129 protein-coding genes are annotated in these 106,725 nt (G+C 38.7%); 25 read left to right on the top strand and 104 right to left on the bottom strand.

What is annotated here, in order from left to right:
• Positions 1-122: 122 nt before the first annotated feature.
• Together ACFQ19_RS11910 and ACFQ19_RS11905 are read right to left on the bottom strand one after the other, a co-directional pair.
• On the bottom strand, positions 123-1,289 hold the full coding sequence (locus tag ACFQ19_RS11910; protein WP_379592324.1) for a BglG family transcription antiterminator: 1,167 nt from the start codon (positions 1,287-1,289) through the stop codon (positions 123-125).
• Between the two features lie 228 nt (positions 1,290-1,517).
• Positions 1,518-2,318, bottom strand: coding sequence for a Cof-type HAD-IIB family hydrolase (locus tag ACFQ19_RS11905; protein WP_379592322.1), 801 nt, complete (start codon positions 2,316-2,318; stop codon positions 1,518-1,520).
• Between the two features lie 259 nt (positions 2,319-2,577).
• Between ACFQ19_RS11905 and ACFQ19_RS11900 the strand changes: the two genes are divergently transcribed.
• Positions 2,578-4,299 carry a pyruvate oxidase gene (locus tag ACFQ19_RS11900; RefSeq protein ID WP_379592320.1) on the top strand — a complete coding sequence of 574 codons (1,722 nt, stop codon included), beginning with the start codon at positions 2,578-2,580 and terminating at the stop codon, positions 4,297-4,299.
• A gap of 82 nt (positions 4,300-4,381) precedes the next feature.
• On the opposite strand, the gene ACFQ19_RS11895 is transcribed toward ACFQ19_RS11900, so the two are convergent.
• On the bottom strand, positions 4,382-5,341 hold the full coding sequence (locus ACFQ19_RS11895; protein ID WP_379592318.1) for a LacI family DNA-binding transcriptional regulator: 960 nt from the start codon (positions 5,339-5,341) through the stop codon (positions 4,382-4,384).
• A 121-nt stretch (positions 5,342-5,462) separates the two neighbouring features.
• Here ACFQ19_RS11895 and ACFQ19_RS11890 point away from each other — a divergent pair, with 121 nt between their 5' ends.
• The 6 genes from ACFQ19_RS11890 to ACFQ19_RS11865 are packed head-to-tail and all read left to right on the top strand — an operon-like array spanning position 5,463 to position 11,515.
• Positions 5,463-6,461 (top strand): TRAP transporter substrate-binding protein, encoded by a 999-nt coding sequence (locus ACFQ19_RS11890; protein WP_379592316.1) that lies wholly within the window; start codon positions 5,463-5,465, stop codon positions 6,459-6,461.
• Positions 6,454-6,945, top strand: coding sequence for a TRAP transporter small permease (locus tag ACFQ19_RS11885; protein ID WP_379592314.1), 492 nt, complete (start codon positions 6,454-6,456; stop codon positions 6,943-6,945). Before ACFQ19_RS11890 ends, ACFQ19_RS11885 begins: the two co-directional genes overlap by 8 nt.
• The gene (locus tag ACFQ19_RS11880; protein WP_379592312.1) at positions 6,942-8,237 is read left to right on the top strand and encodes a TRAP transporter large permease; all 1,296 of its coding nucleotides are present in this window, start codon (positions 6,942-6,944) and stop codon (positions 8,235-8,237) included. The genes ACFQ19_RS11885 and ACFQ19_RS11880 overlap by 4 nt, the downstream gene beginning before the upstream one ends.
• A 16-nt stretch (positions 8,238-8,253) precedes the next feature.
• Positions 8,254-9,663 (top strand): glucuronate isomerase, encoded by a 1,410-nt coding sequence (uxaC, locus tag ACFQ19_RS11875; protein WP_379592310.1) that lies wholly within the window; start codon positions 8,254-8,256, stop codon positions 9,661-9,663.
• Complete coding sequence (locus ACFQ19_RS11870) at positions 9,663-10,691, top strand: mannonate dehydratase (RefSeq protein ID WP_379592308.1); 1,029 nt, start codon at positions 9,663-9,665, stop codon at positions 10,689-10,691. Before uxaC ends, ACFQ19_RS11870 begins: the two co-directional genes overlap by 1 nt.
• 2 nt (positions 10,692-10,693) lie before the next feature.
• Positions 10,694-11,515 (top strand): SDR family oxidoreductase, encoded by an 822-nt coding sequence (locus tag ACFQ19_RS11865; protein WP_379592306.1) that lies wholly within the window; start codon positions 10,694-10,696, stop codon positions 11,513-11,515.
• A 124-nt stretch (positions 11,516-11,639) separates the two neighbouring features.
• On the opposite strand, the gene ACFQ19_RS11860 is transcribed toward ACFQ19_RS11865, so the two are convergent.
• The 4 genes from ACFQ19_RS11860 to ACFQ19_RS11845 form a co-directional block, all read right to left on the bottom strand.
• Positions 11,640-13,739, bottom strand: coding sequence for a glycoside hydrolase family 31 protein (locus ACFQ19_RS11860; protein WP_379592304.1), 2,100 nt, complete (start codon positions 13,737-13,739; stop codon positions 11,640-11,642).
• Positions 13,740-14,470: 731 nt separating this feature from the next.
• Positions 14,471-15,391 (bottom strand): HPr(Ser) kinase/phosphatase, encoded by a 921-nt coding sequence (hprK, locus tag ACFQ19_RS11855; protein ID WP_379592302.1) that lies wholly within the window; start codon positions 15,389-15,391, stop codon positions 14,471-14,473.
• Positions 15,392-15,534: 143 nt separating this feature from the next.
• The gene (locus ACFQ19_RS11850; RefSeq protein ID WP_379592300.1) at positions 15,535-16,755 is read right to left on the bottom strand and encodes a hemolysin family protein; all 1,221 of its coding nucleotides are present in this window, start codon (positions 16,753-16,755) and stop codon (positions 15,535-15,537) included.
• 114 nt (positions 16,756-16,869) lie between these two features.
• Positions 16,870-18,039: a TraB/GumN family protein gene (locus tag ACFQ19_RS11845; RefSeq protein ID WP_379592298.1), complete on the bottom strand. Its 1,170-nt coding sequence runs from the start codon at positions 18,037-18,039 to the stop codon at positions 16,870-16,872.
• Between the two features lie 164 nt (positions 18,040-18,203).
• On the opposite strand from ACFQ19_RS11845, the gene ACFQ19_RS11840 reads away from it, so the two are divergent.
• On the top strand, positions 18,204-18,758 hold the full coding sequence (locus tag ACFQ19_RS11840) for a GNAT family N-acetyltransferase (protein WP_379592296.1): 555 nt from the start codon (positions 18,204-18,206) through the stop codon (positions 18,756-18,758).
• Positions 18,759-18,768: 10 nt separating this feature from the next.
• On the opposite strand, the gene ACFQ19_RS11835 is transcribed toward ACFQ19_RS11840, so the two are convergent.
• Positions 18,769-19,089: a DUF3889 domain-containing protein gene (locus tag ACFQ19_RS11835; protein WP_379592294.1), complete on the bottom strand. Its 321-nt coding sequence runs from the start codon at positions 19,087-19,089 to the stop codon at positions 18,769-18,771.
• Between the two features lie 136 nt (positions 19,090-19,225).
• A complete protein-coding gene (locus ACFQ19_RS11830) occupies positions 19,226-20,941 on the bottom strand; it encodes an ABC transporter ATP-binding protein (protein WP_379592293.1) in 1,716 nt (571 codons plus the stop codon).
• Between the two features lie 167 nt (positions 20,942-21,108).
• Here ACFQ19_RS11830 and ACFQ19_RS11825 point away from each other — a divergent pair, with 167 nt between their 5' ends.
• The gene (locus ACFQ19_RS11825; protein WP_379592292.1) at positions 21,109-21,480 is read left to right on the top strand and encodes a DoxX family protein; all 372 of its coding nucleotides are present in this window, start codon (positions 21,109-21,111) and stop codon (positions 21,478-21,480) included.
• A 260-nt stretch (positions 21,481-21,740) separates the two neighbouring features.
• Here ACFQ19_RS11825 and ACFQ19_RS11820 read toward each other — a convergent pair whose 3' ends face one another.
• The 3 genes from ACFQ19_RS11820 to ACFQ19_RS11810 form a co-directional block, all read right to left on the bottom strand.
• A complete protein-coding gene (locus tag ACFQ19_RS11820) occupies positions 21,741-22,961 on the bottom strand; it encodes a S1C family serine protease (protein WP_379592291.1) in 1,221 nt (406 codons plus the stop codon).
• Between the two features lie 399 nt (positions 22,962-23,360).
• The gene (locus tag ACFQ19_RS11815; RefSeq protein ID WP_379592290.1) at positions 23,361-24,164 is read right to left on the bottom strand and encodes an MBL fold metallo-hydrolase; all 804 of its coding nucleotides are present in this window, start codon (positions 24,162-24,164) and stop codon (positions 23,361-23,363) included.
• 418 nt (positions 24,165-24,582) lie between these two features.
• Positions 24,583-24,792 carry a hypothetical protein gene (locus ACFQ19_RS11810; RefSeq protein WP_379592289.1) on the bottom strand — a complete coding sequence of 70 codons (210 nt, stop codon included), beginning with the start codon at positions 24,790-24,792 and terminating at the stop codon, positions 24,583-24,585.
• 115 nt (positions 24,793-24,907) lie between these two features.
• Here ACFQ19_RS11810 and ACFQ19_RS11805 point away from each other — a divergent pair, with 115 nt between their 5' ends.
• From ACFQ19_RS11805 to ACFQ19_RS11790, 4 genes are all read left to right on the top strand, one after another.
• Entirely contained in the window at positions 24,908-25,309 is a 402-nt protein-coding gene (locus tag ACFQ19_RS11805; protein ID WP_379592288.1) for a hypothetical protein, read from the top strand.
• Between the two features lie 127 nt (positions 25,310-25,436).
• Positions 25,437-25,928: a hypothetical protein gene (locus ACFQ19_RS11800; protein WP_379592287.1), complete on the top strand. Its 492-nt coding sequence runs from the start codon at positions 25,437-25,439 to the stop codon at positions 25,926-25,928.
• A gap of 12 nt (positions 25,929-25,940) precedes the next feature.
• Positions 25,941-26,633: a hypothetical protein gene (locus ACFQ19_RS11795; protein ID WP_379592286.1), complete on the top strand. Its 693-nt coding sequence runs from the start codon at positions 25,941-25,943 to the stop codon at positions 26,631-26,633.
• Between the two features lie 18 nt (positions 26,634-26,651).
• Positions 26,652-26,816, top strand: a complete 165-nt coding sequence (locus ACFQ19_RS11790) for a defense against restriction DarA-related protein (RefSeq protein ID WP_379592285.1) — start codon at positions 26,652-26,654, stop codon at positions 26,814-26,816.
• 174 nt (positions 26,817-26,990) lie between these two features.
• Here ACFQ19_RS11790 and ACFQ19_RS11785 read toward each other — a convergent pair whose 3' ends face one another.
• The 4 genes from ACFQ19_RS11785 to ACFQ19_RS11770 form a co-directional block, all read right to left on the bottom strand.
• Positions 26,991-28,094 carry an N-acetylmuramoyl-L-alanine amidase gene (locus ACFQ19_RS11785; protein ID WP_379592284.1) on the bottom strand — a complete coding sequence of 368 codons (1,104 nt, stop codon included), beginning with the start codon at positions 28,092-28,094 and terminating at the stop codon, positions 26,991-26,993.
• A gap of 42 nt (positions 28,095-28,136) precedes the next feature.
• Positions 28,137-28,406 (bottom strand): phage holin, encoded by a 270-nt coding sequence (locus ACFQ19_RS11780; protein ID WP_379592283.1) that lies wholly within the window; start codon positions 28,404-28,406, stop codon positions 28,137-28,139.
• A 4-nt stretch (positions 28,407-28,410) separates the two neighbouring features.
• A complete protein-coding gene (locus tag ACFQ19_RS11775; RefSeq protein WP_379592282.1) occupies positions 28,411-28,704 on the bottom strand; it encodes a hemolysin XhlA family protein in 294 nt (97 codons plus the stop codon).
• Between the two features lie 148 nt (positions 28,705-28,852).
• Positions 28,853-29,173, bottom strand: a complete 321-nt coding sequence (locus tag ACFQ19_RS11770) for a hypothetical protein (protein WP_379592281.1) — start codon at positions 29,171-29,173, stop codon at positions 28,853-28,855.
• Between the two features lie 142 nt (positions 29,174-29,315).
• Between ACFQ19_RS11770 and ACFQ19_RS11765 the strand changes: the two genes are divergently transcribed.
• A complete protein-coding gene (locus ACFQ19_RS11765) occupies positions 29,316-29,525 on the top strand; it encodes a hypothetical protein (RefSeq protein WP_379592280.1) in 210 nt (69 codons plus the stop codon).
• On the opposite strand, the gene ACFQ19_RS11760 is transcribed toward ACFQ19_RS11765, so the two are convergent.
• From ACFQ19_RS11760 to ACFQ19_RS11475, 58 genes are all read right to left on the bottom strand, one after another.
• Complete coding sequence (locus ACFQ19_RS11760) at positions 29,515-29,691, bottom strand: hypothetical protein (protein ID WP_379592279.1); 177 nt, start codon at positions 29,689-29,691, stop codon at positions 29,515-29,517. The genes ACFQ19_RS11765 and ACFQ19_RS11760 overlap by 11 nt on opposite strands.
• A 1-nt stretch (position 29,692) precedes the next feature.
• Positions 29,693-29,908, bottom strand: a complete 216-nt coding sequence (locus ACFQ19_RS11755) for a hypothetical protein (protein ID WP_379592278.1) — start codon at positions 29,906-29,908, stop codon at positions 29,693-29,695.
• Positions 29,889-32,027 (bottom strand): phage tail protein, encoded by a 2,139-nt coding sequence (locus tag ACFQ19_RS11750; protein ID WP_379592277.1) that lies wholly within the window; start codon positions 32,025-32,027, stop codon positions 29,889-29,891. The genes ACFQ19_RS11755 and ACFQ19_RS11750 overlap by 20 nt, the downstream gene beginning before the upstream one ends.
• 79 nt (positions 32,028-32,106) lie before the next feature.
• Positions 32,107-32,886 (bottom strand): hypothetical protein, encoded by a 780-nt coding sequence (locus tag ACFQ19_RS11745; RefSeq protein ID WP_379592276.1) that lies wholly within the window; start codon positions 32,884-32,886, stop codon positions 32,107-32,109.
• A gap of 78 nt (positions 32,887-32,964) precedes the next feature.
• Positions 32,965-35,064, bottom strand: a complete 2,100-nt coding sequence (locus ACFQ19_RS11740; RefSeq protein WP_379592275.1) for a polysaccharide deacetylase family protein — start codon at positions 35,062-35,064, stop codon at positions 32,965-32,967.
• 11 nt (positions 35,065-35,075) lie between these two features.
• Positions 35,076-35,945 carry a phage tail domain-containing protein gene (locus ACFQ19_RS11735; RefSeq protein ID WP_379592274.1) on the bottom strand — a complete coding sequence of 290 codons (870 nt, stop codon included), beginning with the start codon at positions 35,943-35,945 and terminating at the stop codon, positions 35,076-35,078.
• Positions 35,942-37,939: a hypothetical protein gene (locus ACFQ19_RS11730; protein ID WP_379592273.1), complete on the bottom strand. Its 1,998-nt coding sequence runs from the start codon at positions 37,937-37,939 to the stop codon at positions 35,942-35,944. Before ACFQ19_RS11730 ends, ACFQ19_RS11735 begins: the two co-directional genes overlap by 4 nt.
• A gap of 367 nt (positions 37,940-38,306) precedes the next feature.
• Entirely contained in the window at positions 38,307-41,384 is a 3,078-nt protein-coding gene (locus tag ACFQ19_RS11725; RefSeq protein ID WP_379592272.1) for a phage tail tape measure protein, read from the bottom strand.
• 19 nt (positions 41,385-41,403) lie between these two features.
• The gene (locus ACFQ19_RS11720) at positions 41,404-41,637 is read right to left on the bottom strand and encodes a hypothetical protein (protein ID WP_379592271.1); all 234 of its coding nucleotides are present in this window, start codon (positions 41,635-41,637) and stop codon (positions 41,404-41,406) included.
• A gap of 92 nt (positions 41,638-41,729) precedes the next feature.
• Positions 41,730-42,206, bottom strand: a complete 477-nt coding sequence (locus ACFQ19_RS11715; RefSeq protein ID WP_379592270.1) for a hypothetical protein — start codon at positions 42,204-42,206, stop codon at positions 41,730-41,732.
• 44 nt (positions 42,207-42,250) lie between these two features.
• Positions 42,251-42,649: a hypothetical protein gene (locus ACFQ19_RS11710; RefSeq protein WP_379592269.1), complete on the bottom strand. Its 399-nt coding sequence runs from the start codon at positions 42,647-42,649 to the stop codon at positions 42,251-42,253.
• 68 nt (positions 42,650-42,717) lie between these two features.
• Positions 42,718-43,311 (bottom strand): hypothetical protein, encoded by a 594-nt coding sequence (locus ACFQ19_RS11705; protein WP_379592268.1) that lies wholly within the window; start codon positions 43,309-43,311, stop codon positions 42,718-42,720.
• Complete coding sequence (locus ACFQ19_RS11700) at positions 43,312-43,728, bottom strand: hypothetical protein (RefSeq protein ID WP_379592267.1); 417 nt, start codon at positions 43,726-43,728, stop codon at positions 43,312-43,314. It abuts the gene before it with no gap.
• On the bottom strand, positions 43,729-44,211 hold the full coding sequence (locus ACFQ19_RS11695; RefSeq protein WP_379592266.1) for an HK97 gp10 family phage protein: 483 nt from the start codon (positions 44,209-44,211) through the stop codon (positions 43,729-43,731).
• Positions 44,204-44,545, bottom strand: coding sequence for a hypothetical protein (locus ACFQ19_RS11690; RefSeq protein WP_379592265.1), 342 nt, complete (start codon positions 44,543-44,545; stop codon positions 44,204-44,206). The genes ACFQ19_RS11695 and ACFQ19_RS11690 overlap by 8 nt, the downstream gene beginning before the upstream one ends.
• Positions 44,542-44,889, bottom strand: a complete 348-nt coding sequence (locus tag ACFQ19_RS11685; protein WP_379592264.1) for a hypothetical protein — start codon at positions 44,887-44,889, stop codon at positions 44,542-44,544. Before ACFQ19_RS11685 ends, ACFQ19_RS11690 begins: the two co-directional genes overlap by 4 nt.
• A gap of 4 nt (positions 44,890-44,893) precedes the next feature.
• Positions 44,894-45,082, bottom strand: coding sequence for a DUF7210 family protein (locus ACFQ19_RS11680; RefSeq protein WP_379592263.1), 189 nt, complete (start codon positions 45,080-45,082; stop codon positions 44,894-44,896).
• Between the two features lie 39 nt (positions 45,083-45,121).
• Positions 45,122-46,108 carry a major capsid protein gene (locus tag ACFQ19_RS11675; protein WP_379592262.1) on the bottom strand — a complete coding sequence of 329 codons (987 nt, stop codon included), beginning with the start codon at positions 46,106-46,108 and terminating at the stop codon, positions 45,122-45,124.
• Positions 46,109-46,130: 22 nt separating this feature from the next.
• The gene (locus tag ACFQ19_RS11670) at positions 46,131-46,520 is read right to left on the bottom strand and encodes a hypothetical protein (protein WP_379592261.1); all 390 of its coding nucleotides are present in this window, start codon (positions 46,518-46,520) and stop codon (positions 46,131-46,133) included.
• Positions 46,521-47,108, bottom strand: coding sequence for a phage scaffolding protein (locus ACFQ19_RS11665; protein ID WP_379592260.1), 588 nt, complete (start codon positions 47,106-47,108; stop codon positions 46,521-46,523). It abuts the gene before it with no gap.
• A 429-nt stretch (positions 47,109-47,537) separates the two neighbouring features.
• On the bottom strand, positions 47,538-47,753 hold the full coding sequence (locus ACFQ19_RS11660) for a hypothetical protein (protein WP_379592259.1): 216 nt from the start codon (positions 47,751-47,753) through the stop codon (positions 47,538-47,540).
• Between the two features lie 135 nt (positions 47,754-47,888).
• Positions 47,889-48,146, bottom strand: a complete 258-nt coding sequence (locus ACFQ19_RS11655; protein ID WP_379592258.1) for a hypothetical protein — start codon at positions 48,144-48,146, stop codon at positions 47,889-47,891.
• Complete coding sequence (locus tag ACFQ19_RS11650) at positions 48,147-48,395, bottom strand: hypothetical protein (protein WP_379592257.1); 249 nt, start codon at positions 48,393-48,395, stop codon at positions 48,147-48,149.
• Between the two features lie 82 nt (positions 48,396-48,477).
• Positions 48,478-49,209, bottom strand: a complete 732-nt coding sequence (locus tag ACFQ19_RS11645; RefSeq protein WP_379592256.1) for a phage minor capsid protein — start codon at positions 49,207-49,209, stop codon at positions 48,478-48,480.
• Positions 49,209-50,771, bottom strand: coding sequence for a hypothetical protein (locus ACFQ19_RS11640; RefSeq protein WP_379592255.1), 1,563 nt, complete (start codon positions 50,769-50,771; stop codon positions 49,209-49,211). Before ACFQ19_RS11640 ends, ACFQ19_RS11645 begins: the two co-directional genes overlap by 1 nt.
• 12 nt (positions 50,772-50,783) lie before the next feature.
• Complete coding sequence (locus tag ACFQ19_RS11635) at positions 50,784-52,058, bottom strand: PBSX family phage terminase large subunit (RefSeq protein ID WP_379592254.1); 1,275 nt, start codon at positions 52,056-52,058, stop codon at positions 50,784-50,786.
• On the bottom strand, positions 52,051-52,797 hold the full coding sequence (gene terS / locus ACFQ19_RS11630; RefSeq protein ID WP_379592330.1) for a phage terminase small subunit: 747 nt from the start codon (positions 52,795-52,797) through the stop codon (positions 52,051-52,053). Before terS ends, ACFQ19_RS11635 begins: the two co-directional genes overlap by 8 nt.
• Positions 52,798-53,023: 226 nt before the next feature.
• Complete coding sequence (locus ACFQ19_RS11625) at positions 53,024-53,473, bottom strand: hypothetical protein (protein ID WP_379592253.1); 450 nt, start codon at positions 53,471-53,473, stop codon at positions 53,024-53,026.
• Between the two features lie 195 nt (positions 53,474-53,668).
• Positions 53,669-54,160, bottom strand: coding sequence for a hypothetical protein (locus ACFQ19_RS11620; RefSeq protein WP_379592252.1), 492 nt, complete (start codon positions 54,158-54,160; stop codon positions 53,669-53,671).
• Positions 54,161-54,169: 9 nt separating this feature from the next.
• The gene (locus ACFQ19_RS11615) at positions 54,170-54,340 is read right to left on the bottom strand and encodes a DUF3954 domain-containing protein (RefSeq protein ID WP_379592251.1); all 171 of its coding nucleotides are present in this window, start codon (positions 54,338-54,340) and stop codon (positions 54,170-54,172) included.
• Between the two features lie 159 nt (positions 54,341-54,499).
• Positions 54,500-54,859, bottom strand: a complete 360-nt coding sequence (locus tag ACFQ19_RS11610) for a RusA family crossover junction endodeoxyribonuclease (protein ID WP_379592250.1) — start codon at positions 54,857-54,859, stop codon at positions 54,500-54,502.
• Positions 54,860-55,073: 214 nt separating this feature from the next.
• The gene (locus tag ACFQ19_RS11605; RefSeq protein ID WP_379592249.1) at positions 55,074-55,247 is read right to left on the bottom strand and encodes a hypothetical protein; all 174 of its coding nucleotides are present in this window, start codon (positions 55,245-55,247) and stop codon (positions 55,074-55,076) included.
• A gap of 10 nt (positions 55,248-55,257) precedes the next feature.
• Positions 55,258-55,614, bottom strand: a complete 357-nt coding sequence (locus ACFQ19_RS11600; RefSeq protein ID WP_379592248.1) for an HNH endonuclease — start codon at positions 55,612-55,614, stop codon at positions 55,258-55,260.
• A complete protein-coding gene (locus tag ACFQ19_RS11595; protein WP_379592247.1) occupies positions 55,611-55,919 on the bottom strand; it encodes a MazG-like family protein in 309 nt (102 codons plus the stop codon). The genes ACFQ19_RS11600 and ACFQ19_RS11595 overlap by 4 nt, the downstream gene beginning before the upstream one ends.
• Before the next feature lie 289 nt (positions 55,920-56,208).
• On the bottom strand, positions 56,209-56,529 hold the full coding sequence (locus ACFQ19_RS11590; protein WP_379592246.1) for a hypothetical protein: 321 nt from the start codon (positions 56,527-56,529) through the stop codon (positions 56,209-56,211).
• 1 nt (position 56,530) lies between these two features.
• Positions 56,531-56,833, bottom strand: a complete 303-nt coding sequence (locus ACFQ19_RS11585) for a hypothetical protein (protein WP_379592245.1) — start codon at positions 56,831-56,833, stop codon at positions 56,531-56,533.
• Between the two features lie 127 nt (positions 56,834-56,960).
• Positions 56,961-57,209: a hypothetical protein gene (locus ACFQ19_RS11580; protein ID WP_379592244.1), complete on the bottom strand. Its 249-nt coding sequence runs from the start codon at positions 57,207-57,209 to the stop codon at positions 56,961-56,963.
• Positions 57,209-57,574 carry a YopX family protein gene (locus tag ACFQ19_RS11575; RefSeq protein WP_379592328.1) on the bottom strand — a complete coding sequence of 122 codons (366 nt, stop codon included), beginning with the start codon at positions 57,572-57,574 and terminating at the stop codon, positions 57,209-57,211. The genes ACFQ19_RS11580 and ACFQ19_RS11575 overlap by 1 nt, the downstream gene beginning before the upstream one ends.
• A 58-nt stretch (positions 57,575-57,632) precedes the next feature.
• Complete coding sequence (locus ACFQ19_RS11570; RefSeq protein ID WP_379592243.1) at positions 57,633-57,905, bottom strand: hypothetical protein; 273 nt, start codon at positions 57,903-57,905, stop codon at positions 57,633-57,635.
• The gene (locus tag ACFQ19_RS11565) at positions 57,902-58,141 is read right to left on the bottom strand and encodes a hypothetical protein (RefSeq protein WP_379592242.1); all 240 of its coding nucleotides are present in this window, start codon (positions 58,139-58,141) and stop codon (positions 57,902-57,904) included. The genes ACFQ19_RS11570 and ACFQ19_RS11565 overlap by 4 nt, the downstream gene beginning before the upstream one ends.
• Before the next feature lie 113 nt (positions 58,142-58,254).
• The gene (locus ACFQ19_RS11560) at positions 58,255-58,509 is read right to left on the bottom strand and encodes a hypothetical protein (protein WP_379592241.1); all 255 of its coding nucleotides are present in this window, start codon (positions 58,507-58,509) and stop codon (positions 58,255-58,257) included.
• Complete coding sequence (locus tag ACFQ19_RS11555; RefSeq protein ID WP_379592240.1) at positions 58,509-58,721, bottom strand: hypothetical protein; 213 nt, start codon at positions 58,719-58,721, stop codon at positions 58,509-58,511. Before ACFQ19_RS11555 ends, ACFQ19_RS11560 begins: the two co-directional genes overlap by 1 nt.
• A complete protein-coding gene (dnaB, locus tag ACFQ19_RS11550; protein ID WP_379592239.1) occupies positions 58,714-60,003 on the bottom strand; it encodes a replicative DNA helicase in 1,290 nt (429 codons plus the stop codon). Before dnaB (ACFQ19_RS11550) ends, ACFQ19_RS11555 begins: the two co-directional genes overlap by 8 nt.
• Complete coding sequence (locus ACFQ19_RS11545; protein WP_379592238.1) at positions 60,000-60,323, bottom strand: replicative helicase loader/inhibitor; 324 nt, start codon at positions 60,321-60,323, stop codon at positions 60,000-60,002. The genes dnaB (ACFQ19_RS11550) and ACFQ19_RS11545 overlap by 4 nt, the downstream gene beginning before the upstream one ends.
• On the bottom strand, positions 60,316-61,164 hold the full coding sequence (locus ACFQ19_RS11540; protein WP_379592237.1) for a phage replisome organizer N-terminal domain-containing protein: 849 nt from the start codon (positions 61,162-61,164) through the stop codon (positions 60,316-60,318). Before ACFQ19_RS11540 ends, ACFQ19_RS11545 begins: the two co-directional genes overlap by 8 nt.
• Before the next feature lie 17 nt (positions 61,165-61,181).
• Positions 61,182-61,745 (bottom strand): endonuclease domain-containing protein, encoded by a 564-nt coding sequence (locus tag ACFQ19_RS11535; protein ID WP_379592236.1) that lies wholly within the window; start codon positions 61,743-61,745, stop codon positions 61,182-61,184.
• A gap of 36 nt (positions 61,746-61,781) precedes the next feature.
• The gene (locus ACFQ19_RS11530; RefSeq protein WP_379592235.1) at positions 61,782-62,390 is read right to left on the bottom strand and encodes an NUMOD4 domain-containing protein; all 609 of its coding nucleotides are present in this window, start codon (positions 62,388-62,390) and stop codon (positions 61,782-61,784) included.
• A gap of 291 nt (positions 62,391-62,681) precedes the next feature.
• Positions 62,682-63,494 (bottom strand): PD-(D/E)XK nuclease-like domain-containing protein, encoded by an 813-nt coding sequence (locus ACFQ19_RS11525; RefSeq protein ID WP_379592234.1) that lies wholly within the window; start codon positions 63,492-63,494, stop codon positions 62,682-62,684.
• A complete protein-coding gene (locus ACFQ19_RS11520; RefSeq protein ID WP_379592233.1) occupies positions 63,454-64,386 on the bottom strand; it encodes a hypothetical protein in 933 nt (310 codons plus the stop codon). The genes ACFQ19_RS11525 and ACFQ19_RS11520 overlap by 41 nt, the downstream gene beginning before the upstream one ends.
• Positions 64,361-64,585 carry a hypothetical protein gene (locus ACFQ19_RS11515; RefSeq protein ID WP_379592232.1) on the bottom strand — a complete coding sequence of 75 codons (225 nt, stop codon included), beginning with the start codon at positions 64,583-64,585 and terminating at the stop codon, positions 64,361-64,363. The genes ACFQ19_RS11520 and ACFQ19_RS11515 overlap by 26 nt, the downstream gene beginning before the upstream one ends.
• Complete coding sequence (locus tag ACFQ19_RS11510) at positions 64,586-64,846, bottom strand: hypothetical protein (protein WP_379592231.1); 261 nt, start codon at positions 64,844-64,846, stop codon at positions 64,586-64,588.
• Positions 64,847-64,932: 86 nt separating this feature from the next.
• Entirely contained in the window at positions 64,933-65,151 is a 219-nt protein-coding gene (locus tag ACFQ19_RS11505) for a hypothetical protein (RefSeq protein WP_379592230.1), read from the bottom strand.
• Positions 65,152-65,250: 99 nt separating this feature from the next.
• Complete coding sequence (locus tag ACFQ19_RS11500; RefSeq protein WP_379592229.1) at positions 65,251-65,487, bottom strand: hypothetical protein; 237 nt, start codon at positions 65,485-65,487, stop codon at positions 65,251-65,253.
• Positions 65,488-65,580: 93 nt separating this feature from the next.
• Positions 65,581-65,820, bottom strand: a complete 240-nt coding sequence (locus tag ACFQ19_RS11495) for a hypothetical protein (RefSeq protein ID WP_379592228.1) — start codon at positions 65,818-65,820, stop codon at positions 65,581-65,583.
• An 81-nt stretch (positions 65,821-65,901) separates the two neighbouring features.
• Positions 65,902-66,195, bottom strand: a complete 294-nt coding sequence (locus tag ACFQ19_RS11490; RefSeq protein WP_379592227.1) for a helix-turn-helix domain-containing protein — start codon at positions 66,193-66,195, stop codon at positions 65,902-65,904.
• 137 nt (positions 66,196-66,332) lie between these two features.
• Positions 66,333-66,641 carry a hypothetical protein gene (locus ACFQ19_RS11485; RefSeq protein ID WP_379592226.1) on the bottom strand — a complete coding sequence of 103 codons (309 nt, stop codon included), beginning with the start codon at positions 66,639-66,641 and terminating at the stop codon, positions 66,333-66,335.
• Between the two features lie 13 nt (positions 66,642-66,654).
• On the bottom strand, positions 66,655-66,963 hold the full coding sequence (locus ACFQ19_RS11480; protein ID WP_379592225.1) for a hypothetical protein: 309 nt from the start codon (positions 66,961-66,963) through the stop codon (positions 66,655-66,657).
• Positions 66,963-67,760, bottom strand: a complete 798-nt coding sequence (locus tag ACFQ19_RS11475) for a phage antirepressor (RefSeq protein ID WP_379592224.1) — start codon at positions 67,758-67,760, stop codon at positions 66,963-66,965. The genes ACFQ19_RS11480 and ACFQ19_RS11475 overlap by 1 nt, the downstream gene beginning before the upstream one ends.
• Positions 67,761-67,840: 80 nt before the next feature.
• Between ACFQ19_RS11475 and ACFQ19_RS11470 the strand changes: the two genes are divergently transcribed.
• Entirely contained in the window at positions 67,841-68,071 is a 231-nt protein-coding gene (locus ACFQ19_RS11470) for a hypothetical protein (RefSeq protein ID WP_379592223.1), read from the top strand.
• 8 nt (positions 68,072-68,079) lie between these two features.
• Here the strand turns inward: ACFQ19_RS11470 and ACFQ19_RS11465 are convergent, their stop codons facing one another.
• The 3 genes from ACFQ19_RS11465 to ACFQ19_RS11455 are packed head-to-tail and all read right to left on the bottom strand — an operon-like array spanning position 68,080 to position 68,773.
• Positions 68,080-68,289, bottom strand: coding sequence for a hypothetical protein (locus ACFQ19_RS11465; protein ID WP_379592222.1), 210 nt, complete (start codon positions 68,287-68,289; stop codon positions 68,080-68,082).
• 11 nt (positions 68,290-68,300) lie between these two features.
• Complete coding sequence (locus ACFQ19_RS11460) at positions 68,301-68,525, bottom strand: hypothetical protein (protein WP_379592221.1); 225 nt, start codon at positions 68,523-68,525, stop codon at positions 68,301-68,303.
• Between the two features lie 23 nt (positions 68,526-68,548).
• Positions 68,549-68,773, bottom strand: coding sequence for a helix-turn-helix transcriptional regulator (locus ACFQ19_RS11455; protein WP_379592220.1), 225 nt, complete (start codon positions 68,771-68,773; stop codon positions 68,549-68,551).
• Positions 68,774-68,934: 161 nt separating this feature from the next.
• Here ACFQ19_RS11455 and ACFQ19_RS11450 point away from each other — a divergent pair, with 161 nt between their 5' ends.
• The 6 genes from ACFQ19_RS11450 to ACFQ19_RS11425 all read left to right on the top strand — a co-directional run bounded on the left by ACFQ19_RS11450 (position 68,935) and on the right by ACFQ19_RS11425 (position 72,338).
• The gene (locus ACFQ19_RS11450) at positions 68,935-69,288 is read left to right on the top strand and encodes a helix-turn-helix domain-containing protein (protein ID WP_379592219.1); all 354 of its coding nucleotides are present in this window, start codon (positions 68,935-68,937) and stop codon (positions 69,286-69,288) included.
• Between the two features lie 45 nt (positions 69,289-69,333).
• On the top strand, positions 69,334-70,134 hold the full coding sequence (locus ACFQ19_RS11445) for a membrane lipoprotein lipid attachment site-containing protein (protein WP_379592218.1): 801 nt from the start codon (positions 69,334-69,336) through the stop codon (positions 70,132-70,134).
• A gap of 101 nt (positions 70,135-70,235) precedes the next feature.
• Positions 70,236-70,679 (top strand): ImmA/IrrE family metallo-endopeptidase, encoded by a 444-nt coding sequence (locus ACFQ19_RS11440; RefSeq protein ID WP_379592217.1) that lies wholly within the window; start codon positions 70,236-70,238, stop codon positions 70,677-70,679.
• Positions 70,676-70,942, top strand: a complete 267-nt coding sequence (locus tag ACFQ19_RS11435) for a hypothetical protein (protein WP_379592216.1) — start codon at positions 70,676-70,678, stop codon at positions 70,940-70,942. Before ACFQ19_RS11440 ends, ACFQ19_RS11435 begins: the two co-directional genes overlap by 4 nt.
• Before the next feature lie 5 nt (positions 70,943-70,947).
• Complete coding sequence (locus ACFQ19_RS11430) at positions 70,948-71,109, top strand: hypothetical protein (protein ID WP_379592215.1); 162 nt, start codon at positions 70,948-70,950, stop codon at positions 71,107-71,109.
• Positions 71,110-71,111: 2 nt separating this feature from the next.
• Complete coding sequence (locus ACFQ19_RS11425; protein WP_379592214.1) at positions 71,112-72,338, top strand: tyrosine-type recombinase/integrase; 1,227 nt, start codon at positions 71,112-71,114, stop codon at positions 72,336-72,338.
• An 80-nt stretch (positions 72,339-72,418) separates the two neighbouring features.
• Here the strand turns inward: ACFQ19_RS11425 and ACFQ19_RS11420 are convergent, their stop codons facing one another.
• The 14 genes from ACFQ19_RS11420 to ACFQ19_RS11355 form a co-directional block, all read right to left on the bottom strand.
• On the bottom strand, positions 72,419-73,357 hold the full coding sequence (locus tag ACFQ19_RS11420; RefSeq protein WP_379592213.1) for a two-component system regulatory protein YycI: 939 nt from the start codon (positions 73,355-73,357) through the stop codon (positions 72,419-72,421).
• 2 nt (positions 73,358-73,359) lie between these two features.
• Positions 73,360-74,667 (bottom strand): YycH family regulatory protein, encoded by a 1,308-nt coding sequence (locus tag ACFQ19_RS11415; RefSeq protein ID WP_379592212.1) that lies wholly within the window; start codon positions 74,665-74,667, stop codon positions 73,360-73,362.
• The gene (walK, locus tag ACFQ19_RS11410; RefSeq protein ID WP_379592211.1) at positions 74,664-76,493 is read right to left on the bottom strand and encodes a cell wall metabolism sensor histidine kinase WalK; all 1,830 of its coding nucleotides are present in this window, start codon (positions 76,491-76,493) and stop codon (positions 74,664-74,666) included. Before walK ends, ACFQ19_RS11415 begins: the two co-directional genes overlap by 4 nt.
• A 6-nt stretch (positions 76,494-76,499) precedes the next feature.
• Positions 76,500-77,204, bottom strand: a complete 705-nt coding sequence (gene yycF / locus ACFQ19_RS11405) for a response regulator YycF (RefSeq protein WP_379592210.1) — start codon at positions 77,202-77,204, stop codon at positions 76,500-76,502.
• 613 nt (positions 77,205-77,817) lie between these two features.
• Positions 77,818-79,107 carry an adenylosuccinate synthase gene (locus ACFQ19_RS11400; RefSeq protein ID WP_379592209.1) on the bottom strand — a complete coding sequence of 430 codons (1,290 nt, stop codon included), beginning with the start codon at positions 79,105-79,107 and terminating at the stop codon, positions 77,818-77,820.
• 367 nt (positions 79,108-79,474) lie between these two features.
• Positions 79,475-80,419, bottom strand: coding sequence for a glycine betaine ABC transporter substrate-binding protein (locus ACFQ19_RS11395; protein WP_379592208.1), 945 nt, complete (start codon positions 80,417-80,419; stop codon positions 79,475-79,477).
• 71 nt (positions 80,420-80,490) lie between these two features.
• Complete coding sequence (locus ACFQ19_RS11390) at positions 80,491-81,339, bottom strand: ABC transporter permease (protein ID WP_379592207.1); 849 nt, start codon at positions 81,337-81,339, stop codon at positions 80,491-80,493.
• The gene (locus ACFQ19_RS11385; RefSeq protein ID WP_379592206.1) at positions 81,332-82,546 is read right to left on the bottom strand and encodes a quaternary amine ABC transporter ATP-binding protein; all 1,215 of its coding nucleotides are present in this window, start codon (positions 82,544-82,546) and stop codon (positions 81,332-81,334) included. Before ACFQ19_RS11385 ends, ACFQ19_RS11390 begins: the two co-directional genes overlap by 8 nt.
• A 368-nt stretch (positions 82,547-82,914) precedes the next feature.
• Positions 82,915-83,442: a DUF2812 domain-containing protein gene (locus ACFQ19_RS11380; RefSeq protein WP_379592205.1), complete on the bottom strand. Its 528-nt coding sequence runs from the start codon at positions 83,440-83,442 to the stop codon at positions 82,915-82,917.
• 273 nt (positions 83,443-83,715) lie between these two features.
• Positions 83,716-84,657 (bottom strand): ABC transporter ATP-binding protein, encoded by a 942-nt coding sequence (locus tag ACFQ19_RS11375; protein ID WP_379592204.1) that lies wholly within the window; start codon positions 84,655-84,657, stop codon positions 83,716-83,718.
• A gap of 1 nt (position 84,658) precedes the next feature.
• Positions 84,659-85,717: an ABC transporter ATP-binding protein gene (locus ACFQ19_RS11370; RefSeq protein ID WP_379592203.1), complete on the bottom strand. Its 1,059-nt coding sequence runs from the start codon at positions 85,715-85,717 to the stop codon at positions 84,659-84,661.
• Positions 85,718-85,734: 17 nt separating this feature from the next.
• Positions 85,735-86,754, bottom strand: coding sequence for an oligopeptide ABC transporter permease (opp3C, locus tag ACFQ19_RS11365; protein ID WP_379592202.1), 1,020 nt, complete (start codon positions 86,752-86,754; stop codon positions 85,735-85,737).
• Positions 86,754-87,683, bottom strand: a complete 930-nt coding sequence (gene opp3b / locus ACFQ19_RS11360) for an oligopeptide ABC transporter permease (protein ID WP_379592201.1) — start codon at positions 87,681-87,683, stop codon at positions 86,754-86,756. Before opp3b ends, opp3C begins: the two co-directional genes overlap by 1 nt.
• A gap of 130 nt (positions 87,684-87,813) precedes the next feature.
• A complete protein-coding gene (locus tag ACFQ19_RS11355; RefSeq protein WP_379592200.1) occupies positions 87,814-89,499 on the bottom strand; it encodes a peptide ABC transporter substrate-binding protein in 1,686 nt (561 codons plus the stop codon).
• A 444-nt stretch (positions 89,500-89,943) separates the two neighbouring features.
• Here ACFQ19_RS11355 and ACFQ19_RS11350 point away from each other — a divergent pair, with 444 nt between their 5' ends.
• Entirely contained in the window at positions 89,944-90,285 is a 342-nt protein-coding gene (locus tag ACFQ19_RS11350; RefSeq protein ID WP_379592199.1) for a DUF3899 domain-containing protein, read from the top strand.
• A gap of 736 nt (positions 90,286-91,021) precedes the next feature.
• On the opposite strand, the gene dnaB (ACFQ19_RS11345) is transcribed toward ACFQ19_RS11350, so the two are convergent.
• The 4 genes from dnaB (ACFQ19_RS11345) to ACFQ19_RS11330 form a co-directional block, all read right to left on the bottom strand.
• Positions 91,022-92,392 carry a replicative DNA helicase gene (gene dnaB / locus ACFQ19_RS11345; protein ID WP_379592198.1) on the bottom strand — a complete coding sequence of 457 codons (1,371 nt, stop codon included), beginning with the start codon at positions 92,390-92,392 and terminating at the stop codon, positions 91,022-91,024.
• A gap of 201 nt (positions 92,393-92,593) precedes the next feature.
• The gene (gene rplI, locus ACFQ19_RS11340; protein WP_379592197.1) at positions 92,594-93,040 is read right to left on the bottom strand and encodes a 50S ribosomal protein L9; all 447 of its coding nucleotides are present in this window, start codon (positions 93,038-93,040) and stop codon (positions 92,594-92,596) included.
• Entirely contained in the window at positions 93,037-95,022 is a 1,986-nt protein-coding gene (locus tag ACFQ19_RS11335) for a DHH family phosphoesterase (protein WP_379592196.1), read from the bottom strand. The genes rplI and ACFQ19_RS11335 overlap by 4 nt, the downstream gene beginning before the upstream one ends.
• A 130-nt stretch (positions 95,023-95,152) precedes the next feature.
• Positions 95,153-96,085, bottom strand: a complete 933-nt coding sequence (locus tag ACFQ19_RS11330; protein ID WP_379592195.1) for a YybS family protein — start codon at positions 96,083-96,085, stop codon at positions 95,153-95,155.
• Between the two features lie 530 nt (positions 96,086-96,615).
• On the opposite strand from ACFQ19_RS11330, the gene ACFQ19_RS11325 reads away from it, so the two are divergent.
• Positions 96,616-97,101, top strand: a complete 486-nt coding sequence (locus ACFQ19_RS11325) for a DUF1189 family protein (protein ID WP_379592194.1) — start codon at positions 96,616-96,618, stop codon at positions 97,099-97,101.
• 109 nt (positions 97,102-97,210) lie between these two features.
• Complete coding sequence (locus ACFQ19_RS11320) at positions 97,211-98,581, top strand: CitMHS family transporter (RefSeq protein WP_379592193.1); 1,371 nt, start codon at positions 97,211-97,213, stop codon at positions 98,579-98,581.
• A gap of 193 nt (positions 98,582-98,774) precedes the next feature.
• Here ACFQ19_RS11320 and ACFQ19_RS11315 read toward each other — a convergent pair whose 3' ends face one another.
• The 9 genes from ACFQ19_RS11315 to ACFQ19_RS11275 all read right to left on the bottom strand — a co-directional run bounded on the left by ACFQ19_RS11315 (position 98,775) and on the right by ACFQ19_RS11275 (position 105,757).
• Positions 98,775-99,125, bottom strand: coding sequence for a CPBP family glutamic-type intramembrane protease (locus ACFQ19_RS11315; RefSeq protein ID WP_379592326.1), 351 nt, complete (start codon positions 99,123-99,125; stop codon positions 98,775-98,777).
• Positions 99,126-99,558: 433 nt separating this feature from the next.
• Complete coding sequence (locus ACFQ19_RS11310; protein ID WP_379592192.1) at positions 99,559-99,864, bottom strand: DUF3784 domain-containing protein; 306 nt, start codon at positions 99,862-99,864, stop codon at positions 99,559-99,561.
• A gap of 236 nt (positions 99,865-100,100) precedes the next feature.
• On the bottom strand, positions 100,101-100,331 hold the full coding sequence (gene rpsR, locus ACFQ19_RS11305; RefSeq protein ID WP_379592191.1) for a 30S ribosomal protein S18: 231 nt from the start codon (positions 100,329-100,331) through the stop codon (positions 100,101-100,103).
• A gap of 45 nt (positions 100,332-100,376) precedes the next feature.
• Positions 100,377-100,880: a single-stranded DNA-binding protein gene (gene ssb, locus ACFQ19_RS11300; RefSeq protein WP_379592190.1), complete on the bottom strand. Its 504-nt coding sequence runs from the start codon at positions 100,878-100,880 to the stop codon at positions 100,377-100,379.
• A 15-nt stretch (positions 100,881-100,895) separates the two neighbouring features.
• Positions 100,896-101,183, bottom strand: a complete 288-nt coding sequence (gene rpsF, locus ACFQ19_RS11295; RefSeq protein WP_379592189.1) for a 30S ribosomal protein S6 — start codon at positions 101,181-101,183, stop codon at positions 100,896-100,898.
• 188 nt (positions 101,184-101,371) lie between these two features.
• Positions 101,372-102,472: a redox-regulated ATPase YchF gene (gene ychF, locus ACFQ19_RS11290; protein WP_379592188.1), complete on the bottom strand. Its 1,101-nt coding sequence runs from the start codon at positions 102,470-102,472 to the stop codon at positions 101,372-101,374.
• Positions 102,473-102,660: 188 nt separating this feature from the next.
• Entirely contained in the window at positions 102,661-102,855 is a 195-nt protein-coding gene (locus ACFQ19_RS11285; protein ID WP_379592187.1) for a DUF951 domain-containing protein, read from the bottom strand.
• A gap of 103 nt (positions 102,856-102,958) precedes the next feature.
• Positions 102,959-103,864, bottom strand: coding sequence for a mechanosensitive ion channel family protein (locus tag ACFQ19_RS11280; protein WP_379592186.1), 906 nt, complete (start codon positions 103,862-103,864; stop codon positions 102,959-102,961).
• An 870-nt stretch (positions 103,865-104,734) separates the two neighbouring features.
• Entirely contained in the window at positions 104,735-105,757 is a 1,023-nt protein-coding gene (locus tag ACFQ19_RS11275; protein ID WP_379592185.1) for a YkvI family membrane protein, read from the bottom strand.
• Between the two features lie 78 nt (positions 105,758-105,835).
• On the opposite strand from ACFQ19_RS11275, the gene yyaC reads away from it, so the two are divergent.
• Complete coding sequence (yyaC, locus tag ACFQ19_RS11270) at positions 105,836-106,435, top strand: spore protease YyaC (RefSeq protein WP_379592184.1); 600 nt, start codon at positions 105,836-105,838, stop codon at positions 106,433-106,435.
• The last annotated feature ends 290 nt before the right edge of the window (positions 106,436-106,725 follow it).

Here is a 106,725-nt window from a genome sequence, read left to right as displayed (position 1 = left end):
TCATATCTTGCTTTCCATTCTGTTCTTTTTTCTGCATTTGTCATCGCATAACCTCCGTATGATTTTCTATGGAGATTATCTCATGCGTGGTTTATAACTTGTAGGTGGGGATTATTTGACGCTTACAAGGTAATAAATAACCATTCCATTTCATTATTAAATGGAAGACCTTCTTTCATTCCGATATTTTTCATGACATTTTTTACAACGGTATAAATTTCTTCATGAACTGCTTTTATATCTTTAAAAGTTTCTTTTGTAATTAAACTAGTAATATCGTAATCATCTTTTGTCATGGTTGTTTGAAAATGCAAAGCAAGATGTTTAAATAGCTCTTTATCTAATGTAAGATTGATTTGAAGAAGTTTACTTATTTCTTTTATACACGTATTTACGATAATATCTAGGTCGACTTGATAACCTTGATAAACCACTTCATTTTTTATTAAGTTACTACGGTAAATTTGCTTCGAAAGAAACACTACCTCTGAAGGCGGAATTAATATATTAAAATACTTTTCTAAAATCACACAGTTGTTATCAATAATTTCCACTTCATAGTTATGTTTAGAGTTTAAATCCTTAGCATTTATCATCACTTTTTTTCCTTGCTGTATCCTTTTGGTAATTGTTTTCACAATTGGTATCAGTCTTTGAAAACTACTATAGGAAATTTCAATCATTAATTCCTCTTCCACTTTTCTAATCCAATAATTTAAGATAGCCAGTTCATCATCATTAGATGCTTCTAAATCATAGTTATATTGTTCGAACAAGTCGATGAAACGAAAATATAAAATTCTTAGCTTCTCCTCTTCACCCGATAAATAAAGCCCTTTATTTTTTTCGAAAAGGATATCTATGTTCATTTCCATAGCCATCTTTTTTAATTTTTTCAGGTCATTATTTATCGTACTTCTACTTACAGATAATTCTTTTTCCAGGCTTTCTATCGTGATTCTTTGTTCGCTCCAAAATAATTTATTATATAAAAATCCTAATCGGTAGGTAGGCTCTTCCCAGTAATCAATTTGTTTTTCAGATTGCTTATGCATTGTATCTAATGCATGTTGAATGGTTGTCGATTGTTCATTTTGAATAGAGTAATTGATAGTGGTTTCTTTTTTTAAGTTTGTTAAATCATTTTCCGTTAAAAAAACATCAATTTTCGCTAAATCATTTCGGATTGTTCTTTCTGTAACTCCCAGTAATTGCGCTGTTTCTTCTAAGTTTACTTTTCCTTTTTCCAGTAATAGATTTAAAATTAATTTACTCCTTTCATTTAGCATGTCTATCCTCCTTATAGTTTTATTATTTAACAAAATAACTCTAATAAAAAGTTCAAAAATTTTCTTTGGTTTGGAAGCGCTTTATACACATCATTAAAAACTAGTGCATGTACTCTTATTTTTGAGTACATGCACTAGTTTTCGTATAAGCCGAACAAAAAAATCGAACTTTTCCTCACCTGCATAAAATACAGAAAAAGTTCGATTTATTGTTTTCTCCTTATCCCCTTATTCAGCTTTCTCATCCTCCAGCTGGTCAATCAATCCACACAGCTTCAATCCTTCTGCAACTCCACCATCATCTGCTGCATTTGTAACATAAGTAGCCGTTTCTTTCACTTCTTCTACAGAATTCCCCATGGCTACCGATGTTTTCACAAATTCAAACATTTCCAAGTCGTTTAATCCATCACCAAAAGCATAGGTGTTCTCTTTGGATAATCCGGTGAGTTCTAAGAATTTCTTGATGCCTGTAGCTTTGGAGACGCCTTTGGAAAAGACATCACAGTTGTAGGGAGAATTGCGGACAATATGAAGCTCTGGAAACTTCTCCTCAAACTCCTTTTCTCCCTCTTCGATAAATATTTCGACTTGGTAAACCGGCTTATTCATATACACGTCATCATCGACAACAGGAATCTTTCTGCCACTATATGCGCAGTCCTTTTTTAATAAATCGGATTGATCGTTTGTCGTGTAAATTTGCTCGGCTGTGTGAAAACAGAGTGTAACATCCCTTTGTGCTGCATAATCTCCCAGTTTTTTTAATTGAACCGGGTTGATTCGGTTACGGTAGATAACATCACCTTCATGTACGATGAATTGCCCATTCATTAATACGGCAGAGCCAATACCCGTTGCTGCTCGTATTTTCTTTGTTTCAAATGCGGGTCTGCCAGTTGCAAGTACTGGTATACCGTCATTTTCAATGAGTTTTTCAATTGCTTTTATACTGCTTTCAGCTACTTTATTCTCACTTGTTAATAATGTCCCGTCTAAATCGAAAAAAACAACAGGTCTCTTCGTCATTTCTGGCCCTCCTCACATGCCCTGATGGAGTAATCATAATTGTACTCCTTATTCTAAAAGATAATGAGATGAAAAGCTAGGTTTTCGATATTTTTCAAAATAGTTTCCACTTCCATTTTTTCCTATTCCTTCTAGTTTCATGCACGCAATATTGTGGAATAAATAAAGTAAGCGAAAAAAGAACTTTGGCAAATATTTTTACAGTTGTTCTATGCTATCAATACAACAATCTAAAGCCTCACAAAAAGGAGACATGTTTATGTTTGATGATCGAGCAGGAAAAGTACTTGTCGATTTACTGGAAAAATGGGGTGTAAACCATATTTATGGTATGCCCGGTGATTCCATTAACAATATCATGGAAGAGTTGCGCAAAGCAGCCGAAAATATCAAATTTGTGCAAGTGCGTCATGAAGAAGCTGGAGCGCTTGCGGCTTCTTCTTATGCAAAATTAACCGGAAATCTTGGTGTTTGTCTATCCATTGCCGGTCCAGGTGCAATTCATTTACTAAACGGCTTATATGATGCCAAGGAAGATGGTGCTCCCGTCCTTGTACTGGCTGGACAGGTTCCGACTGATCAGATTGGCACAGACAGCTTTCAAGAAGTGAATATGGAACGCCTTTTTGATGATGTAGCCGTTTATAATAAAGAAGTTGCCTCCGAAGAACAGCTGCCTTCGATGGTTAATCAAGCTATTCGTACAGCTTATGCGGAAAAAGGAGTTGCTGTGCTGACCTTGCCCGATGATATTCCGACTGAAAAAATTAAAAATAAAGTGCAGAAAAATGCGGTCATGTATGAGACACCTTCCCTTATGCCAGAAACCAGCGCGCTAGAGGAAGCTGCTGATGCAATCCAGCAAGCGAAAAAACCGATTATTCTAGCGGGAACCGGCGCGAAGAAAGCGAAGGAAGAGCTGGCAGCATTTTCTGATACAATTGCCGCTCCTGTTGTTATTTCCCTGCCTGCTAAAGGGGTTATGGCGGATGAACATCCGAACTTTCTCGGCAACCTTGGCATGATTGGTACAAAACCCGCCTATGAGGCAATGGATGAGGCTGACTTATTGATTTTACTCGGTACATCATATCCATACTCCGAATTCTTACCGGAAGATACCACGTGTATCCAGATTGATAAAGAACCATTACAAATTGGTAAAAGGTATCCGGTTGATATCGGTGTTGCTGGAGATGCGAAAAAAACACTCACTTGGTTGAATGAGCAGCTTCCCCGCACAGAAAGACGTGATTTCTTAGAAAAATATCAGGAGAAAATGAGCAGTTGGTGGAAAGAAATGAGAGCGGACGAAGAGCAAACTTCCACACCAATTAAGCCGCAGCAGGTTATCCGTGCTGTACAGGATATCGCTGATGATGATGCTATTCTTTCTGTTGATGTGGGTAATGTCACCGTCTGGGCAACACGGCATTTCCGTATGAAAACAACGCAGGATTTCCTTATTTCCAGCTGGCTCGGAACGATGGGCTGCAGCCTTCCTGGGGCAATCGCCAGTAAAATCGCTCATCCCGACAGGCAGGTAATCAGCCTTGCTGGCGACGGCGGTTTTTCAATGAATATGCAGGATTTTCTGACGGCTGTCAAATATCAGCTGCCAATGATTATCGTTATTTTTAATAATGAACAAATCGGCATGATTAAATACGAGCAAGAATCCGCCGGACACTTGGATTATAAAACGGCTTTAGAGAACTTTAACTTTGCTCAATTTGCCGAAGTATGCGGTGGAAAAGGCTATCGCGTAGAAAAATTTGAAGATCTCAAACCGGCTCTGGAAGCAGCTGCCTCTTATAATCAACCGACGATTGTAGATGTTTGTATAGAGGATGAGCCGCCAATTCCAGGAAAGCTTTCTTATGACCAAATAACAAATTATTCAAAGCAAACCATTAAAAAACTGTTTGAGAAGGGTAAATTAGAACTGCCGCCGATTCGTAAAGGGTTGAAGCGGATGTAGCAGCTGGATTGTCTCTCAAACAAGGACATGTCATCTCTTATTGAATAAGCTTTCCCATGCATCACACTGGGAAAGCTTCTTTTTACTTCTTCTCATGAAATTGTAAGGATGGATAGAGATCAATCACTTCAGGATTATTTTCACTTCCTGTTTCAATACTCCTGGTCAGGTGCTTCACAAGACTGGAGGCAATTTCCTCAGCCGGAACACCGACAGAATATATTGGTGTTTCAATGGAATTGAATTGTTTGATATTATCATAAGCAACAATAGTCTTCTGTAAATCTAATTCATCCACGTGGTGCAAAACCCCCATAGCAATATCATAGCTGCCACAGATAACTCCATCATGCAATGTTTCTGTTTTTAGAAACCTTTTAACTGCTTGTTTGGCAGCCATTTCAGTCAAACCGCCTGAGTCAATGAGCCGGTAATTGACTTGCTTCTCCTCACAATATTTTTCAATCGTTTCTTGTTTTACAATCTGCCGGATATCGTTCGTATGAAGTTCGCCGATATAATCAATATTTTGGTGTCCCTTTTCAATGAGTAAATCCACCGCCTGCTTCATTGCCCAATTATGATGCACATTAATAATTGGATAAGGTAACTCTCGAGCAACCCCGTAAGCAATAACGGGAATATTATTTGTTATTTTTTCCGGCAACGTGGTGCTCTCTCCTTCATCAAAGACAATCACGCCATCAAAACGCAATTCTAAAAATTTACTTGCCGCTCTAACCGGATTATCAATCGAAACCACCATAAAATATCCAGCCTGTTTCAATGCTTCGTTCACATGTGTTGCCAACGTTGTTATTGCAACTCTATCCACTGCCGGCCAAATCAAACCAATGGTATGACTTTTATTGGATACAAGTGATCTGGCAGAATTATTCGGAATATAATTCATTTTATCCGCTTTTTCTTTAATTTTTCTCTTTGTGGCTTCTGTAACGAGCGGAGAGTCCTTCAAAGCCTTGCTTACTGTAGAGTAACTCACGCCGCATTCTACTGCAATATCCTTTAACGTGACAGCCATTTCGATGCTCCTTCAAATTATCTATTGATTTTTATGTAATATCATTATATCATAAACAATAGATTGATAAATTTTTTTACACAAAAATAACAACGTTGTTATTATATAAAGGAGGAAAAGCATGCGTATTTTTTTATTAGGAGTTGTAAGCGTTTTAACATTGTTGACGGGTTGCGCACAATCATCAGAATCGTCTGAGACAGAAGAATTTACTCTTGCTCATAACATGCCTGCAGACCACCCTATTCATGAATCGTTGGTTGATTTTCAAAGAATACTGGAAGAAAAATCAAATGGAAATATGAAACTTCGAATTTATGGAAATGAACAGCTTGGCAGTGAAAGAGAGGCCATTGAAATGACACAAACCAATGCCATCCAATTCACAAAAGTATCAGCAAGTGCATTGGAAGGGTTTTCTGAATCCTATTCGCTTTTTAGTATGCCTTATTTGTTTGATTCACAGGAACAATATCGCGAAACGATGAAAATGCCGGAAATTCAAGATGCTTTTTATAACAAAACAGCAGATAACGGGTTTATTGGTATTACTTACTATGATGCTGGTGTCAGAAATATGTACACCAATGATCGTATTTTGGAATCAAATGATGATATGCATGGATTAAGAACTCGAGTGCAGCCTAGCCAAACAAGTGTGCAAATGATTGAAGCGCTTGGTGGTACACCTACACCAATGGGTTTTGGTGAAGTATATACTGCTTTGCAATCCGGCATGCTGGATGCAGCAGAAAATAATGAGTCTGCGTTGACGGATAATAATCATGGTGAAGTGGCCAAGCATTACTTCTACACGGAACATGCAATGGTTCCTGATATTCTGATTATGAACGTAGATGCCTTTAACGACCTATCTGAACAACAGCAAGAATGGGTTCAGGAAGCAGCAGCTGAATCTACAGAGCTCCATGAACCGCGTTGGGACGAAAGTATGGAAGAAGCACGTGAAATTGCCGAAGAAGAAATGGGCGTTACCTTCCATGATGTTGATAAAAGCAGCTTTATGGAAGCGGTTGAACCATTACAGGAAACTTTCCAGCAAAACGAAGCTACCAAAGAACAGTATGACTTAATTATGGGAGAGAATGACAATGAATAATATTAAAAAATATATTGATAAAATTCTTCTCGTGCTTACCGGGGTCTTAATTGCTGTTATGTCCGTCCTGTCTGTTTGGCAAGTAATGGCTCGATACATTCTAAATACGCCAAGTACAACAAGTGAAGAAGTTATACGTATGCTTTTAATCTGGTTTTCATTAACTAGTGCAGCCTATGTTTTTGGACAACAAAAGCACATTGCGATTGTCTTTGTTCGCGATAAGCTTCCCGTAAAAGGACAGCTTTGGCTGCTCAGGCTATCCAATATAATCTTATTAATTCTGGCTTTAATCCTTATGATTTGGGGCGGCATACAAGTTGTTGATTTGACTATGACACAAACAGCACCATCTACAGGTGTATCGATGGCGTTGATGTATGGAGCACTTCCTATCTCTGGATTGTTTGTGATATTTTACGCCATTTATAACCTTATCTACGGAAATATCATGTCATCGGAGGAAGGGAGTGAACAACCATGACGCTAATCGCAGGACTTGTATTATTTATTTCCTTTTTTATCATGTTACTGCTAAGTATACCCATTGCCATATCCATTATTTTAAGTTCCATACTGACTTTGCTTTTGATTCTGCCATTTGATGTCACGATAATAACGGCAGCCCAGCGAATGATTACAGGAATCGATAACTTTACGATGCTTGCCATTCCTCTGTTTGTTCTTGCAGGAATTTTAATGAATAATGGTGGTATTGCGTTTCGTCTCGTCAATTTTGCAAAAGTATTAGTAGGTCGCATGCCTGGATCTTTGGCACATACGAATGTTGTCGGGAACATGCTGTTTGGGTCGATTTCAGGTTCCAGCGTTGCTGCAGCTGCAGCGATGGGACGCATTATGGGACCGCTTCAAGATAAGCAGGGATATGGAAGAGAATATTCCGCAGCAGCTAATATTGCTTCTGCTCCAGCTGGTCTGTTAATTCCACCAAGTTCCATGTTAATTGTATATTCCCTTGTCAGTGGTGGCACTTCCATTGCAGCCCTCTTCATGGCGGGGTATATTCCAGGTATCTTATGGGGAGTTACCGGGATGATTGTAGCGTATGTATTAGCGAAGAAGAACAACTATCCTGTTTCCGAAAAAATCGGCTGGAAAGATCGACTCTTTCTTATTCTCGATGCAGTTCCAAGTCTATTACTAATTATTATTGTAATTGGCGGTATTGTTGGCGGTATTTTTACAGCAACAGAAGGAGCAGCCATTGCTGTATTATATGCTTTTGTTCTTTCACTGATTTATAAAAGCTTTAAACTAAAAGATATCCCTAACATCGTCAAAGAAACCGTTGAAATTACAGGGATGATTTTGTTATTAATTACTGCTTCGGCATTATTTTCGTTAGTGATGAGTTTCACTGGGTTGCCGGAAGCTATTTCAAATGGAATTCTGTCATTAACGGATAATCCAATTCTGTTACTGCTTTTAATGAACATTATCTTGTTGCTTATCGGTACATTTATGGATATTACACCGGCAGTACTTATTTTCACACCAATTTTCCTTCCGATTGCCACATCAATCGGTCTGGATCCAGTACATTTCGGTATTGTGATTGCATTCAACTTGTGTATTGGTAACATTACACCTCCAGTAGGAAGTGCCCTGTTTGTTGGGGCAAGTGTGGCCAATGTAAGGATTGAAAGTGTTATTAAGACACTCATTCCGTATTTCATTGCACTCGTTATTATGTTGCTGGCTATTACATTTATACCGCAATTGACGATGTTCTTACCAAATTTATTTAATCTATAAAAATAAGGAGATATATATGACACTTATCAATGAAAACTTTTTATTAACAACGACTAAAGCGAAAGAACTCTATCAATCTGTAAAAGATATTCCAATTTATGATTTTCACTGTCATTTAAGTCCAAAGGAAATCTATGAAGATAAAAATTTCGATACAATTACGGATTTATGGCTTGGACATGACCATTATAAATGGCGTTTAATGCGTGCTTATGGGATTGATGAAAAACTTATCACCGGAGACGGTGATAAGTTTGAGAAATTTAAAGCTTTTATTGAAATGCTTCCTAAAGCTATCATGAATCCAATGTATCATTGGTGTTATTTAGAATTGGCTCGATATTTCAACCATTTTGAAGGTGTACAGTACAGTGATGCAAAAGAACTTTATCAGAAATTAAATGACAAGTTACAGCAACCGGATATGTCACCAAGAAATATCTTGCGTAAAAGTAATGTACAAGTAGTCTGCACAACCGATGATCCTTGTGATGATTTACATTATCATCAGCAATTAGCGGAAGACGCTTCATTTGCTACCGAAGTTCGTCCAACATTCCGGCCGGACTTCTACATTAGCTTGAACAAGGAAAGCATCCAGACAGCAATTCAGAAGTTAGAGAAAGCTGCCGGAGCAGAAATTAACGATCTATCAGATTACATCAAGGCCTTGGAAAATCGTGTAGATTATTTCAACAAACATGGCGCCAAAAGTGCTGACCAAAGTTTCTCAGAAGTGATATTAACGGGGCTTTCCGAAGAAGATGCAGCGGCATTGTTTACCGATTTAAACAATGGAAAAACATTATCCCACCAAAAAACACAAGAATTGGCTGGCTACTTGTTAACGCAGCTGGCAAAATCATATAAAAAATATGATTGGGTTATGCAGTTGCACCTTGGGCCGCTTCGCAACAATAATACCAGCCAATTTGAAAAGATTGGAACTGATTCCGGTTTTGACAGCCTTGGCAATTTACTTGATGCAGCAGCATTAAATCGATTTTTAGACCAGTTAAATCAATACGGTTATTTAACCAATACCATTATTTATCCGCATAATGCCCATGACCATCAAATGGTTCAGTCTGCTGCTGGAAATTTTACATCTAAAGATGTGCAGGTACAGCTTGGTGCTGCGTGGTGGTACAATGACACGAAAGATGGAATGACCCAACATTTAATTGATTATGCAAATATCGGATTGCTTTCTCAGTTTGCAGGAATGCTTACCGATTCACGAAGTCTGTTGTCTTACTCCCGGCATGAGTACTTCCGAAGAATTCTTTGCCAGCTGATCGGCTCTCTTGTCGAACAGGGAGAAATTGAAGACGACCCGGCACTGCTCGAAGGTATTTTAAAAGATATCTGCTTTAACAATGCCGTACGTTTATTTAAGATTGAAAATATCAAGGAGGCTCACTAATGCAATTATCTTTTAGATGGTACGGAGATACCGATCCAGTAACGTTAGATAAAATAAAACAAATTCCTGCTATGAAGCACATCGTCTCTGCTATTTATGACGTTCCTGTGGGTGAAGTCTGGTCCAAGGAACGTATTGATAATCTGAAAGCATCTGTAGAAAAAGAAGGGCTCTCTCTGACAGTGATTGAGAGCCTTCCTGTTCACGAATCTATTAAGCTTGGTGATGCGGATCGAGATCACTATATTGCCAATTATAAGGAATCATTGAAAAACCTTGCTAAGGCAGGAGTTAAAACCGTCTGCTATAATTTCATGCCCGTTTTCGATTGGACAAGGACGGATTTGGAGCATGAGTTAGAGGATAGCTCTACCGCCTTATTATATGATCATGATTTTATTCAAAAAATCGATCCGGTCACAACGAATTTAAATTTACCTGGTTGGGACGAAAGCTATACAAAGGAAGAAATGGCTGCTTTAATTGAAAAATACCGCCACATTTCGAAAGAAGACCTTTGGGAAAATCTTCGTTATTTCTTAGATGAAGTACTACCCGTTGCTATCCAACATGACGTTGATATGACCATTCATCCAGACGATCCACCTTGGTCTCTCTTCGGTATTCCAAGAATCATTAAAGGAAGAGAAAGTTATCAGCGTTTGCTGTCCATTAATGATGCTAAAAATAATGGCATTTGTTTTTGTACAGGATCACTAGGCTGTTTAGAAGAAAATAACCTTCCTTCACTGATTCGTGAATTTGGGGATCATATCCACTTTGTTCATATGCGGAATATTAAGCGTTTGGATAACCATTCGTTTGTAGAAACAGCACATCCATCTGACTTCGGATCGATTGATATGAAAGAGATTATCCGTGCGTTAAAGGATATTAACTATCAGAAAACGATACGTCCCGATCATGGCAGAATGATTTGGGGCGAAACTGGAAAAGCAGGTTATGGTCTCTTTGACCGTGCTTTAGGTGCCAGCTATATTAATGGTTTAATAGAAGGAGTGGAATAAGCATGCAATTATCATTAGAGGGAAGAAACATTGTCATTACAGGAGCGAGCGGTGTCATTGGAAGCACTTTTGTTCGGGCCATGGTTCGAGAACGTGCACACGTTGGTTTAATTGGACGCAACAAGGAAAAATTAGAACAGCTTGCAGCAGAAGTAGATCCTGACGGTAACAATACCATTGTTCTTGCCGCTGATGTTCTGGATAAATCCTCCCTCAGGCAGGCTAAGCAGCAATTTAACGACACATTTGGTACTGCGCATGCACTGATTAATGGTGCAGGAGGAAATCATCCCGATGCAACAACCGATGATGAACATTTTCAAAAGGATATATCCAAAAACCTGTTTGGATTAAGCGAGGAAGGTGTAGAAAGTGTTTTCCGTTTGAATTACACCGGTACTTTCCTGCCCATTCAGGTGTTTGGAACGGATTTAACGGAAGGTGAAGGGAATTCGATTATTAATATTTCTTCCATGAATGCTTTTCAGCCTTTAACCAAAATCCCGGCATACAGCGGAGCTAAAGCTGCAATTAGCAATTTCACTCAATGGCTCAGTACGTATTTTGAAGGAAAAGTCCGTGTTAACGCGATTGCTCCCGGTTTCTTTGAAACAGCGCAAAATAAAGGTCTTCTGCGCAATGAAGATGGTTCTTATTCTGACCGTGCAGAAAAAATACTAGGGCAGACACCGATGAATCGATTTGGTGATCCGGAAGATTTGGTTGGTACATTATTATGGCTGCTTGATTCAAATGCCAGCCGTTTTGTTACAGGTATTGTTGTGCCAGTTGACGGCGGGTTTTCTTCCTATTCAGGAGTGTAAGTTCATTAACGAAAGGAGAGCGGGATAACCGCTTTCCTTTTTTCGTATGCAGCGTATTCATTTACGAAAAAAAGCCATCTGACAGCTTTTCTTTCCATAAGAAGCTTCAGATGGTTTTTTTGCATTAAAACGGTTGTACTTCTATTTCAGTCAATGCATTATTGTACATCGGTAAAGACGTTCCTTTTTTAACAAAGAAAGGAATATTTGCTAAGGAAACATCTACAGTAATGGTGCTTCCTCCTTCGTAAACATCCCCTGTATAATAATCAATCCAGCCTTCTGGATTTTTTGGCAAGTAAATCTGCCGTTGTGTTTGTCCTTCTTCTACAATCGGGCAGACAAGTAACTTATCGCCAAGCATAAAGTCATCAGTATCTTTATACGTTTTGTCGTCTTCTTCAAATTCATAAAATGTCGGACGAATGATTGGTTCATAATGATCATATGCATTTTCTACCAAACTTTGAATATAAGGGTTTAGACGCTCATGCAAGTGCATTGCTTCTTTTACTTCTTCCAATACTTCTTCATGCATCCAAGCTTCATTAACAGAACCATCATCATTCCACGAATGGATCGAAAAACGAGGATAGAATACACCGCACTGAACCCATCTTAAGAACAACTCAGGGTCAGGTTTTGGTCCTGAAAACCCGCCGATGTCATGTCCAAAATTATATACGCCAGACAAACTCAGTCCAAGAGCCATCTTATTGTTAAATTTCAAAGTGTTCCAGCTTGTCCGATTATCTCCCGTCCACGTCTGTACATATTTGCTGATTCCTGCACAGCCCGAACGGCTGATAACATAAGGATTTTCCTCTTCATTATAGGCAAGCTGTACTTCTCTGGATGCTTTCACCATTAATAACGGCATAATAGCTCTGTATTTTTGAAAGCTGCCGCCATTTCCAAATCCGTGCACTTGCGCTTTTTCATCCCAAACCTCAAATTCATTATTATCATTCCATGTACAGTTAATATGATTATCTAATAGCTTGGTTTTTACTTGTTTTTTCCACCAGTTGATGGTATCTGGATTAGTGAAGTCCAAATAATATCCTTCATCATCCCAGAACTGAATTAATAAAGGTTCTCCATGTTCATCTTTAATGAATCCGTCAAAAGCCAAAACCTCATCAAGTAATGGATGATTCAGCATCAGAGAAGGTTTGATATTAGCAACAATTTCTACTCCCTCATCGACGAAATGCTTTCCAAATGCTTTGGGGTCCGGGAATTTATCATAATTCCAGTTGAATACATAGCGTTTTCCATCAATAGATGTGTAACCGGAAGAAAGATGAAAGGAGCGTACGTTAATATCATGATGGTCACATTGCTCCAGAAAATCGTTCAATCGTTCTTGTGAATCCGGCAAGTCTGTATACTGCATGGTAGATCCAGAATAAGAAATGGCCCATGCTGGCATTTTTGCAGGTCTCCCTGTCAGCCAGCTAAACCGCTTTGTAACATCTTTAATCTGTGGCCCGGCAACGACATAATAATCGAGAAAATCACTGTTGGTTTCATAGTAACGGTAATATCCATGATAGTTATCCAGTTCCTTTCCAAAATCCAACACGGAATTTTGATAATCATCATAGAAGATGCCAATAGATTGACGAATGCTTGGTTTATACGTAATATAAAACGGAATATGTTTGTACAGCGGATCTGTCGTCTCCGCATTGTACCCCATTGCGTCAATATTATTCATACGGAATCGTCTGCCATGTCTATCTGCAACACCAGATTTCTCTCCCAATCCAAAATACATATCCTCTGCATCTCGTTCTAAATAATGACATGTAGGATGGTTTGGACTAATTTGGTGCTGATAACTTTGTGTCTTGCGATCTGTCATCACTTGTTCAAAAACACCTGCTGCATTTTTTTGGAACCACGTTACATAAAATCCTTCTTTTTGAATATCCAATTTTAGTTTTGTGGTTGTAATGGTAATTGTTTCATTCGACTCGGAAAAGGTATATTCAGGTGAAGAGAACGGTTTCAAATTATCTCGTGAAACGCCTTCAAAAGGAAGTTCCGTGTCTCCAGGAGTAATCGTCCATGTCGGAAATTCTATTTGTTTCTGATCACTTATTTTCACATTAATAATAGATGGTTCTAAAACTCTGATTTGCGCGTACATTGCTTGTTCTTGATTATATAGCAATATCTGATTCGATTCATGTGTATGCAATTTAAAGTTGCCCAATGCTTATCCCTCCAAATAACAACGTTGTTATTACTAGTATACCTTTTCTTTGAAGAAAAATAAAGTTGGAACTATTACCAAAATCACAAGGTAATCATTCCAACTTTATATCCTTCCCTTGAAAGAATTCTCTAATAGGTAAAGCTATATAACTTGAAATTAATATTTTACCTTCTGGCGTTCGCTCCGGCCAACCACTCCGCTTTCCATGGGGACGGCTTCAGCTAACTTGAAAAGAAGACCGCTTTTCAAGTGGATCTTCAGCTCGCCCTGTTCCCATAGGAGTCTACGTGGTTGGCCTACGCTCTAATAGGATTTTGCAGCGTATGGAAGAAATAACATCCTAATGAAGTTAGAGGGATTTTAATTGTTCAGCTATTTCAACCGTATAGAATATCCCACTAGCGGAGGCGGACCGTTTTGACTCCTGAGGGATCAGCACCATCTGAAGATCCACTTTTGCCAAGCGCTCTTCTTGGCAAAAGTTAGCTGAAGAGCGTGCCCCTAGGAAAGCAAACGGTCCGCCGCAGCGGTCGCCCTACACTTCACCTTCTCATCTTCAGATGTATGGAAGAAACGATTTACCTCTGTTCTTATGAAAAAGAAGTTACTTTTTAAAGTGCGTCAGTTGAGTAAAGAAAAAGATAGGTTTATTAATTCAATTTATATAGTAAAAACATTTATACCTGTTTTATCCCCGATTCACTCATTCACACAACACAAGAAAACGATCAATCATCTCCTTCTTCCCATTGCACACGTTCCATAAATTCCGCAGAAGCTTTATACCCTTGTTGCTGCAGGTACCAATTATTCGCAGCTGCTTCCACTAACCCGGCGACATCTCTCCCCGGCTGCAGCTGAATTTCAATCATAGGAATCTTTACCCCCATATAATCTTCCGTCTCAGTTTTCAATTCCAACTCATTATTAAGCTCATCTTTCTGCCATTTCGTCAATTCAATTACCAGGGAAATACGTGATTCATCTTGAAATGCTTTTCTTCCGTACATACGAACAATATTCAGCAAGCCGACACTGCGCAGTGCGAGAAATTCGCGGTTAATATCATTATGTGTTCCGAGAACGGTCTGATGACTTAATTTCCTCAAAATAACGATGTCATCCGAAACGAGACGATGTCCTCGCCCGATTAAGGTATGTGCCAATTCACTTTTCCCGACACCCGATTCTCCGCGAATTAGAATGCCAATTCCGAATACATTCAAGCAGACACCATGGACGGCAATTTCCATTGCCAGTTTACGCGTCAGATAATTATCCACCTTGGCAATAAAATCAACTGCCGTATCCGCTGTACGAAGGAGCGGAATATTTTCTTCCTGACAGAATTTCGTTAAATACGTAAGCCCATCCTGCTCTGATGTAACAATAAAGCACGGCGGATGATAGCTTACTACGTGATCGATTCTTTCTTTTCGTTCGTCAATATTCAACTGTTTCAAAAAAGTAATTTCCTTTTTCCCTAAGATTTGCACCCGTTCCATTGGAAAAAAGTCAAAGTAGCCAATAAACTCTAAACCCGGACGATGTGTCTTGGCCTTTTTAATCGTACGTTCTAATTCATCTCCTCCAGCAAGTACTTCTAATTGGAATTCATTTACTAAGTTTTGTACGCTGATAGATTTCAAAGCATCACACTCCTCTTTATCCGGTTCTTATCCCTACATTATAACGAATTCTATCCAAAAGAGACAGGATTCTCTCTATGGAATGCGTTTTTATTAAAACTTAAGACGAAAAAAAGGTGGAAATTTTTATTCCACCTGTCTTTCTATTTAATAATCTGTACCCGCTTAATATACCGGCCATCTATTTCCAGAATATGAAAGGTTAAGTTTTCCTTTTCCAGCTTATCGCCTTCTTCCGGAAAAGTGGTTAAGTTTCGAAGGATATAGGCTGCCAGCACATCGTCTTCCTCAGGAATATCCGTATCAAAAGCATTGTTTAGCTGATGCAAAGTGATTTTTCCATCACAAATCATTTCCGTCTCTGTCTGCTTCTCAATCAGAGCATCTTCTTCCATGTCCGTTTCATCTTCAATTTCTTGCCCGATCATGACTTCAATAATGTCCTCCTGCGTTACAATACCTTCTGTGCCGCCATATTCATCCAGGACGATGGCCATATGTTTCTTTGCTTCCAGCATCTTATGGAAAACCCATTCGATATTGTAAAATTCATAGACACGGAGCGGTTCCATATCGCTATAATCTACGAGCGCTTTTTCTTTGTCATCACTCCAGGAGATTAAATATTTTGAGTGGAAAATGCCAATAATATCATCGACATCCTCCCCAAAAACAGGATACCTTGTAAATGGACTGGAGAGTGCCAACGCTTTGACTTCTTCATAACTTTCATCATGGTCTAAGCCGACGATTTCAACGCGCGGTGTTTTCAGCACATCCTTTACATTTAAATGATAAAAATCAAATACACCGCGGATTCGTGAAGACTCTTCTTTTTGAAAGGCCCCCTCTGAATCAGCAATGTCTACAATCGCCCGCAGTTCTTCCTTGGAAACGGACTCTGCCTGCATCTCTCCTTTTGAAAGAGCCTTGGTAATCATTCCTGTCAATCCATTTAATAAAAATGTGATTGGTTTTAAAATAAACACAACCACACGGATAATCGGGAAGATGAGTGCAGAAATACGATCCGGGAAGCTGGCTGCTACGGATTTGGGGATGACTTCAGAAAACACAATAATTGTCACAGTCAAAATTGCTGAAGCAAGTCCCACATTTAACCCATAGTCGATGGCCATCATCGTAACCAGTGTCGGCAGCAAGATATTTGCCACATTATTCCCGATTAAAATAGCTGTAATAAATTCACTTGGTTTGGAAACTAGCTGTAGCAGCTTTTCTGCTTTGCTGTCTCCATCGTTCGCTTTCGCCTGCAGCTTCATTTTATTCGTTGCTGTCAAGGCTGTTTCACTTCCTGAGAAGAAAAGTGATACAAAGATTAAAAAAATGATCGCAATGATCACGAGTAGATTCCTCCTAAACGAAAACAATTTTTATATGGAAAACAAGTATAAGAGATAGTTTTTCTTTTTGAAAAACGGCCTTCTCTATCATCAATTTATCCTTCAAAATCCAACCTATACCAGGTTTTGAATAAACACACGGATAACATCCGCCCCGCCGATAAGTGTACCCAAAGAGCTTCCGATATTTGCTAATACGACTACAAGCAATATCCGTGTTACTTTATTATTCCAAAAGCCTTTGACCGAATGCGCATCATCCGCTAACTTATCAAAGTCGCTGACGTTAGGGCGTTTAATATACGCTTGTACAAATCCGGCAAACCATCCTGCTGCCAGCAGTGGATTAAGGGATGTCAACGGTGCGACGATAAACGCCGTTAAAATAGTTAAAGGGTGTGCGAAAGCAGCAAGAGCCCCGATTGCAGAGAACGACCCGTTCCAAAGTATCCAGCTTAACGTCTGTTGCCAACCTGCTGCTGGATTGGTAATAAACGTATAGGCGATAATCGCGATGATGAAAACAGGAATCATCCAGCCGACTACTTTTGGCCACTTGGCTTTCGGCGGGCGTCTTGTTAATTTGTCTAAATCCTGTTCTTTTTCAATTTCTTTGGTAATGCCTGGAACATGGGCTGCACCCAGTATAGCTACTACTTTATTGCCGGGAGCATCTTTGATTTTTTGTGATAAATACTGATCGCGTTCATCAATCAAGGGTTTCTTTAAATCCGGGAAATAGTCTGTAAACTCTTGCAGCATGGCATTAATCGTATCCTGCTGCTTCATATTTTCTAACTCTTTTTCGGAAATTTCTTGTCTGCTAAAAATACTGCCAAACACTTGCATTAACAGCATCGCCTTTCCTTTAAAGCTGATATTTCCCCAAATGCGGGCAAATGTAATTTGAATATCCCGGTCAGCTAAAACAAGTTCGGCGCCTGTTTCTTCCGCAGACTGGATGCCTTGTATCATTTCTTCACCCGGACGAATGCCAAATTGCTTAGCCATCCGCTTTTGAAAGGAGGAAACTGCCAAGTTCATTAACAGCGCAACTGCTTTTTTATCACGGATAATTTGAAAAATATCTGTATTTTTCCATTTATTATCATCCTTTACCGATTGAAAACGCTGTTCGTCCAGCTCGATACAAATCGTATCAGGCTGCTCGCTGTCAACGACTTCCTTCACCTGTTCAGCGCTATTTTTAGAAACATGGGCTGTACCGATTAATATATATTCTTTTCCATTTAATTGAATCCTTGTGACATTTTCCTCGCTCATGTACCATCCTTCTTCCTTCCATCATATAATACGAAACAAGGGGTCTTTTTCGTTTGTATACTCTATTGTAATACATTTTCACCAAATAATTAAACATCTAAGCGTTTATAACGTATGATATAGAAAGATAACCATACAATAAGTATGAATATGGGGGATGACCTATGTTTTACTATCAATTAGATGACCGCCTGACATTGCGGCAGCTGCAAATGGAAGATGCCAATGCGTTGTTTATGGCTGTAGAAAACTCAAGAGAACAATTATGGGAATGGCTTCCATGGATAGAAGCAACCAGGAGTCTTTCCGATTGTTTGGCTTTTATTGATTTATGTTTACAAGGTGCCAAACGCAGACAGTCACTGAATGTCGGCATTTTCGAGGAAAGAAAACTGATCGGCTGCATTAATTTTAATTTTATTGATTGGCAAAACAGCAGCGCATCAATCGGATATTGGTTAGACCCATCATATCAGAAAAAAGGTATCATGACATCGGCTGTGCAGGTAATGATTGATTATGCGTTTTATACATTACGGTTAAATCGTGTGGAGATCCGCGCTTCCATGCATAATAAAAAAAGCAGAGCCATCCCTGAAAGACTGAATTTCCGCCATGAAGGCATTATCAGGCAGGGGGAATGGCTATATGATCATTATGAAGATTTAGCTGTGTACGGACTCTTAGCAAGAGAGTGGACACATACGCATGCTTTCTGACATACTTATTTTACTTTTTCGTCTCCTTCATATGAATATCGACAATTTCTTCCGTATTTGTTTTAAAATAAATATCAATAATAACACCAAATTCCTTCTCTTGGCCGACTAACCATAGCTTAAATGTTTCAACGGTTTCTTCGCCTTCTGTTTGTCTGCCTACATGCAGGTAATCCACGATTTTTTCTTGTGGATATCGGGCTTTGACTTCTTTCATTGCAACCTGTCCCCATGGGGCATACTCAGGTTCCTCTGCATTTACCCAGGTTCCGATGAGTAAAGGAATGATAATAATACCTGCAACAATAAAGATGCGATATATCCGGTTCATATTGCCACCTCCTATTTAGCCTTAGCTTTTGCCGATTCGGCGTTTTTATGCTAAACAGACAGGTTGGGTTGATTTCATTTCCCGGGAAATGAAATAGGGTTCAAAACAGGCTGCGCTTCAGGTGCAGCCTGTCCTGCTATTTCATTTGTACGCTATGCAGATGCGCAAAAATACCATCTTTCTGTAGAAGTTCTTCATGTGTTCCTTCTTCTTCAATGCCTTTTTTCGTTACGACCATAATACGATCGGCTGCTTTTATCGTAGCAAGACGATGTGCAATTACAATGGTGGTACGGTCGGCCGCAAGATCATTCAAGGCTTTTTGAATAATCATTTCTGTTTCTGTATCAAGTGCGGAGGTCGCTTCATCCAAGATAAGGATAGGCGGATTTTTCAAGAACATACGGGCAATTGCTATACGCTGTTTTTGACCTCCTGACAGCTTCAATCCTCTTTCTCCCACCTGAGTCTCGTATCCGTCCGGAAGTTCTTGAATAAAGTCTTCCATATGGGCACGCTTAGCCGCAAGCTCGATTTCTTCATCTGTTGCTTCCAGGTTTCCATAAGCAATATTCTCACGCAAGGTTCCGGTAAATAGGAATACATCCTGTTGGACCACGCCTATATTCTTGCGAAGCGATTCTTTCGTCATATCACGAATATCAATCCCGTCAATCGTCACAGCTCCCTCGTCCACATCATAAAATCGTGGAATTAATGCAGAAATGGTGGTCTTACCTGCTCCGGAAGGTCCTACAAATGCTACTGTTTCTCCCGGATTCATTTGAAAATGGATATCGTCCAGCACCGGTTTTTGTGTTTTATCGTAGCTGAAGCTCACTTGATCAAACCGGATATCTCCTTTTAAATCACCAACTGCCACAGCATCCGGCTTGTCCTCCACATCCGGATTGACAGCCATCATATCGGAAAAACGTTTGAACCCGGCCATCCCTTTCGGATACAGTTCCAAGAGGGCTGTAATTTTATTAATTGGCGTCGTTAATACATTGACAAATAAAATAAAACTGACCAGCTCTCCATAACTAAGACGATCTGTATAAGTGAACCAGGCACCGGTGACAAGGACAAGCAATGTCATTAAACGCATTAACAAGAAAATATTCGAATGAACAATTCCCATCACTTTATAAGCGCCTACCTTCACGATACGAAATTTTTCATTATTTTCTTGGAAACGCTGCTTCTCGAATTCTTCATTAGTAAAAGATTGTACCACACGTACTCCAGAAACAGCATCCTCTATTCTTGCATTCACTCCAGCAATTTTGGCATACATTTTTCGCCATGCTTTGTTCATACGAATATTTCCAAATGTAATCAGGAAAATCAAAATAGGTACAGTGATGAGCACAATCAGCGCCAAGACCGGATTAATCGTGAACATAATAAAGAAAGCACCCATGAATGTCATAATGGAGATAAAAAAATCCTCCGGTCCATGGTGGGCAAGCTCTCCTAAATCAAATAAATCATTGGTGATACGGCTCATAATATGGCCTGTTTTGGTGTTATCAAAAAAATGAAATGATTGCCTTTGTACTTGATAAAATAAATCACGGCGCATATCTGTTTCTATGTTAATTCCCAGCTTATGTCCTAAATAAGAAACGACATATTGCAAATAGGTACTGATGATGTACACAATCAGCAATAAAATCGATACTACTACAATCGCATTCCAGTCTTGACCAGGAAGCAATTGATCAATAAACCATTGCACCGCTACCGGAAAAGCTAATTCCATCAGCGCCACAATGACTGCAGCAGAGAAATCTATGATAAATAACCGTTTATGCGGTTTATAATATGAGAAAAATTGACGCAGCATGTTTCTCCTTCCTCCCTCTTATTTTCTGCGATAATACGATAAAAAGATATTAGTCGCATTAGTGAATTATATAGTTAATCACTTGGGAAAACAATATGCTTATCTTCATATTCGCCGGAAAGTTTGTCCTTTTCCCTGCATAATATTTAAAAAGGGGGTTGTTTCACGTGAAACCATTAAAGTTGATTTGTTATGTTATAGGATTTGTGTTTCTCGTATCTGGATTGATGAAATTTATAGACCTTTCGATGGTAAACAGTTTTGATCAAATGGGGATACCTTTATCTAACTATGTATATTTTTTTGTAGCACTTTTCGAGGTAATGGCGGGGATGCTGTTAATCGGCAGAATATTTATCCACATATGTCTTATTCCACTTATTTTCATCTTGCTTGGAGCGATCTTTTTTACCAAAATTCCTGTACTAACTAATGAAGGTATGTTTGCTTTCCTCTTTGCATCTCGTTTAGATATCACCTTACTGATATTACTTGCTTTTCTATGGACAAAACGAAAAGATAAAGAAGCTTTCATCTAACTTTCTCACATCCAAATGTGGATAACATCTGTGTAATTCTAAAAATCTGTGAACAGCTTATGGAAAACCGAAACTTATCCACAATTATATACACATATGCACAAATGTTCGCAGTTATATTGTATAGGAACTTATTTTCCACACCAAATATTGAGTTAAATTTATTTTTTTATCCACTAATTGTGTATAAACTCTTTATTTTTGTGGATAAAAATTCTAAGAGTGGATTCTTATTACATCCACTCTTAGAATTTGCTTCCTTATTGCATTTCGAGTTCCATCTCTTCCTGATGCAACTCTCCATCTCTGTAAAAGTCTACCCTGACAGATTCGCCGACTTCTTTCTCTTCATAAAGGATTTTCCGTAAATCAATTGTATTATGCACAGGTTCGCCATCCAAAGCTACAATCACATCATATTGTTGAATACCTGCGTTATCAGCCGGGGATAAGTTTTCCACACTCCATACATACACGCCGCCTTCTACTTCTATCGGCAACTGCAATGTATTTCTCCATTCATATTGCGGCAGCTCTTCAATGGAATAGATTTCTACACCTAAATATGGCCGGATAACCTCTCCATTTTCCTCCAGTTCCTCAATAACAGGAATAGCACTATCTATCGGGATGGCAAAGCCGATTCCTTCTACTGCTTCTTCATTAATTTTCATGGAATTGATTCCGATCAATTGGCCATATAGATTAACCAGTGCACCGCCGCTATTTCCCGGGTTAATCGCCGCATCTGTCTGAATTACTTCTGCCTGCCAGTCAGGCTGGCCATCAAAATTAAAATCCATTGGAATTGTACGCTCCATGCCACTGATAACGCCTTGAGTAACCGTGCTTGATAAGTAGGCCCCCAGCGGGTTCCCAACAGCAACAGCCGGTTCTCCTACTTTTAAATTTTCCGAAGTTCCTATTTCCATGGCCATATCTTCATCTCTGCTGTCCATTTTAAGTACTGCTAAATCGGTAAATAAATCACTGCCAATCATTTCTGCTTCCACATGCGTTTCATCATGCATAATTACTTCTACAGCGTCGGCTCCTTCGATCACATGATGGTTCGTTACAATATATGTTTCACCTTCTTCTACCTTATAAATAACGCCTGATCCTGTTCCGGCTTCAATGCCATCAGCGTCGGCTCCCCAGGATACATTTTGCTGAAGATTTGTGATTCCTACAACAGCTGGCGTTACTTGTTCAATGATGTCGGTCAGCTGTGTGGAGACATCTACCTGCAGGGGCTGTTCCAAACCGCTGTTATTGCTGGCGCTTCCATTAATCTCCCCTTTTTCTTCAGGGCTTATTTGCTCCGCATTTTCATTTTGAAGAAAATCGGGATTAATTAACAGTACGAGTATTCCGCCAATAATAATACCAAGCAATAATGGAACAAGCCATTTTCTTTTTCCTTTTTTATCTGGTCTGGATTCCGGCTGCGGTTGATTCGGCTGGTCATTATATTCCATATATCCTTCTCCTTATCCATTTATCCAATCCTTTTCGGCAGGGTATATCATCGTAATCCCAGCCCAGTCTCCTTGCGCACTATTTAACTAAGTATTCCCGAAACGTATTTATCATTAAACGCAAAATTGTGAGTTGTACAAAATAAAAGAGACTTGTTTTTGGGTATCATCCATTTCAGTTTATGCATAAATGAATTTTTTATCCCAACTACACAAGCCTCTGTATCTTTTTCTATATTCTGGTTGCATGTACTACGAAAGCCCTTCTCCTTGGACAAAGCGCGGAAATCAATGCCATAGGTAACCTTCAGCCGGACGAGTTTCCTTCATTCCCACGAAGTGAAAGGCCATTTATCACGGAGAAGCGTCCATAAAACTTCGGTTGAGTGAAGTTTCGTTTTATACGCGTTCCGTCACGGAACCGACAGTATATAACGATGTAGGCACTGCCGGATCGGTATCATGCAATTCCAGGTCGATGCCCCGTTCCGTCAAAATTTGATTCACTGACATACGCGCCAGATCCTTCATATTATTATCCTGACTCAAGTGAGCTAAATAAACCCGCTTCGTACGATCTGAGATAATATCTGTCAGCGCAAGGCCGGAGTCTTCATTGGAAATGTGACCGGAATCTCCTAAAATACGTCGTTTCACGTTCCAAGGATAACGTCCCATCCGCAGCATTTCGACATCATGATTCGCTTCGAATATATAGGCATCAGCATCCTCCACCGTTTTCTTAATATGTTCAGATACATAACCCAAATCTGTCACAAGTGCTACCTTGTATCCATTGTGACGGAAGGTATAAAACATAGGTTCTGCCGCATCATGAGATACGCCAAACGATTCCACTTCGATATCTCCAAAACTCCGGACAGAGCTCCTATCGAATTGAAATTTCTGGTCTATTGTCAGCTTACCAAGAGAAGAATCCATGGCCTGCCACGTTTTTTCATTCGCATAAATAGGAAGCTGATACTTGCGTGCAAAGATACCCAATCCTTTAATATGATCGCTATGCTCATGGGTTACCAGAATGCCATCGAGCCCGGCCGGATCCACATCAATCTGCTGGAAAAGCCCGTCCATCTTTTTCCCGCTTAATCCAGCATCTACTAACAGACGCTGCTGTGCTGTTTCTATATAAAATGCATTTCCTGTACTGCCTGAGGCAAGTACACTAAAACGTAAACTCATTCTGACTCATCACTCCTAAGAGATGTTAGCTTTCTTGCGATTTTGTTTTATTGTTTATTTATATACTTTACCTTGTTTTTTGGTTTTTTTAAACAGAAAAGTTTTCGCTCATTTATTTCTGTTTGTTTTTTTGCGTTGGTTTTTTGTTGGATTTTACGTTGGTTCTTTTTCATGTAATAACAATAATCCCACCGTAGATAAATATACCAACCACACTCAATTTAGCTAAAGTCTTACTAAACATAGAAACTAACTTATTCGAAAAGAGGCATCCTCTCCCGGTGTGAAATTAATACAAACCACAGATCAAGAGAAACAAGAAGTTTTAAAAAAGTCGAATAACACGAATAAATGAAGCATTAGAACTTCTAGATAACGTTAAAATAATGGAAATCCTTAATAAATGAGGGTTTCTTTTTTATGCACTTCTTTTAATTGGACCGCAAGACAATATATTGTTTAGTTTAAAACTGCGGACCTGTTTTCTATAGTAGCAATAGGCAAGCGCCCTTTTATTATCAATATCCACTACTCTAATAACGCGCTGGCTAACCTTGCCCTTCCCATCCATATAATAAATCATGATTTTATCTCTGCTATTTAAAGATTTATGAAGTAATCCAATCATTTAAATCCACCTCCAAAAATTGCCGTTTGACGAATGTTTGTTCTGGTTATAATATGAATGTAACACAAAAACAAGAACAAGTGTACTGTTATTTTTTAGCAATGGGAGGTTAATTATGATGGAAAATGTATCTATAACCTACGTCACACCAGAGCAGTTTGGATATATAGACAGAGGGATTTTAAAATGGCAAGGGATGTTGTTAGCAGACCAAACAGATGCTTTAAAAAGAGATGAAAATGAACCTGCTGAAATTAAACCTAAAGAAGAAATGACAGAAGTAGAAATATCAGAAGTGCTGCACAAGGCATTTTTAAATGATGCACCTATCGCAATCCAAGCTAACACTATGCGAAACGGAAGTTATTATAAGGATGTGCTATGTAAAGTCGCTGGATATGGTGGTGGGAAAATAAATCTGGATGTAATTGACGGTCGTAAGACTAATTGCGCGATTGATCAAATTAGAAACATAGAGTTTATGGATGTATCGGATTGGTATGATAAAAGGAAATGACACCTGCTATTGCGGGTGTTTATTTTTTATAAAAAGATTTTAAATATGTGTTGACTTTAACCGATAACGGTTGTATAATGAAATTACAAGATAACCGATATCGGTTAAATAAAAGGAGGAATTGAAAATGAACACAACGGAAATCATGAGCAAGGCGGTAGCAAATGCAAAGGTAATGGAAGGGGATTGGATAGCGAAAATGAGTTTGGCTTTGAAAAAAGCTTGGAAAGAAGCAAAATACGCTGCACAATTAGCTGCTAAAGCAATGAATGAGGTTGTGTCTATTAAAAGTTGGTTTATACGTAAAAATTTCGATCAAAATGAAGCGTATACATTACAAACTGCTGAATTTGAAATCATCAAGGAAACAGAAAAAGCATACCGATTAAAAGCAATGACGGACTTCGGAAACTTGTTTGTATGGGCGCCGAAAAGCGTATGCTTGAACCAAGAACAATTCAACGCTGAATTTGACGCTGTTCAAACAAAAATGAATAAAGGTCTTGAGCGAAACCTTGAATTACTTAAAGAAGCAAAAGAATTGGGTATAAAAGGCGTTCGCAAGGGCATGAAAACTAAAACATTAGAAAATAAAATTGCTGCTCACAAAGCAGTATAAGGAGGAATTACAATGGATGTATTAAATCAAGTGATGGGTGTGCAAGAAGCTAGTGGCTTATGGGGGCTGTCTCCGGACCGAGTAAAGGGATTGTGTCAATCCAATAAGGTCCAATGCAAGAAAGTTGGTAATAGCTGGGTTTTATTAAAAGAACAGCCCAACCCTAAACAGCAAAGGTTGCAAGGTGGTGAAGTTCTTGCCGGATATACGAAACGTGAAGAAGAAGAGGTATTTTTAAAAGGAGCAAGGGAGATACTTTCTAAAGTATATCCTGAATTCAATGATGGACAGCTGTGGCTTGAAAATAGAGGTCATTTTTATTCGGTTATGCATGGTTATGGGATACAGGTGGCCCAAATCATGCCAGCACAACCAGACAAATTCGCTGAAAACAGAAAATTAGTTATCAATCGTGAAGAAAAAAAAGATGTACAAGTAGTAGCGCAAACAGAGCAATATATATTGAGAGACATAAAAGAACTAGTGCGTGCCAGGGTTCCGCTAAATACTGTCGAAACAGCCGATTGGATTGATAATAGAGTCGTATCAAGGGCTGGGTTCCTCGAAAACCGTTTAACTGATCAAGCAAATCAAGTTGATTATAAATGGAGAGACAATAAAATTAGCGTTAAATTTAAACGAGTCAACCCGCCAAAAGGTTATGATGAACACGATGATTATATCACTGTGACAAGGATTGAATAAATAAAAAGGAGTGTTTAAATGTACTGGTACGAATTTATTCGCAGAGGAATGTCCCCGGGTTGCCAACCGCGTGGATTCGTAGACCACGATGAAAATAAAGGTCGCTTTGGATGGGTTGCTTACAATAGAGAATTGACTGATAAGGAAACGTCGGATTACGAACTAAGAAAGGTGATAGAATGAGCCTTAAATCAAGCATATATAAATTTTTGAGAATATGGAACGATGTGGATGCTGTGAAGAAAGGAAAAGTTGGTAAACGAATCGGCAGGCGTGTTACGGGTCGTGCTGCAGGAAAAGGGATTAAGAAGTTATTTAAATAATATGTAAAGCCCCCACAACTGTGAGGGCTTATTTTTATAATCGTTTATTAACTTCTTTGCGGACTTGCTCATATTTTGATTTACTGATTCCAAGTGATTTTCTTCGAGCGGAATGTCCACTACCATGTTTGCCTTGGATAACCTCGTTAGCCATTTGACTGACGGATTTTCCAGAACCGCCGACAGAGCCTTTATTAACATATTCACGAACTTTATTATACTCAGATTGACTAATACCTAGTGACTTGCGTCTAGCATCATGACCGTTTCCGTGTTTTCCTGCTTTAACTTCTTTAGCCATTTGTGCGACGGACTTCTTAGAATTTTTAGCGTTTTGGGAACTAGATCCATTCAGCTTACTATACACTTGCTTACCAGGCAGCCCGTCTACATCAAGTCCATAATAAGATTGAAAACGACGTACAGCGTCCTCGGTATCTCCACCAAAATAACTGTCAATGCCGTTGTTTTTGGCGCCTTTATTAGGAAAAAATGGTGGATTATTATTGGCGAGCATAGTTTGCATTTGCTTTATAGGATTGCCATATTCTCCATTACCAAGCGTTTGGCCAGTCCAGTTTCCGGTAACTTTCTTCCAGGATGTTCCACCGCCAGAACTGGAACTACCTCCCGATGAACCGACGTTGCCAGACGACGAGCCAATCGCTGTTTTTAAATCACTCCACGTAACTCCCTTTGAGCCGCTACGTAAAAAGTGCGGGCAATCTTTGCCACTAGCTGTTTTATGCTGTACGACATTGCCAGCAGATATATTATGCTTGCTCATTAAATGTTTAATAAGATCAGCTGCATTTTGGACTGCTTGTTTAAAATTGCTGTCTGGATTGACGGCAATCTCGATACCAATACCATTGTTATTATATTTGGAATTACCGGCGTGCCAGCATTTGCGTGTATCATCAAACGACTGCACAATAGCACTGTCGTCCACAGTATAGTGCCAGCTTGCTCGTCTTGAATTTCCGTTTGATTGTAAATTAGCATGATTTTGCGCGCCTGCGCCTTTATTGGTATTGGCAGTTTCGTGTACGACAATATAATTACACGGGTTCCCTGTACCACCCGTTACACTATTAGCAATGGAGCTACTGACTATTTGTCTTTTGATATTAACCACAATAAAACCTCCCTATAAATTTAAAAAGAGTAACGCTGTACGCTACCCTTTGAATTTCAACTTTTTATTTTGTTTATCGTCCCGCAACATACCGTCTGCTACCTTTGCCGAATTTGTATAGCTGTTATTTTTCCAATGGTTCCATAGCTCACTAACCACCATTGCCACAACGGAAAGACCTACTACAATCTGATCGTTGTCGAATGGTAGTAATTCATATCCTGCCATCATAAATCCAGAGTTAACAGCTACAATGACAAACACTATTAACCGCACCCATTTGTTATCGATTTTCTTTAATTTCTCTTTCATATAATCATCCTCCCCAAATTTGTGACACAGCTACTCCAACAATGCCACCTACTACCGCTGTGATAACGGCAGTAATAATAGCTCCGGTAATTTTTCTTCTTATCCAATTTGTATCATCTTGGATAGCGGACAGTGTTTTTTGCATACTTTCTATTTGGCTATCTTGTCGTATATCGTTTCTCTGTAAGCCTTCTACGTCCTTTTTGATAAGATGGTAATTGCTTTTTAATTCGCTGACATCTTGTTGCATTCTCTCTTTCCAAGCGTCCATGTCTCCCATCTCCTCTTTATCTGGCATGGTTGACCCCCTACTACATCAGACATTAAAAAGAGGATAGCATAGCGCTAACCCCATAAAAATAAGCCTTTTTGGCTTTTATTATTGATATCACAACCTTTCAAGGCATGAAAAAAGACGCCTCGTTATGAGATGTCTTGTATCTACCTTATTGTTGTTTTTCTACTATTAAATTTTTCCATGGAACAGTAAGTTCCCCGTTATTTACACAGTTAGAATCAACAACGATTTTAATCGGATATTCTATATCGTTATTATTTTCAAGAATGTCATTACCTTTTCCCCATAACCATTCATAAACGTTATTTTCATTAACTCCAGTAGAGATATCTGCAATAGAAGCAATTGTGATATTTAAATCTAATAAAGTTACGTTATCTTTGTTTAATAACAATTTATAAGTTGGTCCATCTGGAATTACTGAATAACCTGATAAATTCCCATCACTAAATAACAATTGAGTATCCACATAATCCCTCCTTTCGGTCTTTTATAATAATATTCGACAAAATATAGTAAAATCCTTCTAAAAAATATGTTTTAATTTACAAATTTAAAAGGAAATTATCCACATCTGTCGAATATAATAATTCGGAAGGAGGTGAATACATATGGAATACGAGACAATAGTACACTTCAAAGATGGTTCAACAGCTAGTATGCCCATCTTACCAAACGAGTTTAACAGTGATATGTTCAATAAACTCGAAAAAGCAATGGACGTAGATTCTGATATAGTTGTTTATGGTACCAACGGGCAAATCGTTAGAAAAGCAAGAACTGTTCATTCGATCGAGTTCGTAGTGAAATCTATTTATTAAAATCAAGGAGGGTCATCCCCTTCTTGATCATTTGAACCTCCGCTTCATCAGTTCCAATTGTAAAAGGACATTCTGAGACCGCATATTTAAAATTTGCCTCTTTCATCTCTAATGTTCCATCTTCGTACATCACTGTATTTCGATTAGTACTTTCTAATTCTGGCATATTAACCCTCCTGTTTTTTCTTTGGTTTCTCTGCATCCTTATCCATTTCATTAATCTGCTGCCCCTTTAATTCATCCAGTTCCTCATTCAATTCTTCGATTTCTTGATACTGTTCCGTAATCAATGCATCCCTTTCGGCAATTTTCATATTCGATTCGGCCAACTGGTTTACGAGTGACTGATTAATATAATCTTTGTTAGGCTGTTTCTGTTCCATTTTCTAACAACTCCAATCTTTCATTAAATTCTTCCCATTTATATTTCACAGCTTGGACAAGTAAAAAGAAATTACTATTAAAATCCAATTCGTCTGGTGAAGATTTGTATAGATTTTCAAGCACCGGATCTAGTTGTTCCATGATAGGACCGACCCTGCGGTTAAACTTATTCGCATAATCATCCTCTTGATATAGCCATGATTTAATATCCATCATCTCGAAATGATCAAAAGCTTTTCTGTCATCGACTTCTTCAATTCCCATTTTTGCAGCATGAGTAGAAGTCTGTGCCATGTTTCCGTGATAATTCCACGCCCAAACATCAGCCCAACGATTGTTTTCTACACCCAATCGATAGCTATGTTGATCTGTGTTAAGAGGTTGTAATGTCGGGTTGTTTCCGGTTAAATTCATCCTTAAAGCTCTAGTGTATGACGTTCCTTCTCTTAACAGTAGATTTCTTCCTATTATGGAGTTATGAGCGCCTTCTTGTAGAGATTTATGACTGTGAGCTATAAAACCAGTAAAGGACTCCAGTAAAGCATCGAGTCTTTCTCCACCTTCTGATGTCCCGATGTAAGTCATTGGATATGGGTAATCATCAACTCCTAAACCAACTCCCAATCCCGAATATCGTCTTGTGCTATCCATATTCGAATCCATGAATTGCAGCTTATTACCTCTGTCCCTGAAATTAATTATAGCTCCACTTCCTAATCGAAATTCAGTGTTTTCCATCGTTAACAAACCATTATTTAAATCAAAAACTGTACGTCCGTTAAGGCTTGCTAAGATACCTCCGGCGATTCTATCAGCCAACATAGACCCGGTGGTAACGACACTTGCATTAATACCAAGACCGGTTATAGCATCAGGGAAGGTTGCTCCACCGTCAGAACTTACTCCCAGCCCTCTTGATGTTAGTGAAACGAGATAATTCGGATTATCCGGGTCTACTGCTAAAATCCCCCCGCTATTCGGGAATTGTAATTCAGTATTGGCATTTTGGATTAGTCTTGTTGCGTTTTTAACTGCATCATCTAACACGCTGTAAGGGAGCTGTATCTTACCCTCTAGTAATTCCTGAATATTTCTGGTAGCAGACTGAATGCCGGCTTGATATCTTTTGGCGATACCTTCAGTTCCAAAGGTAATATTAATGTTAATGATTTCGCCTTTCCAGTTCCGGGTTACTGATTGGAAAATAACACGCACTTCGTCATCCAGTTGGATACGTTCATCAATTAAAAATACTCTATCACCCAATTCTGATTGAGCTACAGGATAACCCTGTTTACTTAAATCATGAATATCTGCACTCACACTGACTTTTAACGATTCATCAACAATCGTTTTTAAATCATTATATAGTGCATCACCGTCAGTTCTTCGTCCATCTTTAAGAGGTGGTGCATGCTTTATTCCTATGCCTGGAATATCAGCTAACGGTGATTTATAAATCCGTTTTAATTTTGCGTTTTCCCATCCGCCTTCTTCACTGTCTTCATAATCACCATATCCCTTGGCATAAGTGTAATATGCTGCAGCATCAATCTCCTGCACAATATTACTAGCATTCAGCCTATATCGGTACATAAATTGCGTGTCTCGCCCAATCTGGTTTTCAAGATAAATGGTTCTGCCGACGATACGAAATTCTGCTTTATATCTGTTTAATGCACGAGTGAAGGTTTGTAACTTTGTTTCATCGCCGCCTTTTCCGAAGCCTTCCCATTGAACGGCCGGGAAAGTTCCATTAAGTATGAATCCAAAACCAGTACCTTCAAAAATATGATTGAATGCTCTTTCAGCTGTCAAATGTTCATTGAGATCATATTCATCTCTTAATCCATCGAGTGCATCAAAAAAGAGAGGAATCGCCTTAATATCTACTGTTAGGCTTTTTCCCTCTCCTTTTTTTCTGGAATATACTATTTTATGCTCAACGTCATCATGATCAACCACATTCCACATTTGAGCGATGTCCTCTATGAACAATTTATTAACCTTTGTTGGAAGGATTGTACAGGAAAAAGACTGATTTCCGTTTAGCTCCCCTTCATTTGTAGAAGTTGCCTGCAATGCATATTCATTTCCTTCTAAATCGATGACATGCAATAGTTTTCACCTCCTGACATGAAAAAGAAGCAAAGAAATATATCCTCTGCTTCTTAAAAAGAATATAATATTAGTCCAATTAACTTAAAATCTTATTTAATGATTTAACTAAAAACTTAGGAAAATGATATGCTATCTCAGCATGTTTTTTGTATTTATGCACATCTTCAACAAAATTTATTTCGTTATCATGCAAGTCCTTAACCAGATATCTGACATGTGTGTCATACATGTATTCTTGGTCAGAATAATGTAGGAAGATTTTACAATCATTTTCTTTTGATTTTTTCACAATATTAGGCAATAAATCATTTAACACTTGTATATCTTCATCATTATAATTTTCTCCCATAATGTAAGGTAAGGTGTACGTAGGGTAGACTCCGTTTGTTAATCGTTCACCTAAATAATATTGCGGACCACCTGCGATGATTGTAGACCCTTTATCTTCCAAACCAAACATAAGAGCATTGTATCCACCTTTGCTACTTCCGCAATAAATCGTGTTTTCAATGTTTAAATCTTTTTTTACCTTTTTAATTAATTTGTGTGTTGCCTCTTTGATTTTAAAATCCTTGTTCTTACCTAAATACCAAGCTCCGCGTTGATCATATCCGAAATCATCAAGTATAAACAGTTTATTAGCTTTTATTTTGCTTAATGTTCTTCCGTAATTATACCTCGCTTTTAAACCTTGTCTCGGAATACCACTCAACACTACTATCAAACTGTCGCTATCGTTTTTCTCCAGCATATATTTAATAGTATACCCCTCACTCTTAAATCGCTTCTCTTTGTACAAAACCTTCAATTTCGTAGTTCCGTATTCGATATACTTATTGATTTTTTCTGCTTTCAAATAATCCCCCCTTTTTACCGGTATTTACCACAAGTATATCATTTATATTCAGAAAAGGAAGATTATAATGTTATTTTGTCAGATTTGATAGTTATTTATTGTTTCAAACAACTCTGAATGCGTAACAGATTGCAATTTCCCACTGTTAATATAAGTTAGTGCATAATCAATAATTTCAGTAACTACACTTAATTGAGCCTGGTATTGGTCGTCCGGATTATCTTTAACCTGATGCATATAAAGAATCAACGCCCCGTTATTTTTCACTGTTTCATCAATAACATTTTTAATCTCTGTTAAACGACTTATTTCAGATGCACCTATATCTATAGATCTGGCATTTAACGCTCCATAGTTCGGCCTATCATACTCATTATAACCGATGCCACTTGTCATACCTGTTGCTCTCAACGACTTTCTATATTGCAATCCAATATCAATAACTCTTCTATTATAATCTCCAAATGGATAAGCGTGGTGTTCAGGATGCGGCAGACTTAAATCTGCAAACGATTGGTTGTTGATGATAAATTCATTTCGTATTTCTTGATCAGTTGCATAATCTGTAAAATGGTTATGATTTGCTGTGTGACACTGAAAATCCCAACCGTTTTCATACATTTCGTGTATCATATCTCTGTTCAAAAATCGGTTATCGTTAGAATCTACCCATTTATTTACGAGATAAGACGTTCCTTTTATTCCTTTTTGATTAAACAAAGGATAGGCTGTGATATAGTCAGTTAAGTTGCCATCATCGATTGTAAAAGCGATAAGTGGTACTTTTGGTTTTCTGAGATTTGATACCTGGTAATTAGTCAAAGCGATTTGCCATTTACCTGATTTAGGTTTGTAATCAAAAAATCGGTCAGGGTAACGTCTAATTAATTTGTCAAACTCTTCTCTGTCAGTCGGCTCGTTACCCGCTCCGAAAGCCTCTGTCAAGTTAACGGCGATTACCTTTCGTACTGATAATTTATTATCTCTTGCAGATGCGCTATCTGTGTAATCCGCCCTTAAATAAACGGATATAGATCCGGCCCCATCTCCATCCCACACATCCATTATCCCGCTCATTTCAAAAAGCTCATTTCTTCTGGGAGCTGTTTTCCTGAAGAACGTTTCGTTCGTAGCCGCTACTCCACTGCTACGCAAATAAAATCCCGCCATTTTACATTCGTCATTGTCTACCTCGAACTCACCACGAACATAAATTTTATCCCCTAATCTATAGGGTATATCCGTAATCTGATATGCACGAACCAAATTATTAGACCCTGTTCCGATCAGATACAAAGCGTTGTCACTTGCTGATATGGTTGTTCCCGATAAAGCTAACCAACTATTAGCAGTTTCGAAATTGCCGTTTTGTACATCGTTTATGATATTTAATTCCGTATCGTCTTGGGACCTATTTTCCATTGATAGCTTAAACCCAGCAAGAGCCATTTTACCTGCTCCAGCCATATCAAACCAATTATAATCATAATAACTCATGAGATAGTCCATTTCTTCGTTTGATGGCTCGTTACCCGCTCCGAAAATTTTAGTCAAATCAAGTACAAGGATTTTATCAACTTCAGTTGATTTACCATTTGCTTCTGGAGCTGAAGCAAAAAATGTTTTAATCTGGATAATCATTTTACCTGCTCCGCCTTTTAACTCGACGATATCACTAACTTTGTAATCCTTATTAGCTTCTGGCACATTTTGAACTACGGAATGTATAGTACCAGTAACTTCACTTCCGTAAAACTCAAAACCTACTCCAGTAGATCCGCTAGCTAGCACTTTAAAATCTCCTTGTATATAAAGCTTGTGTCCTTCTGTATAAGACATTTCTGAAAGCCCGTATCCATTACTTTGACGGACTCTCACTTGTCTATTTGCGCCGTCTCCAGTCATAATTAATTTGCCATTTTGACCTCTAATACTAGTTCCACTATATGCCGCCCAAGCAAACAGACCCTCTGTTCCTTCTGAGAAATCTCCATTTAGAGCTTCATTTACCATTGCGGTATCAGCCAAATCCTTAATTCTGTCTGTTAATCTATTTAACACTTCAACAGATACATTTTCCCCAAGGCCATTAACCTCATCCTCAATAGTATCCCAGTTTTCGTTTAGTTCATTTCTGGTAGTTCTATCCCAAATAACTTCTGTTCTGTTTAATTTCATTAATTTACCCCCTAACGATAATAGTATCTAAAATCAAATTCTAATGTTGCGCTGTCACAATGATAAATTTCAAATCGGTTATATCCCGGTTCTAAACCAATAAAAGTTCTGTCTGTCTTTCTTAAAGCATTCAATCCGTTTTTAGTTATATTAGCACCATCGAAAACAAAAACATCTGATGACTTTATATCGTTATCTGTAATTCTGATGTAGTCCATGTTACGTTGGTTTCTTATTTGCACCATTCCCCTGGCGTTCACTATATTTTTAATTGTCATTTTGAAATCTTTCTCAAAAGGATGGATAGGCACATTCCCGGCGTTAAATACTCGAAAACCTTCTTCTTCGTTAACATCGAAAGTGTATTGTAGAGCGAATGGGTCTGATTGTAATCCCATACCGAAACCCCACAATTCACTGTTTGCGTTGATTCCATCTCGTTGGATATCTTGTGTTGTTCCTGTAGATTCAGCGAATGGTAACGATTCTGTTATAAATGTTAACTCAGCTGTACCGTACATTGGATCTATTCTCTCTATTTCAAAATTAGAATCTAAAATCGCTCTGTATCTTTTTCCTTTTTCATATTTTTTAACGATATAAAAAGGTGTATTGTAACCAAAAATAGAAAACATTTCACTTTGTAATAAATAATAATCAGGAACGTCTACGGAGAACATCTTGACATCCAACGTGATTGGTCTTTGCTGATAGTTAGCGCCGACAAAAACAGGAGCGATGCCATCCTCTCCGCCGCTCCATTGGTTTTCAAAAGGAATCGAAGGCATTCTCAAATTCGAGAATACCAGATCCTTCGTATTTATTTTTTGCATATTTTCATTATAAAATATTGCTTGATCATATCGTTTTAAATGATTCAATCAAAATACCTCCCCAATCCATCAAGTGCCTCCTTCTCTTTAAAAGGTCCATACATCACCTCTGCTAATTCGTTACCATTAACTGATATCACTTTTCCTTCTTTTGTTACTTTGATTAGTTTTTGTAATAACTGCGACTCTGGGCTATTTTCAACTGATTTAGCTATTCTCTCAAGTTTAGATAATACTTCACTATTTCCTTTTGCATCACTAAACCCTAGCATATCTCCTGTTCGCTCCCAGATAGCTTTTTGACTTATTCTCTTAGCTGGATCGTGACTGATGATTGATTCAGCCCAACCACCTTCTGCAATCCAAGCAAGTTGTTTCATGTCTACAATGCCACCATCGGCATATCCTTTAATGCGGTTTAAATGTTTTTGAGCACTCTTACCTTCTCTAAAACCAAGTGATTTAGCATAATCATATCCAGCTAACAGATATGGCTTTTGTTGCTTTTTGCTGCCGATATGAGTAGACCAGTCATTCATCCAGTCTCCGTCTTCTTCAATGGCACCAAAGTACTTCTTGGCAGCTGAACCACCTTGCTGGATAAGGCTATTAACTCGACCTTTAATGCCACTTGACTTACTTTTGGATTTGGAAGATTTCTGCGCTTTATTGGCTGAACTTTGCGCCTTATCAGCTTTTTTCTCTACCGATTCAATCTTTGTTTCCAGCTTATTTATAGCCTGTCCGGTTGCTTTTTCAATCCGGGTACCCATAGTGTTTACGGATTTCGTAACATCGGATATGATTTCTCCGGCTTTTTTACCAATATTTTGAGCAAGTCTGTTTGATTCTTTATCGACATCACTAGATATGGATTCCTCCGCTTTATTGATGCGTTTAAGCGATTTATCAGCATTGGCTTGTTCTTGCTGGGATAGCTCATTTTTATTTCTGTTCATACCAGTTTGGATGCCTTGTTTAGCTTCCGCGATCTGATTAGAGAGTGTTTCTTTTGTTCTTCTAACACCATCAACCATACGTTGCAGGAATGGATTCTGGTTGATGATTTCCTGTATCTGAATCCGCAATAATTCTTGCACGAGTGAAAACTCGCCTACAACGCCCTCATGATAGTTTAGCAAGGTGTCTTCGGATAATCCTAATCGCTTACCGATTAAGCCTATTATATCCTTGCCTTTTGATGACTGGTTGTATTCAGCAGGGATAACAGCCTCGCCCTTATGCAGATACGCTGGACCATCTTCGGGAACGTAGTTTGTTCCGCGCTTGTATTTACGACCACCTGATGGACCCCACCCAGATTTACCGTAAGGCAGGTCAGAGCGCCAGTTTCGGTTGTTGAAGAATGCCATCAACTGATGATTTCCATTAAGGATGTTTCCGTGCCCAGGAACTTTATAAGCACTAAACGTCTGCGGTATATACTGCAATAATCCACGCGCTGGGTTATTATTAGCCATATTGACATCCCACACAGCAGATGACTGTATAATCTTTTCATTTCCGTTGGATTCGCGCTGGATTTGGGCGATGATGCCTTGAACTTCTGCGCTTGATACAGACTCGCCCATCTTAGCAGCTGCTTGCATAATATTAGGTCGCCATCCAGTCGCTCCGGCAGAAGCATTAGGAGCGTCAGGGCTTCCCATTTTCAGTTTTTCCTTAACAAAATCGACAGCCTTATCCTTAACAGTAGTAAATGCACCTTTTGCCATTTCAGCCATTGTCCCGACGCCATCAGGAATGCTTGCTCCAACTTTTTCAAGAGCGATATTGAGCAATTTCCCAGGCTCTTTTACGTAATCCCATACGTTCCCGGTCCACTCAGCTACTTTTTTACCTGCAGTTACAGCGCCATCTTTGACATATCCAGCACCTTGTTTTGTTTTGTCCCACGCATAACTTGCGCCGGATTTTACGCCGTCCCAGGCACTTCCGAATATTCCTTTAGCATAAGCAGGGACATTCGATAATAGTTCCCGTGTTTTCTTTGCAGGAATAACTTCGGTTCCTTTAGGCAAGTTTGTCAGTGTTGGACTGCCAGGAGATAAATATTGTTTTCCATTTGGTTCTGAAATTAATTCTGGACCAGCGTTGTTGCCGGTTCCGTCTCCACGATTTGTTATCGTAAAGGAATTTAACCTTTACTTCTATACGTTTCCGCATAGTCCAGACTATATCTTCACCTACAACTTAACTTGTTTAGGTGGCGGGCGCTCGTGGAAGGATTATTGGTTTCAATATCCTCACCTTCTAGTCGTTGCACCTTCGGTAGTACAATTGAATTGATTCCTACCGCTTGGCTCAGAGTTTCCTTAGAATTGAATGGTTATAAAATGGTATATAACCATTCAATTCCTTAGGGTTCCTCTGAATTCACCCACTTATTTATGCTGCCAATTTCTTGACAGCGTGGCTGTGTAACTCAACCACTGCCGGACCTCCTGGATGTCCTTTTGTACCATGAGCAAGTTCTGGAACCGGCCATTCTTTTAAATGTTTATCCTCGGGAACTTGCAATTTATCCAGTACCCAATTGACACCGCCAATGACGCCATTAACGCCTCCGCCAATGCCATCAAGCATTTTTTGACCTAAATCTTTGACCCCTTCTTTTACTTTATGAGCCATTTTGACAAGTCCATCTTTCATTTTTCCGGGCATGTCTTTGACATTTTGAATCATTTTTCCTACCCATTCAGACACATTGTCACGGACAGTTTTAAAAATATCGGATACGCTATCTTTGAAACTATTAAATCGATCAATTGCCCACTTGACGCCGGATTTTATCGGATTGATAATGAAATCTTTGACTTTATTCCAGGCTGACTTGGCTATGCTTTTAATTTTTTCAAAAATGCTAGAAATTGTATTTCGTGCCGAAGTAAAGCGGTCGCGTATAAAATTATAAATACTCGTTATAATCGGCTTGAAAATTTTGCCCCAAATAAAATTCCATATTTTAGAAATTATGTCACGTATCCTCGAAGTAATAGAGTTGACAGTATCGCGCATGGAATTAAAACGATTTTTTATAAAATTAACGATAGAGCTGATAATTTTACTAAAAAACGATAGTATTGCATTCCATATTTTGGAAATTATGTTTCGAGTACCTGTTGTAATGGTATCTATCGTATTTTTAATATTATTAAAGCTGTTTTTCACAAAATTTGCTATCCATTTTATGACCGTAGAAAAAGTATTACGGATTCCTTGCCACATCGAGCTGAAGAACCCAGCAAAGCTTTTTATGAACGCTAATCCACCTTTAAGGATTCGACCGAAGAAGGATAACTGAATAAAATTCCAGATAAATTGGACTGCTCCGGATAGAACCTGTTTGATTCCATCCCACATTCCAGACCAATCACCTGTAAATAAACTGGAAAAAGTTTTAACCAGTCCCATAATCACATCTAGGGCTCCGTTAATCACGCCTTGGATATTCGACCAGATTTGCTTAACAAGCGAAAGGGCTAATTTGAGCGCCGTGCCGATTATCGTTTTAATATACGGGAAAGCCCACTTAATTACCGCTACGATACCGTTTACGATCGGATTAACAACCGCCATAATTCCGTTAAACACATTTTTAAATGACTGGAGGATTTGCGCTCCGTTTTGGTCCCAAAATGCTTTTAACTCAGCGAATTTTTCTTTAAAGAAATTGACTACATCACCAATTAGCGCCTTTACATCCTCTCGGAATTGAACGAGTTTAACAGCAATGTCGTCAAAAAGAGCAATCGTTTTGTCTGATATACCTAAATTGCTTAATATGTCTCGACCTTCTTGACCGTCATCCTGGAACAAACCTTTGATGCCATCGATGAAATCGGAAATAAAGTTCCGGAATCTTGCTAACTTCAAAGCGATATCATCTACGGTCGAAATGAATCCTTCCGAAAACCCGAGACTGGCCAATATATCTCTTCCGGATTGTCCGTCATCTTGAAACAGTCCTTTTATGCCTTCAACAAATTCCTCAATGTTTCCAAAGGCAATTTTGACCGCATCAATGATTTCATTTACGCCATTTCTAAATGTTTCCGATTTTTTATAAGCCAATGTAAAGATACTAGCTAATGTCGTAATAATCCCTATGACTAATCCTATCGGTCCTAGCAAGAATGAAAACCTACTTGCTATTGTTTTGATAATACCGCCAAGAAACGAAACTATCCCGCCGGCATTTTTAATAACGTTGATAAATGGAGCGAAAAGCTTAATTAAATTTCCAATCCATCCAGCGAACGTCCCCAACACCATAAGTACAGGACCTATGGCCGCGGCCATCATACCAAGGATGACCATCCATTTTTGAGTTTTTTCGGATATGGAGCCAAACCAGTTTGCTAGTTTCTCAATGGCTTGTTCTACTTTCGGCATGATAGATTCAGCAAAATCCATAAGGATGCGCCCCATTGGTTCGACAGCAACTTGCACGCGGTTTTTCATTTCCATCATGCGCTCACCCATTGTTTTAGTGCGCTCATTCGTGCTGTCGATAAGACCTTCGTTTCCTTCTAAAACATCGCCTAGACCATCTAAACTAGGGATGGTGCCATTACGTACAGCTGTCGTGATTCGTTGCGCTCCTTCTGCGCCGAATGCCTTTGATGCGATATTTAAAGCCTCTGACTCTGTACTGGCTCCTTGCATTTTCGTGATAACATTATCAAATTCTTTACGGACATCCTTGCCTTCTTCTGCCCATTTACGGAAACCTTGGTTTAAACCAGGCATAACACGTGTAACTTGGATGCCGTTTGCCTCTAGTTGCGACATAAATGCAGCAGTTTCACCCATAGAAAATCCGGCATTGCTCATGACTGGACCGAATTTAGTTAGATATCCAGTTAAATCACCTAGGCCAATGCCGTAATCCTGTGTCATTTTAAATAAATTTTCCAGCTCTCCCACTCCGTCTTCCGCGGGAATCTGAAACTGTTCTAACGCCTTGGAAAAAGCCATAGAGTTAGCTACGCCATCTTCTCCAAGCATCCGACTTGCATCTAATACTTTGGTTGTCAAATCTTCCAGCGTTCCGCCAGTGGCGCCTGTAATGGTATTTATATTGGATATAGCATTAGACACCTCATCAGCGCTGTTAGGAACTTCTTTCATGACATTTTTCATCGTATCTTTTAGGCCTTCAAGTGCATCACCTGTAGCACCAGTACCGACAATGATATTATTGTACGCTTTATCCATATCATAAGCCGCAGTAAACGCCGCACCGCCCAAAGCCATTAAAGGTACAGTAACGCCTTTAAACATGGTTTTTCCCTTGCTTTTCAGACTATCTCCAAAATCGGTAAACTTCTGGCTCATGGACTTGGTGGCATCTTTTGTCTTTTTATCCAAATCTTCTACTTGCTTTTCAACGCTGGAAATAGATGATTGTATGCCTTTCGTCGTACCTTCAAACTTGGCTTTTAACTCCTTAACCGTCGCCATCGCTCAACCTCCCTTCTTTTTAAGTATTGTGTTGCTCTATTAATTCTTGCGGATCAAAATCCCACTCGTATGTCTTGTTGGTTTCTCTTCTTTCTTGTTTCTGTGGTTTTAGCATCTTTTCAAATTCTTTCCGATTTTGCTCAAACTTGGAATTTTTGCCTTGTTGTGGATGAGCAAAGACGTTAGCTAGATAATGGATATACATTTTCGCTCGCTCATGCTCTGCCTCAGCCTCATCTTCTTCGAGTGCCATGTCCATAAACTTGAGTATTTCATCAACTGGGCTATCGACAACTTCTTTTCTGCCGCCTAACGATTTGCCCAGTTTAAAAATAAAAGCCTCAGCTATGCTTGTTTCTGTGCCGTCGCTTCCACTCGTTTCCTCATAAACTTCGTCGCTGACTTCGTGGCGGCGAAAGACTTTTTTGCTCGTTCAACGATTTTTTCAATGTCATTTACCTCAAGGACTGCGTCATAAATATCAAATACATCCTCTACTTTTTGCTCCATGAGTGTTTTCTTCTCGATTCCGGACAGTGTTGCTAGCAAATCGAACCCTTCATCCGGGATTTCGAGTAACACAGCTTCAAATGCTCCTGCTGCACGCGAGATAACATATTGCGGAGATATTTCTTGGTCATCATTTTCTCTAGCAAACATGTCGTTAAAGGTTTGTTTCAAGGCTTCATCCTCATTGACAATACCGAGAATATTTTTAATTGCTTTTAGTGCTTTCTGAAACTGGAATATATTGATTGATTCCACTTCGTGAGGCACGGTCTCTACGGTGTTGTCGTTTTTAATCTTTAAATTTACTTTCATTGCTTCAACCTCCTAATAAATAAAAGAAGAGCAGGGAAAATCCCTTACTCTTCTGTGTTTTGATCTGGCCACAGAATATCGATTGTTTCTCCGTTGGATAATTCGAATGTGATGTTTGTGCCATCAGATGTTGCACCAGTTACACTGGCGCCATCTGTGCCGTCTTCTCCATCACTTCCGGGCGCCCCATCTTGTCCAGGTTCACCTTGGTCTCCTTTTGGACCTTTGAGTGATTCCAACCACTCTTCTTCTGTACCTTCAAATCCGTTATCAACTGCAATTTCATAGGCTGACTTCCCGTCAGCTCCACCCTGCATCGCTACCGGCAATGGATTGTCCGTTGAAATAGCCACCGGATTACCGCCAGCATCGTAATACTGTGGCAAAGCTACTTTGTTGCCGTAGACTTCGGTATATAACACTTCTTTATCTTCTTTTGGCATTGTTTACCTCCTTGTTACCGACACTCAACCGAAAAAGTTTGCTAACCCTGGATGTTGAATGCCGTTTATTAGTTTGGGGAATCTTCCCCGCCGCCATCACTTCCACCACTGTCATCAGCATTCGGGTCAACACTACCCCGATAAAAGAAATTTCCTGGCTCAGAAAAGTCAAACCCTTCTCTTGGCATCATTGTCAAAGTAATCTCGATGTTTCCTTGTTCTGCTCCGTATTCACGACTAAATCCTTCTGTAGCCGCCATATTGTAAATAACCCAATCCATGTCTTGGACGCTTTCCGGAAGATGACGAGGGTGCACACGAACTTTTCTTCCTTTTGGCTTGGAACCTATTTTTGCGTCCATCGCACCGTCTGCGCCGCCATCTGTATTTGTAATTCGTTCTGTTGAAGCAAGTGCAACTTCAAGGATATCGACATCTTCCTCTGCTGCAGAAATAGTCACAGAACCTTCCCATCCATTCAACCGTCTTTCGATAATCGTTTCTCCTGCGTCTGCTACCGTAATCTCGGCATAAGTAGGCGTCAGTTCTAAGGTGCCACCTTCTGCTTGCAGATAGTTTTTTCCATCAAATGAAATCTGATCTTCACCTTCGCCTATTGTGATATCGGCTATCCCAAAAACAATTTCTTTTTTTTCGGCCATCTATAATTCCTCCTTATTTTCAACTAACGTCACATCAAAATTGACGCTGTAGTCCATCTTGTCGTGCTCAACACCTAACGGCAGTGGCTCCGACGCTGATTTAATTAAAAAAACGCGATAACTTTTGGTAGCTACCACGTTTCCGTTTTTCATAAATTCAACTGTTACCGGCTCGTTAAATATTTTGTGCAATGTGTCATGCACAGTCTGAGCCGCATACTCTGCATAACCCCAATCAGATGACGATACATAGACCATATAGCGCGGGTGTCTGATTGGTACATCATATATACCCGGTGACCCGCCACCCTCGTAATAAACGGTTCCTGTGTTGTCGTTGGCGGTTTTATAATCTACTGTCCACTCCAGGTCAGGAAGTATAAGCTGTAACTTTTTCATTAAATGATATTGAATCAACTACTTCCCTCCCAACGTTTTTTCAAGCGCTCTCGCCATGATTTTTTCAAAGTCATCTTCGGTTAATTGGATGGCTCTTTCAAGGTATTTCCGTCCTGGTTGTTCACCACGCCAACTACCTTTGCTCCAAGTGCGTTGTCCGCGACCGTCAGTGTAATATCCTTCAATTAGAGCACCGTTATCGTATTTGCTCCATGTTCCGGACGAATAAGGTTGCTCATGCCGTCTCAATGCATAATCGAGATTAGAGCCTCCCTCCGAAACAACTTTAAAACCTTCCATTTTCGGATTCGTAAACTGGATAGAATCTTCTAAATCACCTTCATCTCTCGGAGATAGTGCTTTCGCGCCTTCCTCTACCAATTTGAGATATTCTTTCATGGCGGCGAATAGATTCTTTTCCAGTAACTTGTCCATCTTGCCAAGTTCCTCCGAAAATTCTTTTAAACCTTCCCATACAATCTGCACATTATCTTTAGCCATCGCAATACACCGTCCTATAGTAGACTTTCGTACCTGCTAGATTAATAGCTTCATCTTTAGAGATAAGCGCTCCTGTGGTAGTGTTTCCGCTGATATCGGTGTATTCATAGCCAGCTCCTACTGTTGGATTAAACGACGTCGGCAAATCAACTTCGACGGAAGTACGTCTTTCCTCGCCTTTGGCATCTTTTACGATATTCGCCTTGAACTGCACCCGGGCTTTTGATTTTCTTTTCTCGGTTTTAGGTTTGCCATATCTGTCTGTGATAGGATTTCCATCAGTATCTAACACAGGAAACTCAAACCACACTTCTTGCCGCATAGGTGGTTTCATATCAATCTACCTACCTTTGCGCCACCGGTTCTCGGTTTCCCTAAAATAGCGATAACAGATGCTGCAATTTCTCCACCTTCAAACGTGACAGAAACACCTTTCACAGAGTACGATGTGATGCCGTGTCGTTTGAGTTTGGCGTATTCCTCATCTTCCCCTTCAATGGAGAATAGGACTTGCAGAGCGACTGCTCTATCGGTTATATCCTTCTCTTTATAGTGGTCTTTGAGCAATTCGTGAGATGAAAAGATGATTTTATCTTGTTCATCATCTACAAGCGCTAAAAAGTCATCGTTTCCTGGCATTTTATTGATATACGCTTTAATAGATTCATTTGTAATCATGCGATCACTTCGTTTCTTTTTGTTCTTCTTCCTTTTCATCAGCTTTTGCGGCTGTTTTAGCAGCAGGCTTTTTAACTGCGGTTACTTTATCGCCGAGAAAATCAGCTTGTTTTGCTGTCAGCTCGACTTCTGTTCCAGGTTTAACAATCTTGCCTTGATGCGACAAATAAGCATTTGCTGTATATTTTGGCATGGTGTGTCCTCCTTTTTATAAATTAAAAGAGCGTCTGCTTTAGACGCTCATCGTTACGATTGCTTTTTTACGTTTTAATGCAGGAAATGCTGTTTCACCAACAATAACGGATTGTTCTGGTGGATTCTCTTTAATAGATGGTTTTGCATATTTACCTGGTGAGTAATTATTCTCATAAGTTGGACCGATCATAGTTTTACCTAAACCAGAACCTAGAAAAACTACTTTGTTATCATCTAACAACTGCACTTCCTCATCATCAATAACAATAACATCATCATTTACTTGATAAGGTGGCAAACTCAATGCACTAAACACATTTTGGATATCTGTTTTAGTTAACAAACGATTCCCATTATCTGTTCCATAAATTTGTGTACGAATTTGCTCATTATTTAAAAGGTGTGCTTCCGTAGCACTGGTGATATGCATTACCACAGGCTTCTGTTTTTGGTTGGTTTCTTTGAATTGCTTCACCGCTGCTTGAATATCGGTTAATGGCGTCGAACCTTCATCGCTCCATTGAGTAGTAGCTGTAAGTTTATTCTCTCCAGGCATACCGAAATCAATGTTTAGATGGATATTGTTTTCATCATCATCATACACAAGTTCTCCGTTATAGATAGCTTGAGCACGTAAATACTCTTTAATGTCATCTACGCCTTGAGACAATTCATCAGTAGAAGTATAAATCCCTTCGATTACTGCGTTCGCTTCTTGTTCTGCGCGTGGGCGGTTGTATTGCAGCAATTGCGTTTCATCTAACCTGAAACCATGCTGTAATTTAGCTACTTGACCAAATGCACGCTCTTGTTCAGCTGTATCACGTAATGGAGCACTAGCATTCCACCCTGTGATAGATGCCGCTTGGGCATATCTTCCGTTGATAACATTATAAGCAAAATTAATATCATAAACAGATTCTTCCGGCATGAAGCTAGCAAGCAAATATTCTCGTGTTGGCGGTACGTTCTGCACGTATCCGGTTAATTGTGGTTGTTGAAATTCATTTAAATGTAATGGCATGTATTATTCCTCCTTGTCCTTCTTACGCATCAAAGCGCAGATATCCTTTTACTTCTGCTTTAAACCCTTCTGTGACAGCTGTACATTTGCGTTCTAATGGGTGTCCTGCCACAAGCACACCAACGATAGGTTTAGTGCCTTTGACAAGTTTAATATCATGAGATGTTAATCCAGCACCTTCACGAGTTTCGGTATTTCCATCTTCATCTGTAGACGGGTCTTCCCACGGTACATAAAAGCCATCTTCTCCAAGATAAGTGGCAGTACCAGCTTTGATATAACCGTTTTCCGCTACTTCTTCAAATGCATTTGCATCTAAAGTAGCGCCGCCTGTTTTATATTCCGTTCCGACGTTGTTACGCAAGAATTCTTTTTGCCCAAAAATCTTTTGGTAGTGTGGTTGTAAATTCATTTATTCTTCCTCCTTTTTGTGTCGTTCTAATGCTTTTTGACGCCCTGCATCGTAAGGGTCAACATCTTTAGGGGTATTCATTTTTTGCTTTGAACCAGGATTAAAATTAGAGCTTGAAGGTGGTGTTCCTTCCTCGCTCGTAAAGAGATAGCTGTCGCTTTCTTTCAAGCCATCCAATTGCTCTGATAATCCTTTGATTTTGCCATCTTCATCAAGTTTAATTACCTCGGTGTCAAGCAATGCTCGAACAGCAACAGGGTTTCTTGCTTGTGCAGTCATAAGCTCCCTGTCCAACTCATAATTAAACTTCTGTTCTTTCAGTTGCTTTTCATAGGATTCTTTGGCTTGCGTGTTAGCTTCCTTGAGAGAATCAATGGTAGCTTGCAAATCCTCGTTGCCCTGCGCTTTCCCTCGTAAATCTTCCAGCTGTGTATCACGTTCAGACAATTGTTCTTTCAACGTATCTCGCTCTGTCTGTGCACTGGACAGGTCTTCTTTCGTTGTGTTTACCGCCTTCCCGTGTTCAGCCATGATTTTATCGATTGCTTCATCTTCTAATCCGAGTTCTTTTAAAAATTCTCTTTGCATTTTTATCCTCCTACATAATTTTTACGAGTATGACCTCGATGGATTAGCACGGTAACGCTGTGCGGGCGATTTATTGCATAATAAAAAAGCCTTTTAATGACTTGCTTAGGTCAATCCTGCCGTTTATATTTAATGTCCTAGTCAGGGTTAGGACGTGATTTACGTTTTCTAATCATGTCTTTCTCTGATTGATAACCGAATTTTCTTTCGATGCTCATTTTAAAAGAATACCTATCGCTTCCAACTCGGTCCCGGTATCCAATAAATTTAACTGCTTTTGCTCTCGATAATCCTTTACGAATTTTGAAATGAGTTTCATCGCCATCTGGATGATGCATTATTTGCCAAATATGATATCTAATAGGTCTTTTTCTAGTAATGGAAATCACCTCACAATAAAAGCACCTAACGCTTTCTGCTAGGTGCTTATTATTTCAATCGTAATTCAATTTCTTTTATCAATTCATCGTGAGTGAGCTTGATGTAATTATCATAAGGGATTTTCTCCAAAGTCCCCTGCAACCACTCATTTCCGACGTTTGCGTTATAATCAATTTCTACATAAAGAGAGAGAATGCCAGTGCAGTTTCCATCAGCATAAACTTCCTCGTTGTGAAAGTTGATTCGGTCAATTACTATTTTCATGTGAACCCTCCTTTATTCATCATCTGTTTCAATTACTTCATAGCCATCTTTTAATATAATGTCATCATCGGATATTGAAACAATCAATTCTCTGGTTCCTTTATCAATGATATTGATTATTTTAGACATCACGTCTCACTCCCTATATGAATCATATATTTCTATCCTTACATCGTTTAATAAAACTAATTGTTCCTCGACCGCATCTCCTAATTCGAATAAATCTTCCAGCGAATTAATTTCTACTAACAGACATTCATCTTCTAATATAGGGTCTTCTGCACATTTGTATTTGATACCAGATTCATCTAATGATTTTTTATGCTGTGACATATCGAATGACGAACTTATTAATATATATTCATTATCTTCTATTGCAAACTCATTATCCATTTAACCACCTCCACTAATCCGCTGTGCCAAACTCCGATACTCCGACTGCATTTCTTGGAATTTAACGGTATTTTGGCGTTTCATACGTCTAAAAGCGCCCAGATTTTTAGGAGCATCATCGCCTAATACGCCTTTAAAACGCGCATACTGCTGTTTCTCTGCATTCGCACGCCTTCTTGCATCTTGTTCTTTCTCGTAGGCTTTCTTTTGTTCCGGCGTTCGCGGGTCCTCCTCTGGGTCAAAGTTCATGGAATTCTCTTTTGCGTCGTTTATTTCCTTTTCGGTCTTGAATGATTCAGCGAACGGAGCTATAGAGCCTCTGCAGTTCTAGCTAGTTCGGGTGAAATGGCGGAAGTTGCACTTCGTCAGCGCTTTTGTATCCAGCCGTTTCACCCGAAAGACTAACCACCACCCCTCTATGTGCGGCACAAACTTCGCACGAATCATCATTCTCAATGATTTGTACCAAGTCTTGGTCATTCTCTTTGTACCTTTGAACAGCACCTTCGATTTGAGCGGTTTTCATTTTGGAACGAGTTATCGTCATAGAATAGAAGTCAATCGGCAATTTGCGGTTGTCCTTGGTTATCATTGCCGTCAACCCCTCTGCCTCAAACGACTTGGCAACATGCTGCTGCATAACCTTCCTCGGCTCACCCTTGAGAAGACCTTTAGCTAAATCACCCTGCACGTTTTCTAAAGCGTTAGAGACAGTAGAAATAGCATTAGCTTTAGCAGTCCGAATCGCTGCATGCATGTCCATCAATGTGTCGTCACTTATCTTCTCTACGGCTTCTTGATGGATAATGCGGCTTATTGGTCTTGGTTCATCCATGATGTCTTTCAAGGCACTTGTTGCACCATCTACACCATTAAAATAATGATTGACAACAGATTCCGGCAACACTTCATCTACTTGCAAGCTGTATTGGTCTAGAATATGACCAATCTCACTCAATAACTTCTCGGCCTGCTTTTCCTTTGTTAAATCAGTTGCAGATATTCTTTCCAAGATGTTTAAGGATATGTCACGGGCATATTTTAAGAGTTTATCTTCATTCATTATTCTTCACCGTCACCTTCCTCTTCTTCTCCCATTCGGTTATCCATAAAGTTATTAAGCGTTTGTCGACCTCTCATGAGAGAATTAGAATCATCATTCGATTTATCTTCCTCAACTCTGGCCAATTCCTCCTGTATCCACTCTTCGGATGCGTTAGGGTTATTCCTGCGAATCGTTGTTTCAAGCGATTGCGCACCTTGTGTATAAGCCATGTTGTTTTCCTCAATCAATTCTTTACGAGAAATAGGAATCATAGCTTTCAGCTGAATTTCTGGTTGCTCAATCATAATATTCGGCTCCACTTGATTCCCTAGCCATAGTGCCGATTCAAGCAATTGCTTTAGAAAATAAATGTATTCACTCTGCAACTGTTCAGCTTTTAGCAATGAAGTGAATAAATCGTAAAACTTTGCCACACCGGATTGCGCTGAATTAGAGCCGTCCATGTAATAATCAACAGCCTTTTCAGATGTCTTCGTTTCCATGAGCATGAGTTTCATTAAGTCTTTAACCCAAGTCACATCACCAATTTTCGTGATATCAATCTGAATGATTTCCATGGCTTTTCCATTGTCATCAAATGTAGTCATTTCTAAATCTCTATGATCAATTTTTGCATCATCACCATAACGTTGCATCGCTTTATCTTGAAGCTCTCTCATGATGTCTTGAGTAACAGCAATTCTTGGCTTTCCGTTGCGTTCAAAGGTGATTCCGTTCCTTGTCAAAGTCCAATTGATTTCATCTTGCTTACCTTCCTGGTTCTTAAGGCAACTGACACCCAGAGGATTCATAAACGTCTTTTCGTTTGGCCAGTACACAATAAAAAACCTCTCACGATTTTCGTAAAAGGTTTCAAGTTCATCCATATGCAGCAATTCTTTCGTTTCATCTTCTTCCAGTGGCTCAGTCTTTCCGGATTGATTGCAGCTAAAAAGCATATGCGTTGCTCTCAGTCCGCCGTTTTCCAGTCGTTCCCGGTATACCTGTAAATAGTCTTCCTCGTCAATCTCGACGGTGTATGCTAAATCTACGCCCATTCCATCCGGATGGGGATAATAAACATCGCGGGCTTTAAATTCCAATCGTAATCCTTTGTCATCTAACCAAGGAACGCCAACCAGTCCGCCATCTACTTGTTGCTGTACGATGTTCCCCCAATGCTCAAATTCAAGGTGTGAGTTTGATTCTATATCTCGGATAGCTTCCTGCTGCGTCGTGAGATTATCGTAATTTTCATCCTCTGCTCTGTTGTCATCCTCTGAATCATAATCATCGGAAGACAAAGAAGTCTGTATATTGCCTATCGAACGGCTAACAAGCATGGCAGGGATTTCGGGTATTAATTTCGATACATTCGCTACAATATATGGCGTCTGTACATTTTGACTTTCCTTGGTACCATATATGATTTCATCTACAATCTCGCCTTTTTCAATCAATCGCTTTGCCCGGGAAAATAACTGTGAGTGATTGCCTTCGTATAAATCACGATAGAAGTGTACTTTCCCATGCGTTTTCGTTACAACTTTTTCGTTAAACTCTTTCCAGTCTATTGTCATTGAATCCCTCCTTTACCATGCGCTAGCACCGCTGATTCCTGCTTTTGGAGCGAAAATTATAGTGTTTACAAAATAGCGGTCAGAATCTAAACAATGGTCATTAGCCTTTACAGGTTTATCTTCGCCGCGTTTAGCAGCTTTTTCATCCCAAACGTAAGAAGAAAACTCTCTGAATGTTTCTTCGCAGCAATCGTTATATTTAATCAATCCGTCGTTTAATGCGGTAGCTACATTACGAATACCATCCAGCACATCATTTTTAGCTGGAATCACATAAAATCGATTCTTTTTTAGCAATGCGATAAATGATGCAGCTGACGGGTCCACGATAATTCCACTTGTGCGAATATCTTTTATAAAGTCTTGCAAATCCTCTAAATATTCTTGGTCTGTCTTTTGTTTTGACTGCTCTCGCCCGCTGTAATGGTACTCTTTGACCTTATACCATGTATCACGATAAAAACCCCACAAACCAAAGGTTGTCGGGTTCTGTGTGCCGTAGTCAATCGACACATAATATTTTGAATATCGCCTTTGTTCTGTCGGAACAACATGCTTATCTTTATTAAACATGTCATAAATAACGCCTTGTGCTAAGACCCAAAGTCCCAAAATGAAGCGCTGATAGAATATGCCGCTGTACATGCGTCTATATCGTTCTTTAATCCTCCCAGATAACGAAAGGTTGTCATCCATCGTGAAATGCAGATGCAACATGTTCTTTTCTTCTAAATTATCCAGGTACTCTGTTTTAAACCAATGATGTGGACCTTCCGGGTTACAGTTGAACCACAATTTTGAACCATCCACAGAACAACGAGCTGTGGCTTGATTGACAAATGATTCAGGCATTAAAGCTACTTCATCAAACAGCATTCCAGCCAGTGTAATCCCTTGAATAAGGTCTTGAGAACCTTCGTCCTTACCACCAAATACATAGAAATAATTGGTTGTGCCGTTTTTAGTCACTTCCAACATGTTGTCAGCGCGATGATCTTTAACTTTATATTTCCGAGACCGCAACATCCGTTTTAAAGGCTTCACCACATTACGACGAAAAGAACCAATGGTTTTTCCTGCCATTCCGATATTTTCATCTTCAAAGGTTTCCATGCCCCACATGACATAAGATAATGACATAACTACTGTTTTTCCGGAACGAACAGAACCATCACAAATGATTCCGTCTTTATCTTTATGTGGAGAATCTTCTGTCCACCAGTTAAGGACCTTCAACTGCTTTTTAGAGAATGGTTTGAATTTGAACAGCGCCGGCTTCTTACTCATCGTCATCATCCCATATGCTTGTTGTTGATTTTATTGCATCCATAAAGCCATCATCTTCATATTCGGTACCATCATCACCTTTTATTTTGGCTGTTTCAGCTTTTGCTTTATCAATAGTGACTTGCATTTTCTCTACTTCCAGCAGCCTTATGTCGTCCTCGTAAGCCATATCCCTAAACTGCTTAAGCAAACTTCTTAACTCCCCCATGGCTCGGCTTTGAGAATTTAAAAAATTCGCCTGTTTATCCCAAGCGAATTGTATTTCGTATTCGGTTGATTCGAATCCGTCACCACTGGCGGTTTTCTTCTCTACCTCTGTGGTATCGTATTTATCTTCAACGAACATAATCTGCTGTGCTCTCATGATAGAAGCAAACTGCATCTTGATATTCATCCACAGGATTTCTATTGGTGAAATGGAATCCATGCTATTAACTATATCCAATGTTTCTTCTGGTAGATACTTAGCAAACAACCCATGAGTGACTGCTGCTGCGTTCCGTTTCGTGAATTGGTTTTTTGGATTAGGATTTCCACTCCTTTTCCTAGGAGCACCTCTTTTATCCGAGGTTGCAACCTTTTTTGTTTTAGTTGCATCTTTTTTGTTTGAATCCCTCGACCAACCTTCACGACTTTTTCTGCTTTTCAAAGTACCTAGTTTCACATCATATTTTGCAGCTAAATCTTTCAATGCAATTTTGCTAGTTTCCCATTCGTTTCTAATTTCATCCCATGACATCACATATTCACCAGCCTCCTATATTCGGTATTCTGTTCTATGTATTTTTTGTAAAAAAACAGCGCAGCCCTCGCAAGGAACCTGCGCCTGATCAATAAGATATAGGTAAAACACCATTGCTGAATACATAATAATTAAATAAACAAATGATGTTTTAAATAGACAGGAGCATCGACTGAGTAGTTCAGCCTCTCCTCCTGCCTTCCAGTTTACAGTAAAGGATTTCTTAGTTACAAATTCTTTCCTTTTGTTCCGTTTGTGCCATTTGTTCCGCTTGTATCGACGAGTATATTTGATTAACTATATTGATTTTTCTTCGATTAACTGCGGATAAAGACATATCCATTTCAATCGCAATCTCTCTTAAGGGTTTACCGTCTAGCAATTCATCAAGTATTAATTGGTCGCGCTCATTTTTAACTGCTGCAGAGTGCTTTTGAATCAAAATGATTTTATTTCGTATTTTTTTCGTTTTCCTTTCGTGCTTCTCCATCCTTACTATCTCTTGATAAACAGGGTCACTAGTACTTCCTTGCGCTTTTGGCATAGTCGCTTCGATACCGTATTTAGATACAAGGGTATTAGTTTGTTCAACATTTTCCAGGCGTTTATTAATCAATAATTTCATCATCCAACGATAATTTTTAATTGTTTCATGTATTTCGTGCTTATTCATTGATTCCAGCCCCTCTCAGCAGTTCTTTGTAGTATTTGCTAGGTCTTACTGGACTTATCGCTCCTGTACGCTTGTCGCGTCTATATGGGCTTGTTTTCCATAGGATTTTATACATTTCACCGACTCCCCTCAAATAAAAAAGGACAGACCGGATTCCCTCAAATCCAAATCTGCCCCTGAATTGTTTTCATAGGACTAACTATTTAATTGTTTCTTATATTCTTCTCTCGACTCCGGGAAGTTTAATATTGCTTTATCTCCATGTAATTCATGAGCTTTTTTATCATAAGCCTTGGCAGCTTGTTCTTTTGTATCAAAAATCCCTATATAAAACTCTCTCCCTTTAAAAGATATCCTTGCTCCGTATTTGTTTTTGTTTTTGTTAGGTTGGTAAACTCCTCTGAATCCATTTTTGTTAGGCTTTTCTCTGGTTTTTATTCCATCTTTTTCGCTAATAATTTTAAGGTTATCTTTTGTGTAATCATAAATGTCTCCGTTTTCGTGAATGACCATTTCTTCTTTTTGTGGATTCATCAAGTGTTCACTCATAGTTTTAGATTTACCGTTTATGATTGCACTTATTGTTAATAGTGAAGTTTTCCTCCAAATATATTGACTGCATATAAGAAAATCTTCGTCATCCACAAGAGCAAACTCTCCATTTTGCAACGGAATCTTTCTAACCATAATTTCACCTCATTTCATCGTATAACTAACCTTCTTGGCATGTATTTTCCCGTTCTGCCACGTAATGCTCGTCTCCCCAAAACCACTGTCTGGCTTTGGTACTTTTTCTATTTCACCGTTCTTCACCACAAGAACAGCATCTTCCCTCAGATCGATTTCTACTTTGCTTGTTTCCTTCATGCTGTACCCCCTATAAAATAGCCGTCACACAAACAGCAGCGATTGCTGTAATGCATATACATGATGTTATTTGTTTATTTTCTTTGCTGATAGTTGGTGCGAAAATCATCACAAACGAAATAAAGATTATAAAAAACATTAGAATCTGGAATAAGATAATCACTTCACTGCCTCCAATCGATAAACCTCAACCTCTGTTCGTTCTTCCTCTTTGCCGCACTTAACAATACTCGACACCATATGTTTAACCTGCCTGTCATCGTTATATACAACCTTATTGAGAGCGTCCGTCACTCCCTTGAATAGGTTATCAATATCAGCACGATTACCATGCGCATAATGTGTTAATTTAACTCCTACGTCCCCGTCAATCGGTTGTGTTTTCATGCTTGCCTTAGCAATCCATGCGACTTGCTTTTTATACCGGAGATAACGTTTAGCGTATTTATTGGCATACATGCTTTTTTGAGTCATTCTGACAGCAGGTACTGGTTTTAATGGGATAACAAACTTAATCACTTTCCCCTCTCCTTTACATAAACAGCCTGATAGTACGTTTCTTCAATCGTTCTGATATAATGTCCGCGTTTGCTAAAAATCTTTTCATATGACCTTATTTGTTCGATGGGACGCACACACTCAAAACCGGACTTTTCCTTGTCAATACACAGCATCAGACATTTTCGTTTATCGGCGTGTCGGACTCTGCTAACAGCTCTCATCCCCATATCAATCACTCCTCACTGAGTAATCTTCCTTCCTCGCATTTAACATCTATATAATTCCAAAGCACTGTATAAAGGTTGCATTCCTCTAACTTTCTACCATCGCTAGTGTAGTAGATTCCTTGTCGATTCAATTCATGGATAAGCTGTTTCTTGCGTTTCTTCGCTTCGATTTCACTCATTCTATACCTCCTAATATCCATTCTCTTCAAACCAAAATGTAACCTTCACTTCTGTTTCCTGTACCAATCCATACCGTTTAGCCAGCCTGTATTGTGTTGAATCTCTATTCAAGCTAAATACATAACCCTGAATTATCTTTCTCCAGCTTTCCAATGGCATAGAGTGCTTATTTAGATTGCAAGACGCACATGCAGGCACTAAATTCTCCACTGTATCTCTTTCTGGATGCTCACATGTTCCGTTCCACCAGTTACGCTGTATCGGTTCAAAGTGGTCTGCATGCCATCCTTTTTCGGGTAAATTGCATCCACAGTACCAGCACTTGCCGCCGGATTTATCCCATATGGCTTGTCGTTTTTTATTCATGGCAAATCACTTTCTTTAACAAACACACCATTTACCATCCTCCCTTTTCTATCCGCAATCTCCACATACGCTTGTTCAATACAATCCTCAATATCCAAATCAAGTTGCATGGATAAAATGGTCAATACCACATAAACATCACCGACAGAATCTATGACTTGCTCTTGATTTCCTTTAGCTAACCCTTGAGCCAATTCCCCGACTTCTTCCATGAGTTTGAGCATTTGCTTTTCTGGTGCAGCTTCATGCAAGTCTTTATCCATAGCCCATATTTTTATCAAATCCGTTAATTCGCTTGCTCTCATTCCGTCACTCCCCAATTCTGTATATTTCTCCAGTACAGTCACTCATGTGCGGATATTCCATGAGCCAAGTTCTCCGCCATATTTCTTTTAATTCCTCTACATATTTACCTTGCTGTATTAATTTGTGTTTTTGATGCCAAGCTAGGTTCTCAAGTTCTTTTTGGCTTAAATTTCTAAACATACTAAGCTGTTTCATCTAAACACCACATAATCATAATTCCGAACCTTACTGTGATACGTTTTAACAACCACCAGCACATCATCATCGTGCGTTTTCTCAGTAGTTTCTTTAACATAAATTTTTCTCATCCAGAGACCTCCTCAACTGGCTCAATCTCCTCGTCACAGCCTTGCCTGTTCGATTGATTTCCTTGCCAATTTCAGCATGCGTCATCCCTCTTTCGGCACCGATCAACAAAATCTCGTCCTCGTCATCAGTCCATGGCCTTTTATAATTAAACGGCCGTTCCAACCAAATATCTCTAACCGACTGCACATAAATGCCGTCTGCGCAGACAGGACAACACGGTCTTTTAATGTCTTTCATGATGATAAAATCCACTTCGCAATCCTTGCACCAGTAAAAAGTGTATGGTTTTTTCTTAGGCATTTTAGGAACTCTTTCTATTTCTGACTTTTACGCCGATGTTCCGCAAATACTCACGAAACTCTTCCTTGTGCATTTCTAAAGCCCTGCGAATCTGGTCTCTCGTTACGTTAGCCTCTAACAACATCAGTACCTCAGATTGCTTCATATCCTGTCCTTTGACCAAGATCCGATTAATTTTCTCTTGATTCATTCTCTTATAATTCAACTGTGACTGTAACTTTTTCATACGTATCACCTGCTCGCCCGTTAAACTCGGTTCTCCCTGCAATGTTTCAATTTCTTCGTACATTTCTACCGTATCCATCGTCATCACCACCAACTTTGCTCCGGAGCCTGCACTATTTTCCTTTCAAGTTCCTTGTCAAAGCAGTTCTCACATAGACTACTATGCTTACGTTGTACATCGTTCGTTCCGCATTCAATACATTTTTTCATGAGGATTCCTCCAATGCTTTGTGCGCTATTTCTTTTGCTTCATCCAGATAACGCTCTGCATCCAAACCTTCAGCATTACCGTTTATTTCTTCTTCTATTTTTTCCAAAGCCACTTTATGGCGCTGGTTTTCTTTCTGCAACTCCGGAATCTTTTCAGCTTGCTTGATAAGCCAGTAGGCATCTTCAAATTTTATTTCTGCATCCATGAGAAGCCGTTCTTTAATTTCTTCCAACCGTTCATCCATCATGATTCCTCCAATAACTCTGGATTTTCATAAATGTTGCCGATTACTTCTAATTCGATTCCTGGATAAATCGCCATGAATTCACCACCATCTAACGGATACAGCATAGAGGCGCAAAAATCGTTATAACGAACTGTGTATGCGTGTCCTTTATGGTCTTTAACGTAATCTTGTTCATAAATCTCCTCACCGTTCTTGTCCTTTATCCCGGTGTATTGCAATAATTCAATTTCTTCAAAAGGAAAATATCTGTCTATCCCCGTATCATCAATAATCATGATTTCTTCTTCCGCAAAGTCGATAGAATCTACTGCTATCATGATGTCATGCTGTTTAAGCCAAGCCCTAAACTTAATCTCCCGCATCACTCATCATCCTCCTTTGATTAATCCCTCGAATTTTTAATTTATTTGATACTTTAATCTAATCAGCACTCTTTAATTTCCGACCACAACAAGGACATACATCTGATTCAATCACTTCCGACGTTTCAACTTCTCTATCCCAATTCAAGAAACTATAATGCTTTTTATTCCCAAGCTCATCATGCAGGATTAAATCTATAACTCTCTTTTCTTGGGAATTAAATTCAATGTGCGTAACCTTGTACGGATATCCTCTTGATCGTTCATTTTCTGTAAATCTATACAAATTAATATAATCGCCTTTTTTAATGTTTTTTAATGGAGTTTTCATTCCTGCTCCCTCTCCAGCTGATTATTAAGTTGCCAGTAAGCATCCCGAATATTTTCATAATCTATCTCTAAATTAATATAATCCATCTGTAATTCAGCATTTTCCTGTTTTAACTGCTCGTTTTCCGCCTTCATTTCATCCACTGTGACATATGCGACAATCACAGCCGTTGCAGTAGTTGCTACAAGCGCTGAAAGTGCCACATCACCAATTAATTTCCATATCTTTTGTTTCACGCTATCCCTCCAATCAAAATAAGCCATTTCTGAGACGTTTTAATACTTTCGGGTATATTTAGTCTCAAATCTATTAATCTAATCCATGAGGCTATTATTTGTTGCGAATTTCCCTATCTTAATGCAAAAGGTCTTTTAAAAACTCTCGTCCTTGCTAAATGGATCAAAGCAAGAAGGATTTCAATTTCTGGCCTGCGCTCTCTTTCTGCAATATCCGGCAGATCATAACCGGATTCCCAACGAACGGCTATGCTGTTTAATTGCTTTTTCGTGAATACAAGCTCCAAGTCCTCGAACGCATACACGTAATCCAATCCCGGCTTAAGATACAATGGTTGGTTGTCAGTTGGGACCATTTCTGCTTTCATCAATCCATACCTCCCATTTCACTCAACATCCTTTCCAAGTAAATTTCTCCCCTTGAATGACCTGCACTGTGACCCAACATGAATGACTTTTTCATAGCCTGCCGCAACTGCAATTCCGTAATCTCCCCTTTAATAAATTCGGCGACAACGATCTTCTGCAAATCCTCAAACTCCTGTTCCTTGCTTTCTGCGTGGCCGATTAAACTACCCATGTGCAACCTCCTCATAATTTCTAGCTAAGCTTACAAACTCCCCATATTCTTTTAAAAAAGCTAATTCCACTGTTCCGGTCGGTCCCTGTCTTTGCTTGGATATGATAATCTCGATGATGTTCTGCTTTTCTGAATCACGGTCATAGTAATCGTCTCGATACAAGAACCCGATTAAATCAGCATCCTGCTCGATATTTCCCGATTCCCGCAAGTCCGACATCATCGGGCGCTTGTCTTGTCGTTGTTCAACGCCTCTGGAAAGTTGCGATAGTAAAATGATTGGTATATTCAGTTCCTGCGCTAATAGTTTTAAATCTCTGGTCATTGCTCCAACTTCAAGGTCCCGACGCTCATGTCTGCCGGAAGAAGCAATTAACTGCAAATAATCAATAATGACAAGATGTTTTTCGTCCGGATTATCTTGTACCGCCTTACGAATGGACGTCTTGATCTGATTGATGGTGTTAGTTTGCTGGTATACATTCAACTTCCAGTCCGCAATCGTTCCGATGGCTGTAATTCCTTGCGAATAATCTTGGTCAGAAAACACCAAGGATTTCCATTTTTGAATATCTACTCGCCCCTCGCTTGAAATCATCCTTTTCAGCAGCAAATCGGGCCCCATTTCTAAACTGTACAAATGTGTCGTTCCGCCATTTTTACAATGACCGGACCCTATATTTAAGGCAAATGCTGTCTTCCCCACGGATGGCCTTGCAGCAATAATGATTAAATCCCCCAGCTGTGTTCCGCCTGTCATTTCGTCCAAGTCTTTATATCCTGTCGGAAATCCTTTATTTTGCGATTCATCCGGATACATCAGTTCTTCTGCGATTTCCAGAAGATAATCATTTACGGTTTTTTCGTCTGTCTGAATACCTTCATTCTTCACTTTGTCCAAATCCACCATGAGTTTATGAAGTGATTCCTCGCTAGGTGATTTCATGTATTCGGATGTCAGCTTCTGACTCTCTCTTAACCGATAGTCCGCATAAATGCTAGATTCATAGTTTTTGATTGGAGCTGTACTTGGAATGGATTCGGCTAGTTCTGTGAGATAACCGACCCCACCAATCTCGCTTACGGAATCTCCTAACTCCGTTACGACGGTGACAACGTTAATTTCTGTTCCTTTTTCATTGACCTTCTGCATGGCTTCATAAATGCGTTTATGCTTTGCCGAATAAAAATGTTTCGGTTCAATGGTTAAATTGCCAATCAAACTTCCTTCAATCAGCAAAGAACCGATAACCGATTGTTCTGCAGTCTCGTTGTAATTCATTTGCTTTTCTCCTCAATCAATTTTTTAACAGCGTCATAAAATTCTCGTTTCTTGGATTCCGGCACTTGCGCAGCTTCCTGTTTCCACCTTTCGAACTTCTCTAGATGGTCATTTTTTTCTGGCGCATAAGCTGAAATCTCTGCGATTGTCGGAGGAAACTTATTCGTTGTTATATGTTCCTTTGCTCGCGCCATCACTCTGTCAAAGTCCATGCCTTTCATAACATCTGCCCACATATCAATTTTTTCCTGTGTTACTTCAAAATTTGGATATACGGACTTGATTAGTTTAAAAAGCTCCAGTACTTCTGTTTTAGTCACTTAGATCAAATCCTTCCCAATCAATGTCGTTTGCTGCTTTTCTAGGTTTGAAGGGGATTGTATTATTTAAATTCAATCGTTCTTTCGCTTCTTCTTTTCTGGTATTTCTCATTATCCCAATGGTGTACTCCTCTTTTTTGCCGGCATGCAGTTCGATATGAGCCTTCAATGCATATTCGATTACTACCGGGTCGTATTTCTGCCACTTATACATGGCGTTGTATATTACACTCTCTGACACTTTTCCAGTTTTTCTGGTTTCTCTTATGACATCCCAATATTTTTTATTTAATTGATTAAAATTGTTGATTGGAGAAAAGACCGGCAATAAATCTTTGATTTTTGACGAGTAGTCTTTATTCTTTTCTTTCTCTTTTTCTTCTTCTCTTTCTTCTTCTGTACCGTCACGTGACGTCACGCTAACGTCATCGTGTTCATTTTGAATTAATTTCTGTTTTTTTCTTTCTCGATATTTCCTGTTGCGCTCGGCATTCAACGCCTTAACTCGTTCCATACCTTCAATGTTCTGGTGTTTCTCCCAATTAGATATAGAGATAAAAGAATGTTCATCAATCTCTATCATTCCGAACTGCTGAAATGTTTCTAATGCCAATCTGACCGTTCCAATAGGGCGGTTAAATATAGTCGCAAGCATTTCATCTGTGTAAGGAATGTTTTCACTTAAATAGATATATCCGCTGGCATTTGTTCTACCTGCTTGCGAGAGAAGCTTGACCCAAATAATGAGGATGGTGTCAGCTTCCGGCATCTGCTCTATCAGTCGTATCTTCTCGTCCTCAAACATATTTGTACTTATTTTTATCCACTTCACATCACTCATTTTTGGATCACTTCTCCTTAATTACTTATATACATTTCATCAATTAATTTTTGAATATAATCATCTAAACCCACTGTTTTAGAAATTATCTTTATCACTTCTGCAGCACATTTTGATGGATCTTTCCATATCTCCGACCCGGTAAAACGCATCATTATAATGCCTTCTTTCATGAGGGAACGTTCCCTGCTTTTGTCTTTAGCCGCTTGTTCTTTTGTCTTCTCATGGAAATTATGTCCGTCGCACTCAATAGCGAAATTGTAAGTCTTATCATGCATGGCGCATTCTATTAAGAAATCTAATCGATACTTTCCTCCGTCGGTTTCTATCTCTTTTTGCGGAATTGTATGAAGAGATTTAAAGTTCTTTAGAGTTGGCAACTCCATATAAAGATGCTGCTCCACTTCCATTAAATGAACTCCAAGTAATTGTTCAATCGGTGAATCGCACCTGCTAACAAAGCCCGTCAATCCCGATTTTTTATACATCAGACTTCTTTCAATTTCTGTTTTTACTTTCGAAGGCAAATCATTGAATAAATCTAACTGTTTTTGTACATATAGATCTAATCTATTCACCACGCTTTATCACTCCTTGCGTTTCCTTGTTAAAATTACTTATCTAATCTCTTGCTTAACGTGGTTCCAAGTTTTCTTATTAATCACTTGCCATATAGTTGTAGTACAAACGTTAAGCTTTTTTGCTAACTGACTATTCGTGTAGATTCCTCCATTAATTCTTGCGTTTTTGCGAATAAACTTAACTTTTTCATCATTAAGTTTAGAATTATGCACTTTTTCTCCTTGGCTATTGCCATTAGCATTTGCGTTAGGCGGTTTTCGTAATCCAGTTTTAAAAGCATGAATTGCGTTATCGGTATAAGTGCACCATTCTAAGTTTTCTGTGTTATTATCAGCCTTGTCGCCGTTAATATGATTAACTATCGTCTTATTTTCCAAATCATCATTTTCTACAAAAGCACCAGCTACAAGCCTATGAACTCTAAAATCTTTACCTCGTTTGTTTTTGTATAACTTGACTATTAAATATCCATCATGTGATTTAGCAGCTTTCAAAATACCACTTTTAACAAAATGCCTTTTCTTGTTATCTTTTATAAAATCAACTCCGAAAGAGTAAACCCTTCCTTTATTTGAAACTTGATATAACCCTTCATAACCAACAACGTTTTTCCATACTTCAGGACATGATTTAATCTTTTCCATCCAATCACTCCTATCTTGGTATCTCACATATAGCAAACCTACCTTTTACTTCTAAAACGGTATATCCGGGATATCTACGCATATAATGTAGGATGCGCTGCTTTAATTCCTGTTCGTTTTTTGATTGCTCCCAGATTGATTCCGGGAGCAATACGTTGCTTTTGTTATGCATTTACATAAAACTCTTTCATCCATTCTTTGTAGCAAACTTCGCAATACGTTTTATTCTCAATAGATAAATAAACTTCTTCCGATCGTTGAAATTCACCTTCACAAGTTGCGCATTGTCCTTTACTCATAAATCAATTCACCAACCTCAATCGTATTATTTAATTTTTTCTTGCTTTTGCAGTAATCACATTTACCACAGCCAACTGGCTCAACATCACCATTCTTAACCTGTACAATCCGTTCCAGCATCAATTCGACGTACTCATATTCAAACTGGAACCTCGATTCATCAAAGTGAATCACTGCTTTGTTGGGGATATCTTCTTTTGTTACAGCGACTATATAAGGTGTAAGGGTTAATCCGGTTGATTCTTCAATAACCTTGCGATACATAGCCATCTGCAACACATAATCCCACTGCTCGACAAACGACACCCAACCACCGTATTTATTGCTCCAGAACCGTTGGTGTATATCCCTCGTGGTCTTTAAATCAGAGAAGAATCCTAACTCTGGATTAACGTTATCGACTTTGATTTTCCAATCTACACCGAATAAATTTGCTGTGAATATCCGCTCTTTTTCGCCGGTCATGGCGAACATGGCAAAGTTATCTTCTTTCAGCGTTTCAATGATCTGGTCCGCTTTTTCAAAATCAGCGTATTTACCGCCGTTTTTCTTCAAGATAGAGCTTGAATTTTCTTCAATGAATTGATTGAAAGCATCGTCACTCTCAAATGCAGCATGAATATAAGAACCGACTTGCATTGCTTTATTTTGTTGCCGGTCAACCTCTCCGTTGAGATACGCCATTGATTCAGCTTCGCATTCAACGAATTTCTTAAATTGGGAGACGGACATATACTGCATGTCCGAATCCCGTGAATAATAATTAACTGATGTCAAAGCTTGCTTGTTCGCTGTCGCTGTCATCTGCCTTCACATCCTCTTTTTCCATCTGTTCAGCGCCATTTCCTGATGTTCCGACATCTTTGGTCTCATTCTCCTCAAAAGCTTCTGTTAGATTCGATTTTGGCTGTTCTTTACTTTGTTTATCTGCAGGTTGTTTCTTGCTGAAAATATCAGCAGGTTTTGCCATACCATCTTTTAATGAGTTGAAAATATTAATCAATTCCACGTAATCTGTTTCAGAGAAAGAAGCAACGTTGTATCCGAATTTCTCTTCAATCTGCTCCTGTGTTACTTTGTAATTTTCTTTAAATGCTTTGATGCCGTTAGCGATGCGGTCTTTCAAAGGTGTTTCGTTAGCTCCTGCCATTGTCTTGTTACATTCTTCTACGGCTTTTTCAACGATGTCCCCAGGAATAACCCCTAAGATGCACGCTCTCACTCGTCTTGATCCGTTATTAGCAACTAATTCGTAAATGTCTCTCGGATCATTGAGTTTTTGCAGCTTCCCGTTTGCTTTTCGACTATGTGGAACAGTAAATATTTTTTCTTGTCTGACGTTGGTTTCTAAATCCCAGCAGAAGGCTTTAGCTACCGATTCACCTTCTCGCTGTTCAATTTCTTGTACGCCAAATGATAGATTTCCCCAGTTCTGAGCAAGCACTTCTGCTAGTCTGATAGATGGACCAGTTACCTTTGTTCCGCCTCTCGGATAGCTGTAAATAGCGCCTTGCGCCAATGCCGGACGTTTACAAGCATCCAAGATACGATTTTCTGCCTGGAATACGTTTCTTGGAAATTGGCGAGCCATGAAAATCTGCCCTTTAACTTCCTCCATTTCACGACTGGCGGAAGATTGAGCGACTGCGCCACCTGTTTGTTGGTTTTGTTCATACTGCGCTTGTAGATTGTTCATAAATAGCATCCCCTAACTCTTTCATTTTTTGATCAAAATCTATTCTGAAATCTTTCCAATAAGCTTCTTCCAGTTGTTGCAAATCCTCTATATCCCCAGTCCAAGCTAAATGACTAGTTACCGAAATAAATGCTTGTTCGATGCTTTTGCCTTCTGCGAGTTTATTTTTATACATTCGCACAAAACGGTTAGTCGCCATCTACTCAACCTCCTCAAAACATCCATCAATTAATTGCAGAGTACCGTTCTTGATACTTTTTAATGTGTCTTGATGACCTTTTATTGCTTCATCTTTCGTTGAATATCTCTTGCAATACACGCTGTCAGTTTCATTGAATATCATGGTTTCGTAATACAGAGGTATAAGAAACCCGTGATTGACTTGCAAATCCACCGTCGAAATTAAAAATTTTTTACCTTTATAAGTGAATCGTTCTTGTTTAGCGTATCTTTCTGTCATTGCCAAATCCTCCTGAGTGCCGTATAATAGGCACATAAGTAGTTTTCTCACTATACTTTCTTAAAGCGCCTTTGCAGAGGCGTTTTTTATTTTGCAATTACATAATCTGCTCCGTGCTTCTCTAATATCTCCCTAGCATCTACTGAAAGCTCGTCCACAAGATAAAATTCATCATCGAATTCCAATATTTCATCCCCTGAATGCACATCGTTACCCAATCCATCAGTTACAAACATTTGCCTGCGTTCGCTGTATGGGTAGCCAGTGCGTCTTACTCTTGTGATTTCTGGATGTTCTATATCCATGTTAAGCACCCTTTCTTTTTGATTGATTAGAATACACATCTAGTAGGATTTCTTTGATTTCTTTGCTAAGCAACTGCCAAGCTCCTGCTTTGATATTCATCATGATTCCTCCCATGTAATGTATTTTTCTAAATCACCATGAATAATTCCGTCTTGATAACCTTTCATTTTTTCAATGTTTTCTTTGTCAAACATCATCTTGTTATGAACTACATAAGTTAATCTATCCTCGTCCTCAAAAGAAATATAAGAAATGCTTTTACTTCCTTCGTTTCTGAACCAACTAATAGATTCAACTAAATACTTCTTACCCCAAACATTGATATAAGCTCTCATAACCAACCTCCTAAACATTAATTAACATGTAGTACAAAAACGTCATTGCTCCGATAAAACCGATGGTATGCATCCATTTGTAAAATCGTTCGCTCATATGCGGGACTCCAGAAAAGCAGCGTGATATCGGTCAATCTTTGTAACTAAAAATTTTATTTCTTTTAGCTCTTTCATATATTTTTCAATCTTCATAACTTCTTCTAATGACCTAGTTGCGTTTTCCGCATAAACAAGTGCTTTCTTAGCATTTCCGGAACGTAATGCTTTTGCTTCTAATTTTCTGTTGTACAAATAGCAGTCCTTTTCTTTTTGGAATCTTTCGTTAATATCCATTACATAAACCCTCCTAAATGTGTGAAATGATGGTGAATACAGCTAAAATAATCCCTACATAAGCAAGACCATCGTCTCTCTTCATAAGATTCCTCCTAGTACAGTACATAGTATTGATACAACTCCTATGACCCCAGGTGTATTAATAAGTGTTTCTGCGACAATGGTTCCGCTGGAAACAAAAGCGATTAGCATATCTTGATTGCCTGTTTTGACCGCCCACACCATTGCTCGATTTAACGTTACTGCAACTGATCCATTTTCAATCCTTGATATTAGAGATTTATCGCAATTCATGAGCTTTGCCATATGGGTTTGGGTATACCCGGCTATTGCTCTCATTCTTCGCAGCAACTCCCCCTCTGAAATCTGCATAAGATCACCTCCTTTGTTGCATAATCTGCAACATCGTTGCTTGCTCTACAAAGTGTCTTTTAATAGTTTTGTATATTGCTATAATGGTAGTTACCAACCCCTCAGTTGGTTTCTAGTTTGCTTGTTTTAAATTGAAGTTAGTTCGCTTGTTGGTAATATCTGAGTGGATTATCTGGCCCCTCAGCCGATTCGTTAATCCACTCAAAGAATTTTTCAGTAATGACTCTTGGGTGACCTAACTCTCTAGTTACAGGGAAACCATCTTGATTGAATAGCTCATTACATTTTGTTCCGCCGATATTTAGAAATTCCATGAATTGCTTTCTGGTCATTAATGGCGGCAATGAATCTTTGTTGAAATGTTCCGTTAAAATCGGCAGCAATTGCTTTGTGACTTCTTTTGCGATTGCTTGGATTTCTTCGTCAGTAAATGTTGTTACTGGCATTTAGATCACTCCTTTAAATTAATGTGATAATGCAATAGGTTTCTTCATCGTTTTTGGATGCAAATACTACCGAATCGTAAGAAAGGTTAGTGAAGTAGTTTTCTTCGTGAAAAGAAACGTCAGTACCATATTTGAATCTAAGAGAAATGTATCCGTCATTATCCGTAGATATAAAAACGTCTGTTAAAGTTCCAAGAACTGAAACGGATGGTTCTGATGGCGTATCGTGATGATAGTATTCTGCAAGCACCCTTTTATTAGTAAAGTCTGTCAATTTGTTATAGCTAACCGGAAAACTGTTGAATTGTTTTATTTCAGCCATTACATCACCGCCGTTTCTGGTAATAATTTATTTACAAAGTAAATTTGACCTTTTCCAGTAATTTTAGTGGTCCTGGTTTGGCGTAAAGCACCACCTGTTCCAGTTCTGACACCTTTCTTGATTTCCAATATTCCTAAATCAAGAGAACGTTGTGTTGGTAGGTTGTACATTCCACCAACTTTCTTGCACACATAGCCATTTTCTCGAAGCCAAATATAAAGACGTTTTTCGCCGGTATCTAAGCCTTTTTGTTTTAGTAGATTAGCCATTTCCTTAATAGTTATTGAATCCTCTGAAACTTCGTAAGCATCTGCGAAAACAACTTTTGGCTTTTGTGTTTCGATAGTAGTCACTAATTGCTTATTTTCATTCACCAAATGCTTATTCTGTTCAAGTGTTGAAGCAACTGCATGCTTAGAATTGTCATCCAACTGCGGTAACCAAGAATTAACAAAATCTATTGCTCTGTCTTGTTGGATATATCCGCCTGTTTTTCTGATTGATGGAATGACTTCTGAAGTAATCCATTTTCTAAACTGTTTAGCTTCCTTTTTACGGCTATCGAGGATGACATCGTAAAGACCATCTTCATTCACGAAAGTTGCCGTCTGTGTTCTTCCTAGTGAATCTTGGATGGGGTGATTTGAAATCACGTCATCGTCTAAGCGCCTTTTTACCGCACTTGTTTGACCAAGTTCTAGAATGTTACACAAATCTCTTAATAAAAACTCGTGATTTTCACCATTAGTTACAATGATTAAGTTTTGATCTTCAAACATTTTTGTTAGTTGATTCATTTGTTTCACTCCTTAAAAGGTTTTTTCTTACTTCCTGTCGAATATTGCCGTAGGGGGCAACTTTAGGAAGTAGGGATTAATTGAGTAAGATTGATTTAGAATTAATTTTTGGTGATGAAAAAGAAAAAATTGATTGTTCGAATTGCAAGCATAAATTTCAAGTTAAATTAAAAGATGTTTTTGACGGAAAGACTAAATTAGTTTGTCCACGTTGCCGCGTGGATAACAGAGAGAAGTTTAGTCCTTCTACCAAAAGGAAACTTGCTTATATATCCAAAAGATCAAAAGAATTAGAGAAGATGTTAGGATAAAAAAATAATCAGTTGCCCCCGCCCATTTCTCGTAGGTCTTGCTTTAAGTCTTCCTTAAGCTCAGTTAATCGTTCTACTTCTTTTGTTAATTTGCGAACTTCTTTTCGCAACTGTTTTGCTTCTGTGGATAATTCGGTAACATCATCTTTTATTTTAGATACAGCAATACTCATTTGTTGTTGGATTCTTGAAACTGTATTTCTTCTTTTACGGAACATTAGTGCACCTCCTATTGGGATTTGAATAAATTTTCTTTAATCAATTCATTTTCTCTTTCTGGATATTTTTGCGTTCCTTCATCGAGTACTTTAAGAATTACATTGAGCAAATCCTTAGCTTCTTCAACAGTGCAATTTTGTTTAATGAATACTTGAAGTATTTCAGATGGGACTGTATTAGCTTTATTGATTACATCAGCAATTTCGCTTAGGTTTTCTATTGGCTCATCAGACATTGAGTTACCTCCTATACGATTTGTTAAATTGCATTTTTTGCAAGTTCATTATCAAAAAAATATTCAATTGGTAAATCAAAGTAAATGGATATGGCATGAATCTCTTCGGCAGTGAATTTTTGTGTTCCTGATTCTTTCCTGTGATAAGGATAAAGAGATTTCAGATCCAATAATTTAGCCATATCTTCTTGAGATAAACCTTTTTTCTTCCGTATATCTTTAACTTTTTGAAGGTTTACTTTCTTCATATGATCACCTCTTTCTGTTGCACTTTTTGCAATTGATTAACTAAAGTATATATTGCATTTTTTGCAATGTCAATAGTTTTTATGCATATTTTGCAATTTTTATTTGCAATAACTGCAAAAATGATATATTAGTTATAACTTAGAGCTTGGAGGAAAAGGCTTTGGATAATATATTAGGGAAAAGAATAAAATCATTGAGAGATGCAAAAGACATAAAACAAAAGCAAGTCGCCGACTCACTTGGGATAAGTCCGTACCAATTATCCAGATATGAAAGTGGTAAATCGAAGCCCGATCCAGAACTAATAGTGGATATTGCAACTTTTTTCGATGTATCAGCTGATTACTTATTAGGGAGAAATGCAGAAGAAAATAAATTCGATTATTACAAAAACAAAATCGTCACAGAGTTCCCTGATATCGATTTAATGTTTCATGATATGGAATCTCTGACTGCAGAAGATTTGAAAGAAGTGTATGAATTTATTAAATTCAAAAAGAGCCAAAATGAATAAAGTGGCTTTGATATAGATAGAAAATGAAATAGAGGGGTCGATAGTTTGAAAAAAATAATTTTTGTTTTTGCACTTATTTTATTACTTGCTGCCTGCAGTGAAAATGATGCAGACAGTAACAATGCATCGGATGAACCAAATCAAGATGTAGAAAAATCATCTGCTGAAATACAGATGGAGAATTTAGAGGAACAAGAAGCTACTGCAGAAGTAAATGCAATAGAACATTATCAATACATGGATGAAGCTATATCCACAGAAACTATTGCTGTATATGCTGAAATAGAGAATACAAGTGAAACAGTTGTGGATGCAGGCCGAGCTGATATTACTTATTTAGATTCCGATGGCGGTGTTATTTCTGTAGGCGATTCATCAATCACTCCCAGTTATTTGAACCCGGGAGAAGTCGGATATGTTTCAACTGAAATAGAAGGAAGTATTGATGAATATGAAAATTTAGAGGAAATAGAAATTGAGTTATCCCCTATGCCGGTTTCGAAAACTGAGGTTGTGGATTTCTCGACAAGAGACGAAAATTTCAAGGTTGATACATGGGGAAAAGAATCTGCTGACATATCTGTAACAGGATTTTTGGAAAATGATACCGATATAGATTTTACGGAAGATGATACAACTGGCGCCATAGGTATTTATGATTCGGATGATAATTTTATAGCTGCTGAATCAATATATATGGATCAAAACTATTCATTGGGCGCAAATGGAGAAACCAGCTTTGAATTTGGCGGTGGAACCTCCTTACCTCCTATTATAAAAGATAATGCTGACCACGCTAATGTTAGAGCAGTCGGAATTGAAGGTATGGACGATGTTCAATGGTAACTTAAAACAAATAACTAAATAGTCAACTGAGGGTGTGCTTGCGCATGCCTTCTCTTTTAACCATAAACAGAACATACATTCTTTAAATTGGGGGATTTAGTTTGTATTCACACCTTGAGGATTACATCTATGAGCTTTATATGAAAATCGGAATCACTAAACCGTCTGAAATGGACATGTTTTTAATCGCTAAATTATTGGGGGTTGTAATTTCTTACCAAAATAGAGCAATTAGAATGGAAAATGAAATCGCATTAAACAAAGGAACGATCAGAAGTGAATGGATGATGTTCGGACATGAAATATGCCATTATCTCAGACACGTTGGCATTCAATTAGTTATGAATAAATTATTCGTGGACTTACAGGAGTATCAAGCTGATTATTTCGCTTATCATTTCTGCGTCCCTACTTTTATGTTGGACAAGTTGGATATTAGTTGTGCAGAGGATATTATAAAGCATTTCGAAGTCGATTATGAATTTGCATTAAGAAGACTAGAAATGTATGAAAACAAACAATATACAAGGAGTGTATCTTTATGAAAAGTAGAGATTTTAGGAATGGAGAAGTAGGAATTGCTTTAGAAGAAATGCTAGAAGTGGCTAAGAAAGCAAATCAAAGATGGGTGTTTATAGAATTGAACAAAATGCTAGAAAAGTTAATTGCCCATTATTTTAGTGGTAAAAACTATGAAAATGATGGCGTGGAATGGTCGAGAGAAGATTCCAAGATTATGGCTTATCAATTGCTGCACACGCTGCATTATAACCAAATGATTTTAGATAAAGACAAAAAGAAAGGATGATTAACATGAAAATCACATCATTGGAAGAGAAAAAGAAACAGAAAGCGATGGAAGATATGGCGGTACTACCCGTTTATAACTCTGTCTGGGTTAATAACGATGGTGAATTGGATGGGGATTTGATCGCTTATAAAGAGGTCCCAAAATACTTTTTGGAGGATGATTAAAAATGCATTGTGATAAAATCAAGTTGAAATCAGGGCAAACTAGATGGTTTTGTGTTGCTGATGCTCCCGCCCATCCAACGACAGGGAAAAGAAGGCAAATTGAAAGACGCGGAAAAACTAAAAAGGAAGCAAAAGAAAAGGTTCGAAAAGTAATTGACGAATTAACAGTGGAACAGTTTGACAAAAAAGCTAGTGCTAAGGTTACCTTTAGCAAACTAGCCGAAAAATGGATTAGCGTATATGAGGTTACAGCCGGTGTTAAAAGAGGTACTGTTAGGATACGAGAAGATGAAATCAAGGTATTAAACAAATATTTCGGTGACACCCCTATCACTTCAATAACGCACGCTGTATATCAAGACTTACTAATTAAATTAAGTGTAGACGGAAACAAAGGAGAGCCGTATTCAGAGGGAGCGATAAGGGGAATTAACACTTGCGCTAAAATGATTTTTAAATTCGCTAAAAAGAACAGATTAATAACTGAAAACCCAACTGACGATGCTGAAATACCTAAAAAGGCAAAAACTATCGATGAATTGGAAAACCAATCAATTCAAGATGAGTTTTTTGAAAAACATGAACTTGAATTGTTTTTAAAAACAGTTTTGGAGAAAGGTCTTAATTTAGATAAAGAATGGTTCTTTACTCTTGCATTCACTGGGATGCGCCCTGGTGAAGTGATTGCTTTGAAAAAACAGGACTTAGATTTTGACAACAATAAAATAAGAATAAGCAAAACACTCACAAGCGAAAACTCTAATATGAGGGAGTACTCTTTAGAAACAACGAAAACTAGTGATATTAGAATCATTGATGTGGATGAAAGCATAATGATGATTCTTAAAAAACTTGTGCATAAAAACGACATGCATAAATTGAAATATCGCACTCAAATAGAAGACTTTCACGATAAGGACTTTGTTTTTCAAAGGCAAAATGGTTATCCATATATAAGGCAGTTTGTGGCAACACGAATGGAGAGAATTATGGAAAAAATCGATATAGGGAAGCACCTAACACCTCATTCATTCAGACATACACATATTTCAATGCAGACTGAAGCAGGCGCCGAATTATCCACAATAATGGAAAGAGTGGGGCACAAAGATCCGAATACAACTTTAAGAGTTTATACACATGTTACAAATAAAATGAGAAAAAAATCAGTCCATAATGTTGCTTCGCATCATAGCGAAATTTTAAATGAATTAACGTTTTTAGATTAATTGTTAGGTTTTTGTTGGTTTCGCAGAAAAAAGACGGGATTTATTTCTATAAAACCCCGTCAATTCAATATTTCTTTTATTTATTCTGACTCATCACTCCTAAAAGGTGCAATCTTATCCTCCATCATGGAGATAAGGTCATCTGCTATTTGCTCATCTTCCTCTGACATTGCATTCAGTTTTTGTAAATAATTCTCATCCAGCATACTTGTAAGATATTCCGTATAATCTCCCGGATAGGTAAAGGATTCTGCAGCATTGACAAAATAATCACGCTCATCATCTACCGTTATTTTATAGGTTGGTGCAAACACCTGCGTTCCTTCCCCTTCTTCGTCAATTCTGGAATAATACCCGTACGTCACATCTGTTACATCTTCTTCTGCATTTAAAAAGCGATTATGATACAGCGAACCAATAGCAATCATTGGTGCATTCAAATCGGCACTTCCTTGCGTATTCGCATCACCAATCATGGTTTGCGTATAATGCGTTATTTCTCTATCATCATTGACATAAAAGGTCAGCATCGCATGTTGATTTAAATAAATCGGATAATCTTCTTTATTTTGAAAGAAAACGATAATATTTAAATCATGATTCCATGTGCCAAAACTGAATTCTGAAGCGTTTAAAACATAAGGACTGACCAAGTCAGACAAGTCCCCCCGCTCCAAATTTTCCGGAATTTCCAAAGGAGAATCGAATTCTGCGGTTAACAACTTATTATCCATACTTTTCTCCGCTTCGATATCCTCTATATCATTTAAGTCACTGATTTCCGAGCGGGAGAATTCCTTTTGTGATGATGAAATATAACTCAGCTCCGGAACTTCAAAATCAATATCTGCGGATACTGTAATATTTTCTTGATCCAGCTCCTCATCCAGATTCATATCACTAACCTCCAGCTCCGGAAAATCCATATCCTCCTGTTTGTCCATAAATTGAAATAGTAAATAAACATTCAAGACAAGGAAACTGAGAATAAATAGCGTTTTAATATGTGACCATTGCATTCTCAATTTCCCCCTTCTGTATTTTGCTGCGCATCCGTGTTTTGTTCCGGTACTGGTGACCAGTTATTGTTAATTCGCTGATACCAATCCGGCTCTAGTAACACATAATCTTCTCCATTATCATCGGATTCAATGGTTAAATGATACGCAATCTGAATATCTTGAATATCCTCCACATTATCATTTTGCCAGATACTTTCCATAACTTCACCGCTGTCTCTTAACTTGGTTGAGGAGGTATTAGCGACTGTTTCCAAAGAAATCAACGACCGGTTATACTCACTTAATTGATCGTTCTGCCATTGTTGATAGATCAACGACAAATCCGGGTTCGAATTATTGATAACAGGATATTGAAAATGAAACAGACGATATGAAACACTGTCATCGGTAAAGTTTTCTAAGCGATAATCATCGGTAAAACCGGCATGATCATTAATATCTTCTAAGCTTTGCTGCAATACGCTCTTATCTGTCGGCTCATTATTTCTTTCCGCCACATCAATAAATCGCATGCCATGCCCGGCAATATTTATTTGTCTATTATCCGTACGGTACATAATTGATCCGGACTCTGATTCCGACACATTGACCAAATTAGGATTGCTGAACATAATATTTCTAATATCACCAGCCGGAATCGTATCAAACGTGTAAGAATAGGATGTTAATGTCTTCTGTCCAGTAGGAATATAAATATCCTTGTCCGTCTCTGTCATTAAATGCTGTTCTTCATATTCTTCCTCGTCCAGCTCACCAAATATCGTTAACAGTCTGTCGAAGTTAGACATAGAAGGAATATCCGCCTCCACAATTTGATCTCCTTCCGAGGAAACAAATTGAACATGCAGCGATTCTTCATCCTCCTCTAAATCAATATAAAAACGGTCTGTATAAAAATTGGTGATATCTGTCAATGAACTGTTGGTATTTAAAATATTATCAAATACCGATAATGGAACATCTGTAGGAAAAATGATTTCCACTTCCGCCCCCGATTCCCTGTCCTCTTCAATATCACTGCTTCGAATATTTGTTAATTCCCATTGCTGCATCTCTTCAAAAAACTGTGTACTGTCCACAGGGTCTGTATAACCAAAATATTGTCCATTCATTTTAAAAACAACATCAGTCGGCTGCATCACATCACTTGCTTGCATGATATCCCCGCCTAAGTCTTCTTTATCAACAGAGTCTACGTCACTCAATGGCTCATATTCTGGGCGGTAATTCCACATTCCGAATGTAAGAACTAAACTCGTGCTAATTAAAATAATCAATAACAATGATTTTGCAGTTTCTAACTTCATTTGCCTTTCCCCCGATTCGATCCCATGAGTGGCAAGGTAAATAGAATTGTGGTTCCTTTTCCGTCTTTACTTTGTGCCCAGATCTTTCCATGATGGGCTTCGACAAGCTCCCTCGTTATCGCTAAGCCCAGTCCTGTTCCGCCAAGTTTTCTTGTTCTTGCACGATCGGCACGGTAGAAACGATCAAATATTTTATCGAGTTTATCATATGGAACGCCCATCCCTTCATCTTGAATGCTGACAATAACCATGTGACGTTTTACTTCTAGATTCACACGTACTTTCCCACCTTCTGGCGAGTATTTAATCGCATTGGTAATGACATTATCAAACACCTGAGTGATTTTATCTTTATCCATCCATACGTATGATTTTCCTTTTGGTATCTGGCGTTCCAATGTAATCGTTTCTGGCAGATTCATTTCATACCGGTCCAGAACCTGCTGCGTATAGCCCATAAATTCCGTTCTTTCCTTATGCATCGGCAACTCGTCTGAATCCATCTTAGACAGCTGCAACAGATCATTTACCATTCGTATCATACGATCGGTTTCTTTCTGTGTAACATCTAAAAACCGCGGTGCAATCTCTTTGTTTTCCCAAGCTCCGTCTGACAGTGCTTCTAAGTAGCTTTTCATCGTGGTCAACGGTGTCCGGAGTTCATGCGATACATTCGATACAAAGTCTCTGCGCTCCTGCTCGATTTTTTCTTGTTCTGTAACATCACTAATCACCGTAATGTAACCAGTAGCTTCTTCTTCTTCATCCACGACGGTTGAAAAATTGGCACGTATAATAAATGGTGTTTCCTCATCACTAAAATCAATAATCATCGAACCGCTGTCCGGGAGCTTCGTGATATCAACTAATTTTTCTTCCAAGTTCAAAACATCAATTAGGTCATCACCTATCACATCATCCGGGTTCAAACCGATCATATTAGCCGCAGCGTCATTCAGCAATGTGACAGCTCCTGTCTGGTCTGTCGCAATAACGCCATCACTCATATAGGAAAGAACCGAGCTCAATTTCCGCCGTTCTTCCTCAATCGTGGCATAAGAATGCTTTAGCCTGCTATTCAAATCATTAAAGGTTTCCGCCAGCTGGCCAATCTCATCCCGTCCGTAAACATCAAGCTTTTGCGTGAAGTCTCCATTCGACATAATCAGCGCTTGTTCACGCATTTCTTTAATTGGTTTAGTAATGGTACGTGCTACGAGAATACCCAGTATCGCTGAAATACTGATTGCTAAAATAGAACCTTGTAAAAAGATATTATTAATTTCTTCAATCTGATTATAGACTTCCTCCATAGAGGCTCTAAATTGCACAGCACCCACCGACAGTCCTTCATTTCCAATAAGCGGTTCCACATGGACATACATCCTGCTGTCCGTTTGCGGATCAAAGTACCTATTCTCCTGGGACTGATCAAATAGTAATGTGTTTTTCACATTCGTTTCTGTAGATTTCTTTCCAATATCTGAGCGTCCATCGAGCTGATTGGTCCCTAAAATACCGCCTTGACTGTCATAAACATGGATGTTTGTTGCCAGATTATCTGTATTGACATCATCAATGATTGCTTGAATTTCCTGTTCTAAACTATCATCTTCTTCGGAACGTTCTCTGGTAAAAGCCTGCTCCAGATTATAGCTCAGCATTTCCACACGTTCGTTAACAGAAGCCTCGAAGGTATTCATCAAATCTTCTTCCAAACGGTCGGTAAAAAAAGACCCAATAACTTGCACAGCTAAAATTAACAACAAGATATAAATAATAATGAACTTTAACTGGATTGACCTAAAAAAACCAACTTTATTCATACATCCTTACTCCTGTTCAGGATTACGCAGATAATAACCGACACCTCTTCTTGTTACAATCCACAGAGGGTTACTAGGGTTTTCTTCAATCTTTTCACGCAAACGCCGGACGGTCACATCTACTGTGCGCACATCACCAAAATAGTCATAACCCCATACCGTTTCCAGCAAATGTTCACGTGTCATCACTTGTCCGATATGACGGGCCAGGTAGTGCAACAGTTCAAACTCACGATGTGTTAATTCAATTTCCACGCCTTTCCGGGAAACAACATAAGCATCTGGATGAACAGCTAAATCACCAATCACAATATCTCTGGATGTTTTAGTTGATTCATCTGCCGGTACATTTTCACGACGCAGGTTTGCTTTCACACGTGCAATTAATTCCCGGTTACTGAATGGCTTGGTCACATAATCATCTGCCCCAAGCTCCAGCCCGAGTACTTTATCAATTTCTGCATCTTTTGCGGTCAGCATAATTACCGGAACACTCTGTGTTTTTCGTATCTCACGCAACACTTCATTTCCATCTTTTCCAGGAAGCATAATATCCAATAAAATTAAATTAGGGCGATCAGCTTCAGCCAGTTCAATGGCTGTATCGCCATCATTGGCTACGACGACCTGGTAACCTTCTTTTTCCAAATTAAATTGTAATATATCTGCAATTGGCTGTTCATCGTCAACAACTAGTATTTTTTGACTCATTGATTGCACATCCTTTTTTATTATCGTTTTTGTTTATTTGAATCTATTCATCGTAAAATTATGGATTTTCATCTTTATTACAAAAATGAATCATTGTTCATGGATAACCCAGCTTAGTCATTTCATAATCATGATAAAAACAAAATAATTGGCTAGACTCCTTCTTTCTATTTTAACGTAAAATAGCTCTTCTGTCTTGTAGGTATACAGGAATATGCATCAGAAAAACAGGATAACTTTTTGATTTACAATCTATTCTCTCATATTACCACTCAACTTTCGCACTTTAAAAAGTAACTTCCCTCCCACAGGAACAAGGGTCAATCGTTTTTTCTATACATCTGTTGAAGGAGGTTAGCGGGTAAGGTGTAAGGCGATCGCTGCGGCGGAGCGGTTGCTATACACCATATCCTGTTCAAAAATAAAAAGATGATTGAACGAAAAGCAAGCATGATAATAGAAATCATGTTCATCCTGGTACAGCAAGAGTTATATGCTTATTCTTAGGTGCGTAAGTTGAGTTACCATAAAATAAAAGGTTTTTATTTACATCCAACAAGAAAAGGAGCTGATTTCTGCAATCAGCTCCTTTTCCTGTATTTTTCTTATGATATTACGGACGATACACACTTCTTACGACATTTGTCTGCGAACGGTCGGGGCCGACAGAAAAGATAGATAAATTAATTTCTGTCAGCTGGGAAATCCGTTCTAGATAGTGACGTGCATTAGGTGGAAGTTCATCCAACGTCTTCACGCCTGTGATATCTTCTGTCCAGCCAGGCATCTCTTCATATACGGGTTCACATTCCGCTAATGCTTTTAAACTTGCCGGGAATTCTTTAATAACTTCTCCTCTGTAGCGATAGGCAACACAAATCTTTAATGTTTCAATACCTGTTAATACGTCAATGGAGTTGAGAGATAAATCCGTAATTCCGCTCACACGGCGTGCATGGCGGACAACGACACTGTCAAACCAGCCTACACGGCGCGGACGTCCTGTGGTTGTACCATATTCACGGCCAACCTCACGAATTTGGTTCCCTACTTCATCATGCAATTCGGTTGGGAATGGGCCATCGCCAACACGGGTGGTATATGCTTTTGACACACCTACTACATGATTGATTTTGGAAGGACCTACACCAGAACCAATCGTAACCCCTCCAGCAATCGGGTTAGAAGACGTTACAAACGGATACGTACCTTGGTCAATATCGAGCATAACTCCCTGCGCACCTTCAAACAGGACACGCTTTCCTTCATCAATCGCATCGTTTAAAACAACGGATGTATCTACCACATAAGGAGCCAGCTGCTGTCCATATTCAAAGTATTCATCAAGAATTTCCTCTACTTGAATCGGGTCAGACTCATATACTTTTTCAAATAAACGGTTCTTTTCTTTTAAGTTTTGTACTAATTTACCATGGAATACTTCTTTATCCATTAAATCAGCAATGCGGATACCGACACGTGCCGCTTTATCCATATAGGCAGGGCCGATTCCTTTTTTCGTCGTACCGATTTTATTTTCGCCCTTTTCTTCTTCTTGAAGAATATCCAGCTTCAAGTGATATGGAAGAATCACATGTGCACGATTACTAATACGAAGATTTTCTGTGGATACATTACGTTCATGTAAATAAGCCACTTCTTCGACAAATGCTTTCGGATCAATAACCATTCCGTTTCCGAGAACACACGTTTTTTCATTAAAGAAAATTCCAGATGGAATTAAATGTAACTTGTATGTTACATCATCAAATTTAATCGTATGACCAGCGTTATTTCCGCCTTGATAACGAGCAACTACTTCTGCATTTTGAGACAGGAAATCAGTAATTTTACCTTTCCCTTCATCTCCCCATTGCGTACCTACAACTACTACTGAGGACATGGTGCACCTCCAAGATTGATTTTATATATGAAGATTCTTGCCCTGCATGATTTTATTTATATCGATTCATAACAGCACAATCTCTTAGCATCATTTGCTTTTTAATCACCAATTAGTATTTTATCAATAAAAAAAAGACACGTCAATGTAAAATACGAACATTATTTTTCTATTTTACTTCTATCATCCGCTTCATTTGTATTTATTTTATAATTCCTTGTGTAAAAACCGTATGTAAATATGATAAAAATAATTTATATTCGGATTTATTTGCAAATAAAAAACTTCCCTCCCAGCAAACCATTGTCTGCTGAAAAGGGAAGTTCCTTTAGGATGATACTGCTTTTATCTTGTATTAATTAGGTAATTATTCACCTAAGCCTTCTGTCCATGCTTCTAAAAGCTCTGGATTGTCTTCGAGGAACTGAGCAGCAGCATCTTCTGGTTCTGCGCCTTCATCAATAGCAGCTAACAGTTCGTTTTCCATATCCTGATCATAGTCTTCTAGTAAACGTTGCATAACTTCATATGCTGCAGGAGACTCTTCCTGGAAGTCTGTATGTGCTACAGCTCCGATACGGTCACCATCACCGCCATAGACTTCCTGAGGGTCTTCAAGTAATTTTAAATCCATTGTTGCGAACATCGGATGCGGCTGCCAACCTGTAACAACGATTGGTTCCTCATTGTCAACGGCAGTCTGTAGTTCTGACAGCATTGCACCTTCAGAGCTTGCAGACAGTTCCCAGTTATCTAATTCATACTCTTCAATTGCTGTTTCAGTACTCTCCATGACACCAGCACCCGGATCAATACCGGTAACAGTCCAGTCTACAGCTTCACCTAGTTCTTCATTATCTTTCAAATCTTCAATAGAATCAACATCCATATAAGATGGTACTGTCATTGACAGAGGTGCTTCATCTACGAAATTTCCAAGTTCTTCTACATCGTCACCATATTGCTCTTGGTAAGCTTGGTGTGTCACCGGAAGCCATGAAGCGGTCATAAATGCCGAGTCCTGATTGGCAACACTTGTCCACATCGCACCTGCTTCAACTTGTGTTATATCCACTGTGTACCCTACTTCTTCCAGTACTTGTTGGACTAAAGGCGTACGAGCAATAGCACCTGCCCAAGCAACATATGGAACGGAAAGATCTGTCTCACCAAGTTCCGTGCCGGAAGCTTCTTCGCCACCTTCATTGTCGCCAGAACCTGTGTCTTCTTCTTCTTCTCCGCCGCATGCAGCTAATAAAAGAACTAGTGCAAGCAATGCGATAAAACCGATAGATTTGACGTTCTTAAACATTTTAAGAATGTCCCCCTTTTTTAAAATTTTATATAGCAAAGATTTTTAAAAGCTAAAAATCTTTAAACTAACTATTTCTTCTTATTAAATCCTTGTGTAAAGCGATCTAATAACATTGCTAAGATAACCAGCGATATGCCGCCTTCAAACCCGGATCCGATATTAACCTGTGTCACTGCCCGGTAAACAATAACACCAAGACCTGGTGCTCCTACCATCGAAGCAATAACAACCATAGAAAGGGAAAGCATGATGGTCTGGTTAATACCAGCCATAATGGTCGGCATCGCGAGCGGTATTTGTACTTTACCTAATCGCTGTCCTGTTGTAGAACCAAATGCTTCAGATGCTTCTACTAACTCCGGATGTACTTGCCGGATACCTAAGTTCGTCATTCTGACAGTTGGCGGCATAGAGAAAATAATGGTTGCCACCACGCCCGGAACCATACCGAGACTGAAGAAAACCACTGCCGGAATCAAATAAACAAAGGCCGGCATTGTCTGCATAAAGTCCAGAATCGGAGTAATAATCGATTGCACCGTTGCCTTTTGGGACATCCAGATACCAATTGGAATCCCAATAATCATGGAAATAATTACGGATACAATAACAAGGGATACTGTTTGTAATGTTTCCGGCCAATAACCGAGATTATTAATAACTCCTAAGCCGATTAAAGCAAAAAGTCCCAGTTTCCAGCCGTTAAGCCACCATGCCAGCAAAGCAACAACCACAATCAGTACCAGTGCTGGCACCATTTCCAATACAGAAACAAAATTTTCAGTAATAAATTCAATAACATTGGAGATAGTGTCAAAAAATGCGGATAGATATGTTGTTAAAAAGTCCTCAAACGACTCGACCCATTCATCTAATGGTAATTTCGGAAACAATGCTCCATCTTCTGTATTATTCATCTGCTGTCACCTCCCCGTTTCCGTTCAACACTTGGTCATCGCCCGCAAGTGCACCAATAACGGAACCTCTTACGATAATACCGACTAACCTGCCATTATCGTCCACGACAGAGAGAGGCGCCTTTTGATCAGCCATCGGTTCAAATAAATCCGTCAGTAATGTATCCGGCTTGATTCTTGGTAAATCTGTCACCATGACATCTTCTATTGTTTTACCTTCTTTATTTGCTTCATCTGCCAAGTCAGCTGTTACATAACCAAGTAATTTTCTTCTTTTGTCCACTACATAAATCGTTGATACACCATATTCTTTCATCTGTCTTAAAGCGACTTTAGGACCTCTGTCCACTCCAACTGTTTCCGGTTTTTTCATAATATGTTCTGCAGTGAGTACCTTGGAACGGTCTACATCTTCTACGAATTTCTCTACGTAGTCATTCGCAGGATTCATTAATATTTCTTCCGGAGTACCAATCTGAACGATAGCACCATCTTTCATTAATGCAATCCGATCTCCTATGCGAAGTGCTTCATCCAGATCATGCGTGATAAAAATGATTGTTTTTTTCATTGAATCCTGAATATCAACCAGCTCATCCTGCATTTCTTTACGGATAAGCGGATCAAGTGCGGAGAAAGCTTCATCCATTAACAGCACTTTCGGGTCGTTTGCCAGTGCCCGAGCCAAACCGACACGCTGCTGCATTCCGCCAGATAGTTGACCTGGTTTCTGATGGATATAGTTCCCTAAACCGACCATATTTAAAGAATCCTCTGCTTTTTTTTCGCGTTCGGATTTATCTTTACCTTGTATTTCTAATCCAAACGCAGCATTTTGTAAAATCGTACGATGCGGGAAAAGGGCAAATTGCTGGAATACCATTCCCAACTTTTCACGGCGTACTTTTCTTAATGCCTGTTTATCCAGTGTCGATAATTCTTCTCCTTCAATGGTAATAGACCCTTCACTAGGCTCTATTAAACGATTAATTAACCGGACCAGCGTAGACTTCCCGCTTCCTGAAAGCCCCATAATAACAAAAATTTCTCCTTCTTCTACGGAGAAACTAGCTCGGTTTACGCCGACAGTACTTCCTGTTTGTTTTAATATTTCTTCTTTGGTTTTACCTTGATCCAACATCTCGATAGATTGATTAATATGTTTACCAAAGATTTTAGACAGGTTTTTTGCTTCTACTACTGCCATGTAATCACCTCTTTAATATTATTTGCGATTCACAGAATATCTAAAAAAATACAATCTTTGGTACTAATGATTCATTTATAAGAAAATATAAAAGAAATGAACTGACTTTCAACTCATTTCATTACCCTTCTTATATAGATGTATCCGCTCATTAACAAGCACATAGTTCATTATAAAAGAAATAACAAAGAAGCTCAAAATGCGCTGAGCTTCATTTATCGACAATATAAGGCAATCTTTTGCGTCTATGGAAAATAAACCGATGTTTTCTGCCTTTTTCTTTGAAAATCTCCATAATACTTCTGTTATATTACAAAATGGTTTTTTTACTTCAGATAGTTTACTGTTTTATTACAATAATTTCTAGTTTATGACATGTTTCTTAAATTATACTGTCTATATTTGTTTAATAAGAACAAAGCAAGCATGAAAATACATGCTATCGATAACATCATGATTCCGCCAAGCAGAATCATTTGCACAGGAGGCCAATCGATATTCATATGAAATATCAACAAAAGAAGGAAGAAAAACCATGAAATGATGGTATACTTCCTCAGATAGTGCTCTTCTTGCATTATTTGCTCTAGCAGCTGTTCCTGATTCCCATGCATTGGAGCAGCTTCCGGGATCCCTTCATAAACTTGCATATAGTCTTGGGCGTCAATAAGCTGCCAGCCTTTACTTTCTTCCATATTCTTATCAATATGTTGTATCGAATGAAATCCTAATTGATATTGCACTTCCTTTGGCGTATCTTCTGTTAATTGAAATAGCAGACCGCCTAACTGCAGTTTTTCCACTCTCCATCCTTCCGTTGACAGCGCTTCAATTTTTTCTGTCCCTGTATCCTGAAAGAACAATCTAGCAGGGTTCCATACAAATTTTTTCTTCACGCATTTCACCTCTTCTTTACCGGCTGTTGTTACATACATGTTTCATAAAGATGCATTGAATATTTTAAATTATTATCATTATACTAGATTTTCCTGCATACTTCCTACTGTTCTAAAACAAAAAATAACCTGTATGACATACGTATTACTCTCGCCAAAATCTATCGTTTTCATAATAATTTTGTCTACTGCATCTTAAATATAAAAAGCCGTATAAAACCAGAAAGACTGGTTTTATACGGCTTTTTACCTTAATTGCATTCTATTTTTTGCTTATTTTTTATGGTTATAGCCCGCTTGATATTGCTCAAACTCTTTTTCAGAGCAAAGTACAAAATGACCTGGAGAAATTTCACGCATTCTGACATCTTCTCCATCCTCATACTGATGATTTTCCGGACGATAGGATTTCCGTGTGCGTGACCGCTCATAATCCGGATCCGGCAGCGGAATTGCTGAAAGCAGAGATTGCGTATACGGGTGCATTGGATTACGATACAAATCGTCTGCAGGAGCAAGTTCAACTAACCTCCCGAAATACATCACTCCGATACGGTCACTGATATATTTCACCATGGACAAATCATGCGCAATAAATAAGTACGTTAACCCGCGTTCTTTCTGTAATTTTTTCAACAAATTAACCACTTGCGCTTGAATGGATACGTCCAAAGCAGATATGGGTTCATCCGCAATAATGAATTCCGGCTCCACTGCTAGCGCACGGGCAATTCCGAGTCTTTGTCTCTGACCACCTGAAAACTCATGCGGATAACGCGTCGCATGCTCTCGGCTGAGTCCGACAATTTCCAGCAGTTCATGGACTTTCTCCATTCTTTCTTTTGAATTTTTAGCAAGTCCATGGATATCGATTCCTTCTGCAATCAAGTCAGCCACTTTCATCCGAGGATTCAGAGATGCATAAGGATCTTGGAAAATCATCTGCATTTTTCTGTTAAATTCTTTTAACTGTGATTTTGATTTTTTACCATGCACATTCTTACCCTGATAAAGTACTTCTCCATCTGTTGCATTATACAGACGAATCATAGATCTCCCTGTCGTTGATTTGCCGCATCCGGATTCACCAACCAGTCCGAGCGTCTCTCCTTTATAAATATCAAAAGTGATATCATCAACAGCACGTACTTCTTTTGGCTTTCCAACATGAAAGTACTGCTTCAGATTTTTGACTTCTAACAGTTTTTCCGCCATGTTATTTTCCTCCCCTTACAGAAGCGGCTTGTTTTTTCTCGAAAATAGCCTTTCTTTCTTTTACTGCCAAAGGCGGCTCTACCTTAGGTGCGCTTGGATGCAATAACCACGTAGCAGCATAATGGGTATCAGAAACCTTAAACATCGGCGGTTGCTCTTCTGTATCTATTTTCATAGCATACGGGTTTCTCAGAGCAAAAGCATCTCCCTGAGGAGGATTCAGTAAGTCAGGCGGTGTGCCTGGGATAACGTATAGCTCCTCTTCCTCCGTATCCAAGTTCGGCATGGAACTGATTAGCCCCCACGTATATGGATGCTGGGGATTATAAAATATTTCATCTACAGTGCCAATTTCAACAATTTTTCCGCCATACATGACTGCCACACGATCGGCAACATTGGCAACTACTCCCAGATCATGAGTAATAAACACAATGGAAGTTTCGATTTTTTTCTGCAGTTCTTTCATCAAATCCAATATTTGTCCCTGTATGGTAACGTCTAATGCTGTTGTTGGCTCATCAGCAATCAATACTTTCGGAGCACAGGCAAGAGCAATGGCAATCACCACACGCTGTCTCATTCCGCCGGAGAATTGGTGCGGATATTGTTTCAGACGCTGTTCCGGTTTGGTAATACCAACTAAGTCCAAAAGTTCAATAGCTCGTTTTTTCGCTTCACCTTTACCATATTTCCGATGTTTTATTAAAGGTTCCATAATTTGTTTGCCAATAGTCATGGTCGGATTCAATGAAGTCATTGGATCCTGGAAAATCATCGAAATATCTTTTCCGCGTATTTTCTGCATCTTCTTATCTGAAGCTTTGGCAAGATCATCATCGCCAAAAAGTATATTTCCCGATTTAATTTCGGAATTCCCTTCCGGCAATAGCCGCATAATGGATTTGGTTGTTACCGATTTTCCTGATCCAGATTCTCCGACAATCGCAAGCGTCTCCCCTTCGTATAAATCAAAATCGACGCCTCGGATTGCCTGTACTTCTCCTGCAAATGTATGGAATGATATATGAAGGTCTTTCACTTCCAGTATTTTTTTCATATCGTTTCACCTCACCTTTAATCACGCATTTTAGGGTCAAATGCATCACGTAACCCATCTCCAATTAAATTACATACAATCAAAATGACACAGATAAGAATACACGGGATGATCATTAAATGAGGTAAAAATTGGAATGTTTTATAACCATCTTCAATCAGTGTACCCAAGGATGCCGCTGGTGCTTGCAAACCAATTCCAATAAAGCTTAAGAAAGCTTCGAAGAAAATAGCGCTGGGAATCGTAAACATCGTATTGATAATAATGACTCCTGATAAATTTGGCAACAAATGCTTAAATAATAAACGATTATTATTCGCTCCTAGTGTCCGAGAGGCAAGAATATATTCCTGATCCTTTAACTTTAGAACTTGTCCACGGACAACCCTCGCCATCCCTATCCATCCTGTTATAACCATCGCCAGTGTAATAGACATAATGCCAGGTTCAAAAATAAGAAGCATTAAAATAACTACAATCAAGTTAGGGATACCAGACATAATTTCCAAAATACGCTGCATAACATTATCAACTCTGCCGCCTTTAAATCCGGAAATCAATCCATAAATCACACCAACAAGCATATCAATTACTGCAGCTAAAACAGCAATATATAATGATACTCTGGTTCCTAACCATACTCTGGTAAACAAATCCCGCCCAAGACTATCGGTCCCGAACCAATAGTATTCTTCTATATTCATATCTTCATATTTATTTGTCTCTACACCGCCAACTGTTTGCGTACCATCAAATATTCCGATTTGTTCTAACCCCGGCACACGCGGTGGTAGATTATTTTTGGTTACATCTTGTGCATAACCGTCATGCGGAGAAAGATAAGGACCAATAGCCGCCATAAGTACTACAATTCCCAAAATGAATAAACTGATAAGAGCGGCTTTATTTTTACGAACCCGAAGCCAAGCATCCTTCATAAACGAAAGTTGCGGTTTCTCGATTTTCTCCATTTCCCCTTCATTGGGCGGAGCGGGTTCAAAACGTTCTTTAGGTATTTCTTCTATGTCTCTGTTCATTATTTATCGCCTCCTGTCAGACGTATTCTTGGATCAATAATTCCGTACAGGATATCGATGATTAGAATAATAACAGTCAGCAAGAAGGCAAAGAATAAGGTTGTTCCCATAATAATAGGGAAGTCATTTGTCTGGATAGACTTAACAAATTGCTCTCCAATTCCTGGAACTGCAAATATATTCTCTACAACCATGGAACCTGTCATTAAACCTACCGCCATTGGCCCCATAACCGTAATCATAGGAATTAATCCATTACGAATAGCATGCTTAAATGCCACTTCCATTCGTGAATTTCCTTTTGCTTTGGCCAAAGTAATATAATCTGAACCAAATACCTCTATTAATTCTGTTCTCATAAAACGAGCTGCCGTTGCAACAGGAAAAATAGCCAGTGCAATGGTCGGCATAATGGAAGATGCAAAACTATCCCATGAGGCTACCGGCAGCCAACCAAGCTTCACTCCAATATAGTACTGCATTACTGCTGCCAATACAAAGGACGGGATAGACTTACCTAAAATAGCCAGGAATGTGCTGCCATAGTCAATCCACGTATTTTGAAACATGGAAGCGAGCACACCTAGAACAATCCCTAGCAAGGTTCCTATAACCATAGCTTGTACACCCAATTGCAATGATGGGCCAATCCTATTTTTTAGCAGTTCAAGCACCGGCTGATTATCAAACTGAAAGGAAACTCCCAAATCACCTTTAGCAATATTCAGCATATAGTTCATATATTGAATCGGAACTGGTTGATCCAGTCCATATTTTGCATTTAATATTTCCCGCTGTTCTACCGATAGCCTTTCTTCATTGGAGAATGGCGTGCCTGGTAAAAACTTCATCAGAAAAAATGTTACGGAAGCAATAATAAACAGCGTGATAATCAAGTAAATTATACGCTTGGTAATATACTTCACCATATCGTATCCCCCTAAATGCGAATAAATAAAAATTTTCTAAAAAACTTCTCATAATGAGGAAAAGAGAGTACTTTACTATGAAAGTCTCTCTCTTCACCCTTAAACTTTTAATTTATTAATTCTTAAAAGATTAATTTTCGATAGTTACATTTTTCAGTGTATAATCTGGTCCAAATAAATGCTCTTCCAGCCCATTTACATTCGGCTTGATAAGCGTTAATCTACCACGTTGATAAATTGGTGCAATAACGGTATCTTCCTCAACGAGAAGTTTTTCTGCTTCAAGCATTACTTCCCAACGTTGCTCAGGATCGTTTGCATACGTTACTTTAGCATCTTCAATCAACTGATCATACTCTTCACTGGAATAACCAGTATTATTATTTGTTCCATCTGTTACATATAAATCTAAGAAAGTAAGTGGGTCCAGATAGTCAGGTCCCCAGCCATGCATTACAATATCGTAATCTTGGCTAGTTGTCCGGTCCAGACGGTTCTTAAATGGAACATTGGATAAGCTAATTGATAAGCCTTCCAAGTTAGATTCTAATTGCGATTTAAAATATTCTGAAGTTGTCTTCGCATTTTCAGTATCATCACTTAAATAATCCAATGAAATTTCATCTACACCTAATTCATCTAAGCCCTGTTCCCAATACTCTTGTGCTTGTTCCAGATCGTATCCTAATAAATCACCGCTTTCGTCACGGAAATCTTCCCCGCTTTCCGGATTTTCTGCTAGTCCACGCGGTACATATCCATCTGTAGGCACAGAACCATTGGATAACACTTGCTCAGTAAATGACTCTTTGTCATAAGCCATCGCAATTGCTTTACGGATGTTTTCATTTGCTAGAGGTGTTTCCTCCCCATCTCGTTCTTGGTTGAACTTAAGATACCAGGAGCTTCCTTCTTCAAAAGTAGCAGCATTTTCATCTTCAGCATATTGTTTCGCATACTCAGCACTTAATGCTGCTGTACGATCTACTTCGTCTGTTGTAAATAGGTTTACTGCTGTACCCGGATCTTTTGCAACTTGTACGTTTACTTCATCAAGAGCTACATTATCTGTATCATAATATTCATCATTTCTTACATATTTCCAAGTCAGGCCGGAACCATCCCATTCAGTCAATTCAAATGGACCATTAGCGAGCATATTGTCACTGTTGGTTCCAAAGCTGTCGCCGCTTTCTTCTACAAAATCTTCATTTAAAGGTAAATACGTGCCAAATGCAAGTAAAGAGTCAAAGTATTCCACCGGCTGTTCAAGTGTAACTTCTAAAGTATAATCATCAGTAGCTTCTACACCTAATTCTTCCGGATCAGCTTCATCATTTATAATATCTGTGCCATTTTCAATAACATCGGAGAACATATAAGCATACTCAGAGCCTGTCTCTGGATCTACTGCTCTTTGCCAGGAATAGACAAAATCATGAGCTGTTACCGGATCTCCATTAGACCAATTGGCATCTTCACGTAATGTAAAAGTATAAACAAGTCCGTCATCACTTATTTCTGGTTCACCGTCCGAAATAGCTGGTACCGGTGTATCATTTTCATCTAAAGTATAAAGACCTTCCATTGTTTGTCCAAAAACAATAAAACTAGCAGCATCTGTTGCCAACGTAGGATCACCTGTCGGAATTTCCGCTGTTTCTACCATATTAAACACCTGCTCGCCTGAAGCAGTTGATTCTCCGCCTTCCGAATTTTCTGAACTTCCCTCGCCGCTATTGTCTGATCCGCATGCTGAAATAATCACCATCGTCAACGCCAAAACAATAATGAGATAATATTTAGACTTTTTCACTTTTTCGTACACCCCTTTTTTTGTAATCTATAACATATTATACTCTTTGAAATATAATTGTAAATATTTTTTATAATTTCATTAATACAGAAAAGAAAGATAATTTGTTTCCGAAGACTAACACAACAATGATAAAACGCTTACATAAATGTTGGCAAATCAGCTTTTACATTTCCTTTTATTACTTTAATTTTACAATTTAAAAGCTTTCCATTTTACGTTTTGCATTTAAAAAATCGTTCTTTTTACCTAGTTTATTTTTTGAAATTGTATTTGATAACTTCTTTTTATTATTACAGTTTATTCCAAATTGAAAAGGTTTTTCAATTTAAATATGGTAAATAACATATCTATCTGTGTCTATTATTTTTATAATCCATTACACGTTTTAATACATTAATGATATAATATGCTACATATACATTGGCAAGGACGTTGATAGTTATGATTAAAAAATCACTTATATGGATTGCAATCTCTCAAATCCTCATTGTGCTATTTAGTTTTCTTTTTTACCAAAACATTCATCTTTTATCTTACATAAATGTTTCTTTTGTTACAGGTGCCGCTCTTATCTTGTACGCGATGGCCGGTTATGTAGTCAAAGGACGTTTTTTTGACATTGTTTTCTACAGTTTCCAATATTTTTTCAGCCGGATGTCTAACAGGGATCGCCGCCCGCTCTCAGAGCTCGCTCCCCAACATTACATTATCCCTTTTATAACAGGCTGTACAGTAATAGTTTTGATGCTTGGCAGTTTATTCGTCTATTACATCTCTCTGTAGCTATTATTATTGTTTCTATTTTATCATATAAATTAACTCAACTTTCACACCTAAGAATAAACATATAAACGTTGCTGTTCCAAAATGAACATGATCTCTATTATTATTCTAGCTTTTCGTTCAATCATCCTTCTATTTTTTGAACAGGGTAGGGTGTATAGCTTTCCGCTCCGGCCAACCACCCCGCTTTTCAAGTGGATCTTCAGTTCGCCCTGCGATGCACAACTCTTTTCGATGGGGCGAATAAGCGCAGCTCCACCCCTAGGAGTCACGGTTTTAGCCTACCAACCACATAGGAATCTACGTGGTTGGCCTGCGCTCTAATAGGATGCTACAGTGCTTGAAAGAAATAACATTCTAATGAAGTTAGATGATTTTATTTGTTCATCTATTTCATGTATAGAATACCCCACTAGCGGAGGCGGACCGTTTTGACTCCTGAGGGATCAGCACCATCTGAAGATCCACTTTTGCCAAGCGCTCTTCTTGGCAAAAGTTAGCTGAAGAGCGTGCCCCTAGGAAAGCAAAACGGTCCGCCGCAGCGGTAATTTAACACCTTATCTTCTCCTCTTCAGCTGTATAGAAGAAACGATCAACCCTTGTTCCTATGGAATGAAAGTGACTTCTTAAAGTGCGTAAGTTAAGTCATATAAATTAACTTTTTCAACCTAAAAAAGGAGGATTCTGCCGTCTATTTACGGGAATCCTCCTTTTTTGCAAAATAGCTTCTTTCAGATTACATCGCCGGAGCCGGCGGAATATCCCCTTCCCCGTAACGATGATCTAAATCAACAAATTTATTATATTCTTTGACAAAAGCTAACTCTACCGTACCCGTTGGTCCATTACGCTGTTTTGCGATAATAATCTCAATAATATTGTCTTTTTCTGTCTCTTGATCGTAATAGTCATCACGATATAAGAAACCGACAATATCCGCGTCTTGCTCAATACTTCCTGATTCACGGATATCGGACATCATTGGCCGTTTATCCTGTCTTGATTCCACACCGCGGGACAACTGAGATAAAGCAATCAGCGGCACTTCCAACTCACGGGCTAATGCTTTTAACGCACGGGAAATCTCGGAAACCTCTTGCTGACGGTTTTCCTTCGAACTGCCGCTTCCCTGAATCAGCTGCAGATAATCAATCAGAATCATGCCCAGTCCATGCTCCTGTTTCAGACGCCGGCACTTCGAGCGAATTTCATTAACACGAACGCCTGGTGTATCATCAATGTAAATGCCAGCATTCGACAAGGAACCCATCGACATCGTTAATTTACTCCAATCATCTGCCTGAAGCTGCCCATTTCGCAGCCGTTGTGCATCAATGTTGCCCTCAGCACAAAGCATACGCTGCACTAGCTGATCTGCACCCATCTCCAGACTGAAGATAGCTACATTTTCACCTGTTTTAACGGCAACGTTCTGAGCCACATTTAATGCAAAAGCGGTTTTTCCTACTGAAGGGCGTGCGGCGATAATGATTAAATCATTTCGCTGAAATCCTGATGTAATGCGGTCTAAATCCATGAATCCGGTCGGCACACCGGTTACATCACCCGTCTGTTGATGGAGCTGTTCAATATTATCATACACATCAATCAAGACATCTTTTATATTTTTGAACGCGCCGGAGTTTTTACGACCAGAAACTTCCAAGATGCTTTTTTCTGCATCATTTAACACATCTTCCACTTCATCTTCCTTTTCGAAAGACGCGGTGACAATATCTGTCGCTTTCCGGATTAAACTGCGAAGTGTCGATTTTTCTTCTACAATTTTGCTGTAATATTCGACATTTGCAGCAGTAGGCACACTCTCCGCCAGCTCTGTTAAGTAAGATACACCGCCAACCTCTTCCAGCTGTTTCCTGTCATTTAAAAACGTGGTGACCGTTACAACATCAATTGGTTCGGTCCGTTCAGACAAGGTCATCATCGCCGTAAAAATAAGCTGATGCGCTGCGCGGTAAAAATCTTCCGGAATCAATATTTCCGAAGCCTGCACAAATGCTGACGGCTCTAAAAAGACAGCGCCTAAAACCGATTGCTCTGCTTCTAAATTATGCGGCGGCGTACGATCATTCAAAGCTGCACTCATTCCCTCTCCTCCATATTCTTATAATATGCGTCATTCGTTAAACTTGCATTGATGAAAGGGCATTATTTCCGAGGGCTGCTTTTACTTTCTTAGAATCTTTCCAGCTGACGCCCTCGGTGCGAAAAAAAGAAACCGGCGCACTTGTATGATGCCAATTTCTTTTTTTCTTTGCTTTCCCTTTATATCACTTTGTTATCCTGCTTATTTTTCTGCCACATGAACCTTAATAGAACCGGTTACTTCCGGATGCAATTTAACCGGTACATCCGTATAACCTAATTCACGGATTGGCTCATCTAATTCTATCTTCCGCTTATCAATTTTATAACCATACTGTTTGCTTAGTGCTTCTGAAATCTGTTTATTTGTAATGGAACCGAATAAGCGACCCTTATCTCCAGATTTTGCTTCCAGTTCAACGGTTATATCAGCTAATGTATTTTTTAGTTGAATCGCGTTTTCTTTTTCTTCTATTTCTTTTCTATCTTGTTTTTTCTGTTTCGCATCGAGTGCTTTCAGATTTCCAGAAGTAGCTTCTTCTGCCAGATTATTTTTTAACAAGTAATTGCGGGCATAGCCGTCAGAAACGTTTTTTACTTCGCCTTTTTTTGCTTTCCCCTTAACGTCTTTTAAGAAAATAACTTTCATTCCGAATCTCTCCTTTTTTTATACTCCAGCTGATCAATAATTTCAACAAGCATTTCTTTTACTTCATCAATGGTTTTACCCTCAATTTGCGTAGCTGCATTGGTTAAATGGCCGCCGCCATTCATCTCTTCCATGATCACCTGTACATTAACGTCACCCAGTGATCTTGCACTGACTCCAACTCTGCCATCCGATCGTTCCGAGATAACAAAGGATGCAGAAACGTTCTCCATGGACAGTAACGTATCCGCTGTTTTCGCAATCAATACCGGGCTATAGTTTTTACCGCTTGGTGCTGTCGCTATTGCAATATAATCATTATATATTTGCGTTCTCTCTATAATATGACTGCGCTGGACAAATACATCCAGGTCTTCTTTCAAGAGACGCTGAACCAATACCGTATCTGCTCCTTGAGACCGGAGATAAGAAGCAGCATCAAACGTTCTGGAACCTGTACGCAGTGTAAAACTTTTCGTATCCACGATAATACCGGCCAACAGTGCTGTTGCTTCCAATACTTTAAGTTTGGTTCCCTTAGGCTGATACTCCAGCAGCTCTGTAACAAGTTCTGCTGTTGAGGACGCATAAGGCTCCATATACACCAGTGTCGGATTATCAATAAAATCTTCTGCCCGACGATGATGGTCAATAACAATTTTATAATCCGTATAATTTAATAAATTTCCTGCAGCTACCATATTCGGTTTATGCGTATCAACAACAATAAGTAAACTTTGCCGGCCTGTCATCAGCTCTTCAGCTTCTTCCGGGCTGATAAATTGTTCCCAAAGTTCATCATCATGTCGAATATGTTCCATCAGTTTGGAAACACCTGTTTCCAAGTCATTCTTATCAACGACTACATAACCTGGGACATGATTGGTCTTCGCAATATTTAAAACACCGATAGCTGCACCAATCGAATCCATATCCGGCGATTTATGCCCCATAATGATAACATTATCACTGGCGCGGACAAGCTCTTTCAATGCATGGGAAATAACGCGCGCTCTTACTCGGGTACGTTTTTCCATTGGATTGGTTTTTCCGCCATAGAAACGTACTTTACCATCCTCATCCTTGATGGCAACCTGGTCACCACCGCGGCCTAAAGCTAAATCCAGACTGGACTGTGCTACTTCACCCATCTCAGGCAGTGCCATGTTTCCAACACCAACACCGATACTTAACGTCACCGGATTGCTCTCGGAACCTCCCATCTCCCGGACTTCATCCAGAATAGAGAATTTTACATCTTCCAGTTCTTGCAGAATTTCTGTATTCCCAACAGCTAAGAACCGCTCCTGAGACGTCCGCTTTAAGTACAATCCATAACGGCTGGACCATTCGTTTAAAATGGCTGTTACTTGCGAATTTAATTGACTCTTGACTGTATCGTCCATATTTTGCGTGATTTCTTCATAGTTATCTAAAAAGATAATAGCAAGTACCGTCTGTTCATTGTAATAACGTTCCTTTAGCTTCTGGTGTTCGGTTCGATCCAGAAAATAGAGCAGTTTTTCTTCTTTTTTAATCACACAAAGAAACGTATAATCCTCAATTTCTACCCAAATCTCGTTCCTATTCTCTATAATCATCGGAATTAAATCTTCGGATAGATGATTCAGGGACTCCCCTATGATTGTATCCTTACTTTGTTTAAATTGATTCATAAACGGGTTAGACCATTCAATTTGATAATTTTCATTGAACAATATAATCCCGAAAGGCATCTCTAATAAAGCCTCCGAACCTACCTTTTTCACGCGGTGGGAAATCGTCGATATATATTCTTCCGCCTCATCCAGAAGCACTCTTTCCGTTCGAACACTATAATAAAATGAAGCAGCGAAGACAATTGTCATTATCAAGCCAACTATCCATTGATAGTACCACACAAATAAAAGCAATAGAAAAGTAAGAATATAAATAATCCATACATGCTTGCTTAGTGTTGGTCTATTCTGTAAATCTGGCACGGCATTCAGCTCCTTCATAATCCAACAATCTTTCTGTCTTTTCTACGTGTATTTATTCCCGGGCTGTCTTGTTAATGCGTCCGGCGCCCGGTCTGCAAACTGCGAGCTGCCATGTAAATCATCGCTTTCCTTACTTTAATCGTTCTCTTAACCGGAAACCTATATCAATTATACCTAAGATTCGGACGAAATAAAGAAGAAATCCTGGAAAAAGAATCGTTGCTACGACAATTAAAATAGGAACTGCTTTGGATATTTTTTTGATATACGAAAAGTAAAAAACAAAAGATAATCCTTGCAGTGATAATGCCATTCCAACAATCATCAATAAATTCTGTGCTCCAAAATCCATGGTACTTCCTTCTTCAAAACCAATCAACGATAAAATTAACGCCAACAGGTAAAGCCAGATAACCGAACTCGGAAATTGCAATTGACGAAACGGCGGAAAAGAGAATTTTTCTTTCTCTATCCGATTCAATAATTTATAAGTGATCCATTGAGAAAGAAAAGCTATAATAAGAGCAAGCACAACCATAAATGTTGGGATTAACTGCTGAAATAAGTTAATCTGCGTCTCTTGCAATGCTTCCAACTCTTCTTCATTCAGAGAAGGGTTAACACTTTCGACCATTGATGCACTCATGTTCACAGATTCTTCTACCATATTCCTGTATTCCGTTACAATATTAACATCCATCAGTGTTTGACTAAAAACAAAAGCCAATAACATACCAACAAGAAAACCAAAAGTTCCTTGGGCCAGCGTTTCATACGCTGTATTTCCTTTCGACATGGCGTAACCGACAAATATACCGCCTGCTGCTGCAACGAACACAATTGGCAGCATAATCAGCGACATCAGTAATGTAGAAATAATAGCTACAGCCAGTGTCATTATCAGACCTGCTTTCATTCCATGCCGCTTTACATAGAAAATAAAAGGAACAGGTAATGTAATAATGGTAATTAAACTAAGTACTGGGAGCATAGACGCCACTAACATTACCATCAAAATGGCAATCATCATTGCTCCTTCTGCTACTTTTTTGGATTGATTCATTTCATGCACCTCGTTCTAACAAAAATAAATAGGGATAGAAACTATTCTACACGCTATTATAAAAAATGAATCCATATTTTTAAAATCCATCATTTATGAAACGTATTTATTAAAATACCTCCTTCTTTCCTTCTTGCGAATATTTTGGCGCTATACCAAAATCAAAGGAGGAAAAGAACAAAATAATACAACACATATTCTACTATAATAACATGAATTTTATAGAATGGCTTGTATCACACCTTGTTCTTTACGAATATATATACTTTTTATAACCTCATTTAAACAGCATATCATTCGCAGTAAAATGGAAAAAGTTATTCAACAAGTTTTCCAACCTTTTGTGCAGGTAAATCATGGCATTATATATTTCCTCAACTGTTTCAATTTGACAATTTTTTGAACAAATATTTATATTATTTCCCGGGAAATTTGTCGAATTTTGCTGTTTCCCTACACATAAATACGTTTATTCCTTTATAATATGAGTATTGCCAACTAAAAATGGGTTAAATCAAAGGATGAATCAAATGCAGTTAATCAAAATACTTAAAGAGAGTCTTCTACTCCCACAAAAAAAAGCAATGTTTCAGATTAACCGTATGGAAATGGATAAAATTATGATTTATCTCTTTATCTTATTCATGGTCTTTTCATTACCTGAACTGATATCCCGTTTGGCAAGCTGGACAGGTTTAGGTGGAGAAATGAATATTATTTTCCAGCTTATCTATTTCTTTATGTTTTATTATCTTATTTCATCAATGTTATTATTAGTTGTTATTTCCTTCATTGCTTATATAGGCAGAGGAGTCGTTCACCTCGCAAACAGAAAACTTCACTACGGTACATTGTGGAAATTAGCAGCTTGTTCTTTTACCGTCCCTCTTCTGGTATTCACATTTATTTCCTTTATTTGGTCTATTCCAGATTGGTATCTATTTATTGTTGTTATTTATCCTTTACTTCTGTTGATACGAATGATATTCCTATACCCTCAGAGAAGAAGCCGATGAGAAAAATCAAACAAAGAAATGATTGAAATTAACGTGTAAACGTTTTATAGTATTAATATGGATTTTTTCAACAATTCTGTAAAGCGTTTACAAAGAAAAGGGGTTTATTATGGAAGATGTTTCAGTTGGGCTGACAATTGTCGGTCTTTTAATTATTTTTTCAATTGTTGGCCTGCTAATAGCGAGTAAAATTAGTCCTATTGTCGGGATGACAATTATTCCAATCATCGGAGCGTTTATAGCAGGATTTAATTTTAGCGATCTTTCTGAATTCCTGGCAGATGGTTCCGACCGGGTAATGGGTGTCGTAATCATGTTCATTTTTGCCATTATCTTTTTTGGAATTATGCAAGACAGTGGATTATTTAATCCATTTATACGTTTTATGATTTTAATAACAAAAGGAAATGTCATCGTTGTTACCATGGCTACAGCAGTCATTGGAATGATGGCACAACTGGATGGAGCCGGTGCATCAACATTCCTTCTTTGTATCCCTGCGTTACTCCCTCTATATAAGGAATTACATATGAGTCGTTACTTATTGCTGTTAATAGTAGCTCTGAGCTCCAGTATTATTAATATGGTTCCGTGGGGCGGGCCAGCTGCCCGGGCTTCTACAGCTATCAATATAGATTTAATTGATTTCTACTTACCGCTTATTCCTATACAAGGAATTGGAGTTGTACTTATTTTGACATTAGCCGCTTTTCTTGGTTTCCGTGAAAAAAGGAAAATTAACAAAAAGGCTGCAGCAGGGGAAATTACTAAAAAGGAAAATATCGATATTCATGCAATTGCAGATAACTTTACACAAAAACAACATGAAGAAATGGCCGCTGCCGAAGAACAGCCGCGAGATATAAAAGGAAGAAACGTAGCAAACCTTATATTGACTGTACTGGTTTTAGGTACGATGATCGCCGGTTTATTGGATCCTCAATACGCATTTATGATCGGGACAGCCATTGCTCTCCCATTGAATTACCGTGGCGTTGATAATCAAATGAACCGCGTAAAAGTACATGCCCCAAATGCCTTAATGATGGCCGCAGTTATTCTGTCTGCTGGTGTCTTTCTTGGCGTTCTTAACGGTTCCGGTATGCTTGAACACATTGCATTAGCGGCAGTAGCAATTATGCCATCTTTTGTTATTCCGTTTATCCATATTATTGTGGGAATCATTGGGGTTCCATTAGACTTATTAACAAGCACAGATGCTTATTACTTTGCATTGTTACCTATTGTTGATCAGATTGCAAGTACACAAGGAATCTCTTCCCTATCCACCGCTCATTCTATGATGATCGGGAATATTATCGGTACATTCGTCAGTCCTTTCTCTCCAGCATTATGGTTAGGTGTCGGACTTGCCTCCGCTAACATGGGGAAACATATTAAATACTCTTTCTTCTGGTTATGGGGTTTCAGTGTTGTTCTATTATTATTTGCCGTTCTGATTGGTGTTGTAAATTTCTAAAGAAAGATTGGCAGATTTATTAAAAAGTCCTGCAAGCACAGATATACTAAACTGTGTTTGCAGGACTTTTTTCGTTTCAAAGACACATAATGAGCCCCTCAAGTCAGTCATAAACTTAAGGGGTTTTTGATTGAAGATCAAGATGAAACAAAATGCGTTTTCTGCCACATTTCTCGAAAATCGTTCTTATGGCTTAATAGAGTATCGGCACCATTAAAACAAGAAGAAAGATATCTGCTGATATATGTGCAATGATTGTGTATTCTAAACCTTCTTTCCAATACAAATAACCGAACCATAAGCCTAAAAGACCGTTCAAAACCAATGTACGGATAACAATAACTGCAGATAACCCATCAAAAACTTGTGCTGCGGCCGGTAAGTGCCCCAATCCGAATAATATAGCTGTGAGGAAAATAGCTATATAGTAAAAACTGTTAGGAATATCTCCTTTCTGTTTTTTGGTTATCCAGGCTAGTAACCATACAATGAGTGTCATTCCGAACAATCGCAGCATGATTTCTTCTGTAATTCCTCCGTATATGGAAGCAAGTAAACCATGTCACCAATTTGGGGAGGCAAGCTGATCTGTTGCTGTTCCCATCAAAGGCTTAAATACGAATACATCAAGAAGAATGACAATAAGGCTTCCAATTACCGCTACAACAATGCATTGATGAACCATTTTTTTGAGATATGTACGCGTGTTTTATGATAAACCATTCCATTTAATATAGGAGCGTTTAACCCTGTGCGATTTTGAAGTCTCAAACCAACCAATATCATGACAAACATATATAAAACCTGAACAGCGGAATTTATAATAACTATTAATGAGGTCGGTATATCTCCTGGTACAGTTTGGTCGCTCATTAAAGTTAATTCATATGGAATGATAGCAATGATTCCGATTGTGTTAGTACCGTAAATAACAGGGCTAGTTTTATTCTTCAGTTTTCCACACACGCACACTCCTTTCAATATCCTATTTGGTCTAATCCGATTGCAATAATAACCAAAATGACATCAATAATAGCGATTATTCCAGAAATTTTTCCAGCTGCAGCTCCGAACCATATGGTGAAAATAGATGTTAACACAGCAAGAAAACCTAAGATAACCAGGAGCGTGCCAATTCTGTTCCCTAGTCTTTCTTTATTAACGGGTTCCCACGATTCCCTGAAACCTGCAATAAAGGTAAATACCTGTTTTGTCCGAACAATATAGCCAGCCCAAATTAACAGTGCACCAATACTCAGGCCGATTCCCAATTCCATTCCCATTTCTTTTGCCCCCTCTTATACCATCTATTACTTTTACGAATGGAGCGTCAAAGAGGTTTCATTTATTCCATAAAATAACTGATTTGTTAAAAAAATCATAATAAATTATTATTGTATCTATTTGTAATAGGAATTATCAATCTTTACTCTAAATATTCAACTATATAATTCTCTTTTATCGTTTTTAAGGACATAATAAAACCCCCAAGTCTAGTCCAACTTGAGGGTTTTATGAATCAATCTGCTACGTATGGCAATAATGCCATTTGACGAGCACGTTTGATTGCAGCTGTTAATTTACGTTGATATTTTGCAGAAGTTCCAGTTACACGACGAGGAAGAATTTTCCCACGTTCAGAAACGAAACGTCTCAGCAAATCAACATCTTTATAATCGATGTGTGTAATTCCATTTGCTGTGAAATAACACACTTTTTTACGCTTTGCGCGTCCGCGACGAGCTGCCATGTGAATACACTCCTTTTTATAAATTTAGGTTCCTATGATAATGATTTAAAACGGTAAATCATCATCTGATATATCAATCGGTTCTCCATTGTTTTTAAATGGATCTTCCTGATTTTGGTTTTGATTAAACCCTTGGTTTTGGTTTTGATTTGATGAAAATGGGTTTTGTTGATATTGGTTCTGATTATTCTGGTATCCATCAGATTGAAACTGTCCGCCGCCTTGGGAACCTTTCGTTTCCAAGAATTGGACACTATCAGCAACTATTTCTGTGACATACACCCGTTTGCCATCCTGGCCTTCGAAATTACGTGTCTGTACACGTCCATCGACACCAATCATACTGCCCTTTTTCATATAATTTGCCAGGTTTTCCGCAGGTCTGCGCCAAACGACACAGTTAATAAAATCTGCTTCACGGTCTCCCTGTTGATTCGTAAAAGGTCTATTGACAGCAATACTAAAATTGGCTACTGCCACACCATTTGGAGTATAGCGTAAATCAGGATCCCTCGTTAATCTGCCAACCAACACGACACGATTTAACATCAGAACCACTCCTTATTATTTTTCATCTCGAATAGCCATATGGCGAATGATGTCATCGTTAAATTTCGCTAGGCGATCAAACTCATTGATTGCAGTTTCATCACTTTGGAAATTGATAACAACATAATATCCATCACGATAGTCTTTGATTTCATAAGCAAGACGTTTCTTGCCTTTTTCATCAACTTTTTCGATTTCCGCTCCGTTATCAGTAAGGATTTTGTTGAAACGCTCAATTAAAGCAGTTTGTGCGTCTTCCTCCATATCCGGGCGGATGATGTACATAATTTCGTATTTTCTCATCCGTAACACCTCCTTTTGGTCTTAGCGGCTCCGTTCTCCTCGATTCCGAATGAATCCAGGATATAAGAGCAAGGAATAATCATATAATTACTCACAATGCAGTATTATACCAAATAATTTATGTTATGACAAGCTTTTCGAGAGAACCTGATTTACTTTTGCTGCTCTTCCTGTCAGCCAGAATACTTTTATACATTAAATCGGAAATGAATGACATCCCCGTCTTGCACAATATAGTCTTTTCCTTCCAGTCTGACTTTACCTCTTTCTTTTGCTGTTACCATATTGCCGGCATCTACCAAATTATCATATGATACGGTCTCTGCACGTATAAACCCGCGCTCAAAATCAGTATGAATAATTCCTGCTGCCTGAGGAGCTTTAATGCCCTGGCGGAAGGTCCATGCACGCACTTCCTGTTCGCCGGCTGTAAAATACGTCGCTAAGCCGAGCAGATTGTAGGATGCTTTGATTAACTGATCCAAACCTGATTCAGAGATACCCAAATCTTCTAAAAATGCTTCTTTTTCTTCAGTTTCCAACTCTGCTATTTCTTCTTCAATACGGGCACAAACAACAATCACTTCCGCATTTTCATTTGCTGCATGTTCCTTTACCTTTTGAACATACGCATTGGAAGAAGGATCTGCTACGTCATCTTCACTTACATTAGCCACATATAATGTCGGCTTACTGGTTAACAGATGCAGTCCTTTCACTATTTTTTCCTGTTCTTCCGAAAATTCCATAGCTCGGACCGGCTCATCATTTTCCAGACCTTCTTTAAGCTTATTTAATATCTCTTGTTCTGCCAATGCTTCCTTGTCTTTTTGACGTGCCATTTTTTCAACCCGCTGCAATCGTTTATTAACGGTTTCCAAATCTGCTAAAATCAGCTCCAGATTAATAATTTCAATATCATCAATCGGATTTACCTTGCCGGAAACATGTGTAATATTTCCGTCTTCAAAACAGCGCACAACCTGACAAATGGCATCCACCTGTCTAATATGGGATAAGAATTGATTGCCTAATCCTTCCCCTTTGCTCGCGCCCTTTACAATTCCCGCAATGTCGGTAAATTCAAATGCCGTCGGGATGGTTTTCTTCGGTTTTACAAGTTCTGTCAGTTTATTTAAACGTTCGTCCGGTACTTCCACAATACCTACATTCGGATCAATCGTAGCAAATGGATAATTTGCCGCTTCTGCTCCAGCCTGTGTGATTGCATTAAATAAAGTAGATTTTCCTACGTTTGGAAGGCCGACAATTCCTGCTGTTAATGCCATATTTCTTTCTTCAACTCCTTAAGGATTCGTTCATGAACATTTCGTAACTCCAATTATAGATAGTCCTTGTTAAAAAGACAAGTCATGAGAAAACTCAAAACCGAGCCTTTCTCAGACCCAATTTTGAGTTTTCTTCTAAGGGAATATTCCTTTTTGTCTTATCTTTTCACAGATAAAATTCGTTTTTACTATTCTGCCCGTTTTTCTAAAATTTTTTTCATTTTCTTTGTAAAATCTCTTCTCGGGATAAGCACACTGTGCCCGCATCCGAGACATTTAATCCGGATGTCCATTCCCATACGGATAATTTGCCAGCGGTTCTCTCCGCATGGATGCGGCTTTTTCATTTGAACAACGTCATTCAAACCAAACTCTTTATCCATAACTCCTGCTCCTTTTTGAAATAATGCTATCTGACTCCGGACACCCACTTCATTCAGTGCGCGGAGCTTCTCTTACATTCATTATAACAAATTTCAAAAGGATTTAACCGCGATTTCGTTGACGTTCCTCGGTTAATTTCTCTACCTGATCCTCTGTATAGGTAACAATACGAGGTGAAGGGATTTGAATACCGGATTTATATAGCCTGTCCTGAATTTCTTTGCGAATATTGCGTTCGCCTGCCCATTGAAATTCCGGTTTTGTTTCTGCAATAACACGAACAACGAAATTGGAAACATCCAGATTTTGTACACCGATAATTTCTGGGACACCTATGATAAATTCATATTTATCCGGAAGCGTTTCTCCTACTTCATTAATAATTTTCTCAACTTCTGCTACATCACTTTCATATGCCACATTCACATCAACAACAGAAAGCCCGTTCCGTGACGAATAATTAATTACCTGGTCAATATTTCCATTAGGTATAATATTCAGTTCTCCTGTCCAAGAAAGAATTTTGGAAGTACGTAGACCAATTTCTTCCACGGTCCCTTCAATTCCGGAAGCTGACACATAATCCCCTACAGAAAACTGATCTTCAAAGATAATAAAGAAACCGGTAAGGATATCCCTAACAAGGTTCTGTGCACCAAAACCAATCGCCAGACCTGCAACACCGGCACCTGCCAAGAGTGGACCAATTTCAAAGTTAAAGACCTCTAATATCATGACAATTGCCATAAAATAAACAACATACCCGACTACACTCTTAACCAATTGCTTCAGTGTATCTTCTCTGCGTTTGGGAATCTGTATAGGACCGTTCTGCCGCTGGACAAATAATCTATCTATTATTTTTCGAGCAATACGAACGACTATCCATGCAATAAGGGCAATCAAAATAATCCGGACGGCTCCGCCTAGAATCGTCAACCATAACTCTGGGTTACTTATATAACTCCACAGTCTGTCTATTTGATTACCTATAAAACTCAATTTCATGTGTTCCTTTCTCCCTTCTCTACCATACAAACGGCTCTATTTTAGCATATCATCAAAGTATTTCCCAATCTGTTAAAATTATAAACATAAAATCTATTTTTAATGCAAGTTTTTAAATGCTTTATACATACTTTGATAATCTAATCTTCGCTAATAGTGCGTGTGAACGAAAAGCACAGGAGCGCCCGTTTAAAAACGTAGAGACTGCGCCCCCGGTCTTTCGGGGTGGTTCTTCGACCTTGGTCGAACTTCCATCGCTTACGAGATAAAGGAATCATGCCCCTTTAGGGGTATGCCGACGTTAGGCTTTAGCCTGGTATTAGTCGGCCTTCCTTCACCTTAAACGGATGATGACTTTCACCCGCGGGGCACGACGGACACGACGTCCTAGTATCGACGTTGGTCACAGGACGTGACCGTTCTTAGTCGATGAAAGTGCGACTTTACTTCTGTCTGCGCCTGCCGGCTTGCCAGTCAGCAAGTCTTCTTTTCACCCGCAGGGCATAAGTGCGACTTTAGCTCTGTCTGCGCCTGCCGGCTTGCCAATCGCTAAGTCTTCTTTATAGTAGGGCACTCACGTGTTGGCTCCTAGTTTTTGGCGCTTGGAGCTGGACATGGCTATTCCTGAATAAAAATTTAAAAAGGAAATCGTATACTTTCTTAATCTTTCTCAAAAAGTCCGATAAATAGGACCAAGAAGTTCAAGGCGACGAGATTTTTTCGAATGGAGCGTATGGTTTATAATACGTGAGTATCGAAAAAATCTTGTCAACGCAGAAATTCGCCGTGTCATTTTTATTCGACTTTTTGAACATCCTCTAATAGGATTTTCATAGAAAATAGCTTTTTCAAGGTATATTTTCCATGCAGTTATTCTTGCGCCCTTTTCCATAAAGGATAGGTTACTAACCGCGCTAAAATATATAAATTCAGAATGCCGTATAATGGATAGAGGAAATTAATTAAATTAGAAAAACCGAACCCTGTTAATGGAAGCATCAAGAGGACCATAATAAGCACAATCAGATACATGGGTTTTTCTTCTTTTAAAAAAGGCTGCACTCTTGTAGCAATTCCCAGCATGCCGGCAGCAGCGGTTGTAAAGATAGCCAGCCAGAGAAGAATAGACATAAATAGAATCATACTAAAAGGAAAATCTTTCAAAATAGCAAATAAAGGAATTTCATATAATACAATTTCATCTGCAATCTGGATAAGGCTGCTGTTATAAATATATGAAACAATTCCCAAAGCAACTCCTGTCCCGATACAGGATATAATCATTTCTCCTCTCCCTTTTATTTTATTTCCGATCGCTCCTAAAATAGCGATTAAAGGAAGAATATTCAGCGCAGTAAAAGGAAAGGCAGCAAACCAGTTGCGCTGCTCATGCCAATATGCAAATAATTGTAAATTTTCATTCGAAACATACGTTGCTAATACATACAATAGTCCGCCAATCAAAATTGGTAAAATTAATTGATTGATTGTTAATAAGCCATTTATTCCCTTTAAAAATAACAACACCAGGAAAAGACCGGTAATTCCTATGCCGACACTGTATGGCAAATGAAATACTTGTCCAGCTGCGCCGCTTCCGGCAATCATAATCATGGTCGTCGTAAAAAGATACAATAAAATAAACCCGTCAAACACTTTTGTCAGTTTTTTCCCTGCGATCACTTCTAAAACAGGTACATAATTTGCACTTTTCATTTTATAGCTGATCAACATGATGACATAACAGCAAACCGAAAAAAGAAAAGCAAATATAACAATAGCCAGTCCACTTTCATGGCCAAAAAACTGCCAAAGTTCCCTTCCCGAAATATACCCGGCACCAATCGTCGCACCCAGGATTAACGTTATCCATTGCAGGCTTCTTTTCCACATCGTTTTTCCTCCAATTCATACGTATAGTTCTCCGCAAATTACCGTATACTGTAACAATATGATTTTGGAGGAACTGCTATGAATCTAAAAAATTACCTGCGTATCCAACCCAGCCAATTCCGAGCAAATTATCAGGAACCAGACATCGCTAAAACATTATCTAATCAAGTATTCCCCTGGCTTCCTTTAAAGGAAAATAATTATATTGCCGTTTTTATCGGAACCGACCGATCGACGGGAGATGCACTTGGCCCGCTTGCAGGAACTTATTTGGAAGAAATGCGGCCCCGGAATATGCATATCTTCGGAACCGTACATCAACCTGTCCATGCTGTTAATTTACAAGAATCACTTTCAAGTATTTATGAAAGGTATGAAAAACCTTATTTGATTGCCATTGATGCTTGCCTGGGCAAAAGCAGTTCTGTCGGAAGTATTATCGCTGAAAATAAACCTTTAAAACCCGGCCTGGCATTGAATAAACAACTCCCTCAGGTAGGCGATATCAATCTGACCGGTGTTGTAAACGTCAGCGGCTTTATGGAACACACGGTTTTACAAAATACCCGTTTGTCTCTTGTCATGGATATGGCTCTGGAAATAGCAAATGTGCTCAAACAGATTGATACCCAGTTAACCTGTTCCCTGCAGGAAAATATAACAAGGAAAATGGTATAAACTTTTAAAAATAAATACCTGTCACCAATATGGACGCCGTAAAAAAATCCTGTTACATGAAATAATGATATATACCTTTCTATTTATAAAGCACAAAAAAATCGGGCATTTCGCAGCCCGATTTTTTTACTCTTTCATTTAAAATAAGGTAAACACATAATAAACTAGTGCAGAACGGCTGAATTCACTCCCCCTTCCATGTTATTCTTGACTTGTAAAAAATAACCAAGGGGATGAATGGAAATGGTTAAGCAAGCTGTCGAGATAAAACTAAGTGAAAAACAACATAA

The organism is Oceanobacillus locisalsi (assembly GCF_042675985.1).
In the GTDB taxonomy this organism is placed as follows: Bacteria; Bacillota; Bacilli; order Bacillales; family Amphibacillaceae; genus Oceanobacillus; species Oceanobacillus locisalsi.
This window is presented reverse-complemented; position numbering and strand designations above follow the sequence as displayed.

Coding starts and splice junctions, on each gene's coding strand:
- ACFQ19_RS11690 (WP_379592265.1), bottom strand. CDS start 44,545: ATGAAACCACCTATGCGGCAAGAAGTGTGGTTTGAGTTTCCTGTGTTA.
- yycF (WP_379592210.1), bottom strand. CDS start 77,204: ATGAGTCAAAAAATACTAGTTGTTGACGATGAACAGCCAATTGCAGAT.
- ACFQ19_RS11350 (WP_379592199.1), top strand. CDS start 89,944: ATGATTAAAAAATCACTTATATGGATTGCAATCTCTCAAATCCTCATT.
- ACFQ19_RS11520 (WP_379592233.1), bottom strand. CDS start 64,386: ATGAACAATCTACAAGCGCAGTATGAACAAAACCAACAAACAGGTGGC.
- ACFQ19_RS11400 (WP_379592209.1), bottom strand. CDS start 79,107: ATGTCCTCAGTAGTAGTTGTAGGTACGCAATGGGGAGATGAAGGGAAA.
- ACFQ19_RS11285 (WP_379592187.1), bottom strand. CDS start 102,855: ATGGATAAAGAGTTTGGTTTGAATGACGTTGTTCAAATGAAAAAGCCG.
- ACFQ19_RS11885 (WP_379592314.1), top strand. CDS start 6,454: ATGAATAATATTAAAAAATATATTGATAAAATTCTTCTCGTGCTTACC.
- ACFQ19_RS11830 (WP_379592293.1), bottom strand. CDS start 20,941: ATGCTGCGTCAATTTTTCTCATATTATAAACCGCATAAACGGTTATTT.
- ACFQ19_RS11515 (WP_379592232.1), bottom strand. CDS start 64,585: ATGGCGACTAACCGTTTTGTGCGAATGTATAAAAATAAACTCGCAGAA.
- ACFQ19_RS11800 (WP_379592287.1), top strand. CDS start 25,437: ATGAACACAACGGAAATCATGAGCAAGGCGGTAGCAAATGCAAAGGTA.
- ssb (WP_379592190.1), bottom strand. CDS start 100,880: ATGTTAAATCGTGTCGTGTTGGTTGGCAGATTAACGAGGGATCCTGAT.
- ACFQ19_RS11640 (WP_379592255.1), bottom strand. CDS start 50,771: ATGACAATAGACTGGAAAGAGTTTAACGAAAAAGTTGTAACGAAAACG.
- ACFQ19_RS11615 (WP_379592251.1), bottom strand. CDS start 54,340: ATGAAGGAAACAAGCAAAGTAGAAATCGATCTGAGGGAAGATGCTGTT.
- ACFQ19_RS11540 (WP_379592237.1), bottom strand. CDS start 61,164: ATGAGTGATGTGAAGTGGATAAAAATAAGTACAAATATGTTTGAGGAC.
- ACFQ19_RS11650 (WP_379592257.1), bottom strand. CDS start 48,395: ATGAACTTTGACCCAGAGGAGGACCCGCGAACGCCGGAACAAAAGAAA.
- ACFQ19_RS11280 (WP_379592186.1), bottom strand. CDS start 103,864: ATGAAATTGAGTTTTATAGGTAATCAAATAGACAGACTGTGGAGTTAT.
- ACFQ19_RS11675 (WP_379592262.1), bottom strand. CDS start 46,108: ATGCCATTACATTTAAATGAATTTCAACAACCACAATTAACCGGATAC.
- ACFQ19_RS11490 (WP_379592227.1), bottom strand. CDS start 66,195: ATGCAGATTTCAGAGGGGGAGTTGCTGCGAAGAATGAGAGCAATAGCC.
- ACFQ19_RS11430 (WP_379592215.1), top strand. CDS start 70,948: ATGAAAATCACATCATTGGAAGAGAAAAAGAAACAGAAAGCGATGGAA.
- dnaB (WP_379592239.1), bottom strand. CDS start 60,003: ATGAATTACAACGAGACTGCAGAACAATCGGTTATCGGTTCTTTGCTG.
- ACFQ19_RS11530 (WP_379592235.1), bottom strand. CDS start 62,390: ATGGAAAAGATTAAATCATGTCCTGAAGTATGGAAAAACGTTGTTGGT.
- ACFQ19_RS11815 (WP_379592290.1), bottom strand. CDS start 24,164: ATGAGTTTACGTTTTAGTGTACTTGCCTCAGGCAGTACAGGAAATGCA.
- ACFQ19_RS11870 (WP_379592308.1), top strand. CDS start 9,663: ATGCAATTATCTTTTAGATGGTACGGAGATACCGATCCAGTAACGTTA.
- ACFQ19_RS11840 (WP_379592296.1), top strand. CDS start 18,204: ATGTTTTACTATCAATTAGATGACCGCCTGACATTGCGGCAGCTGCAA.
- ACFQ19_RS11725 (WP_379592272.1), bottom strand. CDS start 41,384: ATGGCGACGGTTAAGGAGTTAAAAGCCAAGTTTGAAGGTACGACGAAA.
- ychF (WP_379592188.1), bottom strand. CDS start 102,472: ATGGCATTAACAGCAGGAATTGTCGGCCTTCCAAACGTAGGAAAATCT.
- ACFQ19_RS11865 (WP_379592306.1), top strand. CDS start 10,694: ATGCAATTATCATTAGAGGGAAGAAACATTGTCATTACAGGAGCGAGC.
- ACFQ19_RS11660 (WP_379592259.1), bottom strand. CDS start 47,753: ATGAAAATAGTAATTGACCGAATCAACTTTCACAACGAGGAAGTTTAT.
- ACFQ19_RS11395 (WP_379592208.1), bottom strand. CDS start 80,419: ATGTTTAAGAACGTCAAATCTATCGGTTTTATCGCATTGCTTGCACTA.
- ACFQ19_RS11755 (WP_379592278.1), bottom strand. CDS start 29,908: ATGGAACAGAAACAGCCTAACAAAGATTATATTAATCAGTCACTCGTA.
- ACFQ19_RS11715 (WP_379592270.1), bottom strand. CDS start 42,206: ATGAAAGTAAATTTAAAGATTAAAAACGACAACACCGTAGAGACCGTG.
- ACFQ19_RS11720 (WP_379592271.1), bottom strand. CDS start 41,637: ATGGCACTCGAAGAAGATGAGGCTGAGGCAGAGCATGAGCGAGCGAAA.
- ACFQ19_RS11665 (WP_379592260.1), bottom strand. CDS start 47,108: ATGCAAAGAGAATTTTTAAAAGAACTCGGATTAGAAGATGAAGCAATC.
- ACFQ19_RS11820 (WP_379592291.1), bottom strand. CDS start 22,961: ATGGAATATAATGACCAGCCGAATCAACCGCAGCCGGAATCCAGACCA.
- ACFQ19_RS11560 (WP_379592241.1), bottom strand. CDS start 58,509: ATGAAAGCAGAAATGGTCCCAACTGACAACCAACCATTGTATCTTAAG.
- opp3C (WP_379592202.1), bottom strand. CDS start 86,754: ATGAACAGAGACATAGAAGAAATACCTAAAGAACGTTTTGAACCCGCT.
- ACFQ19_RS11655 (WP_379592258.1), bottom strand. CDS start 48,146: ATGGATAATGAGTTTGCAATAGAAGATAATGAATATATATTAATAAGT.
- ACFQ19_RS11740 (WP_379592275.1), bottom strand. CDS start 35,064: ATGAAATTAAACAGAACAGAAGTTATTTGGGATAGAACTACCAGAAAT.
- rpsF (WP_379592189.1), bottom strand. CDS start 101,183: ATGAGAAAATACGAAATTATGTACATCATCCGCCCGGATATGGAGGAA.
- ACFQ19_RS11765 (WP_379592280.1), top strand. CDS start 29,316: ATGGAATACGAGACAATAGTACACTTCAAAGATGGTTCAACAGCTAGT.
- ACFQ19_RS11780 (WP_379592283.1), bottom strand. CDS start 28,406: ATGAAAGAGAAATTAAAGAAAATCGATAACAAATGGGTGCGGTTAATA.
- ACFQ19_RS11670 (WP_379592261.1), bottom strand. CDS start 46,520: ATGAATTTACAACCACACTACCAAAAGATTTTTGGGCAAAAAGAATTC.
- ACFQ19_RS11895 (WP_379592318.1), bottom strand. CDS start 5,341: ATGGCTGTCACGTTAAAGGATATTGCAGTAGAATGCGGCGTGAGTTAC.
- ACFQ19_RS11415 (WP_379592212.1), bottom strand. CDS start 74,667: ATGAAGTTAGAAACTGCAAAATCATTGTTATTGATTATTTTAATTAGC.
- ACFQ19_RS11790 (WP_379592285.1), top strand. CDS start 26,652: ATGTACTGGTACGAATTTATTCGCAGAGGAATGTCCCCGGGTTGCCAA.
- terS (WP_379592330.1), bottom strand. CDS start 52,797: ATGTCATGGGATGAAATTAGAAACGAATGGGAAACTAGCAAAATTGCA.
- ACFQ19_RS11555 (WP_379592240.1), bottom strand. CDS start 58,721: ATGGGTAGTTTAATCGGCCACGCAGAAAGCAAGGAACAGGAGTTTGAG.
- ACFQ19_RS11510 (WP_379592231.1), bottom strand. CDS start 64,846: ATGACAGAAAGATACGCTAAACAAGAACGATTCACTTATAAAGGTAAA.
- ACFQ19_RS11905 (WP_379592322.1), bottom strand. CDS start 2,318: ATGACGAAGAGACCTGTTGTTTTTTTCGATTTAGACGGGACATTATTA.
- ACFQ19_RS11835 (WP_379592294.1), bottom strand. CDS start 19,089: ATGAACCGGATATATCGCATCTTTATTGTTGCAGGTATTATTATCATT.
- ACFQ19_RS11525 (WP_379592234.1), bottom strand. CDS start 63,494: ATGACAGCGACAGCGAACAAGCAAGCTTTGACATCAGTTAATTATTAT.
- ACFQ19_RS11775 (WP_379592282.1), bottom strand. CDS start 28,704: ATGCCAGATAAAGAGGAGATGGGAGACATGGACGCTTGGAAAGAGAGA.
- ACFQ19_RS11805 (WP_379592288.1), top strand. CDS start 24,908: ATGATGGAAAATGTATCTATAACCTACGTCACACCAGAGCAGTTTGGA.
- ACFQ19_RS11275 (WP_379592185.1), bottom strand. CDS start 105,757: ATGTGGAAAAGAAGCCTGCAATGGATAACGTTAATCCTGGGTGCGACG.
- ACFQ19_RS11570 (WP_379592243.1), bottom strand. CDS start 57,905: ATGAAAACTCCATTAAAAAACATTAAAAAAGGCGATTATATTAATTTG.
- ACFQ19_RS11590 (WP_379592246.1), bottom strand. CDS start 56,529: ATGCCTAAGAAAAAACCATACACTTTTTACTGGTGCAAGGATTGCGAA.
- ACFQ19_RS11910 (WP_379592324.1), bottom strand. CDS start 1,289: ATGCTAAATGAAAGGAGTAAATTAATTTTAAATCTATTACTGGAAAAA.
- ACFQ19_RS11595 (WP_379592247.1), bottom strand. CDS start 55,919: ATGAGAGCAAGCGAATTAACGGATTTGATAAAAATATGGGCTATGGAT.
- ACFQ19_RS11645 (WP_379592256.1), bottom strand. CDS start 49,209: ATGAATGAAGATAAACTCTTAAAATATGCCCGTGACATATCCTTAAAC.
- dnaB (WP_379592198.1), bottom strand. CDS start 92,392: ATGAGTGCAGCTTTGAATGATCGTACGCCGCCGCATAATTTAGAAGCA.
- ACFQ19_RS11370 (WP_379592203.1), bottom strand. CDS start 85,717: ATGAAAAAAATACTGGAAGTGAAAGACCTTCATATATCATTCCATACA.
- ACFQ19_RS11495 (WP_379592228.1), bottom strand. CDS start 65,820: ATGGATATTAACGAAAGATTCCAAAAAGAAAAGGACTGCTATTTGTAC.
- ACFQ19_RS11705 (WP_379592268.1), bottom strand. CDS start 43,311: ATGGCCGAAAAAAAAGAAATTGTTTTTGGGATAGCCGATATCACAATA.
- ACFQ19_RS11760 (WP_379592279.1), bottom strand. CDS start 29,691: ATGCCAGAATTAGAAAGTACTAATCGAAATACAGTGATGTACGAAGAT.
- ACFQ19_RS11695 (WP_379592266.1), bottom strand. CDS start 44,211: ATGGCTAAAGATAATGTGCAGATTGTATGGGAAGGTTTAAAAGAATTT.
- ACFQ19_RS11845 (WP_379592298.1), bottom strand. CDS start 18,039: ATGAGCGAGGAAAATGTCACAAGGATTCAATTAAATGGAAAAGAATAT.
- ACFQ19_RS11620 (WP_379592252.1), bottom strand. CDS start 54,160: ATGGTTAGAAAGATTCCGTTGCAAAATGGAGAGTTTGCTCTTGTGGAT.
- ACFQ19_RS11420 (WP_379592213.1), bottom strand. CDS start 73,357: ATGCAATGGTCACATATTAAAACGCTATTTATTCTCAGTTTCCTTGTC.
- ACFQ19_RS11375 (WP_379592204.1), bottom strand. CDS start 84,657: ATGGCGGAAAAACTGTTAGAAGTCAAAAATCTGAAGCAGTACTTTCAT.
- ACFQ19_RS11310 (WP_379592192.1), bottom strand. CDS start 99,864: ATGGGAATGGAATTGGGAATCGGCCTGAGTATTGGTGCACTGTTAATT.
- ACFQ19_RS11685 (WP_379592264.1), bottom strand. CDS start 44,889: ATGATTACAAATGAATCTATTAAAGCGTATATCAATAAAATGCCAGGA.
- ACFQ19_RS11325 (WP_379592194.1), top strand. CDS start 96,616: ATGCAGTTAATCAAAATACTTAAAGAGAGTCTTCTACTCCCACAAAAA.
- ACFQ19_RS11485 (WP_379592226.1), bottom strand. CDS start 66,641: ATGCCAGTAACAACATTTACTGACGAAGAAATCCAAGCAATCGCAAAA.
- ACFQ19_RS11680 (WP_379592263.1), bottom strand. CDS start 45,082: ATGCCAAAATATACAGCAAATGCTTATTTGTCGCATCAAGGCAAGATT.
- opp3b (WP_379592201.1), bottom strand. CDS start 87,683: ATGGTGAAGTATATTACCAAGCGTATAATTTACTTGATTATCACGCTG.
- ACFQ19_RS11585 (WP_379592245.1), bottom strand. CDS start 56,833: ATGGATACGGTAGAAATGTACGAAGAAATTGAAACATTGCAGGGAGAA.
- walK (WP_379592211.1), bottom strand. CDS start 76,493: ATGAATAAAGTTGGTTTTTTTAGGTCAATCCAGTTAAAGTTCATTATT.
- ACFQ19_RS11480 (WP_379592225.1), bottom strand. CDS start 66,963: ATGGCTGAAATAAAACAATTCAACAGTTTTCCGGTTAGCTATAACAAA.
- rpsR (WP_379592191.1), bottom strand. CDS start 100,331: ATGGCAGCTCGTCGCGGACGCGCAAAGCGTAAAAAAGTGTGTTATTTC.
- yyaC (WP_379592184.1), top strand. CDS start 105,836: ATGAATCTAAAAAATTACCTGCGTATCCAACCCAGCCAATTCCGAGCA.
- ACFQ19_RS11710 (WP_379592269.1), bottom strand. CDS start 42,649: ATGCCAAAAGAAGATAAAGAAGTGTTATATACCGAAGTCTACGGCAAC.
- ACFQ19_RS11580 (WP_379592244.1), bottom strand. CDS start 57,209: ATGGATGAACGGTTGGAAGAAATTAAAGAACGGCTTCTCATGGATGCA.
- ACFQ19_RS11810 (WP_379592289.1), bottom strand. CDS start 24,792: ATGATTGGATTACTTCATAAATCTTTAAATAGCAGAGATAAAATCATG.
- ACFQ19_RS11890 (WP_379592316.1), top strand. CDS start 5,463: ATGCGTATTTTTTTATTAGGAGTTGTAAGCGTTTTAACATTGTTGACG.
- ACFQ19_RS11900 (WP_379592320.1), top strand. CDS start 2,578: ATGTTTGATGATCGAGCAGGAAAAGTACTTGTCGATTTACTGGAAAAA.
- ACFQ19_RS11625 (WP_379592253.1), bottom strand. CDS start 53,473: ATGAATAAGCACGAAATACATGAAACAATTAAAAATTATCGTTGGATG.
- ACFQ19_RS11465 (WP_379592222.1), bottom strand. CDS start 68,289: ATGTTCCGTAAAAGAAGAAATACAGTTTCAAGAATCCAACAACAAATG.
- uxaC (WP_379592310.1), top strand. CDS start 8,254: ATGACACTTATCAATGAAAACTTTTTATTAACAACGACTAAAGCGAAA.
- ACFQ19_RS11330 (WP_379592195.1), bottom strand. CDS start 96,085: ATGAATCAATCCAAAAAAGTAGCAGAAGGAGCAATGATGATTGCCATT.
- rplI (WP_379592197.1), bottom strand. CDS start 93,040: ATGAAAGTTATTTTCTTAAAAGACGTTAAGGGGAAAGCAAAAAAAGGC.
- ACFQ19_RS11505 (WP_379592230.1), bottom strand. CDS start 65,151: ATGGATATAGAACATCCAGAAATCACAAGAGTAAGACGCACTGGCTAC.
- ACFQ19_RS11635 (WP_379592254.1), bottom strand. CDS start 52,058: ATGAGTAAGAAGCCGGCGCTGTTCAAATTCAAACCATTCTCTAAAAAG.
- ACFQ19_RS11500 (WP_379592229.1), bottom strand. CDS start 65,487: ATGAGAGCTTATATCAATGTTTGGGGTAAGAAGTATTTAGTTGAATCT.
- ACFQ19_RS11390 (WP_379592207.1), bottom strand. CDS start 81,339: ATGAATAATACAGAAGATGGAGCATTGTTTCCGAAATTACCATTAGAT.
- ACFQ19_RS11435 (WP_379592216.1), top strand. CDS start 70,676: ATGAAAAGTAGAGATTTTAGGAATGGAGAAGTAGGAATTGCTTTAGAA.
- ACFQ19_RS11455 (WP_379592220.1), bottom strand. CDS start 68,773: ATGAAGAAAGTAAACCTTCAAAAAGTTAAAGATATACGGAAGAAAAAA.
- ACFQ19_RS11605 (WP_379592249.1), bottom strand. CDS start 55,247: ATGAGTGAAATCGAAGCGAAGAAACGCAAGAAACAGCTTATCCATGAA.
- ACFQ19_RS11475 (WP_379592224.1), bottom strand. CDS start 67,760: ATGAATCAACTAACAAAAATGTTTGAAGATCAAAACTTAATCATTGTA.
- ACFQ19_RS11425 (WP_379592214.1), top strand. CDS start 71,112: ATGCATTGTGATAAAATCAAGTTGAAATCAGGGCAAACTAGATGGTTT.
- ACFQ19_RS11575 (WP_379592328.1), bottom strand. CDS start 57,574: ATGCGGGAGATTAAGTTTAGGGCTTGGCTTAAACAGCATGACATCATG.
- ACFQ19_RS11880 (WP_379592312.1), top strand. CDS start 6,942: ATGACGCTAATCGCAGGACTTGTATTATTTATTTCCTTTTTTATCATG.
- ACFQ19_RS11600 (WP_379592248.1), bottom strand. CDS start 55,614: ATGAATAAAAAACGACAAGCCATATGGGATAAATCCGGCGGCAAGTGC.
- ACFQ19_RS11385 (WP_379592206.1), bottom strand. CDS start 82,546: ATGGCAGTAGTAGAAGCAAAAAACCTGTCTAAAATCTTTGGTAAACAT.
- ACFQ19_RS11460 (WP_379592221.1), bottom strand. CDS start 68,525: ATGTCTGATGAGCCAATAGAAAACCTAAGCGAAATTGCTGATGTAATC.
- ACFQ19_RS11320 (WP_379592193.1), top strand. CDS start 97,211: ATGGAAGATGTTTCAGTTGGGCTGACAATTGTCGGTCTTTTAATTATT.
- ACFQ19_RS11795 (WP_379592286.1), top strand. CDS start 25,941: ATGGATGTATTAAATCAAGTGATGGGTGTGCAAGAAGCTAGTGGCTTA.